The 80,993-nt window shown below is 73.2% G+C and carries 63 protein-coding genes and 1 pseudogene; 41 read left to right on the top strand and 23 right to left on the bottom strand.

All coding sequences use genetic code 11. The annotated features are described in order from the left end of the window. Positions 1–273: 273 nt before the first annotated feature. Complete coding sequence (locus ACZ6Z8_RS35205) at positions 274–846, bottom strand: hypothetical protein (protein ID WP_465614073.1); 573 nt, start codon at positions 844–846, stop codon at positions 274–276. Between the two features lie 252 nt (positions 847–1,098). On the opposite strand from ACZ6Z8_RS35205, the gene ACZ6Z8_RS35200 reads away from it, so the two are divergent. Next, positions 1,099–3,051 (top strand): serine/threonine-protein kinase, encoded by a 1,953-nt coding sequence (locus ACZ6Z8_RS35200; RefSeq protein ID WP_465614072.1) that lies wholly within the window; start codon positions 1,099–1,101, stop codon positions 3,049–3,051. Between the two features lie 3 nt (positions 3,052–3,054). Here the strand turns inward: ACZ6Z8_RS35200 and ACZ6Z8_RS35195 are convergent, their stop codons facing one another. Further along, complete coding sequence (locus ACZ6Z8_RS35195; RefSeq protein ID WP_465614071.1) at positions 3,055–3,585, bottom strand: SHOCT domain-containing protein; 531 nt, start codon at positions 3,583–3,585, stop codon at positions 3,055–3,057. Between the two features lie 57 nt (positions 3,586–3,642). Here ACZ6Z8_RS35195 and ACZ6Z8_RS35190 point away from each other — a divergent pair, with 57 nt between their 5' ends. The 8 genes and pseudogenes from ACZ6Z8_RS35190 to ACZ6Z8_RS35155 all read left to right on the top strand — a co-directional run bounded on the left by ACZ6Z8_RS35190 (position 3,643) and on the right by ACZ6Z8_RS35155 (position 16,180). After that, the gene (locus ACZ6Z8_RS35190; RefSeq protein ID WP_465614070.1) at positions 3,643–4,731 is read left to right on the top strand and encodes a protein kinase; all 1,089 of its coding nucleotides are present in this window, start codon (positions 3,643–3,645) and stop codon (positions 4,729–4,731) included. A gap of 162 nt (positions 4,732–4,893) precedes the next feature. Then, positions 4,894–6,666: a serine/threonine-protein kinase gene (locus ACZ6Z8_RS35185; protein ID WP_465614069.1), complete on the top strand. Its 1,773-nt coding sequence runs from the start codon at positions 4,894–4,896 to the stop codon at positions 6,664–6,666. A 114-nt stretch (positions 6,667–6,780) separates the two neighbouring features. After that, positions 6,781–8,421, top strand: a complete 1,641-nt coding sequence (locus ACZ6Z8_RS35180) for a succinic semialdehyde dehydrogenase (protein WP_465614068.1) — start codon at positions 6,781–6,783, stop codon at positions 8,419–8,421. 111 nt (positions 8,422–8,532) lie between these two features. Then, positions 8,533–10,338, top strand: a complete 1,806-nt coding sequence (locus ACZ6Z8_RS35175) for a GMC oxidoreductase (protein ID WP_465614067.1) — start codon at positions 8,533–8,535, stop codon at positions 10,336–10,338. Positions 10,339–10,456: 118 nt separating this feature from the next. Beyond that, positions 10,457–12,352 (top strand): hypothetical protein, encoded by a 1,896-nt coding sequence (locus ACZ6Z8_RS35170; RefSeq protein WP_465614066.1) that lies wholly within the window; start codon positions 10,457–10,459, stop codon positions 12,350–12,352. A gap of 1,031 nt (positions 12,353–13,383) precedes the next feature. Then, entirely contained in the window at positions 13,384–14,952 is a 1,569-nt protein-coding gene (guaA, locus tag ACZ6Z8_RS35165; RefSeq protein ID WP_465614065.1) for a glutamine-hydrolyzing GMP synthase, read from the top strand. A gap of 193 nt (positions 14,953–15,145) precedes the next feature. Continuing rightward, positions 15,146–15,673, top strand: a pseudogene (locus ACZ6Z8_RS35160) (DoxX family membrane protein); the annotation flags it as partial. Positions 15,674–15,721: 48 nt separating this feature from the next. Then, positions 15,722–16,180 (top strand): QcrA and Rieske domain-containing protein, encoded by a 459-nt coding sequence (locus ACZ6Z8_RS35155; protein WP_465614077.1) that lies wholly within the window; start codon positions 15,722–15,724, stop codon positions 16,178–16,180. A gap of 16 nt (positions 16,181–16,196) precedes the next feature. Here the strand turns inward: ACZ6Z8_RS35155 and ACZ6Z8_RS35150 are convergent, their stop codons facing one another. Both ACZ6Z8_RS35150 and ACZ6Z8_RS35145 read right to left on the bottom strand, forming a co-directional pair. Then, complete coding sequence (locus tag ACZ6Z8_RS35150; RefSeq protein ID WP_465614064.1) at positions 16,197–16,406, bottom strand: hypothetical protein; 210 nt, start codon at positions 16,404–16,406, stop codon at positions 16,197–16,199. Next, positions 16,403–17,854 (bottom strand): PspC domain-containing protein, encoded by a 1,452-nt coding sequence (locus ACZ6Z8_RS35145; protein ID WP_465614063.1) that lies wholly within the window; start codon positions 17,852–17,854, stop codon positions 16,403–16,405. The genes ACZ6Z8_RS35150 and ACZ6Z8_RS35145 overlap by 4 nt, the downstream gene beginning before the upstream one ends. Before the next feature lie 263 nt (positions 17,855–18,117). Between ACZ6Z8_RS35145 and ACZ6Z8_RS35140 the strand changes: the two genes are divergently transcribed. From ACZ6Z8_RS35140 to pcrA, 3 genes are all read left to right on the top strand, one after another. Next, positions 18,118–19,461, top strand: a complete 1,344-nt coding sequence (locus ACZ6Z8_RS35140; RefSeq protein WP_465614076.1) for an ATP-binding protein — start codon at positions 18,118–18,120, stop codon at positions 19,459–19,461. Next, entirely contained in the window at positions 19,454–20,131 is a 678-nt protein-coding gene (locus tag ACZ6Z8_RS35135; RefSeq protein WP_270146514.1) for a LuxR C-terminal-related transcriptional regulator, read from the top strand. Before ACZ6Z8_RS35140 ends, ACZ6Z8_RS35135 begins: the two co-directional genes overlap by 8 nt. Positions 20,132–20,212: 81 nt before the next feature. Beyond that, the gene (gene pcrA / locus ACZ6Z8_RS35130) at positions 20,213–22,840 is read left to right on the top strand and encodes a DNA helicase PcrA (RefSeq protein ID WP_465614062.1); all 2,628 of its coding nucleotides are present in this window, start codon (positions 20,213–20,215) and stop codon (positions 22,838–22,840) included. 43 nt (positions 22,841–22,883) lie between these two features. Here the strand turns inward: pcrA and ACZ6Z8_RS35125 are convergent, their stop codons facing one another. Next, positions 22,884–23,669, bottom strand: a complete 786-nt coding sequence (locus tag ACZ6Z8_RS35125) for a M23 family metallopeptidase (RefSeq protein ID WP_465614061.1) — start codon at positions 23,667–23,669, stop codon at positions 22,884–22,886. 343 nt (positions 23,670–24,012) lie between these two features. Here ACZ6Z8_RS35125 and ACZ6Z8_RS35120 point away from each other — a divergent pair, with 343 nt between their 5' ends. After that, the gene (locus ACZ6Z8_RS35120; RefSeq protein WP_270146517.1) at positions 24,013–24,420 is read left to right on the top strand and encodes a cobalamin B12-binding domain-containing protein; all 408 of its coding nucleotides are present in this window, start codon (positions 24,013–24,015) and stop codon (positions 24,418–24,420) included. A 115-nt stretch (positions 24,421–24,535) separates the two neighbouring features. Here the strand turns inward: ACZ6Z8_RS35120 and ACZ6Z8_RS35115 are convergent, their stop codons facing one another. Beyond that, positions 24,536–26,161 (bottom strand): DUF5691 domain-containing protein, encoded by a 1,626-nt coding sequence (locus tag ACZ6Z8_RS35115; protein ID WP_465614060.1) that lies wholly within the window; start codon positions 26,159–26,161, stop codon positions 24,536–24,538. An 11-nt stretch (positions 26,162–26,172) separates the two neighbouring features. Then, positions 26,173–27,486 carry an SWIM zinc finger family protein gene (locus ACZ6Z8_RS35110; RefSeq protein ID WP_465614059.1) on the bottom strand — a complete coding sequence of 438 codons (1,314 nt, stop codon included), beginning with the start codon at positions 27,484–27,486 and terminating at the stop codon, positions 26,173–26,175. A gap of 180 nt (positions 27,487–27,666) precedes the next feature. On the opposite strand from ACZ6Z8_RS35110, the gene ACZ6Z8_RS35105 reads away from it, so the two are divergent. From ACZ6Z8_RS35105 to sucD, 5 genes are all read left to right on the top strand, one after another. Beyond that, positions 27,667–28,749, top strand: a complete 1,083-nt coding sequence (locus tag ACZ6Z8_RS35105) for an ATP-binding protein (protein WP_465614058.1) — start codon at positions 27,667–27,669, stop codon at positions 28,747–28,749. Next, positions 28,746–31,073, top strand: a complete 2,328-nt coding sequence (locus ACZ6Z8_RS35100; RefSeq protein WP_465614057.1) for a DUF5682 family protein — start codon at positions 28,746–28,748, stop codon at positions 31,071–31,073. Before ACZ6Z8_RS35105 ends, ACZ6Z8_RS35100 begins: the two co-directional genes overlap by 4 nt. 30 nt (positions 31,074–31,103) lie before the next feature. Beyond that, a complete protein-coding gene (locus ACZ6Z8_RS35095) occupies positions 31,104–32,285 on the top strand; it encodes a VWA domain-containing protein (protein WP_465614056.1) in 1,182 nt (393 codons plus the stop codon). Positions 32,286–32,584: 299 nt separating this feature from the next. Further along, on the top strand, positions 32,585–33,757 hold the full coding sequence (gene sucC, locus ACZ6Z8_RS35090) for an ADP-forming succinate--CoA ligase subunit beta (protein ID WP_465614055.1): 1,173 nt from the start codon (positions 32,585–32,587) through the stop codon (positions 33,755–33,757). Between the two features lie 19 nt (positions 33,758–33,776). Further along, entirely contained in the window at positions 33,777–34,661 is an 885-nt protein-coding gene (gene sucD / locus ACZ6Z8_RS35085; protein WP_030280912.1) for a succinate--CoA ligase subunit alpha, read from the top strand. A 58-nt stretch (positions 34,662–34,719) separates the two neighbouring features. Here the strand turns inward: sucD and ACZ6Z8_RS35080 are convergent, their stop codons facing one another. Next, entirely contained in the window at positions 34,720–36,480 is a 1,761-nt protein-coding gene (locus ACZ6Z8_RS35080) for a LuxR C-terminal-related transcriptional regulator (RefSeq protein ID WP_465614054.1), read from the bottom strand. A gap of 132 nt (positions 36,481–36,612) precedes the next feature. Here ACZ6Z8_RS35080 and ACZ6Z8_RS35075 point away from each other — a divergent pair, with 132 nt between their 5' ends. Beyond that, entirely contained in the window at positions 36,613–38,118 is a 1,506-nt protein-coding gene (locus ACZ6Z8_RS35075; RefSeq protein WP_465614053.1) for a cell division protein PerM, read from the top strand. A gap of 26 nt (positions 38,119–38,144) precedes the next feature. On the opposite strand, the gene ACZ6Z8_RS35070 is transcribed toward ACZ6Z8_RS35075, so the two are convergent. Beyond that, positions 38,145–38,798 carry a hypothetical protein gene (locus ACZ6Z8_RS35070; RefSeq protein WP_465614052.1) on the bottom strand — a complete coding sequence of 218 codons (654 nt, stop codon included), beginning with the start codon at positions 38,796–38,798 and terminating at the stop codon, positions 38,145–38,147. A gap of 402 nt (positions 38,799–39,200) precedes the next feature. Here ACZ6Z8_RS35070 and purN point away from each other — a divergent pair, with 402 nt between their 5' ends. Both purN and purH read left to right on the top strand, forming a co-directional pair. Continuing rightward, positions 39,201–39,860, top strand: coding sequence for a phosphoribosylglycinamide formyltransferase (gene purN, locus ACZ6Z8_RS35065; RefSeq protein WP_465614051.1), 660 nt, complete (start codon positions 39,201–39,203; stop codon positions 39,858–39,860). After that, complete coding sequence (gene purH, locus ACZ6Z8_RS35060; protein WP_465614050.1) at positions 39,857–41,434, top strand: bifunctional phosphoribosylaminoimidazolecarboxamide formyltransferase/IMP cyclohydrolase; 1,578 nt, start codon at positions 39,857–39,859, stop codon at positions 41,432–41,434. The genes purN and purH overlap by 4 nt, the downstream gene beginning before the upstream one ends. A gap of 69 nt (positions 41,435–41,503) precedes the next feature. Here purH and ACZ6Z8_RS35055 read toward each other — a convergent pair whose 3' ends face one another. Beyond that, positions 41,504–42,106 (bottom strand): hypothetical protein, encoded by a 603-nt coding sequence (locus ACZ6Z8_RS35055; RefSeq protein WP_465614049.1) that lies wholly within the window; start codon positions 42,104–42,106, stop codon positions 41,504–41,506. Between the two features lie 534 nt (positions 42,107–42,640). Between ACZ6Z8_RS35055 and ACZ6Z8_RS35050 the strand changes: the two genes are divergently transcribed. The 6 genes from ACZ6Z8_RS35050 (at position 42,641) to ACZ6Z8_RS35025 (ending at position 48,213) form a co-directional block, all read left to right on the top strand. Next, the gene (locus tag ACZ6Z8_RS35050) at positions 42,641–43,495 is read left to right on the top strand and encodes a bifunctional methylenetetrahydrofolate dehydrogenase/methenyltetrahydrofolate cyclohydrolase (RefSeq protein WP_465614048.1); all 855 of its coding nucleotides are present in this window, start codon (positions 42,641–42,643) and stop codon (positions 43,493–43,495) included. A gap of 19 nt (positions 43,496–43,514) precedes the next feature. Further along, positions 43,515–43,940 (top strand): DUF3017 domain-containing protein, encoded by a 426-nt coding sequence (locus tag ACZ6Z8_RS35045; protein ID WP_051824882.1) that lies wholly within the window; start codon positions 43,515–43,517, stop codon positions 43,938–43,940. Positions 43,941–44,142: 202 nt separating this feature from the next. Beyond that, the gene (locus ACZ6Z8_RS35040) at positions 44,143–45,135 is read left to right on the top strand and encodes a malate dehydrogenase (RefSeq protein WP_465614047.1); all 993 of its coding nucleotides are present in this window, start codon (positions 44,143–44,145) and stop codon (positions 45,133–45,135) included. 133 nt (positions 45,136–45,268) lie between these two features. Beyond that, positions 45,269–46,594 carry a hemolysin family protein gene (locus ACZ6Z8_RS35035; protein ID WP_465614046.1) on the top strand — a complete coding sequence of 442 codons (1,326 nt, stop codon included), beginning with the start codon at positions 45,269–45,271 and terminating at the stop codon, positions 46,592–46,594. A 30-nt stretch (positions 46,595–46,624) separates the two neighbouring features. Further along, a complete protein-coding gene (gene trpS, locus ACZ6Z8_RS35030) occupies positions 46,625–47,665 on the top strand; it encodes a tryptophan--tRNA ligase (RefSeq protein ID WP_380420004.1) in 1,041 nt (346 codons plus the stop codon). A gap of 59 nt (positions 47,666–47,724) precedes the next feature. Then, entirely contained in the window at positions 47,725–48,213 is a 489-nt protein-coding gene (locus ACZ6Z8_RS35025; protein ID WP_465614045.1) for a 2'-5' RNA ligase family protein, read from the top strand. An 18-nt stretch (positions 48,214–48,231) separates the two neighbouring features. On the opposite strand, the gene ACZ6Z8_RS35020 is transcribed toward ACZ6Z8_RS35025, so the two are convergent. Further along, positions 48,232–50,742 (bottom strand): CDP-glycerol glycerophosphotransferase family protein, encoded by a 2,511-nt coding sequence (locus ACZ6Z8_RS35020; RefSeq protein WP_465614044.1) that lies wholly within the window; start codon positions 50,740–50,742, stop codon positions 48,232–48,234. A gap of 280 nt (positions 50,743–51,022) precedes the next feature. Continuing rightward, positions 51,023–54,595 carry a bifunctional glycosyltransferase/CDP-glycerol:glycerophosphate glycerophosphotransferase gene (locus ACZ6Z8_RS35015; RefSeq protein WP_465614043.1) on the bottom strand — a complete coding sequence of 1,191 codons (3,573 nt, stop codon included), beginning with the start codon at positions 54,593–54,595 and terminating at the stop codon, positions 51,023–51,025. Positions 54,596–54,729: 134 nt separating this feature from the next. On the opposite strand from ACZ6Z8_RS35015, the gene ACZ6Z8_RS35010 reads away from it, so the two are divergent. Both ACZ6Z8_RS35010 and ACZ6Z8_RS35005 read left to right on the top strand, forming a co-directional pair. Next, on the top strand, positions 54,730–55,728 hold the full coding sequence (locus ACZ6Z8_RS35010) for a glycosyltransferase family 2 protein (RefSeq protein ID WP_465614042.1): 999 nt from the start codon (positions 54,730–54,732) through the stop codon (positions 55,726–55,728). Positions 55,729–55,818: 90 nt separating this feature from the next. Then, positions 55,819–56,721 (top strand): YihY/virulence factor BrkB family protein, encoded by a 903-nt coding sequence (locus ACZ6Z8_RS35005; RefSeq protein ID WP_465614041.1) that lies wholly within the window; start codon positions 55,819–55,821, stop codon positions 56,719–56,721. Between the two features lie 25 nt (positions 56,722–56,746). On the opposite strand, the gene ACZ6Z8_RS35000 is transcribed toward ACZ6Z8_RS35005, so the two are convergent. Beyond that, positions 56,747–57,967, bottom strand: a complete 1,221-nt coding sequence (locus ACZ6Z8_RS35000; RefSeq protein WP_465614040.1) for a D-alanyl-D-alanine carboxypeptidase family protein — start codon at positions 57,965–57,967, stop codon at positions 56,747–56,749. A 140-nt stretch (positions 57,968–58,107) separates the two neighbouring features. On the opposite strand from ACZ6Z8_RS35000, the gene ACZ6Z8_RS34995 reads away from it, so the two are divergent. Further along, entirely contained in the window at positions 58,108–58,365 is a 258-nt protein-coding gene (locus tag ACZ6Z8_RS34995) for an SCO4848 family membrane protein (protein ID WP_465614039.1), read from the top strand. 77 nt (positions 58,366–58,442) lie between these two features. Here the strand turns inward: ACZ6Z8_RS34995 and ACZ6Z8_RS34990 are convergent, their stop codons facing one another. From ACZ6Z8_RS34990 to ACZ6Z8_RS34960, 7 genes are all read right to left on the bottom strand, one after another. Continuing rightward, positions 58,443–59,213: a succinate dehydrogenase iron-sulfur subunit gene (locus ACZ6Z8_RS34990; RefSeq protein WP_402812791.1), complete on the bottom strand. Its 771-nt coding sequence runs from the start codon at positions 59,211–59,213 to the stop codon at positions 58,443–58,445. Further along, on the bottom strand, positions 59,213–60,955 hold the full coding sequence (sdhA, locus tag ACZ6Z8_RS34985; protein WP_402812793.1) for a succinate dehydrogenase flavoprotein subunit: 1,743 nt from the start codon (positions 60,953–60,955) through the stop codon (positions 59,213–59,215). The genes ACZ6Z8_RS34990 and sdhA overlap by 1 nt, the downstream gene beginning before the upstream one ends. A gap of 51 nt (positions 60,956–61,006) precedes the next feature. Then, positions 61,007–61,498, bottom strand: a complete 492-nt coding sequence (sdhD, locus tag ACZ6Z8_RS34980) for a succinate dehydrogenase, hydrophobic membrane anchor protein (protein WP_402812795.1) — start codon at positions 61,496–61,498, stop codon at positions 61,007–61,009. 7 nt (positions 61,499–61,505) lie between these two features. Next, positions 61,506–61,886 carry a succinate dehydrogenase, cytochrome b556 subunit gene (gene sdhC / locus ACZ6Z8_RS34975; protein ID WP_033332398.1) on the bottom strand — a complete coding sequence of 127 codons (381 nt, stop codon included), beginning with the start codon at positions 61,884–61,886 and terminating at the stop codon, positions 61,506–61,508. Positions 61,887–62,192: 306 nt separating this feature from the next. Continuing rightward, on the bottom strand, positions 62,193–62,678 hold the full coding sequence (locus tag ACZ6Z8_RS34970) for a 2-oxo-4-hydroxy-4-carboxy-5-ureidoimidazoline decarboxylase (protein ID WP_465614038.1): 486 nt from the start codon (positions 62,676–62,678) through the stop codon (positions 62,193–62,195). Between the two features lie 290 nt (positions 62,679–62,968). Then, the gene (locus ACZ6Z8_RS34965) at positions 62,969–64,612 is read right to left on the bottom strand and encodes an alpha/beta hydrolase (protein ID WP_465614037.1); all 1,644 of its coding nucleotides are present in this window, start codon (positions 64,610–64,612) and stop codon (positions 62,969–62,971) included. 75 nt (positions 64,613–64,687) lie between these two features. Further along, complete coding sequence (locus tag ACZ6Z8_RS34960; RefSeq protein ID WP_402812801.1) at positions 64,688–65,443, bottom strand: SDR family oxidoreductase; 756 nt, start codon at positions 65,441–65,443, stop codon at positions 64,688–64,690. 167 nt (positions 65,444–65,610) lie between these two features. Here ACZ6Z8_RS34960 and ACZ6Z8_RS34955 point away from each other — a divergent pair, with 167 nt between their 5' ends. The 8 genes from ACZ6Z8_RS34955 (at position 65,611) to ACZ6Z8_RS34920 (ending at position 76,087) form a co-directional block, all read left to right on the top strand. Next, complete coding sequence (locus ACZ6Z8_RS34955) at positions 65,611–67,209, top strand: acyl-CoA mutase large subunit family protein (RefSeq protein WP_465614036.1); 1,599 nt, start codon at positions 65,611–65,613, stop codon at positions 67,207–67,209. 242 nt (positions 67,210–67,451) lie between these two features. Beyond that, a complete protein-coding gene (locus tag ACZ6Z8_RS34950) occupies positions 67,452–68,705 on the top strand; it encodes an amidohydrolase (RefSeq protein WP_465614035.1) in 1,254 nt (417 codons plus the stop codon). Between the two features lie 253 nt (positions 68,706–68,958). After that, positions 68,959–70,017 carry a BMP family lipoprotein gene (locus ACZ6Z8_RS34945; protein WP_465614034.1) on the top strand — a complete coding sequence of 353 codons (1,059 nt, stop codon included), beginning with the start codon at positions 68,959–68,961 and terminating at the stop codon, positions 70,015–70,017. A gap of 359 nt (positions 70,018–70,376) precedes the next feature. Next, on the top strand, positions 70,377–71,903 hold the full coding sequence (locus tag ACZ6Z8_RS34940; protein WP_465614075.1) for an ABC transporter ATP-binding protein: 1,527 nt from the start codon (positions 70,377–70,379) through the stop codon (positions 71,901–71,903). Positions 71,904–71,906: 3 nt separating this feature from the next. Continuing rightward, complete coding sequence (locus ACZ6Z8_RS34935; RefSeq protein WP_465614033.1) at positions 71,907–73,061, top strand: ABC transporter permease; 1,155 nt, start codon at positions 71,907–71,909, stop codon at positions 73,059–73,061. Further along, positions 73,058–74,323, top strand: a complete 1,266-nt coding sequence (locus ACZ6Z8_RS34930; protein WP_465614032.1) for an ABC transporter permease — start codon at positions 73,058–73,060, stop codon at positions 74,321–74,323. The genes ACZ6Z8_RS34935 and ACZ6Z8_RS34930 overlap by 4 nt, the downstream gene beginning before the upstream one ends. Further along, a complete protein-coding gene (locus tag ACZ6Z8_RS34925) occupies positions 74,320–74,712 on the top strand; it encodes a cytidine deaminase (RefSeq protein ID WP_465614031.1) in 393 nt (130 codons plus the stop codon). The genes ACZ6Z8_RS34930 and ACZ6Z8_RS34925 overlap by 4 nt, the downstream gene beginning before the upstream one ends. Positions 74,713–74,809: 97 nt before the next feature. After that, positions 74,810–76,087 (top strand): thymidine phosphorylase, encoded by a 1,278-nt coding sequence (locus tag ACZ6Z8_RS34920; protein ID WP_465614030.1) that lies wholly within the window; start codon positions 74,810–74,812, stop codon positions 76,085–76,087. Positions 76,088–76,117: 30 nt separating this feature from the next. Here ACZ6Z8_RS34920 and ACZ6Z8_RS34915 read toward each other — a convergent pair whose 3' ends face one another. After that, positions 76,118–76,513, bottom strand: a complete 396-nt coding sequence (locus ACZ6Z8_RS34915; protein WP_465614029.1) for a Uma2 family endonuclease — start codon at positions 76,511–76,513, stop codon at positions 76,118–76,120. Positions 76,514–76,539: 26 nt separating this feature from the next. After that, entirely contained in the window at positions 76,540–77,832 is a 1,293-nt protein-coding gene (locus ACZ6Z8_RS34910) for an MFS transporter (protein ID WP_465614028.1), read from the bottom strand. Between the two features lie 92 nt (positions 77,833–77,924). Between ACZ6Z8_RS34910 and ACZ6Z8_RS34905 the strand changes: the two genes are divergently transcribed. The 3 genes from ACZ6Z8_RS34905 (at position 77,925) to ACZ6Z8_RS34895 (ending at position 80,824) form a co-directional block, all read left to right on the top strand. After that, the gene (locus tag ACZ6Z8_RS34905; RefSeq protein WP_465614027.1) at positions 77,925–78,893 is read left to right on the top strand and encodes a LysR family transcriptional regulator; all 969 of its coding nucleotides are present in this window, start codon (positions 77,925–77,927) and stop codon (positions 78,891–78,893) included. 201 nt (positions 78,894–79,094) lie between these two features. Beyond that, the gene (locus ACZ6Z8_RS34900) at positions 79,095–80,252 is read left to right on the top strand and encodes an adenosine deaminase (RefSeq protein WP_465614026.1); all 1,158 of its coding nucleotides are present in this window, start codon (positions 79,095–79,097) and stop codon (positions 80,250–80,252) included. Positions 80,253–80,464: 212 nt separating this feature from the next. Beyond that, positions 80,465–80,824 (top strand): hypothetical protein, encoded by a 360-nt coding sequence (locus tag ACZ6Z8_RS34895; RefSeq protein ID WP_465614025.1) that lies wholly within the window; start codon positions 80,465–80,467, stop codon positions 80,822–80,824. 88 nt (positions 80,825–80,912) lie between these two features. Here the strand turns inward: ACZ6Z8_RS34895 and ACZ6Z8_RS34890 are convergent. Then, a partial coding sequence (locus tag ACZ6Z8_RS34890) for a PspC domain-containing protein (protein WP_465614074.1) occupies positions 80,913–80,993 on the bottom strand: 81 nt, incomplete at its 5' end.

Below are 80,993 nucleotides of genomic sequence, written 5' to 3'. Positions count from 1 at the left end.
GGTCGCCGTTGGCAGTCTGAAAATCACCCGTCACGCCCCCTTCCGCACCCACCCCCTCCACCGCCCCCTCCCGCAGCGCGTCCCTCTCGCCTGGGGTGGGTGGGGGGAGGGGTGGGTGTGGGCGCGCGGGGTGTTGCCCGCGCGCCCAGGGAGGGGGGTGGGGTGTGGCGTGTGGGGTGTTGCCCGCGCGCCTAGGGATGGGGGTGTGGTGCGTGGTCCTTTTGTGCGATCCACCAGGGCCTTCCGCAGTGTGTGCGTGGTGGTGGGGGTGGGTCAGGTGCGGGTGGCGGTGCGGCGGGTGAGGAGGAAGCCGCCGGTCAGGGCTATGGCGTAGAAGGCGAGGTCGAGGGGGCGCAGGTCGGCGCGCCAGGAGGTGAGGGTGTGGTGGAGGAGGGTGCGGGGGGTGGTGGTGTCGGTGTCGGTGTGGGCGAGGCGGAGGTGCTGGGTGAGTTGGCCGAGGAGGAGGGCGCCGGCGGAGAGGAGGGCGCCGAGGGGTGGGAGTAAGCGGTTTCGGCCGCCGAGCAGGCCCAGGGGGAGGGAGACCAGCCCGGCTTGGGCGATGGCCAGCCAGCCGAGGCTGTCGGCGGCGCGCAGGGGGGCGCAGCCGTAGGCGAGGCCGGCGAGGAGGGCGGCGAGCGGGGCGAGGAGGAGGGCGAGGGCGGTGCGGCGGCGGGGGGTGCGGCGGTGGGGGGTGGGGGTTCCGGGGTCGTAGCCGGTGACGGGGACGCCGGGCATGCCGGGGGCGACGTAGCCCTCGGGGGTGTCCAGGGCGGGGGCGACCGAGTAGTGCTGGGCGGTGCGGGGTCGGAGCGATGGGCCGTCAGTGCCCGGTGCGGGTGCGGTCATGGGCGTCGAGTCCCCCCGGAAAGACGATGAGCTGCCGAACGGTAGCAGCGGCTCGGGCAGATCTTGGCGAGTTTTCGATCACAGATCGGGCACGGAGCGTCGCACCCGTTCCGGTTCGTCCCGGCTTGGGCCGGGGGTCGGGTGGTAGTCGCCCCTCCGGACAGGGGATGATGGAGGCTTGGGCGTTCGGGCCCTGGCCGGGCCGACGCGCCGTCACCACGACCGCCAGCAGCACATGGGGGAACGTTCCGAATGACCCAGGCGCAGGGTTCCACCGGCCGCCTCCTGGCCGGCCGCTACCGGCTGAACGGCGTGCTCGGACGCGGTGGCATGGGCACCGTCTGGCGCGCCGAGGACGAGATGCTGGGCCGGACCGTCGCGGTCAAGGAACTGCGGATGAACGCCAGCGTCGAGGAGGAGGAGAAGCACCGGCTGATCGTCCGGACGCTGCGCGAGGCGAAGGCGACGGCGCGGATCCGGCACAACTCGGCGGTGACCGTCTTCGACGTGGTCGACGAGGACGACCGGCCGTGGATCGTCATGGAGCTGGTCGAGTCCCGTTCGCTGGCCGACGTCGTCCGGGAGGACGGGCCGCTGACGCCCGTCCGGGCGGCGGAGATCGCGCTGGACGTGCTGGGCGTGCTGAGCGCGGCGCACGCGCTGGGCATCCTGCACCGGGACGTGAAGCCGTCCAACGTGCTGATCGGCGAGGACGGCCGGGTCGTGCTCACCGACTTCGGGATCGCCAGCGTGGAGGGCGACGCCTCGATCACCTCGACCGGGATGCTGGTCGGCGCGCCCTCGTACATATCCCCGGAGCGGGCGCGCGGGCAGAAGCCCGGGCCGCCGGCCGACCTGTGGTCGCTGGGCGGCACGTTGTACGCGATGGTCGAGGGGCGGCCGCCGTACGACCGCGGCTCGGCGCTGGCCACCCTGACCGCGGTGATGACCGAGGAGCTGAGCACGCCGGCGAACGCCGGGCCGTTGCTGCCGGTGATCGAGGGGCTGCTGGAGAAGGACCCGGCGAAGCGGCTGGACGCCTCGCAGACCCGGTCGATGCTCAAGCGCGTGGTGGCGGAGGCGACCGCGAAGGCCGAGTCGACGACCGAGCACGCGATGCCGGTCGCGGCGGCTGCGGACGCGGACTCGGCGGCGGAGAAGGGGAAGACCGGCGAGAAGGCCGGGGACGAGGGGGAGAAGGCGGGGCCGGCGGGGGAGGCGGCCAAGCGGACCGTGAGCGGGTTGCTGGGGACGGTCCGGGTGGGCAGTCGGGCACGGGACGAGGAGCCCGTCGCGGAGGCTGCGGCCGAGCCGGTGCCGGTGCCGGCGACGGAGCCGGAGCCGATCCGGCCGGTGACCAGTGAGTGGACGATGGGGGCGACCCAGGCGGCCGGGGCCGACCCGCGTACGGGGCGGCGGCGGTTGGCGGTGGTCACCGTGGTGCTGGTGCTGCTGTTGATCGCGGGGATCCTCGCGGTGGTTCAGGCCGTGGGTGGTGGGGACGGGAACGCGAAGGGCGGGAGCACCCACAGCGCGGGGGCCACCTCGCCGGTCGCGGCGACCAGTGAGGCCACCACCCCGAGTCGGAGTCCGGAGGCGACCGTGACGGAGTCGGCTCCTGCTCCTGCTCCCGCTCCTGCCTCCGCGGAGCCGACCGGCACGGCGGGGGCCTCGGCTGCTGCGTCCCCGGCGTCCCCGGCGTCCCCGGTGTCCCCGGCGCCGGCGACCGAGCCGGCTCCGACGCAGACCACGGGTGGCGCGGTGCCGCCGGGTTACCACGCGTACCAGGACCCGAGCGGGTTCTCCGTGACGCTGCCGGACTGGTTGCAGCCGGCCGGGTCGGACTCCAACCGGCGGATCTTCAAGAACCCGGCCGACGGCAGCCAGCTGCGGATCGAGTGGACCACCTCGCCGGGTGCGAGCGCCCTCGCCGACTGGCAGGATTCGGAGCCCAACATCCGTGGCCAGGTGACGAACTACCAGCGGCTGAACCTGGCCGCGATCACCTACCGGCAGTGGACCAACGCGGCGGACTGGGAGTGGACCAACGGCACGCCCAAGTCGCACTCGCTCAACCGGGGCTTCGTCACCGGGAATCCGGCCAAGTACGGCTACTCGATCTACTGGATCGTCCCGGACGCGCAGTGGGCCGCGCAGGCCTCCGCCCGGGACGTCGTGTTCGGCAGCTTCCAGCCGGCGCCGTAGGGCTCAGCCGATCAGGCGCTGCTTGGCGCGGCTGAACTCCTCCTCGGTGAGTGCCCCGGAGGCGTGCAGGGCGGCCAGGCGCTCCAGCTGGTCGATGAGTTGGTCGCCGGTGGCGGGAGCGGCGTCGGAGAGCGCCGGCGGTTGCGGCGTGGCGCGGGCGGCCCGGGCGGTCTCGCGGATCCGCTCGGCGAAGGGCTCGGCCTTGATCACGTCCTCGAAGCGGTGGGAGCCGGTCAGGGCGACGACGGTGAGCACCTCGCCGTTGAACTTGGTGCGGGCCACGGTGGCGTCGGTGACGGCCGCGAGCGGAACCGGTACCGGTGGCTTCCCGTCCTTCAGGAAGAGCAGTCGGTGGGTGGTGAGCACCAGTACGCCCCTGCGGAAGTGGTCGGGGTGCCGCCCGGCCGTGGAGGCCACCGGTTCCTCGCCGTCGATGACGGCCGCTTCGACCGTGCGGACGGCCTCGGCCTGGTTGGCTTGGTTGTTGTTGCCCGCCACCTTGAAGGCGGTGTCGATCAGATCGGTCCAGTCCATGGGACCGAGCGTAAAGGAGCCGCTCAGTAGGCTGCTCGGTGAGCGAGAGGAACTGGCATGCGAGGCGGACCCGGCCAGTTGATGGCGGGTCGGTACCGGCTGACGGACCGTCCCGAACTGCTGCGAGCCTTCGCGGTGGACGAGCGCACCGGTGAGTCGGTGCTGCTGCGCGCCGTGGAGCTGCCCGCGTTGTTGACCTCCGGTCAGGACCCGGACGAGCCCAATCCCGGGCACGGGGACCGGCTGGTGCGGCGGGTGGCGGCGGTCGGTTCGACCGCGCCGGGCTGGCATCCGCGGCTGCTGCGCGGGGTCGGCGCCTTCGTCGACGGCGAGTTGCTGTGGACGGTGGAGGAGCGGCCGGCGGGCTGGACGCTGGCCGAGCTGCTCACCGCCGGGCCGCTCCCGCCGTACCGGGCGGCCGAGTTGGCGGCCGACCTGGCCGGTGCGCTGCGGGCGCTGCACGAGGCCGGGCTCTCCCACGGCAATGTGACCGCCGAGTCGGTGCTGGTCTGCGAGGACGGTGCGGCGATGCTCGGGGGGCTGCTCGCCGGGGTGGCGCAGGAGGCGCTGGCCGAGGACCTCGGCGGGCCGGGCGGGCGGCGGCGGTACGAGGTGCGGGCCACGCTGGTCGGTCCGGTGGCCGAGCGCTGGCCGCTGGACGGCGGCCCGGCGGGGGACTGCTGGGCGCTCGGGGCGCTGCTGCAGCGGATGGTGACCGGCCGCTCGCCGTTCCCGGAGGTCGGGGTGCCGGAGCTGGTGACGGCGGTCCGCGAGGGTCGGCGTGAACCGGCGGTGGTCTGCGGGCCGTTGGCACCCTTGGCCGAGCGGCTGCTGCAGCCCGATCCGACGCTGCGGCCGACGGCCCAGGCGGTGCGGGGCGAGTTGGCGGCGCTGCTGGCGGGCGCGCCGGAGCCGGCCGACGAGGAGCGGACGGCGCGGGAGGTGGAGCTGAAGCCGGAGGCGCCGTTGGTGCCGTTGCGGCCGCGTCGGCGCGGGCGTTCGGACGGGCGCGGGCCGGAGTCCGGCGGGGCGCGGGGTGGCGGGAGCTCCCGGATACCACCGGCCATGCTGGGGCCGCTGCTGGTGGGGGGAGTGTTCCTGCTGCTGGTCCTGGGCATCGTCGCCGTGGTGCTGTTCGCGGGCTGACGGCCCGGGTGCCCGCCGGTGCGCAGGTCCGGGGGGTGGGCGAGATTACCGGGCTCGGCGAGGTGCGCCTAGGGTGTCCGTGGAATCTGTTCGAACAGTGGTCTGCAGCGGGCTTTCCGCCGCGGTGACGGCAAGTGGAATCGAGAGGGGGAGCGGTCGCCGATGGGCGTGCAGGACCGGCCGGAGGCGGCCGAGGCGGAGCGGTTGCTGGCCGGGCGGTACGAGCTCGGTGAGCGGCTCGGCCGGGGCGGGATGGGCACGGTCTGGCGGGCCTGGGACCGGATGCTGGACCGCGAGGTCGCGGTCAAGGAGCTGACCGTCAACCACCTGCCGGAGGAGGACCTGCAGATCCTGCACACGCGGATGAAGCGCGAGGCGAGCGCCGCCGCCAGGATCAAGCACCCCGGTGTGATCACCGTGCACGACGTGCTGGAGCAGGACGGCCGGCCGTGGATCGTGATGGAGCTGGTCGACGGCCGTTCGCTGGCCGACGTGATCAGCCAGGACGGCACCCTGCCGCCGCGCGCCGCCGCCGAGGTCGGCAGCCAGGTGCTCGCCGCGCTGCACCGCGGCCACCAGCTCGGGGTGCTGCACCGGGACGTCAAGCCGGCCAACGTGCTGCTGGAGCGCGGCACCGGGCGGGTGGTGCTGCTGGACTTCGGCATCGCCAAGTACGAGGGCTCGACCGAGCTGACCCGGCCGGGCGACCTGGTCGGCTCGCCGGACTACCTGGCGCCCGAGCGTGCCCAGGGCGAGCGGCCCGGGCCGGCCTCCGACCTGTGGGGCCTCGGGGCGACGCTGTACGCGGCGGTCGAGGGCCAGTCGCCGTTCCGACGGGACTCGCCGATCACCACGCTGGCCGCGGTGGTCGACGAGCCGCTGCCGGAGTCGCGCCGGGCCGGGCCGCTCGGGCCGGTGCTGGCCGCGCTGATGGCCAAGGACCCGGCCGACCGGCCGAGCGCGGACGAGGCGGCCCGGATGCTGGCCGAGGTGCAGGCCGGGCACACCATGGGGCTGTCGTCGGTGGTGCCGTCGGCCGCGCCGGTGCGCACGCCCACCCAGTCGGTGCCGGTGGTGGACCGCAACGAGCGGCCGGACGGGACCGCCAAGCCGTCGGTGGAGGGCTCGGAGGATCCGACCGACGCGCGTCCGGCCGGGATCGCGCCGACCGCCGTGTCGTCGGTCGCCGTGCCGTTCGAGGCGCCCGTCGTGGCCGCCGGACAGGCGCACACCTCGGTCGGTGCGCCGGTCGCGCACTCCTCCGCGCCCGCTGCCGGTCCGGCCGGACGCCGCAAGCGGCTGAGGCTCCTCGCCGTCGCCGTGGTGGTCGGCGCGCTGGCCGCCGCGGCGGCCTTCCTCGCCACCCGGCAGCTGACCGACCCCCCGGCCGCCGACCCCACCCCGACCGCGCAGCCGGACACCGCCGAACCCTCCGACGCGTCGGCGACCGGTGACGCGACCCCCGGGGCGCCCGCCCCCGCCGGCTACCACTGGGTCGACGACCAGGCCGGCTTCCGCTTCCCGCTGCCGACCGGGAACCCGGCCTGGCAGCGCAGCCTGGGCACTGACAGCAACCAGATCTTCTACAGCCCCGACAACCGGGTGCACTACCTGCAGTTCGCGGTCACCGTCGGGCAGTCGATCAAGCCGTTGGACCACATGCGGCAGATGGAGCTCAACGTCTCCAAGTCGCTCAAGGACTACAAGCAGCACCGGATGGCCGGCGCCGTGGTCAACGGCCACGAGGCGGCCACCTGGGAGTTCAGCTACCTGGCGAAGGAGGGTGGACGCCGGCGGGCGATCGAGACCGAGTTCATCGACGAGGACGGCACCGCCTACGCGATCTACGCGTCCAGTCCGGACAAGGGCGACGACTGGCAGCAGGCCGAGCAGCGGTTCACCACGGTGCTCAACCACTTCACGCCGACCCGCTGAGCCGGGGCGCACGGCTGGGTGGTGAGGGCGGAGCGCCCCGCTTTCGCCCGACTGCGGCAGATTCTTGTTACCGACGGGTACCGCGCCGGGCGCCGAAGGCCTAGGCTGCGCCGTATGTCGGACCTCACAGCAGACGCAGTGGCCACCGAACACCCCGGCGCCCCCGCGGGCGGCAATCCGACCGCTCCCGGCGGCGGCCGGACCGTCGCGACCGCCGTCCCCCGGTCCCTGGTCGACCGGCTGGCCACCGGGGTCACCGCCACCGCCGAGCCCAATGTGGTGGAGACCGTCGCCCCGCTGACCGGTGAGCGCCTGGCCGGTCTGCCGCAGTCCACCCCGGCCGACGTCGAGGTCGCCTTCCAGCTGGCCCGCCGCGCCCAGGCCGCCTGGGCCGCGCTGCCGGTGCGCCGCCGCGCGGCCGTGCTGCTGCGCTTCCACGACCTGCTGCTCAAGCGGCAGGACGAGGTGCTGGACCTCGTCCAGGCCGAGACCGGAAAGGCCCGGCTGCATGCCTTCGAGGAGGTCCTGGCCGTCGCCATGGCCGCCCGGCACTACGGGCGCGCCGCCCAGGGCTACCTGAAGGACCGGCGCCGCGGCGGTGCGCTGCCGGTGCTCACCCACACCGTGGAGGCCCGCCGCCCCAAGGGCGTGGTGGGCCACATCTCGCCGTGGAACTACCCGCTGGAGCTGTGCGTCGGGGACCTGCTGCCCGCCTTCGTGGCCGGCAACGCGGTGGTCAACAAGCCCGACACCCAGACCGCGCTGACCGGGCTGTGGGCCCGGGAACTGCTGATCGAGGCCGGGCTGCCGGCCGACCTGTGGCAGGTCGTGATCGGCGACGGCCCGGTGATCGGCCCCGCCGTGGTGGAGCACGCCGACTACGTCTCCTTCACCGGCTCCACCCGTACCGGCCGCGAGGTCGCCCAGCGCGCCGCCGCCCGGCTGGTCGGCGCCTCGCTCGAACTCGGCGGCAAGAACGCCATGCTGGTGCTCTCCGACGCCGACGTCGACGCGGCCGCCGCGGGCGCCGTACGAGCCTGCTTCTCCTCCGCCGGGCAGCTGTGCATCTCGATCGAGCGGCTGCTGGTGCACCGCTCGGTGGCCGACCGGTTCCTGGAACGCTTCGTCGCCCGCACCCGGGCGCTGCGCCTGGGCGGCGGCCTGGCGTACGGCGCCGACATGGGCTCGCTGGTCTCCGCCCGGCAGCTGGAGACCACCACCCGGCACGTGGAGGAGGCGGTCAAGGCCGGCGCCACCGTGCTGACCGGCGGGCGGGCCCGGCCCGACCTCGGCCCGTACTTCTACGAGCCGACCGTCCTGGACGGGGTGACCCCGGAGATGGCGGTCTGCGCGGAGGAGACCTTCGGCCCGGTCGTCTCGGTCTACCGCTTCGACACCGAGGAGGAGGCGGTCGCCGCCGCCAACTCCACGCCGTACGGCCTGAACTCCAGCGTCTGGACCAGGGACCTGCGGCGCGGCCGGGCGGTCGCGGCCCGGCTGCGCACCGGGACGGTCAACGTCAACGAGGCCTACGCGGCCGCGTACGGCTCGGTGGCCGCGCCGATGGGCGGCATGGGCGACTCGGGGCTGGGCCGGCGGCACGGCGCCGACGGCATCCTGCGCTTCACCGAGGCGCAGACCGTCGCCACCCAGCGGCTGATGCCGATCGCGCCCTCGTTCGGGCTGGACGACCAGCAGTTCGCCGCCGTGATGACCGGCGGGCTGCGGGCGCTCAAGGCGCTGCGCTTCAAGTAGGGCCGGGCGCTTCGAGCAGGGCCGTGCGGTTCGAGCAGGGCCGCGGTCCGCGCAGCGCCGACCGGGCTTCCCCCCCCCAGGCAGGTTCGATCCCCGAAGGAGCAGTGGCAGATGGTGGAGTCCGGTGGTTCGGCGGAGTTCGACTACGACGTGGTCGTGGTCGGCTCCGGCTTCGGCGGTTCGGTCGCGGCGCTGCGGCTGACCGAGAAGGGCTACCGGGTCGCCGTCCTGGAGGCCGGGCGGCGCTTCGAGCGGGACGAACTGCCGCGGAACTCCTGGGACCTGCCGAACTACCTGTGGGCGCCGCAGCTCGGGCTGTACGGCATCCAGCGGATCCACCTGCTGGCCAATGTGCTGATCCTGGCCGGCGCCGGGGTCGGCGGCGGTTCGCTGAACTACGCCAACACCCTGTACGTGCCGCCGAAGGCCTTCTTCGAGGACCGCCAGTGGCGCCACATCACCGACTGGCAGGAGGAGTTGGCGCCGTTCTACGACCAGGCGCAGCGGATGCTCGGGGTCCGGCTGAACCCGACCGTCACGCCGTCCGACGTCCACCTCAGGGCGGCGGCCGAGAAGATGGGCGTCGGGGACACCTTCCACATGGCGCCGGTCGGGGTCTTCTTCGGGGACGGCAAGGACACCGACGGCACCACCAGGGCGGCACCCGGCGAGGAGGTCGCCGACCCGTACTTCGGCGGCGCCGGCCCGGCCCGCAAGGCCTGCGTGGAGTGCGGCGAGTGCATGACCGGCTGCCGGCACGGCGCCAAGAACATGCTCACCGAGAACTACCTGTACCTGGCGGAGCGGGGCGGCGCGGAGATCCACCCGCTGACCACGGTGGCCCGGATCCGCGAGCTCGGCGGAGCCGACGGGACCCGCGGCTACGCCGTGGACGTGCGCCGCACCGACTCCCGGTCGAGGACCGACCGGGTGAAGGCGGGCGCCCGGACCATCACCGCCGCCCGGGTGGTGGTCGCGGCCGGCACCTACGGCACCCAGTCGCTGCTGCACCGGATGCGGGACGCCGGCCACCTGCCCCGGATCTCCGACCGGCTCGGCGAGCTGACCCGCACCAACTCCGAGGCACTGGTGGGCGCGCAGACCACCGACCGGCGCTACGGCGCCAAGGCGGACTTCACCAAGGGCGTCGCGATCACCTCCTCGATCCACCCGGACGCCAACACCCACATCGAGCCGGTCCGCTACGGCAAGGGCTCCAACGCGATGGGCGCGCTGTCGATCGCCCAGGTCAAGGGCGGTGGCAGGGCCCCGCGCTGGCTGCGCTACCTGGGCAACTCGGTGCTCCACCCGGTGACCTTCGGCCGCTCGATGAACCAGCGCGGCTGGTCCGAGAAGACGATCATCGGCCTGGTGATGCAGTCACTCGACAACTCCATCACCGTCTCGCTCAAGAAGGGCCCGCTCGGCAAGCCCCGGCTCACCTCCAGCCAGGGCCACGGCGAGCCCAACCCGACCTGGATCCCGGCCGCCGAGAAGGGTGCCCAGGCGCTGGCCGACGAGATCAACGGCTTCCCGGGCAGCACCGTCGGCGAGATCTTCGACATCCCGATGACCGCGCACTTCCTCGGCGGCTGCCCGATCGGCGACACCGCCGAGACCGGCGTGGTCGACCCGTACCACCGGCTGTACGGGCACCCCGGGATCAGCGTGGTGGACGGCGCGGCCGTCTCCGCCAATCTCGGCGTCAACCCCTCGCTCACCATCACCGCGCAGGCCGAGCGCGCCCTGTCGATGTGGCCCAACAAGGGCGAGGCGGACCGGCGCCCGGCGCAGGGCGAGGCCTACCGCCGGGTCGCCCCCGTCGCACCGGTGCGCCCGGCCGTGCCGGAGGGCGCCTTCGGGGCGCTGCGACTGCCGCTGCTGCCCGTCCCGGAGGTCCCGAAGAAGCGCGGCTGAACCGGCTCCGGAGGCCAATCCGACCGGGCCGCTTTCCGGTTGACATCCGTTCGGGTCCGATGGGATAAACGGGCTCCCTGGGGGACCAGGAACTCGTCGAGCGGGGGGAATGCGGTTCATGGCCAACTGCGCATCGTGCGGCGCGACTTCGGCGGAGGGGGCGCCCGCCTGCGGCTCGTGCGGACGGCCGACGGCACCCCCGCCCCCGACGGCCGTCGCGCTGCCCGCCGTACCGCAGCCGGCCGGGCCGCAGCCGGCCGGGCCGCCGCCCGGGTACTACCCGCCGCCGCCCGGCCAGGGGGCGGGCGCCGGGTACCCACCGGTCGGCGGGCCGCCCGCGGTGGGCAGTTGGGGCGCCGGGCAGCCGTACCACCCGAAGGGCGCCCAGTCGCCGCTGCTGCGGTGGCTGACCGGCGCGGGCTGGGGACCGGCGCTGCGGACGGCCGTCGGGCCGACCGCGGTGCTGCTGCTGGCGGCGCTGGTCGCGGCGATCCCGAGCGACTACACCGTCGACCGGGCCTTCCCGACCCCCGAATTCGGCGACCGCTTCCTCTCCACCCTGGCGATGGCGCTGAACGCGCTGGGCGCGCCGTTCCGGCTCGGCTTCCACAACCCGATCACCCGCGGCCGCTCGGAGAACCTGGACGTCACCCTCTGGGCGGTGCCGATGACGGTCACCGTCCTGTGGTGCCTGGCGCTCTGGCTCGGCCTGCGGGCCGGGCTGCGGCGGCGCAAGGCCGACGGCTCCCAGCTGACCCGCGGCCAGGCGGCCGGTGAGGCGCTGCGCACGGCGGTGGTGCTCGGCCTGGTGACCGCGGTGCTCGGGCTGGTCGCCGGCACCAGCTGGAACCCGGGGAACACCGACGGCGGCTACTACGGCTCCGCCCTGGGCCTCGGGAGGCCGCCGTCCCTCGACACGGACTCCGGCTGGGTCTGGGCACTCGGCTGGACCCTCCTGGTGGGCGGCCTGCTGGCCTTCACCGTTTACGGCACCGACGCGATGCGCTGGGCCGCCTGGCGCAGCCGGGCGGTGCGCGGCTGGGCGGTGGCCGCGCTGACGGCGGGCCAGGCGCTCGCGCTGACCCTGGGCCTGGTCTCGGTGACGGCCTTCGTCCTGATCGCCGCCAACAGCGACCAGGACTGGCAGACGCCGGTCTCGCTGGCCTTCCTGCCCAATCTCGGTCTGCTGCTGCTCGGCCTGGGTTCGGGCGCCACCGTCCGGTCGGACACCACCAGGGGTGCCGTCCCGGGGTGGAGCGACTACCGCGACAGCCACCGGGAGTTCTCCTTCTTCGACCTGCACGGCGAGAGCGCGGACTGGCGCTGGACCGGTCTGCTGGCGCTCGCCGCGGCGGGCCTGCTCGGCTGGACGGCCTACCGGCGGCGGCTGGACACGGCCGACCGGCTCCGGCTGGCGGCCGTGTACGCGGTACTGCTGGTCGCGCTGACGGCGGCCTCCGGCGGGCTGTTCAGCACCTCGATGTCCCTCCAGGGGTCGACCTCCGGCGGCTGGGGCGGCGCGGACGACGCGCCCTCCACCCAGGACACCTCGATGGGGCTGACGTTCCTCAGCCTGCTGCTGGCCAGTGCGGTCTGGGCGCTGGTCGGTGCGCTGCTGGTGCCCGCGCTGCTGGCGGCGCTCGGCGGCCGGGGCGCGACGGCACCGTACGGCGCGGTGCCGCCCGGCGTGCCGCCGTACGGGGCGTACGGCCCGGTGTCGCCGGAGGTGCCGTACCCCGGCGGACCCGGCTACGCGGGCCCGCCGCCCGGATCGGTGCCGGGCGCGATGCCGCCCGGAGTGCCCCCGCAGGCGCCGCCGTACGGGCCGGTGCCACCGACGGTGCCGCACCCGGCCGGGCCGGTGGCGGACGCGCCGGTGATCGGGGTGAGCGAGGTGCTCGGCTCGCACGACGCGCCGCCCGCGCCCGCCGCCGGGACGCCACCGCAGCCCGGGGCCGCGCCGCGGCCGCCGGAGGAGCCGGTCGACCCGAGCGTCTGGCGCGACCACCCCTAGGACGCGACCACCCGTAGCAGAGGGGGAAAGGCAAAGGGCCCCGCGGGGGTACGGGGCCCTTTGTCGCTCAGCACTCGGCGTCAGGGCTGCGCCAGGTGCTGGGGGTGACGGCGCCGGGGGAGGAGCGCCGTCCTGTCGGTCGGTCCGTGGTCGTGCCCCTTCGGTGCCGGCTGGGTGGCCGGCGAGCGGGGCGTGCCTCCGTGCGGCGGCGGGTCGGCGGGCAGGTCTGCGCCGGTCCCACGCTCACGGAGCGTGAAGTGAAAACCGCTGTCGCCTTGCTGCGCGGCGACGGCGGAGACGTCGGTCCGGGTCCTCGCGGCGGGCCTGCCGGCCGCCGGGAGAACCGTTCACAGGGAGCATCGTGCTGGACGGAGGGGCTGCTCTGCAACCGGTTCGGCACAGTTCGAACCACTCCGTGTACCGACGACAGTGCGCCGAATGATCACGGTGCGTAGTGGTCAAGGTGCTGCGGCGCACGGGGACGCGCGTAGCAGCGCGGGACGGCGGGGGGAGGTGCGCCCGGAGTGCGCCCGGGATCGAACCATCGGTGCGACGGTCGGTGCGACGGCCGGCTCCCGGGCGTCCCCGGGAGCCGGCCGTCCCACCTCTCGGCCCAGTCGCGGCCGGGGTCGCTGTCCCCTGCTGGCCGGCCGCGGCACCCGCGCACGGTCCCACGGTGCCGCGCTCCCCGGCGGGCCGGGGCGGCGGCGCCACGTGCGCCGGTGGACTGGGGTGAAGCTCCACGCGTGGTCCTGCAGTCCGTACGGCGGTGCCCCCGGTCGGGGGCGGCGGCGGCGCGTCTGGCGGACGCGGCGCGGCCGTCCGGTCGTCAGAAGCAACGAAGCGCGGCCCCGTCCGGTCACGGTCCTTTGGACGTGCAGACGAGTGAAACCGGACAGCCCGGTAGAATCGGTGTCCAGACACCCACACCCGTCCGCCGCCGCTGCCCCGCCCGGGGAAGCGGTTCAGCGCGACACCTCGATACCGCTGCCGGAAGGCCGTCTGTGTCCTCTGCAATTCCCGTCCAGTCCGTGCCGGACAACGACACCGTCCTGGTGGTCGACTTCGGTGCCCAGTACGCCCAGCTCATCGCCCGTCGGGTGCGTGAGGCGCGGGTCTACAGCGAGATCGTGCCGAGCAGCATGCCGGTCGCCGAGATGCTCGCCAAGAACCCCAAGGCGATCATCCTCTCCGGCGGTCCGTCGTCGGTCTACGAAGAGGGTGCGCCGCAGCTCGACCGCGCGATCTTCGAGGCCGGTGTCCCGGTCTTCGGCATGTGCTACGGCTTCCAGCTGATGGCCAAGACGCTGGGCGGCACCGTCGACAACAACGGCGCCCGCGAGTACGGCCGCACCCCGCTGACGGTCTCCCGCACCGGCTCCACCCTGTTCGAGGGCGTCCCGGCGCAGCACTCGGTGTGGATGTCGCACGGCGACGCCTGCTCCGCCGCCCCGGAGGGCTTCACCGTCACCGCCTCCACCGACCTGGTCCCGGTCGCGGCCTTCGAGAACGACGAGGCCCGCCTGTACGGCGTGCAGTACCACCCCGAGGTGCTGCACTCCGACCACGGCCAGCTGATCCTGGAGCACTTCCTCTACCGCGGCGCCGGCATCGCCCCGACCTGGACCACCGGCAGCGTGGTCGAGGAGCAGATCGCCCTGATCCGCGAGCAGGTCGGCAACAAGCGCGCGATCTGCGGCCTGTCCGGCGGCGTGGACTCCGCGGTCGCCGCGGCCCTGGTCAACAAGGCCATCGGCGACCGGCTGACCTGCGTCTACGTCGACCACGGCCTGATGCGCAAGGGCGAGACCGAGCAGGTCGAGAAGGACTTCGTGGCCGCCACCGGCGTCCAGCTGAAGGTCGTCGACGCCTCCGAGCGCTTCCTGAACGCGCTGAAGGGGGTCACCGACCCCGAGGAGAAGCGCAAGATCATCGGCCGCGAGTTCATCCGGGTCTTCGAGCAGGCCCAGGCCGAGATCGTCGCCGAGGCCGGCGCGCACGGCGAGTCGGTCGACTTCCTGGTCCAGGGCACCCTGTACCCGGACGTGGTGGAGTCCGGCGGCGGCACCGGCACCGCCAACATCAAGTCCCACCACAACGTCGGCGGCCTGCCCGAGGACCTCCAGTTCCAGCTGGTCGAGCCGCTGCGCAAGCTGTTCAAGGACGAGGTCCGGATGGTCGGCCAGGAGCTCGGCCTGCCGGAGGAGATCGTCCAGCGCCAGCCGTTCCCGGGCCCGGGCCTGGGCATCCGGATCGTCGGCGAGGTCACCAAGGAGCGGCTGGACCTGCTCCGCGACGCCGACGCGATCGCCCGCGAGGAACTGACCGCGGCCGGTCTGGACCGCGAGATCTGGCAGTGCCCGGTCGTGCTGCTCGCCGACGTGCGCAGCGTGGGCGTGCAGGGCGACGGCCGCACCTACGGTCACCCGATCGTGCTGCGCCCGGTCTCGTCCGAGGACGCCATGACCGCCGACTGGTCGCGTCTGCCGTACGACGTGCTGGCCCGGATCTCCACCCGGATCACCAACGAGGTCCGCGACGTGAACCGCGTCGTCGTCGACGTCACCAGCAAGCCGCCGGGCACCATCGAGTGGGAGTAGCACTCCCGCACCGCCAGGGCCTGTCCGGCCGCGCCGTCGTTCCCGTGTACGGGAGCGGCGGCGTTGCCGTTCGTTCCCCCGGTGGGGAGTTCGCGGTCCCCGGGTGGGACCTCCCACCGAAAGCGTGCAGGAGCGGGCAGAATGCGGACCGGACCTGTCAGGGAGTGGCAGGCCGCGAGGGAAGGTGTGCGGGATGTCGGAGGTCAGCAACTCCGAGGCGGTCGGCGGGGGAGCGGCCGTCCGGGCCGACCGGGCGGCGCAGCGGAGGGCGTTCGCGTCCCGGTACGCGCTGCTGCCGCTGCGGCTGTTCCTCGGCGTCACCTTCGTCTACGCGGCCCTGGACAAGCTGTCCGACGCGCACTTCCTGGCCGGCGCGGGCGACCCGGCCTCCTTCGTCTCGCAGACCCGGGCGGCCAAGGCCGGCGGCAGTCCGATCGCCTTCCTGCTCGGCCCGGCACTGGACACGCCCACGCTGTCCGCGCTGGCCGTCGCCTTCGGTGAGCTGGCGGTCGGCCTCGGCACCCTGCTCGGCCTGTGGGGCCGGGTCGCGGCGCTGGGCGGCGCGCTGATCAACCTGAGCCTGTGGCTGACCGTCAGCTGGAACGTGTCGCCGTACTACCTCGGCAACGACCTCGGCTACCTGATGGCCTGGACGCCGCTGCTGCTGGCCGGCACGCCGTACCTGTCGGTGGACGGCTACCTGGCCGGCCGGGCCGGTCGAGACCGCGCGCGGGGGCTGACCGAGGAGCACGTCAAGCGCCGGGCGCTGGTGGACGGCGGGATCGCGGCCGTCGCGATCGGCGGGGCCGGGCTGCTCGCCGGCTCGCTGACCCGCACCTTCGGCCGGGGCAGGCAGGCCGCGCCCAAGGAGTCCGCGGCCCCGGCCCCCGGCACCACGGCGTCCGCTCCTGCGGCGCCCGCCCCCACGGTGGCCGCGGCGAGCGTGCCGGTCGGCGGATCGGCCCAGGTCAAGGACCCGGCCACCGGGGACGCCGTCTACATCGTGCAGCCCAAGGCCGGCCAGTACTGCGCCTTCTCCTCGGTGTGCACCCACTCCGGCTGCGCGGTGGACGCGCCGAAGAACGGCCAGTTCTACTGCCCCTGCCACGGCTCCCGCTTCGACGCCGCGACCGGCGCCGTGGTCAACGGGCCCGCCGTCAAGCCGCTGCCCAGGTACGGCGTCGGCAAGGACGGCGACAAGCTGACCCTGGGCCCGCTGCAGAGCTGAGTCCGCGGTACGCGCCCTACTCCTCGCGGTCCGGCCTGCCCCGGCGGGCCACCGCGGCGACCGCGCCGGCCAGGCCGCCGGCGCCGAGCACGATCAAGGTGACCGGGACGACGATCCGTCCGTTCACCGACCGGTCGTTGAGCGCGGCCACCAGGTAGAGCACCGCGATCACGGTGAACAGGCCGCCCGCGATCAGCGAGAACAGGTCGAGCCGGTGCTTCCTCACTGCTGGACCACCTTGATGTCGCCGAGGCCGAGGCCGAGTTGGAGATCGAGCGTGCCCTTGGACGGCTGACCGCCCACGGGGTCGATCCGGTACACGTGCCGTCCGGTGCCGTCCTGGCGGTCGCCGGGGACGCGGACATTGCCCAGGCCGACCCGGGCCACCAGGTTCACCGTGACGTTCGGCGGCAGGGTGACCGCCAGTTCGCCGGCGCCCAGGTCGACCTCGGTGGAGAGGGTGCTCCCGGCCGGGTCGAGCCCGGAGAGGTCCAGCCGGACGTCGCCGGCACCGAGGTTGTAGCGGTCCTTCAGGTCGGCGGCCGAGGTGACCGTCCAGGTGCGGTCGCCGATGGCGTCCTGCACGGTGTGCGGCGCGTGGCCGGCGAAGGCCAGCACCAGGGTGGTCAGCAGGCCCAGCACGGCGAGCCTGCGGGCCCGGCCGTACTTGGCGGCCAGCAGCAGCGTCAGGCCGATCACCAGCAGCCCGGTGGCCAGCACGACGGTGCTCAGCTTGGTGACGTCGGTGTGGCCGGCCGAGGCGGACCAGACCGCGGTGGCAGCGCCGATCGCCAGCAGGAAGCCGAAGAAGCCGAGCGGCGAGCGCTCCCTCGCCGGCCGGACGGCGGCCGGCTCGCGGCGGCGCTCCGGGCGCTCCTTGCGCAGCGGGTCGCCCTCCGGCAGGTCGGTGCGCTGCCACCAGGCCTGCGCCGGGCCGCCGGGCGGCGGCACCTTGGTGCTTCCCCCAGCCTCCGGCCGGGGGGACCCCCAAGCGGGCGTGGGACCGGCCGGTTCGGCCGCGCCGTACGGGTTGCGCTCGGGGTGGCGGGGATCCCACAGGTAGCCGCTGGGGCCGGGGGCGGGGGAGTCGGCGGGGGCCGTCCCGGCGGCCTGGGCGGCGGCGTGCCGGGCCCGGGCGGCCTCGTCCTGCGAGCGGCCGTGGCCGTCGTCGTCGGGGAAGTGGCGGTCGTACGGGCCGCCGTGGCGGCGTCCGCGGCCCCGGCCGCGACGGCGCTCGGGGTCGTAGCGCACCGCCATGAAGACCAGGCCGCCGAGCAGCAGCAGCGGGAACAGCTGGTCGCCGTCGCCCATCGAGGAGAAGAACACCCCGGTGCCGATGACGGTCAGCAGCACCGCGCCGATCGACTGGCCGTCGACCCGGCCGGTCAGCACCCGCTGGAGCTCGGTGCGCCCGCCGCGGCCCTTGCCGTCGGCGCCGTCCTCGGTCGGGACGATCAGCCAGGCCAGGCCGTACAGGAAGAGCCCGAGGCCGCCGGAGAGGCAGAGCACCACGGTGACCACCCGGAACACCACCGGGTCGATGTCCAGGTGCCGCCCGAGCCCGCCGCAGACGCCGGCCACCACGCGGTGGTGCTCGGTCCTGGTCAGCGGGGGGCGTTCCGGTTCCGGCGTGGCGGCGGGCCCGGCCTCCTGGATGCGGTGGTCCTCGGTCATGGGCACCATCCTTCCGGCAGGGGGCGGGCGGGCCCAACCGGGTACGGCCCTGCCCGTACCCTGACTTGTCCCTGATAAGCGTGGGGGACACACCCTGATGCGCCCGAAGGCGCCCGCGTGGAACCATCGGTGGCGTGGCAGCACCCGGTACCGATCCCCGCCCCCTCGCCCCCGACGCCGCGGCGTCGGCCGGCGCCGACCCCAACGTGCCCGACGGCGGGCGCCCGCCGTACCGGCGGCTCTACCGCAGCCCGCAGGGGCGGATGCTGGGCGGCGTCGCGAACGGCCTCGCGGTGCACCTCGGACTGCCGGTCCGATGGGTGCGGCTGGCCTTCGTGCTGCTGTTCTTCGCCCAGGGAATCGGCGCGCTGCTGTACGCGGCGTTCTGGTTCGTGGTGCCGATCGGCATCGGCGAGCCCTCCCAGCGCGGCGGCGCCTACTGGGTGAACGTCAACGGCGTCTACATCCCGACCTCGCCCTGGCTGCGGCCGGGCACCCCGCTGACCAAGCCCAGCGGCGGCTGGATCGGCCGGCTGCGCGAACTGCTCCAGCACGCGCTGCAGGGCGAGCCGGTCACCGCGGCCCCCGCCGTCGAGGGCGAGGACGGGACCGGGAAGCGGCCCGCCGCCAAGGCCGGGCAGGGCGGCATCGGCCAGCTCGCCGCCCTGGTCATGGTCGTGATCGGCGTGATCGCCCTGCTGAACGTGCTCGGCTGGCAGACCGCCAAGCCGTACACCTGGCCGCTGCTGGCGATCGGCGTCGGCGTCGCGCTGGTCTGGCGGCAGGCCGACGACTCGCGCTGGCAGCGCTGGTTCGGCATGGAGGGCGAGCGGCGGCGCAGCGCCTACACCCGGGTCGGCGCCGGCGTGCTGCTCGCGGTGGCCGGCACCATCGCGCTGCTCGCGATGCAGGGCAGCGGCTCCACCCTCGGCTCGGTGATCCAGGCCTCGCTGGCCGTGCTGGCCGGGGTGCTGGTGCTGCTCGGCCCGTACGGCCTGAGGCTGTGGCAGGACCTCGGTGCCGAGCGCACCGCCCGCATCCGCGCCCAGGAGCGCGCCGAGATCGCCGCGCACATCCACGACTCGGTGCTGCACACCCTCACCCTGATCCAGCGTCGGGCCGAGGACCCCAAGGAGGTGCTGCGCCTGGCCCGCTCCCAGGAGCGCGAGCTGCGGCTGTGGCTGTACCGCCCCGAGGCCGCCGCCGAGGCCGCGCCGGACACCATGGCGGAGACCCTGCGGGCCGCCGTCGCCGAGGTCGAGGACCGGCACGGCGTCCCGGTCGAGCTGGTGATCGTCGGCGACTGCCCGATGGACGAGAAGATCGCGGCACAGATGCAGGCCGCGAGGGAGGCGACCGTCAACGCGGCCAAGTACGGTGGCGGGGGACCGGTCCAGGTCTACGCCGAGGTCGAGGGGAGGACGGTGTCGGTGTTCGTCCGCGACCACGGCCCCGGCTTCGACCCCGACACGGTGCCCGAGGACCGGATGGGCGTACGGGAGTCGATCATCGGCCGGATGAAGCGCCACGGCGGCACCGCTCGGGTGCGGCCGGCGGCGGGCGGCGGCACCGAGGTCGAGCTGGAGATGGAGAGAACGAATGACTGAGGCAGCGCCGGAGCGCACGGCGAGGGTCGTCCTGGTGGACGACCACCGGATGTTCCGGACGGGGGTCAGGGCCGAGATCGGCCGCACCGAGGTGACCGGCATCGACGTGGTGGGCGAGGCCGACGACGTGGACTCGGCGGTCCGCGTGGTCGCCGAGACCCGGCCCGACGTGGTGCTGCTCGACGTCCACCTGCCCGGCGGCGGCGGCGTCGAGGTGCTGCGCCGCTCGGTCGGCGTGATGGGCGAGCAGGGAGGGGTGAAGTTCCTGGCGCTGTCCGTCTCGGACGCGGCCGAGGACGTCATCGGCGTCATCCGCGGCGGCGCGCGCGGCTACGTCACCAAGACCATCACCGGCACCGACCTGGTGGACGCGATCTTCCGGATCGCCGACGGCGACGCGGTCTTCTCGCCCCGGCTGGCCGGCTTCGTGCTGGACGCCTTCGCCGCCACCGACACCCCGCCGGTGGACGAGGACCTGGACCGCCTCACCCAGCGCGAGCGCGAGGTGCTCCGGCTGATCGCCCGTGGCTACGCCTACAAGGAGATCGCCAAGCAGCTCTTCATCTCGGTGAAGACCGTCGAGAGCCACGTCTCCGCCGTCCTGCGCAAGCTCCAGCTCAGCAACCGCCACGAGCTCACCCGCTGGGCCACCGCCCGCCGCCTGGTCTGATCCGTCACCGCCGAGCCCGTCCGCCCCGGATTCCCCGGGACGGACGGGCTTGTCGGTGGGTGGCCATAGACTCGATGTGCCATGAGTAGCCTCTTTGACGACCTCCCGCTCCCCGGTTTCGAGGCACCCGCCGCCGGGTCGAAGCAGCCCGCCGTGCCCGCCGACGCGATCGAGGAGGAGCCCCCGCCGTACGAGGACGAGGTCCCGTACGACGCGTACGAGGAGGCGATCCCGGAGGGCCTGTTCCACACCGACCACGCCGCGGAGGCCGAGCGGGACGCCTGGTACCGCAACGGCGCCGCCCGTACGGTGGTGGACCCGGCGCAGCTGCTGGAGGGGATGAACGACCCGCAGCGCGAGGCCGTCCTGCACGCCGGCTCGCCGCTGCTGATCGTGGCCGGGGCCGGCTCCGGCAAGACCCGGGTGCTGACCCACCGGATCGCCCACCTGCTGGGCGCCCGCGGGGTGCAGCCGGGCGAGATCCTGGCGATCACCTTCACCAACAAGGCGGCCGGCGAGATGCGCGAGCGCGTCGAGGCGCTGGTCGGCCCGCGCGCCCGGGCGATGTGGGTGTCCACCTTCCACAGCGCGTGCGTGCGCATCCTGCGCCGCGAGTCCAAGCAGCTGGGCTTCACCTCCAGCTTCTCGATCTACGACTCGGCCGACTCCCAGCGGCTGATGTCGCTGGTCTGCCGCGACCTCGACCTGGACCCGAAGCAGTTCCCGCCGAAGTCCTTCACGGCGAAGGTCAGCAACCTCAAGAACGAGCTGATCGACGAGGAGACCTTCGCCGACCAGGCCGCCAACCCGATGGAGAAGAAGCTCGCCGAGGCGTACGCGCTCTACCAGCGGCGGCTGCGCGAGGCCAACGCGCTGGACTTCGACGACATCATCATGACGACGGTGAACCTGCTGCAGGCCTTCCCGGACGTCGCCGAGCACTACCGCCGCCGGTTCCGGCACATCCTGGTCGACGAGTACCAGGACACCAACCACGCCCAGTACATGCTGGTCCGGGAGCTGAGCGGCGGATCCGTCGCGGCCGCGCCCAGGCGCACCGCGGACGGGGACTTCGTGAACCCGGCCGCCGGGCGGCTGGCCGAGGTGCCGCCGGCCGAGCTGTGCGTGGTCGGTGACGCGGACCAGTCGATCTACGCCTTCCGCGGCGCGACCATCCGCAACATCCTCCAGTTCGAGGAGGACTACCCGAACGCGACCACGATCCTGCTGGAGCAGAACTACCGCTCCACCCAGACCATCCTGAGCGCCGCCAACGCCGTCATCGAGCGCAACGCCAACCGGCGCGAGAAGAAGCTCTGGACGGCCGGCGAGCACGGCGAGAAGGTCATCGGCTACGTCGCGGACGACGAGCACGGCGAGGCCCAGTTCGTCGCCGACGAGATCGACCGGCTCACCGACAAGGGCGAGGCCAAGCCCGGCGACGTCGCGATCTTCTACCGCACCAACGCCCAGTCCCGCGTGTTCGAGGAGGTGTTCATCCGGGTCGGCCTGCCGTACAAGGTGGTCGGCGGGGTGCGCTTCTACGAGCGCAAGGAGGTCCGGGACGTCCTGGCGTACCTGCGGGTGCTCTCCAACCCGGAGGACACCGTGCCGCTGCGCCGGATCCTCAACGTGCCCAAGCGCGGCATCGGCGAGCGGGCCGAGGCGATGATCGACGCGCTGGCCGCGCGGGAGCGGATCTCCTTCGCCCAGGCGCTGGTGCGGGTGGACGAGGCGTACGGGATGGCCGCGCGCTCGGCCAACGCGGTCAAGAAGTTCAACACCCTGATGGCCGGGCTGCGCCAGGTCGTCGAGTCGGGCGCGGGCCCGGCGGCGGTGCTGGAGGCCGTCCTGGAGGAGACCGGCTACCTGGCCGAGCTCCAGGCGTCCACCGACCCGCAGGACGAGACCCGGGTGGAGAACCTCCAGGAGCTCGCCTCGGTGGCGCTGGAGTACGAGCAGGACCCGGGCGAGCGGCCGGACGCCGGCGAGGACGGCGCGCCGCCGGTCGGCTCGCTGGCCGACTTCCTGGAGCGGGTCGCGCTGGTCGCCGACTCCGACCAGATCCCGGACGAGGACGAGGAGGGGCAGGGCGTCATCACGATGATGACCCTGCACACCGCCAAGGGCCTGGAGTTCCCGGTGGTCTTCCTGACCGGCATGGAGGACGGGATCTTCCCGCACATGCGGGCGCTCAACCAGGTCAAGGAGCTGGAGGAGGAGCGCCGGCTCGCGTACGTGGGGCTCACCCGGGCCCGCGAACGGCTCTACCTGACCCGCTCGGTGCTGCGCAGTGCCTGGGGGCAGCCGGCCTACAACCCGGCCTCGCGCTTCCTGGAGGAGATTCCGGAGACGCTGGTCGACTGGAAGCGGACGGGGGCCGCGCAGGCGCCGGTCCAGCGCGGTTTCTCCTCGGGCTCGTCCTGGGGCAAGTCCTCGTCCGGGGGCGGGAGTTCGCGTTCCACCGGGTCCTCGGCGGCGGCTTCGCCGAAGGCGGGCTGGGGGCAGTCGGCGCGGCGCACCGGCAAGGTCGTGGACCGCGAGGTCGTCGCGCTCGCGGTCGGCGACCGGGTCACCCACGACACCTTCGGCCTGGGCACGGTGACGGGCGTGACGGGCGTCGGCGACAACGCGCAGGCCGAGGTGGACTTCGGCTCCGGCGGCCGCAAGCGGCTGGTCCTGCGCTACGCGCCGGTCGAGAAGCTGTGATCGGCGCCGACGCCGGCGCCGGCGGGGATCCGGGGGACGGGTCCTAACGCGGGTCCAGTCCGTTCGAGAGGAACCAGGGCAGCGGGTCGACCGGCCCGCTGCCCGGCGGCCGGATCTCGAAGTGCAGGTGTGGTCCGGTGCTGTTGCCGCTGCTGCCGACGTACGCGATCACGTCGCCCTGCTTCACCGGCCCCTTGCGGACCTTGTACGCCCGCAGGTGGCACATCCACGCCTCGGTGCCGTCCGGCATCTTCAGTATCGACATGTAGCCGTAGAACGGGTTCCACTGCGTCCGGATCGTGCCGTCGGTGACGGCGTACACCTCGGAGCCGCCGTCGACCGGGAAGTCGATGCCGGTGTGCCGGTTCATCCAGTGGGTTCCGGCGGCGCCGAACAGTTCGCCGAGGCCGTGCTGGGCGACCGGCATGACCACCTTGGGCCTGGCCGGTTCGGCCGTCGGCTGGGCGGTCGGGGTGGCGGTGGGCTGTCCGTCGCCGGGCTGGGCGCCGCTCAGCGGCTGTCGGGCGTCGCCGCGGGAGGCCTGGGCAGCCCGGTCGGCGTCGGCCTGCCGGGCCGCCTGCTGCGCGGCCGTCCGGTCGGGGGCGTCGGCCGCCGAGGCCTGCGGGGGCACCCGGTCGGCCTGCTCCTGCACCACCGTGACCCCCGCCGCCCCCGCGACCCCGAGCGCGGCCACCGACGGGACGGCGACCCGGAACAGCGCGGCCCGGGTGGCGGCCCTGGCGGCGCCGCGGCGCTGGGCACGGGACTGCTCGCGGGCGGCGAGGCGCAGCTCCGCACGGGTCGGACGGGCGGCTGCTTCGGGAGCCATCGGGGGCTGCCTCCTCGGTGGGCCTCGGGCACGTCATCGTGTGAGGTGAACAGCGGTGACTGTAGTCCCAGGCCCGATGCCCCGGAAAAACCGCCGGTTGTCAAGGGGGCGGGCGGGGGGCGCGCCGGCCCTGTACGGCGGGTCCGCGGAGAGGTATACCCACTGGTAGCAAGGCCTGCGGCTGTGACTTTGCCCTCCTCTTGGGAGGCGGCACGGTCAACCGGGCCCGGTGGCGCTAATCTCCCCTCAGGTTGGTTGGTTATCGAGCGTTAACCGCGTCAACCGCACCCGTGGGCCCACGAGGTCCGGTCGGATGATGGACGACGAGGTCCAGGAGGCAGTGATGAGTGTGTCGGGTCCGATCCGTGTGGTGGTCGCCAAGCCGGGGCTCGACGGTCACGACCGTGGTGCCAAGGTCATCGCGCGCGCCCTGCGCGACGCCGGCATGGAGGTCATCTACACCGGGCTGCACCAGACGCCCGAGCAGGTGGTCGACACCGCGATCCAGGAGGACGCGGACGGCATCGGGCTGTCGATCCTCTCCGGCGCCCACATGACGCTGTGCGCCCGGGTGCTGGAGCTGCTGAAGGAGCGCGACGCGGCGGACATCAAGGTGTTCTGCGGCGGGATCATCCCGGACGAGGACATCGCCGAGCTCAAGGCGATGGGCGTCGCGGACATCTTCACCCCGGGCACGCCCACCCGGGACGTGGTCGCCTGGGTCGAGGCCAACCTGCGCGCGGCCGGCTGATCGACGGAGTCGTCGAGCGGGCCGGTCCTGGTGCGGACCGGCCCGCTCGGCCGTTCTCGACCGCTCCGTTTCGGCCGCGCCGTTCTCGGCCGCGATGTTCTCGGCCGCTCTGTGCTCAACTGCCCTGTTCCCGTCCCGTCAGCTCGTTCAGCATCGCGGCCCGGAAGCGCAGGGTCCCGGCCAGCCGGGCGAAGGTCTCCGACCACGCCGAGTCGGGCGAGGCCCCGGCGGCCAGCTCCTCCACCGCGGCGGCCGTCTCGGGGGCGAGCGCGCGTTCCGTCGTCCCGAGCACCCCGCTGTGGCTCCACGGGTAGGCGCCGGAGGCCGCGGCCCGGGCCAGCGCCGACACCACCGCGGTGGACAGCGGCGGCGTCCACGGCGTCGCGCAGGCGCCGAGCAGCTGGAAGGCGTCGCCCAGGCCGTGCACCTCGATGAAGGCGGCCGTCCAGGCGGCCCGCTCCTCGGGCGGCAGCACGGCCAGCAGCTTGGACGGGGCACCGGTGACGCGCGCGCCCCGCGCCCGGCCGGCGCCGCGGGCCGGCGGGACGGGCGCCGGGCCGAGCAGCGCCCTTGCCCAGTCGGCGTCGTGCTGGCGCACGGCGGCGCGCGCCCAGGCCTCGCGCAGGTCGTCGGCCCAGCTGCTGCTGGTCTCGTCCACGCTGTCGCCGACCCGCAGGGCGAGCAGCTGCTCGGGCGTCATCCCGGTGCTCTCCGTCCAGACCGCCAGCGGCGCGGCGGCCACCACCTCACCGAACCACCAGGCCCGTTCGCCGCGCCCGGTGGGGGACTTGGGGGCGATGCCGTCGCGCTGCATCCCCTCGTCGCACTCGACGGGCGGGGTGACCAGCAGGTGGGTGCCGCCGTCGGCCAGCCGGACGGCGGCGCGGGCCCGGCCGGCCATCCGCCGGGCGAGCGCCGAGGTGGGCAGGGTGGAGAGCAGTTCGGCGGCGGTGGCGCGGACGTTCTTGCTGCGGTCGCCCAGGGCGGCCTCCAGGAAGGGTTCGTCGGCGGGGGAGAGGCCGTCCTGCAGGGCGTCCAGGAACAGCAGCCGGTCCTCGGCGCGCTCGGTGGCCCAGGTGCTGCGCAGCAGTTCCAGCCCGGCGGCCGGGTCCCGGCGGCGCAGCAGGGTGAGGTGGGTGACCCGCTCGGCGAACAGGCCCTCGTGCCACAGCCGGTGGTCGGAGAGGTCGTCCGTCCGGAGGTCCGGCTCGGCGGCGGCGGTGCGCAGCACGAACCGCCAGTCCGGGTTCTGCGAGGCCAGCCAGCGGCCCAGCGGACCGGCCAGCGCGACGGCGTCGCCGCGCAGTTCGCTGCGCGCGCGGGCGGCGTCGAGCAGCGCGGGTATCAGCGCGGCGGGCGGCCGCAGGCCCTCGGACCGGGCGGTGGTGAGCCACTGCGGCAGCAGCTCGGCCAGGTTGGCCAGGGTGCCGCCGCCGGTACCGCCGCTGCCGCCGGTGCGCCCGGCGAGCAGGACGGCCAGCCGGCGGGCGGCGGCCTCCGGCATCTCGGGGCGGGGGTCCTCGGGCGCGGGCGGCGCGGGCGGCCCGGCGGCCGGTACGGGCAGGGCCCCGGCCCGGCGGCGCACGGTGGCGAGCGCGGCCAGCTCCAGCAGCGCGGTGGCCGGGTCGGACGGGTCCACGGCCTCGGCGAGCGGCAGCCCGGTGGCCGGGAGCGGGCGCCGGTCGGTGCCGAGCAGGGCGCTGGTCCGCAGGGGCTCCCACGGGTCCTGGGTGATCGTCATCCTGGGCTCTCCTATGCCGAAGTGAGGCCGACCGGGCGGTGCTCGGCGGACCAGGCGGTGACCGGGGCGAAGCCCTGGTGGCCGTACTCTCCGAAGACCGTCAGCGGGCGTCCGGCGGAGACCGCGACCAGCCGCCACAGCGCCGCCTCCGGGACGGCCGAGGGGCGGACGGCAACGGTGTGGTGGCCGTCCGTCAGGTGCCAGCCGTCCGGGGTGCGGACCGGGACGACCCCGGCGAGCACGGTCGGCCAGCTGTCCAGCCACGGGTCGTCGGCCACCGCGGTGCCGTACCCGGCGACCGCCTCGGCGACGGTGAGTCCGGCGGGCGGGGCGGCCGGGCCGGGTTCGGGGGCGCCGTAGCGGGTGCCGAGCGCGGCGCGCAGCGGCCGGGCGCCGGGGTGGTAGGCGAGTTCGGCCTCCAGCAGGTGGCCGGTGGGCAGGGCGAGGTCGGGGGCCTGGCCGGGACGGCCGAAGGCCAGCAGCAGGGCGGGGCGGCCGGTCTTGGCGCCGCGCAGCCAGACCCGGCGGGTGGTGAGCCGCTCGTCGGAGCCCCCTTCCATCGGCACGGTGCGGCTGCCGAGCACCAGCCAGCGGTCCCGGACGGTCGGCCCGGCGAGCACCTCGGCGGCGTCCAGGGTGTAGCCGACCCGGGCGCGGACGGTGGCGGCCAGCTCGGGCGGCAGCTCGTCGATCCGGGTGGCGGCGGTGGCCAGCAGGTGGAGCATCGCGTACTCCTCCAGCATCCGCTCCTCCGGGAGGGTGTCCAACTCCCTCACCCGGGTGGCCAGTCCGGAGGCCTGGGCGTCGACCATCCGGGCCGCGACCTCCTCCCAGGGCCCGGCCGTGGACTGGTCGGCGAGGCCGTGCCGGATCCGGTCGGCCAGGCGCAGCCGCAGCTCGGCCGCCCCGGCCGCGACCCGGGCGCCGCGCCGTTCGGCCCGGCGGCGGGCGGCCTCCGGGTCGGCCGGGGGTGCCGCGCGCCTGTCGGCACGCTCGCGGCGGGCCCGGAGCCACTCGGCCGCCCAGCCGGCGGGCTCGCCGGCCGGCACGGCCTCGGGGGTGCCGCTCCACAGCAGGAGGAGCCCGAGCGCGTGCTTGCACGGGAACTTCCGGCTGGGGCAGCTGCACTGGTAGGCGGGCGTGGCGAGTTCGATCACGGTGCGGTACGGCGTGCGGCCGCTGCCCCGGCACTCGCCCCAGAGTGCGGCCCCGTCGGTGCCCGTCCCGGACCAGGGCGCGGCCGAGGACAGCTTGCCCGCGGCCTTCTGCGACGCGGCGTCAGGCGCCAGGGACAGGACGTGTTCGGTGCTCCAGCGTTCCTCCATGCGACCGACGGTAGGCGGGGGCACTGACAGTGGCTGACTGCCTGTCCGGAGCCGGGCGGGCCGTTGTCAGTGGCACGTTGCAAGGTGGTTCCCACAGGCCGGCACGCCGACCTGGCTCCCCCCGACGACCTTGCCGCCCGGGCATCCGTGTGCCCTGCGGCCGACCCGAAGGAGCCCCCGATGACCGACGTTCTGCGGCAGCACGCCGAGGACGCCTTCGCCGGTGAACTGGCCGCGCTGGCCGCCCAGGACGACCGTCCGCGCCCCGAGCGCTGGAAGCTCTCGCCGTGGGCCGTGGCGACGTACCTGCTCGGTGGCGAGCTGCCGGACGGCACCCGGATCACCCCCAAGTACATCGGCCCGCGCCGGGTCGTCGAGGTCGCCGTCACCACCCTGGCGACGGACCGGGCGCTGCTGCTGCTCGGCGTGCCCGGCACCGCGAAGACCTGGGTGTCCGAGCACCTGGCGGCCGCGATCAGCGGCGACTCCACGCTGCTGGTGCAGGGCACCGCCGGGACCCCGGAGGAGGCCGTCCGGTACGGCTGGAACTACGCCCAGCTGCTCGCCCACGGCCCCAGCCGGGACGCCCTGGTGCCCTCGCCGCTGATGCGGGCGATGGCGGACGGCAAGCTCGCCCGGGTCGAGGAGCTCACCCGCATCCCGGCCGACGTGCAGGACAGTCTGATCACCATCCTGTCCGAGAAGACGCTGCCGGTACCGGAGTTGGGCGGCGAGACCCAGGCCGTGCGCGGCTTCAACGTGATCGCCACCGCCAACGACCGCGACCGCGGCGTCAACGAGCTGTCCAGCGCGCTGCGCCGCCGCTTCAACACCGTGGTGCTGCCGCTGCCGGGCTCGCTGGACGAGGAGGTCGACATCGTCACCCGCCGGGTCAACCAGCTCGGCCGCTCCCTCGACCTGCCCGAACTGCCGGGCGGCGCCGAGGAGATCAGGCGCGTGGTGACGGTCTTCCGCGAGCTGCGGGCGGGCCTCACGGTGGACGGCCGGACGAAGGTCAAGACCCCGAGCGGCACCCTCTCCACCGCCGAGGCGATCTCGGTGGTGACCAACGGCCTGGCCCTGGCCACCCACTTCGGCGACGGCGTGCTGCGCGCCGGGGACGTGACGGCCGGCATCCTCGGCGCCGTCGTCCGCGATCCGGTCGCCGACCGGGCGGTGTGGCGCGAGTACGTCGAAGGGGTGGTGCGCGAGCGCGACGGCTGGAAGGACTTCTACCGCGCCGCCCGCGAGGTGACGGCGTGAGTGGAGCCGAGGTCGCGCTGCTGGGCATCCGGCACCACGGCCCGGGCTCGGCCCGGGCGGTGGCCGCCGCGCTGGCGCAGTGGCGGCCGGACGCGGTGCTGATCGAGGGCCCGGCGGAGGCCGACGCCGTCGTCCACCTCGCCGCCGAGAAGGACCTGGTGCCGCCGGTCGCGCTGCTCGCCCACGCGGTGGACGACCCGGCGAAGGCCGCGTTCTGGCCGTACGCCGAGTTCTCCCCGGAGTGGGTCGCGATCCGCCACGCCGTGGACCACGACCTGCCGGTCCGCTTCATCGACCTGCCCGCCGGGTACGGCTTCGCGCCGTTCACGGACGGCGACGGCGACGGCGAGGGCGACGCGGCCGGGCCCGACGAGCTGCCGGCCGACCCGCTGGCGCTGCTCGCCGAGGCCGCCGGTCACGACGACCCGGAGCGCTGGTGGGAGGACGTGGTCGAGCACCGCGCCCCCGGCACGGACGCGCTGGCGCCGTTCGCCGCCGTCGCCGAGGCGATGGGCGCGCTGCGCGCCGAGGGCCTCGGCGAGTCCCGCCGGGACCGGCTGCGCGAGGCCCACATGCGCCAGCAGATCCGCGCCGCCCGCCGCGCCGGGCACCGCCGGATCGCCGTGGTCTGCGGGGCCTTCCACGTCCCCGCGCTGGAGACGATGCCGACGGTCGCCCACGACCGGGCGCTGCTCGCCGGCCTGCCGAGGAGGACCCGGGTGGACATCACCTGGATCCCGTGGACGCACCGCCGGCTCTCCCAGGGCACCGGCTACGGCGCGGGCATCCAGTCGCCCGGCTGGTACCACCACCTGTTCACCGCCGAGGGCGACCCGGTGCCGCGCTGGCTCACCCGGGCCGCCGAGCTGCTGCGCGCCGAGGACCACCCGGTCTCCTCCGCCCACGTGATCGAGGCGGTCCGGCTCGCCGAGACCTTGGCCGTGCTGCGCGGCCGCCCGCTCGCCGGGCTGACCGAGACCCTGGACGCCGTCCGGGCGGTGCTCTGCGAGGGCTCGGACGTCGCCCTGGAACTCGTCCGGGAGCGCCTGGTGGTCGGCGACGCGCTCGGCGAAGTGCCGGACACCGCACCGGCGGTGCCGCTCCAGCGCGACCTGGCCCGGCTGCAGCGCTCGCTGCGGCTCAAGCCCGGGGCCGCGCCCCGGGACCTCGACCTCGACCTGCGCAAGGACACCGACGCCGCCCGCTCCCGACTGCTGCATCGGCTGCGGCTGCTGGGCGTCGAGTGGGGCGTGCCGGCCCGCTCGACGGTCAACTCCACCGGGACGTTCCGGGAGAGCTGGCGGCTGTGCTGGCAGCCCGAGTTCGCGGTCCGGATCGCCGAGGCCGCCCAGTGGGGCACCACCGTCGAGGAGGCCGCCGTCAACAAGGCGGTCGGCACCGCCAGGGCCGCCGCCGAACTCGCCGAGCTGACCGGCCTGGTGGAGACCTGTCTGCTGGCCGGGCTGTCCGGCGCGCTGCCCACCGTGATGCGGGTGCTCGCCGACTGCGCGGCCCTGGACACCGACGTGGCGCACCTGGCGGGCGCGCTGCCCGCGCTGGTCCGCGCGCTGCGCTACGGCGACGTGCGGGGCACCGACCACGGCGCGCTGGCCGGGGCCGCGGCGGGCCTGGCCGAACGGGTCTGCGTCGGACTGCCGCCCGCCTGCGTCGGGCTGGACGCCGGGAGTGCGGCGGCGATGCGTGCCCGGATCGACGAGGTGCACGGCGCGATCGCCCTGCTCGACCCGGCCGCGCCCACCGAGGACGGCACGGATGCCGACACCGGCGGCCTGGCCGGCCGCTGGGCCGCCGCCCTGGGTTCGCTGGCCCGCCGCGAGCCCGCCGGCGGACCGGCCACCGGCGCCCCCGGGCTGCTGCGCGGCCGCGCCGTCCGGCTGCTGCTGGACGACGGCCGGTTGGACTCCGAGGAGGCCGGCCGGCGGCTGCGCCTGGTGCTGTCCGTCGCCAACGCCCCGGCGGACGCGGCCGGTTGGGTCGAGGGCTTCCTCACCGGCGGCGGCGCCCTGCTGCTGCACGACCCCCGGCTGCTGGCCCTGCTGGACGAGTGGCTCGGCGGGGTCGGCGACGAGGTGTTCACCGACGTGCTGCCGCTGCTGCGGCGCACCTTCGCCGGGCTGGAGGCGGGCGTGCGCACCACCATCGGCGCCCGGGTGGCGTCCGGTCCGCTCGGCGCGGCCCCGGCGGCCCCCGAGGCGGCCGGCGAACTCGACCGGGACCGCGCCGACGCGGCCGTCCCGGTGCTGGCCCTGCTGCTCGGCGCCCGCCCGAAGATCCCCCGCCAGGCCGCCGGCCGCAACACCTGACCCCAGCCGAAGTCGAAGGAGGAGGACGAGATGGCGACCACGACCGACGAACGGCTGCGCCGCTGGCGCCTGGTGCTCGGCGGCGAGGCCGACGGCACCGGCCGCACCCTGCGCGGCCGCGACGCCGCGATGGACGGCGCCCTCGCCGCGCTCTACCGGGGCGCCCCCGACGAGGGTGCCCGTACGGGCCGCGGCGGCCGCCGCAGCGCCGGGCTGGGCGGCTCGGCCCCGCAGGTGGCCCGCTGGCTGGGCGACATCCGGGAGTACTTCCCGTCCACCGTCGTCCAGCTGATGCAGCAGGACGCGATCACCAGGCTCGGTCTGGACCGGCTGCTGCTGGAGCCGGAGATGCTGGAGGCCGTCGAGCCGGACGTGCACCTGGTCGGCACCCTGCTGTCGCTCAAGCACGCGCTGCCCGAGACCACCCGGGAGACCGCCCGCGCCGTGGTCGGCAAGGTGGTCGCCGACCTGGAGCGCCGGCTCGCCGACCGGACCAGGGCCACCCTGGGCGGAGCTCTCGACCGCAGCGCCCGGGTGAACCGGCCGCGCCACCGGGACATCGACTGGGACCGGACGATCCGGGCCAACCTGAAGAACTACCTGCCCGAGCACGGCACCGTGGTGCCCGAGCGGCTGGTCGGCTACGCCCGGGCCCAGCGCGCGGTGAAGAAGGACGTCATCCTCTGCGTCGACCAGTCCGGCTCGATGGCGCCCTCGGTCGTCCACTCCGCGGTGTTCGGCGCGGTGCTCTCCTCGATGCGCACCCTGGACACCCGGCTGGTCGTCTTCGACACCTCGGTGGTCGACCTCACCGAGCAGCTCACCGACCCGGTGGACGTGCTGTTCGCCACCCAGCTCGGCGGCGGCACCGACATCAACCGCGCGCTCGCCTACTGCCAGTCGAGGATCACCCGGCCGTCCGAGACGATCGTGGTGCTGATCAGCGACCTGTACGAGGGCGGCATCCGGGACGGCATGCTGCGGCGGGTCGCCGCGATGAAGGCGGCCGGCGTCCAGTTCATCGCCCTGCTCGCGCTCTCCGACGAGGGTGCGCCGGCCTACGACCACGCCCACGCCGCGGCCCTGGCCGCGCTCGGCGCCCCGGCCTTCGCCTGCACCCCGGACGTCTTCCCGGAGATCATGGCGGCGGCGATCGAGAAGCGTCCGATCCCTCAGCACCTGGTCAAGGGCGTCGACCGGGGGGAGGCGTAACTTCACTCGAACGTGTGAATCACTCGCTCGACGGGCCACGGTTCCGTCCGGCGCCCACGGGCCGATCTGTGACGGTTCTCACCCAAGCCGGGCAGGCCCCGGGCGAAACACGCCCGTCCCACGGGGATAACCTGCCAGACGGACGTGACGCGCGTGTTGATTGACGTGTGCGCCCGTGGCTGTGTGGGCCGCAAGGCCGTACCTCTGCGTACCCGCACCGCCCCGACGACCCGCAGCGAAGATCCTGCCGTGGCACGCTCGTAGAGACACAATCCGCGACCACGAACAAGGACAAACACGTGGACCTGTTCGAGTACCAGGCGAGGGACCTCTTCGCCAAGCACGGCGTGCCCGTGCTTGACGGCGATGTCATCGAGACCGCCGCAGACGCTGCCGCCATCGCGGAGCGCTTCGGCGGCCGTGCCGTCGTCAAGGCTCAGGTGAAGGTGGGTGGCCGAGGCAAGGCCGGTGGCGTCAAGCTCGCCGCCGACCCGGCCGACGCCGTCGCCAAGGCCGAGCAGATCCTCGGCATGGACATCAAGGGCCACACCGTTCACAAGGTGATGCTGGCCCAGACCGCGGACATCAAGGACGAGTACTACGTCTCGTTCCTGCTGGACCGCACCAACCGCACCTTCCTGGCCATGGCCAGCGTCGAGGGCGGCGTGGAGATCGAGGTCGTCGCCGAGCAGAACCCCGACGCGCTCGCCAAGATCCCGGTCGACGCCAACGAGGGCTGCACCCCGGAGAAGGCCGCCGAGATCGTCGCCGCGGCGAAGTTCCCGGCCGAGGTCGCCGACCAGGTCGCCGACGTCCTGCAGAAGCTGTGGAAGGTCTTCATCGCCGAGGACGCCCTCCTCGTCGAGGTCAACCCGCTGATCAAGTCCGGTGACGGCAAGATCATCGCGCTCGACGGCAAGGTCTCCCTGGACGAGAACGCCGACTTCCGCCAGCCCGAGCACGAGGCCCTGGAGGACAAGGCCGCGGCCAACCCGCTGGAGGCCGCCGCCAAGGCCAAGGGCCTGAACTACGTCAAGCTCGACGGCCAGGTCGGCATCATCGGCAACGGCGCGGGCCTCGTCATGAGCACCCTCGACGTGGTCGCCTACGCCGGTGAGAAGCACGGCGGCGTCAAGCCCGCCAACTTCCTCGACATCGGTGGCGGCGCGTCCGCCGAGGTCATGGCGAACGGCCTGGAGATCATCCTCGGCGACCCCGACGTCAAGTCGGTCTTCGTCAACGTCTTCGGTGGCATCACCGCCTGTGACGCGGTCGCCAACGGCATCGTGCAGGCCCTGGAGCTCCTCGCGGGCAAGGGCGAGAACGTCACCAAGCCGCTGGTCGTCCGCCTGGACGGCAACAACGCGGAGCTGGGTCGCAAGATCCTCGACGACGCCAACCACCCGCTGGTCCAGCGCGTGGACACCATGGACGGTGCGGCCGACCGCGCCGCCGAGCTGGCCAACAAGTAAGGAAGGGGACTTAAACACCATGGCTATCTTCCTTACCAAGGACAGCAAGGTCATCGTCCAGGGCATGACCGGCGCCGAGGGCATGAAGCACACCCGCCGCATGCTCGCCTCCGGCACCCAGATCGTCGGCGGTGTCAACCCGCGCAAGGCCGGCACCACCGTCGACGTCGACGGCACCGAGATCCCGGTCTTCGGCTCCGTCGCCGAGGCCATGGAGAAGACCGGCGCCGACGTCTCGGTCCTCTTCGTGCCGCCGGCCTTCACCAAGGCCGCCGTCGTCGAGGCCATCGACGCCGAGATCCCGCTGGCCGTCGTCATCACCGAGGGCGTCCCGGTGCACGACACCGCCGCCTTCTGGGCGTACGCCGGTTCGAAGGGCAACAAGACCCGGATCATCGGCCCGAACTGCCCCGGCCTGATCAGCCCCGGACAGTCGAACGCCGGCATCATCCCGGCCGACATCACCACCTCCGGCAAGATCGGTCTGGTCTCGAAGTCCGGCACCCTGACCTACCAGCTCATGTACGAGCTGCGCGACATCGGCTTCTCCTCGGCCGTGGGCATCGGCGGTGACCCGGTCATCGGGACCACCCACATCGACGCCCTCAAGGCCTTCCAGGAGGACCCGGAGACCGAGATCATCGTCATGATCGGTGAGATCGGTGGCGACGCCGAGGAGCGTGCCGCGGCCTACATCGCCGAGCACGTCACCAAGCCGGTCGTCGGCTACGTCGCGGGCTTCACCGCCCCGGAGGGCAAGACCATGGGCCACGCCGGCGCCATCGTCTCCGGCTCCTCGGGCACCGCCCAGGCGAAGAAGGAGGCCCTGGAGGCCGCCGGTGTCAAGGTCGGCAAGACGCCGTCCGAGACCGCCCGCCTGGCTCGCGAGATCATCGCCGGCTGACGTTCGTCACCCGCGCTGTGAGCGCCCCCGCCCCCCGTGGGCGGGGGCGCTCGCCGTTTCAGCGCCGGGGCCCCGCGGCGCACGGCAGCGGGGACCACGCCGGACAGGCCGCCGGATCCTGCTGCGGGGGCGGGGCCGCGCCCCGGGCCGCCACCGGCAGTTCCCAGCGCGCGATCGCCTGCGGCTGCCGGTCCGCCACCACCGCCTCCAGCCCCGGCGTCGGACTGCACCACAGACTGGTGATGCCGTTCGGGGCCCCGCCCGGCAGCAGCGGCACACTGGGCTCCGGCACCGGCGCGTTCGGGGCCGGTACGCACAAAACCGGCACCGGATGCTCCGGCCGCTGGAACAGCTCCGCCGGGCGCATCCCGGCGAGCGTCGCCAGCGCCGCCCCGCCCACCGCGGCCGTCAGCAGCACCGCCGCGCCCGTCCGGCTCGCCGTCCACAGCCGGTGCCGGGCCCGCAGCACCGGCACCGGCGCCCGGTGCGGCGCCGGGCAGCCCCGCACCGCCGCCCGGTGCAGCAGCCGGCTCAGGCCGTCCGCGAAGCCCGGCGCCTCGGGATCCGGGCCCACCAGCTCGGGCACCCACTGCGCCAGCGCCGCCCGGGCCGCCCACACCCGCCCCTCGGCCGCGGCCAGGGTCGACTCCACCTCCAGCGCGATCGCCGCCGCCGGCAGGCCCAGCCCGTCGTGCAGCACCAGCGCCCGGCGCTGCGGTCGCGACAGCCGCCGCAGCGCCTTCAGCAGGGCCTTGTCCCGGTCGGTCAGCCGGTCGTGGTCCGGCAGCACCGACTGCGCCTCGTCCGCCGGCCGGACCCGGATCCGCCGGTGCGGCAGGGTCCACGCGTGCGCCCGCCGCGGCCCGCCCCGACGCCACGGCGACAGTGCCAGCTCGCACGCCCGCACCCGCACCCAGCCCTCCGGATCACCCGACCCGACCACCCCGCCCCAGTCCCGCCGCGCCTCCCCGAAGGCCAGCCGCACGCAGTGCACCGCCCGGTGCCGGCACGCCGTCAGCAGGAATACCTGCTGCACCAGGCGGGTGTGCGCGTCCTCGTACAGCTCCTCGAAGTCCTCCGAGAGGTCCCGCCCGTTCCCCGCCTCGGTGAGCGCCCGACTGATCCGCTCCCGGGGGTCGGTGCTCCTGGGGGCGGCGGGCCGGTCGGTGGGGACGGGCGCGGGGGTCGGCTTCGGTGCGGCCTCGGACGCCTTCCCGGAGCCGACGGATGCAGCCGGCCCGGTCTTCTCCGGGGTGGGGGCGGCGGGCCGGTCGGCGGGGGCCGACGGTGCTCCCCGCGCGGGCCCCGCCTTGCCGGCCCGCGTGCTCGGCGGGTCCTGCTTGCGCTCGGGCCGGGCCGGGCCCGGCTTCGGGGCGCCGCTGCCGCGGCGCGGGCGGTGCGCCCGTTCCCCGGCCGGACGGCCGGGGGCGGGGTCGGCAGTGGGGGAGGGGGTGCCACCGGTGTCGGGTTCCGCCGGGATCGGAGTCGGGGTCGGGGTGGTCTGGGTCATGCCGCTGCGTTCTCCCGGGGCTGTGGGGGCCACTCGCGTGCGGTTGGGGTCGGTCGGGTCGGCCGCGGGGCGCCTGCCCGGGCTGACGGGGGGTGCGGATCTGAGCAGGGCGATGGCGGCGGCTTCGGTGGGGCAGCCGAGTTTTCGCAGGGCCCGGTGGAGATAACTGCGGGCGGTCGTGGGGGTGACGCCGAGTGCGGCGGCCGTGTGGTCGAGGCCGTGCCCGGCGGCGAGGTGGGAGAGGGTTTCCGCCTCACGGGGGGTCAGCTTCCGCAGCGGATCGGGGACACGGGTGGGTGGCGTGGACATCAGACGCTCCGGGCCGGGGCGGCGGCGGCTTGGGGGCAGGGTCTGAAAAGGCGCATAAGACAATAATCTGGGACACGGCGGCGGTTTGCCGGTTCACGGAGCATGGCGAGTCGCCTTGGCACCATGAGGCGCATGACGCAGCTGATGGGCCGTCCGCTCCTGGAGGTGCCGAGCGAACTGGGCGGACGCCCGGTGCTGGCCGACCTGTTGACGGGGGTGCGGACGGCGCTGGTCGGTCTCGCGGTGGTCGGGGTTCCGGTGCTGGGGCTCTGGGTGGCGACGCCGTACGCCGACTCGGACGCGGCCGCTGCCACCCGATTGGCGGGCGTGCTCTGGCTGCTCGGGCACGGCGCGCCGGTGGTGCGCGGCGGTGCCGACGCCCCGCTGACCGTCACTCCGCTGCTGCTCGGCGCCCTGGTGGTGGTGCTGCTGTACCGGGCGGGCGCGGGGGTGGCGTCGCGGCGCGGGCTGCGTTCGCGCTGGGGCGGCCCGGTGGCGCTGTGGACGGGGTACTGCGGGGTGGCGGTCGTGGTGGCGCTGCACTGCTCGGGCGCCGGGCTGTTCCGCAGCCGGGTGCTGGCGGACCTGCTGGTGGTGGGTCTGGTCGCCGGGCTGTCGACGGCCGCGGGCGTCCGGTCCGTCCGGCCCTTCGGGCCCCTGCGGCCTCTCCGGCCTCTCCGGCCGGAGGCCGTCGGGATCGGGTTCCTGGTCGACCGGCTCCCGCCGGGCTGGCGGCCGGTCGGCGGGATGCCCGCCGTGTGCCGGGCGGCCGCCGCGGCCGGAGCGGGGCTGGTGGCCGCGGGCGGGCTGCTGGTGGCGGTGGCGGCGGCGCTGGACGCCGGGGCCGGCGGCGGGCGGGGGACGGCGCTGCTCGGGCGCGGGCCCGCGGCGCTGTCCGGGCTGCTGATGCTCACCGTGGTGCTGCTGCCGAACGCGGTGCTGTGGGGAACGGCGTACGCGCTGGGCCCGGGCTTCGAGGTCGGCGCCGGGACGCTGGTGTCGCCGGGCGGTACGGAGCTCGGCGCGGTGCCGGAGTTCCCGCTGTTCGCCCTGCTGCCCCAGGAGGGCGGCCCGGGCGGCTGGCGGCTGGCGGCGCTGCTGCTGCCGCTGCTGGCGGGGCTGGTGCCCGCGGTCCTGCTGGGCCGGGCGGCGGCGGGCCGCCGTTCCCCGGTCGGTGCCGGCCCCTGGGCGCCCGCCGCGACGGCGGTCGCGGCCCTGGCGGCCGCGCTGCTGCTCGGCGCCGGGGCGGCGGCGCTGGGCTGGCTGTCCGGCGGGGCGCTGGCGGCCGGGCGGATGGCCCGGTTGGGGCCGGTGCCGTGGTGGACGGGCCTGGCGGCGGCGGGCTGGCTCGCCGCGGTGGCCGTACCGGGTGCCCTGCTGGTCCGCCACCGCGCGCTCGGCCCGGCGGACCCCGGGAACGCGGACGACGTCGAGCATGCGGACGACGTCGAGCGGGCGGAGACCGCCGAGCGTGCGGCGGACGCCGGGCTCGGCGTCGGTGCGGGGGCCACGGCCGGGGCCGCGCGCACGGCCTGTGCGTACGCCGGGCTCGCGGTCCGGGTGCGCCGGAGTGCGCTGGGGCTGCGCGCCCGTACCCACGCCCTGGTCCTGCGGCTGTCCCGGGGGCCCACCCGTTGAGCCGGCGGCCCAGGGTCGGTCGGGCGCTACTCGGCGTTCCCGGTGAAGTCCACGTACCACTGCGGGGCGTACCGGTCGCAGTTCTCGGCGCCGACGGTGGTCAGCGAGTCCCGCACGCAGGTCACGTAGTCCTGGTAGTAGTAGCCGAGCCCGATCACCGAGGTGGCGACCACCACGGTCATCGCGCCGGTGAGGATTCCGGCGAGCGCGGCCGGGGTGAGCGGGTTCGGCGCCGGAATCCCCGCGGGTCCGCCCGCGGCCGCCGCGGCGGCGGGCCGCTTGGCCCGCAGCGCGCCGATGCCCCAGGCGATGCCGAGCAGCCCGACCAGCAGCGCGATCCAGTGGAAGCCGGCGAACAGGCAGACCAGCGCGAAGGGTCCGGCCAAGGCGGCGTTGCGGGCCTTGCGGTGGTTCGGGTCGGTGGGGTCGAGCCGGGGCGGCTGCGGGGCCTGCGGGCCCCGGCCGGGGCGGCCGTCGCCGAGGCCCTGGCTCCACGGCGGCGGGAACGGCGGGCGGTCGCCGTCCTGACCGCCGTCCTGGCCACCCTGACCGCCCTGGCCGCCGTTGCCGTCGGGGCCCTGGCCGGGCCAGGGGCTGCGCGGCCGCCACGGCTGGTCCGGGGCGTCCGCCGGCGGCGGCGCGAAGGGGTTGCGCTCGTCGGTCTCGTCGCCGCTGCTCATGGGTTCAGCCGTTCCTTCTCGGTCGGGGCTTCGGTCGTGGCTCGGTGCTGGCTCGTTCGGAAGGTCGCGCGTTCGGAGCGGTCTCCCGCGCCCCCAATGATCCCGCAAGCGTTCGAGGGCCCGGCGGGGGCCTGCCCGAACCGTACGGGCCGTGCGCAACCCCGGTGCGGCGGACCCGAGGAGATCCCCGTCTCAACTACGCGCGTAGCGCCGCCAGGAGGGTGCGGAGGCCCTCCGACCAGCCGTTATCGTGGTGACGGTCAGCAGCTCAGATAGGTTCCCCGGGACCCGCGTCACGGCGGGTTCTCCTGGTGTTCCCCTTCGCTCGACCTGCCGTTCGTAGTGGCCCCACCACCGGTGGACGTACCAGCGGACGGCGCCCGACCTACGGAGAATCGCGCAGTGGCCGCCGCCCCCGCTCAGCTCTTCCCGCCCCGTACGCCCGGACCGGCCCGTCTCGTGGTGCTGGTCTCCGGCTCCGGCACCAACCTCCAGGCGCTGATCGACGCCGTGGCCGATCCGGCGTACGGCGCCGAGATCGTGGCCGTGGGCGCGGACCGGGACGGCATCGCCGGCCTCGACCGTGCCGAGAAGGCGGGGCTGCCGACCTTCGTCCACCGCGTCAAGGACTTCGCGGACCGGGCCGCCTGGGACGGCGCGCTGACCGCCTCCGTCGCCGCCCACCAGCCGGACCTGGTGGTGACGGCCGGCTTCATGAAGATCCTCGGCCCCGCGTTCATCGCGGCCTTCGCCGGGCGGATCGTCAACACCCACCCCGCACTGCTGCCCGCCTTCCCCGGCGCCCACGGCGTCACCGACGCGCTCGCGTACGGGGTGAAGGTCACCGGCTGCACCGTCCACCTGGTCGACGCCGGCGTGGACACCGGGCCGATCATCGCGCAGGGCGTCGTCGAGGTCGTCGACGCCGACCACGCCGATGGCGGCGAAGCGCTGCACGAGCGCATCAAGACTGTCGAGCGCAAGCTGCTCGTCGACGTCGTGGGCCGGCTGGCCCGCGAAGGTCACCGCATCGAGGACCGAAAGGTTTGGATCCCCGCATGAGTGCGAGCTCCACCACGCCGCCCGTTTCGGAGAACATCCGTCCGATCCGTCGCGCGCTGATCAGCGTGTACGACAAGACCGGTCTGGAGGAGCTGGCCCAGGGCCTGCACGCCGCCGGGGTCGCCATCGTCTCCACCGGCTCCACCGCCGGCCGGATCGCCGCCGCCGGCGTGCCGGTGACCGAGGTCTCCGAGCTGACCGGCTTCCCGGAGTGCCTGGACGGGCGCGTGAAGACGCTGCACCCCCGCGTGCACGCCGGCGTGCTCGCCGACCTGCGCCTGGAGTCGCACCGCGCGCAGCTGGCCGAGCTCGGTGTCGAGCCCTTCGACCTGGTCGTGGTGAACCTCTACCCGTTCAAGGCCACCGTCGCCTCGGGCGCCACTCCGGACGAGTGCGTCGAGCAGATCGACATCGGCGGCCCGAGCATGGTCCGCGCCGCCGCCAAGAACCACCCGTCGGTGGCCGTGGTCGTCGACCCGGCCCGCTACGAGGACGTGCTGACGGCCGTTCGCGAGGGCGGCTTCGACCTGGCCACCCGCAAGCGCCTGGCCGGTGCCGCGTTCGCCCACACCGCCGCCTACGACGTGGCCGTGGCCTCCTGGTTCGAGGCCGGCTACGCCCCCAGCGACGAGAGCTTCCCCGAGTTCCTCGGCGCCACCTGGGAGCGGCAGAACGTGCTGCGCTACGGCGAGAACCCGCACCAGGGCGCCGCGCTGTACAGCGACGGCACCGGCGGCCTGGCCGGCGCCCAGCAGCTGCACGGCAAGGAGATGTCGTACAACAACTACGTCGACACCGACGCCGCCCGCCGCGCCGCGTACGACCACGCCGAGCCGGCCGTCGCGATCATCAAGCACGCCAACCCGTGCGGCATCGCGACCGGCGCCGACGTCGTCGAGGCGCACCGCAAGGCGCACGAGTGCGACCCGGTCTCCGCGTACGGCGGCGTGATCGCGGTCAACCGCCCGGTCACCGTCGAGCTGGCCGAGCAGATCGCCCCGATCTTCACCGAGGTCGTCGTGGCCCCCGCCTTCGAGGACGGCGCGGTCGAGGTGCTGGCCCGCAAGAAGAACATCCGGGTGCTGGTCGCCCCCGAGGCCCCGGCCAACCGCCAGGAGGTGCGCCCGATCTCCGGCGGCGTGCTGCTCCAGGACGCCGACCGGGTGCAGGCCGAGGGCGACGACCCGGCGAACTGGACGCTGGCCACCGGCGAGGCGCTCCCGGCGGCCGAGCTGGCCGAGCTGGCCTTCGCCTGGCGGGCCTGCCGGGCCGTCAAGTCCAACGCGATCCTGCTGGCCAAGGACGGCGCCTCGGTGGGCGTCGGCATGGGCCAGGTCAACCGGGTCGACTCCTGCAAGCTCGCGGTCGAGCGGGCCGGCGAGCGGGCCAAGGGCGCGTACGCGGCCTCGGACGCCTTCTTCCCGTTCCCGGACGGTCCGGAGATCCTGATCGCCGCCGGCGTGCGGGCGATCGTCCAGCCGGGCGGTTCGATCCGTGACGAGCAGGTCATCGAGGCGGCCGAGAAGGCCGGCGTGACGATGTACTTCACCGGCGCGCGCCACTTCTTCCACTGAGTGGCACGAAGCGGCCCGGCCCCCTTCGAGGAGGGAGCCGGGCCGCTTCGCCGTGTTCCGTGCCGTCCGTCAGTACCGCGGCCGGTTGAACCAGTTGACGCCGTCCCGGACGCACATGGCGGTGATCCAGATGACGCAGATCGCGACCCAGACCAGCCCGATGATGATGTTCGCCGTGATCTTGGTGTTGATCCCGCCGATCAGGTCGACCACGCCGAACAGCGCGGCGATCGAGGCGTAGACGATGGTGGTGATCCGGACACCGTTGCCGCCCTTGCCGAACTTCGCGCCCAGCGTGATGGACAGCGCGGCGGCCAGCGCCCACACGACGCCGATGACCAGCAGGATGCCCATCGCGGCGTGGCCGATCGAGGAGACGAAGTCGTCGCTGCTCGTCGAGGTCTTGTTGACGGCGTCGTTGGCGACCGCGGCCGCGATCAGGCAGAACCCCGCGAGGATCACCTGCACACCGCCGATGACGAACAGCAGCACCCGGGTGGTCATCACCAGGCCCGGCATGACCTGCGGCAGGGCCGGCGCGTAGCCGTACGCCGGGGCGGCCGGCTGCGGGTAGCCGTAGCCCGGGGCCGGCGGCGGGGCCTGCTGCGGGTAGCCGTAGCCGGGCGCGGGCGGCTGGCCGTACGGGTTGTTCGGGTCGGGCGGGTAACTCATGGATGCCTCCGGGCAGTTGCGGGGACGTGGGGACGGGACGGCGGAGGACCCGGTTGCGGCCGGCGAGTCGGGTCGCCGACGGAACGGGACGGTACCGGAGCGCGGTGACAGCCCGGCGGCGGTGACGGGCGCGGCCGGCTCAGTGCTGTGACGAGCGGGTGATCGGACGCCGGGACGGGCACGGCGCGGTGAGGACGTCGCCGTGGCGGTCTGGCTGTGCGGACTGCTGTGGTCGGATCACTGGCTCTTTCCCCCGGGTACGCCCCGCCGCGGGATCCGTCGGCCCGTCACCGGGCCGGGTCGCGGCAGGGGATGCCCGCATATCGTCGTCCGGACGGCAGCGCGCTGTCCAGCCGGTTGTGGGCGCCAGGCCGAGACTGTGGCGCAACCGCAACGTGGTGCGGACCTTCCGTACCCGTCCGGTCGCCCGTCCGGTCGCCCGTCCGGTCTCCTGGCCGGTCTCCTGGCCGTCGTCCGAACGGCCGGCGGGCCGCCCCGGTACGGGGTGCGGTCGCGATCCGGGAGAATGGGGTCATGACTGCCCAGATTCTCGATGGCAAGGCCACCGCCGCCGCGATCAAGTCCGAACTCGCCGCCCGCGTGGCGGCCCTCAAGGCGAAGGGCGTCACGCCCGGCCTCGGTACCGTCCTGGTCGGCGACGACCCGGGCAGCCGCTGGTACGTCAACGGGAAGCACAAGGACTGCGCCGAGGTCGGCATCGCCTCCATCCAGCGCGAGCTGCCCGCCACCGCCACCCAGGAGGACGTCGAGAACGTCGTCCGCGAGCTCAACGCCGACCCGTCCTGCACCGGCTACATCGTCCAGCTGCCGCTGCCCAAGGGCCTGGACCAGAACCCGGTCCTGGAGCTGATGGACCCGGACAAGGACGCCGACGGCCTGCACCCGACCTCGCTCGGCCGGCTGGCGCTGGGCATCGAGGGCCCGCTGCCCTGCACCCCGCTCGGCATCGTCGAGCTGCTGCGCCGGCACGACGTGGAGATCAACGGCGCCGAGGTGGTCGTGGTCGGCCGTGGCATCACCGTCGGCCGCTCGATCGGCCTGCTGCTGACCCGCCGCAGCGAGAACGCCACCGTCACCCTGTGCCACACCGGCACCCGGGACCTCGGCGCCCACCTGCGCAAGGCCGACATCATCGTGGCCGCCGCGGGCGTGCCGCACCTGGTCAAGCCGGAGGACGTCAAGCCGGGCGCCGCGGTGCTGGACGTCGGCGTCAGCCGCAGCGAGGGCAAGATCGTCGGCGACGTCCACCCGGGCGTGGCCGAGGTGGCCGGCTGGATCTCCCCGAACCCCGGCGGCGTGGGCCCGATGACCCGCGCGATGCTGCTGAACAACATCGTCGAGGCGGCCGAGCGCCGCGCCGGCGTCTGACCCCCGAGGGACGGCGAGCATGACTGAACCGCGACCGGCGCGGTCCCGGCAAAGGCCGGTCAGGACCACCGGCACCCTGCCGCCGGAGGGCGCCGCCCCGGCCCTCGGGCGCGACCACGCCCTGCCGGTCCGGCAGTGGCCGATCACGCTGGTGCTGTCGGTGGTCGGCGCCGGCCTCGCGGTCACCTGGTTCGCCGACTTCAAGGACGGCTTCAAGTACGGGCTGCTGATCCTCGGCACCGGGGTGCTGCTCGGCGCGGTGCTGCGGCTGGTGCTGCCCGAGGTCGGGATGCTGGCGGTGCGCAGCCGCTTCACCGACGTGATCGTGCTGGCCTTCCTGGGTGCCTCGATCGTGCTGCTGACCCTGGTCGCGCAGCCGAACCCGTGGCTGGAGATCCCGCTGCTGGACAACATCGGCCAGCTGATCGGCCGGCCCAAGCACTGAGGGCCGGTTTCCGTGCCCACGCGGCCCCGCCCGGAAACCCGGGCGGGGCCGCGTGCGTCTGTGACGCATCAGCCACGCCCGCACACCCGGCGTAGGCTTCCCTTTGCGATAACCTGACGCCGGTCTCTCGATGTCGAGAGATCATCCTGGCTCCAGTGCCGGTGTGCCTGGGGCACCTGGCGATTTGCTGGAGAAGGTAGAAATGACCCGCACCCCCGTCAACGTCACCATCACCGGAGCTGCCGGCCAGATCGGCTACGCGCTGCTCTTCCGCATCGCCTCGGGCCACCTGCTCGGTGCCGACGTGCCGGTGAACCTGCGCCTCCTGGAGATCCCGCAGGGCCTCAAGGCCGCCGAGGGCACCGCCATGGAGCTCGTCGACTGCGCCTTCCCGCTGCTGCGGGACATCAAGATCACCGACAACCCGAACGAGGCCTTCGACGGCGCCAACGTCGCGCTGCTGGTCGGCGCCCGTCCGCGCACCGCCGGCATGGAGCGCGGCGACCTGCTGCAGGCCAACGGCGGCATCTTCGGCCCGCAGGGCAAGGCCATCAACGACCACGCCGCGGACGACATCAAGGTCCTGGTCGTCGGCAACCCGGCCAACACCAACGCCCTGATCGCCCAGCGCAACGCCCCGGACGTCCCGGCCGAGCGCTTCACCGCGATGACCCGCCTGGACCACAACCGCGCGGTCGGCCAGCTGTCCGCCAAGACCGGCGCCCTGGTCTCCGACATCAAGCGCGTCACCATCTGGGGCAACCACTCCGCGACCCAGTACCCGGACATCTTCCAGGCCGAGGTCGCCGGCAAGCCGGCCTTCGAGGCCATCGGCAGCGACCAGGCCTGGCTGGAGAACGACTTCATCCCGACCGTCGCCAAGCGCGGCGCCGCCATCATCGACGCCCGCGGCGCCTCCTCGGCCGCCTCGGCCGCCAACGCCGCCATCGACCACGTGCACACCTGGGTCAACGGCACCGCCGAGGGCGACTGGACCTCCATGGGTGTCGTCTCCGACGGCTCCTACGGCGTCCCGGCGGGCCTGATCTCTTCCTTCCCGGTCACCACCAAGGACGGCAAGTTCGAGATCGTCCAGGGCCTGGAGATCTCCGACTTCTCCCGCGCCCGCATCGACGCCTCGGTCAAGGAGCTGACCGAGGAGCGCGACGCGGTCCAGGAGCTGGGCCTCATCTGAGCCCCGCCCCCGCGGCCTTCCCGACGGCCCGTCCCTCCCTCCCGGGAGGCGGCGGGCCGTCGCCGTTCCCGGCCCGTGTCCGGCCACGCCGCTTCCGGCTCCCGTCCACGCCCGCCGCCTACACTGGCCCGCTGTGAACGAAACCCTCGGGGACGCCGCGCTCGTCCTCGTCTTCATCCTGCTGGGCGGGCTGTTCAACGTCGCCGAGATCTCGCTGATCTCGCTGCGCGAGGGCCAGATCCGGGCCCTGGAGGCGCGCGGCACCCGGCGCTCGGCCCGGGCCGCGCACCTGGCCGCCGACCCCAACCGCTTCCTGGCCGCCGTCCAGGTCGGCGTGACCTGCATGGGCTTCCTGTCCGCGGCCTTCGGCGCCGACACCCTGGCCGGCAAGGTCGCCCCGCTGTTCGTCGACGCCGGGCTGTCCCGGGGGATGGCGGACGCGGTCGCCCTGGTCGGACTCACCCTGATGATCAGCTACGTCTCGCTGGTGCTCGGCGAGCTCACCCCCAAGCGGATCGGCCTGCAGCGCGCCGAGTCCATCGCGGTGGTCGCGGCCCCCGTGGTGGACGTAATGTCGGTGGCGCTGCGCCCGGCGATCTGGCTGCTCGGCCACTCCACCAACCTGATGGTCCGGCTGTTCGGCGGCGACCCGACGGCCGGGCGCGGCTCGATGAGCTCCGAGGAACTGCGCGGCCTGGTCGCCTCCAACACCGAACTGGGAAGCGACGAAAGGGCGTTGATCGCGGACGTGTTCGCCGCCGGGGAGCGCCAGCTGCGCGAGGTGATGGTGCCCCGCACCGAGGTGACCTTCCTGGACGCCGAACGTCCGCTGGCCGCGGTGCGGCACCAGGCCGAGACCTCGCCGCACTCGCGCTACCCGGTCGTCGAGGGCAGCGCCGACGCCGTGGTCGGCTTCGTCCACGTCCGGGACCTGTACGGCGCCCGCGGCGAGCAGGCCGTCAAGGTCCGCGACCTGGCCCGCCCGGTCAAGCTGCTGCCCGGCACCAAACGGGTGCTGGAGGCGATGGGGGAGATGCGCCGGGAGGGCCACCACCTGGCCATCGTGGTGGACGAGTACGGCGGCACCGCCGGCATCGTCACCCTGGAGGACCTGGTCGAGGAGGTGATCGGCGAGATCCGCGACGAGTACGACCGGCCGGAGGCCGCCCCCACCCGCCGGCTGGCCGGCGGCGGCATGGAGCTGGATGGACTGCTCAACCTCGGCGACTTCGCGGAGGAGACCGGCGTCGCCCTGCCCGAGGGCCCGTACGAGACGGTGGCCGGCTGCCTGGTCGCCTCGCTCGGCCGGCTGCCCCGGGACGGTGACCACGCCCGGGTCCCGGTCGAGGGCGGCGGGGCGGTGCTGCTGACGGTGGCCAAGGTGGAGGGCCGGCGGATCGCCCGGGTGAGGGTGAGTGCGGTCACACCGGAGGAGCCCGCTGGGGCGGAGGTTTCCTGAGCGACCGGGGGAACTGGAACAATGGCGCGCATGGTCAACGCAGCGGTCACTGGTCCGGTCAAGGACCGTCCCCGGGTGCTCTCCGGGATCCAGCCCACCTCAGGCTCGTTCCACCTCGGCAACTACCTGGGCGCGGTGCGCCAGTGGGTCGACCTGCAGAAGGAGAACGACGCCTTCTACATGGTCGTCGACCTGCACGCGATCACCGTGCCGCAGGACCCGGCGACCCTGCGCCAGAACACCCGGATCTCCGCCGCCCAGCTGCTCGGCGCGGGCCTGGACCCGGAGCACTGCACCCTGTTCGTCCAGTCCCACGTGCCCGAGCACGCGCAGCTCGCCTGGGTGATGAACTGCCTCACCGGCTTCGGCGAGGCCTCCCGGATGACCCAGTTCAAGGACAAGTCCTCCCGGTACGGCGCCGACAGCACCACCGTCGGCCTGTTCACCTACCCGATCCTGCAGATCGCGGACATCCTGCTCTACCAGGCGGACGCCGTCCCGGTCGGCGAGGACCAGCGCCAGCACGTGGAGATCACCCGCGACATCGCGGAGCGCTTCAACTCCCGCTACGCCCCGGTCTTCACGATCCCCAAGCCGTACATCCTCAAGGAGACGGCGAAGATCATGGACCTCCAGGACCCGGGCATCAAGATGAGCAAGTCGGCGTCCTCGCCCAAGGGCCTGGTCAGCCTGCTGGACGAGGCGAAGGTCAGCGCCAAGAAGTTCAAGAGCGCCGTCACCGACACCGGCACCGTCGTCTCCTACGACGAGGAGCAGAAGCCCGGCGTCTCCAACCTGCTGCGGATCCACTCGGCGCTCAGCGGCCAGTCGGTCGAGCAGCTGGTCGCGCACTTCGAGGGCAAGATGTACGGCGCCCTGAAGACCGAGCTGGCCGAGCTGTTCGCCGAGTGGGTGACGCCCTTCCAGGAGCGCACCGGCACCTTCCTGGACGACCCGGCCGAGCTGGACCGGGTACTGGCGATCGGCGCCGAGAAGGCCCGCGCGGTGGCCTCCGAGACGCTGGCCACGGTGTACGACCGGATCGGCTTCCTCCCGGCCGCCAAGCGGTGACTCCCCTCACACGCCTGCCCGGTGGTGACGGTGGCTCGCCCGTCACCATCGGCGTGTCCGTGAGCGTTCCGGACCCGTACGGCACGTGGATCCAGGACGCGCGGGCCGGCCACGGCGATCCGCAGGCGCGCTCGATACCGACGCACGTCACCCTGCTGCCGCCGACCGAGCTGCCCGCCGAGGAGCTCCCGAAGGTCGAGGAGCACCTGGCGGCGGTGGCGGCCGCGCACCGGCCGTTCCGGATGCTGCTGCGCGGCGGCGGCACCTTCCGCCCGGTGTCGCCGGTGGTGTTCGTCCGGGTCGAGGAGGGCGCGCAGGAGTGCCGGCTGCTGGAGGCGGACGTCCGCTCCGGCCCGCTGGCCCGTGAACTGGCCTTCCCGTACCACCCGCACGTGACGGTCGCCCACGGCCTGCCGGACGACGTGCTGGACCAGGCGTACGAGCAGGCGCGCGGGTTCCGGGCGTCCTTCCTGGTGCCCGGCTTCTCGCTCTCCCGGTTCGACGCGGACGAGGTCTGGCGGCCCTGGCGGAACTACCGCTTCTCGTGAACCGGTACGGCGCGTGGACTACCGCGCCGTACGGCCGAGTTCGAGCATCCGGTCGACCACCCGGCGGGACGCTCCGCCGTCGTCCAGGGCGCAGTGCTCGGCCCGGAAGCGCCGGTAGCGCTCGGCGTACCCGGGCGCCGACTCCGTTCCGCTGTCGGCGAGTTCGCGCAGCGCGCCGAGCAGTTCCGCGGAGTCCGGCACCAGCGGGCCGGGGGCGTTGCGCTCGAAGTCGAAGTAGAAGCCGCGCAGGGTGTCGCGGTAGTGCTCCAGGTCGTAGGTGAAGAAGTAGACCGGGCGGCCGGTGATCGCGAAGTCGAACATGATCGACGAGTAGTCGGTCACCAGGACGTCCGCGATCAGCAGCAGTTCCTGCGGGTCGGGGAAGTCCCCGCAGTCGTACAGGAAGCCGTCGCCGGCGCCCGGCAGCGGTTCGCGCACGTGGGAGTGCGGGCGGACCAGCAGCACGTGGTCCTCGCCGAGCAGCCGGCGGGCGTGGTCGACGTCCAGCCGCAGGTCGAGCCGGAAGCCCTCGCCGTCGCCGCGCTGCTGGTCCTCGCGCCAGGTCGGCGCGTACAGCACGACCCGCTTGCCCTCGGGGATGCCGAGCCGCCTGCGGACGGTCGCGGCGACCCGCGGGTCCGGTTCGGCCAGGACGTCGCCGCGCGGGTAGCCGGACTCCAGGACCTCGCCGTCGTAGCGGAAGGCGCGCTGCAGGATCGGGGTGGCGAACGGGCTGGGGGAGAGCAGCAGGCTCCACTGCGGGGTCTCCCGGTCGAGGGATTCCAGGTAGCCGTGGTCGGACAGCCAGGAGTTCTCGACGTCGTGGGCGATCCGCTTCAGCAGTGAGCCGTGCCAGGTCTGCACCACGACCTGGCCCTCGCGGCGCTCCAGGAAGTCCGGGAAGTGGGTGTTGCCGACCAGGTAGCGGCAGGTGGCCAGGGCGCGGTACCACTCCGGGCTCCAGATCCGCACCGGCACGACCCCGGGCGGCAGCTCGGCCTGGCCGTCGTCGACCACCCACAGGTGTTCCAACGGCTCACCGCGACGGGCGAGTTCGGCGTGCACCGCGCGCGGGGAGTCGGCGTAGCCGCGGCCGCCGAACACGTCGTACAGCACCGCCTCGCGCAGCGGTTCGCGGCGGGCGGCCGGGTAGTGCTCGGTGCGCAGCCGGGCCTGCGTCCAGGCGCTGCGCTCGGTGGCGTCGAGCACCGGGGTGGAGTCCACCAGCAGGGTGTCGTGCCAGCGGCGCTGCAGCAGGACGTGCTTGCCGCCGGTGGTCGCGGTGGCGGGCAGGGTGGGCAGGACGGCGGCGGAGGCGATCAGCGGCCGGGCCGGGCCGGAGCGGTCGGCCGGCTCCAGGGCGGCCTCCCAGATGCCCTTGCGCAGCGGCAGCACGGCGCCGTCCGAGCCGGTGCGGGTGGCGGGCACCCGCACCCGGAAGCGGCCGTCCGGTTCGGGTTCGACCGGGGCGCGGACCTCGCCCGCGGTGCCGCTGTGCCGCAGGACCAGCTCCAGCTGGTCGGCGGCCGGGTCCGGGCAGTGGCCGGACAGTTCGAAGCCGGCGAAGTGCACCTCGATCCGGTCGACCACCCCGGCGGCCGGCTGGACGCAGACCTGGAGCCGGCCGTCGGAGAGGTGCTTGAGGTAGAGCACCCGGTCCGGGGCGTCCGGCAGCGGGTGCTGGCCGGCCACCGGGCCGCGGCGCTCGTCCAGGCAGAGCGGCTCGGTGCCGCCGTCGGGGCGCAGCAGTTCGGCGTCCCAGTGCTCCAGCGTGCCGCGGCCGCGCCCGTCGGCGGTGAACGGCCGGTACGGCAGGTGGACGGTGAAGGTGTTGCCGGTGCGGGTGAGCGGCTGCTCGATCACCGCGTCGCTCTGCCGGTGGCACAGCCGCAGCACGGTGCCGGTCGGGCAGTGGTCGGCGGCGCCGGCCAGCCGGAGGCCGTCGGCGGCGGGTTCGGCGCGGTCGAGCCGGACGCCGGGGCGCTCCAGCCGCAGCCGCAGCCGGTCGTCCTCGAAGTACGGCTGGAGGCGCACGTCACGGTCCACCCAGCGGGCCGGCGGGTACTCGCCGGAGCCGCACCAGTGGGGGGCGAGGGCACCGTACTGGCGGCGCAGCCGGGTGGGGCGGGGGCGGGTGAAGAGGGTGGTCTCGATCTGCCAGTCGCCGAGCAGCCAGCGGCCGTCGCGGCGCAGCCGGGAGGGTTCCACCACGACGGTGAAGCCGGACCAGTCGTGGTTGTGGTCGGGCTGGGCGCTGTCGTCGGTGACCTCGGGCAGCTTGCGGGGTCTGGAGCGCAGATGGAGGGGCGGCTCGGTGCCGTCCTCGTGGCGCAGGGTCAGCCAGGTCCAGGCCGAGCCGGGGCGGCCGGTGTCCAGGTCCAGCGGGCGGGCGAAACCGGTGAGCTCCAGTCCGCGGCCGTGCCAGCGGGCCCGCAGCAGTCCGAACACCACGTCCTCGTCGACGGCGGGCCGGCCCGCGCTCACCCGGGGGGCGGAGTGCGGCAGAACGAACCGGGTGAGCGCAGGCATGGTGCGGGGGCCCTTCGGGGGAGGGGATCCCGGTCATGGCGGTGGCCGGGAGGAGCCGCCGTGCCGAGGCTGACCGGACGGGGCCGATTTGATATCCCATACCGGGAAGGCACTCCGGGTCAACTGTACAGTTCGGAGAATTTCCTTTGAAATTCGTTGGGTAAACGTGAGTTCGAGTGCAAAAGAGGCGTAAAGGGCAGGCGGTTCTCAGGGAATTCCCAGGGAGCGCGGAGACGCCCGGCGCGGATCGCGCCGGGCGTCTCGGCTGGCACCGCCGTGACTACTCCTTGCGGAGCATCGCGTCGACCACCCGGGCGGAGGCCTTGCCGTCGTCCAGGTCGCAGTACGCCTCACGGAACGCGGCCGCCTTGTCCGCGTGCTCGGCCGCGACCTCGTCCACCCGGGCGAGCGCGTCGACCAGCGCCTCGGAGGTGGGCAGCAGCGGGCCGGGCGCCTCGGCCTCGAAGTTCAGGCTGAAGCCGCGCAGGTTGTCGCGGTAGTGCTCCAGGTCGTGGGTGAAGAAGAGCATCGGCTTGCCGGTGGCGGCGAAGTCGAAGACGCTCGACGAGTAGTCGGTGACCAGCACGTCGGCGATCAGCAGCAGCTCCGCCATGTCGGGGTAGCTGCCGACGTCCCAGATGTAGCCGTTGCCGGCGCCCGGGATCTGGCCGCACATCATGTTGTGCCGGCGCACCAGCAGCACCTGGTCGTCGCCGAGCGCGGCCTTGGCCGCCTCCAGGTCGATCCGCAGGTCGATCTGGTAGCCGCCGTTCGGCCGGCGACGGTCCTCGCGCCAGGTCGGCGCGTACAGCACGACCTTCTTGCCCTCGGGCAGGCCGAGCCGTTCACGGACCTGTTCGGCCGTCTTCTCCCGGTCGGCCGCGAACAGGACGTCGTTCCGGGGCGAACCGCTCTCCAGGATCTCGCCCTGGTAATCGAAGGCGCGCCGCAGGACGGGGGCGGACCAGCTGTTGCCGGCCACCAGCAGGCTCCAGTTCGGGACCTCGCGGGCCAGGCCCTTGAGGTAGTTCGAATTGGTGAACCAGACCTTCTCGAAGTCGAAGCCGATCTGCTTCAGCGGGCTGCCCTGCCAGGTCTGGACGACCACCTGGCCGGGCCGGCGGACGAAGAAGTCGGGCAGGTGGGTGCTGGTGACGATGTACTTGGCGGTCGCCAGCGCCTCGAACCACTCCGGGCTCCAGAGCCGGATGGTCTGCGCGGTGCGCGGCAGGTCGGCCTGCATGTCGTCGCTGCCCCACAGGTGCTCCAGCGGCAGGCCGCGGCGGACCAGCTCCTCGTGGATCGCCCTGGGCGAGCCGGCGTACACGCTGCCGTACCCGGCGTTGTACAGCACCGTGTCGCGCACCGGCAGCCGGCGGGCGGCCGGGTAGTCGACGGTGCGCAGCTGGCGCTGGCGGAAGCCGGACCGCTCCTCCGGCAGCAGCGCCGAGTGCGACTCCAGCGACAGGCAGTCGTGGTAGCGGCGCTCCAGCACGATCCGCTTGCCGCGGGACTGCACCTCCACCGGCAGCGCGCCGAAGCAGGACGGGGAGATCTGCACGTGGCTCTCCGGCAGGGCGGCGGCCTCCTCGCCGACCGGACGGAAGAAGACCCGCCAGGTGCCCTGGGCGAGCGGGACCTGACCGGCGAAGGTGGCGGTCGGCACGGCGGGCAGCGCGGTGCGGAAGCGGCCGTCCGCGATCTCCACCGGGTAGACGTGCTCCTCCTCGCGCCAGTGGTGCCGGACCACCAGCTCCCAGCGGTGCGCGCCGGGCAGCGGGAACGAGCCGCTCAGCAGGAAGCCGTCGGCGCCGCGCGCCGTCACCTCGTCCACCACCGGCTGCAGCAGCTGGTCGGAGAACTGGAGGTGCCCCGTCGGGGAGGGCTTGGTGTAGATCGCCCGGCGCTGGTCGGCGGGCGCCTGCGGGTTCAGCGGCACGTGCAGCTGCTCGGGGGCGTTGCGGTCGTCCCAGACCAGCGGCAGGGCGGTGCCGTCGGCCAGCAGCAGCGCGCTGTTCCAGCGGTCGCGGACGCGCTCGCCGGCCACCGGGTCCAGCTCGGCCCAGGCCTCGCGGACGGCCGTCAGCTCGGCCACCTCGACGGAGGCGGTGAACGGCTGCAGCGCACCGACCGGCGTGCCCAGCTCCAGCGGGAAGGTCAGCTCGCGGTCCGACTCGACGTGGGTCAGCCGCAGCCGGGCCCCGGCGAAGCTCGCACCGGAGCGCGCCGTGCCGGAGACCTCCACCCGGTCGCCGTGCGCGGCCAGGCCGGTCACCCGGGCCTTGACGGTCTGCACCTGGAGGTAGACGAAGTTGTCCCGGACCCAGGGCACGATCCGCACGTCCGGCTCGACCCAGTGCAGCGGGATCGATTCGGCGGTGTCGCTCCAGCCCGCCGAGATCCGGCCCTTGTAGATCCCGCCCTTGCCGGCGCCGGCCACCAGGACGCGCCAGTGGCCGTCCTTCCACTGGCCGCGGTGCTTGAGCTTCTTCGGGTCGAGGGAGACGGTGAAGCCGGACCAGTCGCAGCTGTACAGGTCGTGGTTGCAGCTGGCGGTCGCCTCGGGGCTGTACTGGGTCTTCATCGGCACGGCGACCACCCGGCGGCCCTTGGCCTCGCGCAGCACCAGGGTGCGGACCATGTCGTGCTTGTTCGCCGCGCCCAGCTGCTCCGGGTACGCGTGCCCGGTCAGGCGCAGCTTCCCGCCCACCCAGGCGCTGTCGTACAGCCGGCTGCGCATGACCAGCGAGTTGTCCAGCTTGAGCACGTTGGACGGCACGCTCTTGCGCCCGCCGCGCAGGAACGGGTAGTCCGCGTACGGCCGCAGCAGACCGCGGGCCTGCACACCGCCGCCGCTCTCGCCCTCGTACTTGATCTGCTCGACCAGCTCGTCCACCCGGTTCTGCAGGGTCAGGTGGTACTTCAGCCGCAGCGGCGCGCGCAGCTTGCGGACCTGCTCCTGGCCGATCGACCGGAGCAGCCGGCTGACGTGCTGGACGTAGGCGTCCCGGTAGTCCTTGTCGCCGTCCACGACGGACCAGAAGAACATCGGGATCTCCTCGACGAGGGTGTTCTCGTCGTAGGAGCGCAGGTACTCGGCGAAGCGCGGCTCGGTCTGCTTCTTCAGCCAGGCGCGGACCAGCTCGACCGAGGCGACCCGGTCGATCAGGCCCTTGGGGTTGGTGCGCATCTGGGTGATCGACATCTCGCCGACCTCGCGCTCGCGCCAGTGGTAGATCGGCTCGGAGAGCACGTCCACGCTCTTGGCGAGGTAGTGGTGCGGCACGCTGACCGGCGCGTCCTCGTACAGGATGCCCTCGGGGTAGAGCAGCCCGGCGGCGTCGAAGAAGGAGCGGCGGTACACCTTGTTCCACGCGGTGCGGTCGGTGACCAGCGCCGGGATCTCGGTGATGTGGGTCTTGAGCCGGGTCTCCTTGAACGGCTTCGAGTGGCCGCCGGACTGGTAGTAGCCCACCGCCCGGAACCGCAGCACGTTGCCGGTGCAGAAGTCCGAGCCGGTCTCCTCCAGCGTGTTGATCATCAGCTCGTAGGCACTCGGCGGCATCGAGTCGTCGCTGTCCACGAAGCACAGGAACTCGGAGTCCGGGTCGATGTGCCGGATGCCGGTGTTGCGGGCCGCGCCGAGGCCCTTGTTCACCTGCCGGACCAGCCGGAACCGCGAGTCCTTCGCCGCGTACGCCTCGGCGAGCGCCGCGCTGTCGTCCTTCGAACCGTCGTCGACCATGACGCACTCGAAGTCCGTGAAGGTCTGGGCGGCGATCGAGTCGAGACATTCGACGAGGTAGCGCTCGACGTTGTAGATCGGAACGACGATGGAGAGGCGGGGAGCCATCGGCTACGCAGGCCTTTCTCGGGAGGAGCGTGGCAGCCCGCGAGGGGTCTGGCCGCACTTGGATCGGTGCGTACGTGCGCCCCGATCCTACCTTCCGGGGTCCGGCCCTCCCCGGGCCCACTACGCTGGCCCCCGTGCCCCGCTTCAGCGTCATCGTCCCCGTGTACCAGGTCCAGGACTACCTCACCGAGTGCCTCGAATCGGTCCTCGGCCAGGCCGGGCCCGACTTCGAGCTGATCGCGGTGGACGACCGCTCGCCCGACGGCTGCGGCGCCCTGCTGGACGCGGCGGCCGCCGCCGACCCGCGGGTCCGGGTGCTGCACCTGGCGGAGAACGTCGGCCTCGGCCGGGCCCGCAACGCCGGCCTGGAGGTCGCCACCGGCGACTACGTCGTCTTCCTCGACAGCGACGACACCCTCACCCCCGACCTGCTGAAGGCCGTCGACGAGCGGCTCGCCGCCACCGGCGACCCGGACATCCTGGTCTACGACTACGCCCGCACCTACGCCGACGGCCGGATCACCCGGGCCGCCGCCGGCCACGTCTTCGGCGCCCCCTCCCCGGACGTCTTCGACCTCGCCGCCCGCCCCGACCTGCTCGACCTGCTCCAGGTCGTCTGGAACAAGGCCTACCGCCGCGGGTTCGTCACCGAGCAGCGGCTGGAGTTCCCGGCCGGGTACTACGAGGACACCCCCTGGACGTACCCGGCGCTGCTCGCCGCCGCCAGCATCACCCTGCTCGACCGGGTCGGCGTGCACTACCGCCAGCGCCAGGAGGGCGGCAACATCCTCGCCACCGCCAGCCGCAAGCACTTCGACGTGTTCGCCCAGTACGACCTGGTGTTCGCCTTCCTCGACCGCCGCCCCGACCTCGACGCCTGGCGCCCGGTCGTCTACGGGAAGATGCTGCACCACCTCAACACCGTGGTCGCCAAGCCCGGCCGGGTCCCGCCCGGCGACCGCCGTGAGTACTTCCGCCGCGCCGCCGCGCACTGCGCCCGGCTGCGCCCGGCCGGCTACCGCCCGCCGGCCGGCGTCGACGGCGTGCGCACCGAGCTGCTCGGGCAGGGCCGCTACACCGCGTACCAGGCCGTCCGCGCCCTCGCGAAGGCCCGCCGGCTCGTCAACCGGTAGGACAACGCCCCGACCCCGCCCCGACCCCGCCCCGGGTGTCCGGACCGTGCCTGACGGCCGTTCGGGGGACGGGCCGGTATAACCGGTCGGGTGGACTTCCTGACCCGCCTTCCGGTCCTGGGCCCGCTCGCGGCCCGGATACTGCGCAGCCGCCCGTACCGGGTGTACGAGTACTTCGCCGCCGCCCGCGGCAACCGGCTGGCCGGAGCCGTCACCTTCTTCGGCTTCCTCGCCCTGTTCCCGCTGCTGACGGTGGGCCTGGCGATCGCCGTCGCGACGCTGGACGGCAGCCAGGTGGACGACCTGCAGCACCGCATCTCCGACCAGCTGCCCGGCCTGTCGGACGCGCTCGACCTGCCCTCCCTGGTGGCCAACGCGGGCACCCTCGGGCTGGTCGGCGGAGCCCTGCTGCTGGTCTCCGGGCTCGGCTGGGTGGACACCATGCGCACCTCGATCCGGGACCTCTGGCAGCTGCCCGAGGAGAAGGGCAACCTGGTGCTGCGCAAGGCCTGGGACGTCGTGGTGCTGGCCGGTCTCGGCCTGGTGTCGCTGCTCTCCATGGCCGCCTCCGCCGCCGGCACCACGCTCGCCGGGCGGATCGCCGACGCGGTCGGCCTCGGCAGCGGCTACCTGCTGACCGGGGTCGGCGTGCTGATCGCCATGGCGTGCGACACGCTGCTCTTCGCCTACCTGCTGGCGCCCTTCCCCGGCATCACCGGCCAGCGCCGCCGGGACCTCGTGCGCGGCGCCCTGATCGGGGCGGTCGGCTTCGAGCTCCTGAAGCTGCTGCTCGCCTCCTACCTCGGCTCGGTCGCCGGGCGCAGCCTGTACGGCGCCTTCGCCACCCCGGTGGCGCTGCTGCTGTGGATCAACTTCGTCAGCCGGCTGCTGATGTACTGCGTGGCCTGGACGGCGACCGCCGACCCGGAGGCCGCCCGCGAGCGGACCAGGGCGCACGGCCGGGCGCTGCTGGCCGCGGCCGAGGAGAGCTGACCCGCCCGCCTCCGGGCCGGGGCGATCAGCACTCGAAGCGGCCCCAGCTGCGGCGGCGGTACGACCTGCGGCGCCGGACGAGGACCACGGCGCCCGCCACGACCACGGCCACGGCCGCCACGGCCGACCAGCCGACCGGGCCGAGCCCGCCGTCCCCGTCCGACGCGGCGGCGGGGCGGGGCGTGGTGGCGTCGGCGTGCGGCGGCGGTGCGGGGGCGCCGGTGGTGCCGCTCGCCTGGCCGGCCGGCTCCTTGCCGTCGGCCGACTTCTCGTCGACCAGCCGGCCGACCGGCTGGACCTTGCCCGCCGCGGCGAAGCCCCAGTCCAGCAGCTCGGCCGTCTCGTCGTAGACCCGCTGGTAGCTGGCCGGGTGCATCACCGTCACCAGCAGGGTGCGGCCGTTCCGCTCGGCGGCGCCGACGAAGGTCGAGCCCGCGTTGGTGGTGGTGCCGTTCTTCACCCCGATCAGGCCGGGGTACTTGCCCAGCAGCCGGTCGGTGTTGGCGATCCCGAAGCTGCCGCGCTGACCGGTGTTCCTGTCCACGGCGCCCGGGAACATCGCGTCGCGGGTCGCGCAGTACATCCGGAAGTCCGGGTTGCGCAGGCCGGCCCGGGCGAACAGCGACAGGTCGTAGGCCGAGGACACCTGGCCCTCCATGTCGTAGCCGTCCGGGGAGATCACCTTGGTGTCCCGGGCCTGGAGGGCCTCGGCCCGGGCCTGCATCTCGTGGACGGTCGGCTGGATGCCGCCGTTCATGAACGACAGGACGTGCACGGCGTCGTTGCCCGAGCTCAGGAACACCCCGCGCCACAGGTCCTCGACCCGGTAGTCCAGGTTCTCCTTGATGCCGACCAGGCTGCTGCCGGGGCCGATGTTCTGGATCTCCTCGTCGGCGACCCGGTGCACCGCGTTGCGGTCGAACTTGGGCAGCACGGTGTCCGCGAAGAGGATCTTCAGGGTGCTCGCCGGGGGCAGCCGCAGGTGCGGGTTGTAGGCCGCCAGGACTTCGCCCGAGGCGGCGTCGGAGACTATCCAGGACTGGCCGGTGAGGTCCGTGGGCAAGGCCGGGGCGCCGGCCAGCGGGTTGACCTGGACACCGGGGAGCCCGAGCCGCTCACCGCCGACCGCGGTCGGCGGAGGCGGCACCTGCGGGGCCGCGACCGCCGCCGGGGCGGCGAGCAGAACCGGGAGGGCCGCGGCGACCGCGGCGCACAGCTGCGCGAGGGAATGACGGTGTGTGGGCACGAGCTGACCGTACCCAGGGAGACGCGGTGGCGTCCGCCACACCGGACGGGTCCTCCGCACGAGGGGCCCGACCTAGGCCGATCGGCGGCCCGCGCATACTGGGGAGGCACACCGCCTCCACACCCGCCGAGGACCGCCCCATGAAGCTCAGCCGCCGCACCTCCTGGTTCCTGACCGCCTTCGGCGTCTGGTCGATCATGATCTGGACGACCTTCGTCAAGAACCTGTGGAAGGACTCCGGCGGCCAGGCCTTCGTGAACGGAGACCACTCCCACCCCACCGCCTTCTTCTGGATCCACCTGCTGCTGGCGATCACGTCCTTCGTCCTCGGAGTCGCCGTCGGCACCATCGGCGTCCGCGGTCTGCGCGCCACCCGCCGCGCCCCGGCCACGGACTGACGCCCGGCCGATCCCCGTTACCGCGAAGGCCCCGCCCGATCCTTGGATCGGGCGGGGCCTCCGGTGTCAGGCGGGGATCAGAAGCGGCGGGTGACCAGCGCCCGCTTCACTTCCTGGATCGCCTTGGTGACCTCGATGCCGCGCGGGCAGGCCTCCGAGCAGTTGAAGGTGGTGCGGCAGCGCCACACGCCCTCACGGTCGTTGAGGATCTCCAGGCGCTGCTCGGCACCCTCGTCGCGCGAGTCGAAGATGAAGCGGTGCGCGTTGACGATGGCGGCCGGGCCGAAGTACTGGCCGTCGTTCCAGAACACCGGGCAGGACGACGTGCACGCGGCGCACAGGATGCACTTGGTGGTGTCGTCGAAGCGCTCGCGGTCCTCGGCGGACTGCAGGCGCTCGCGCGTCGGCTCGTTCCCCTTGGTGATGAGGAACGGCATGACGTCCTTGTACGCCTGGAAGAACGGGTCCATGTCCACGACCAGGTCCTTGAGGACCGTCAGGCCCTTGATGGCCTCGATCGTGATCGGCTTCTCCGGGTTGACGTCCTTGATCAGGGTCTTGCACGCCAGCCGGTTGCGGCCGTTGATCCGCATGGCGTCGGAGCCGCAGATGCCGTGCGCGCAGGAACGGCGGTAGGTGAGGGTGCCGTCCTGCTCCCACTTGATCTTGTTGAGCGCGTCCAGGACGCGCTCCTTCGGGTCCAGCGTCAGCTGGTAGTCGACCCACACCGGGTCCGGGTGCTCCTCCGGGTTGAACCGGCGGATCCGGAAGGTGACGGTGATCAGCTCGATACCACCGGCCTCGGCCGCGTCCAGAGCGGCCGAGTGCTCCACAGTCGGAGTGCTCATCAGTACTTACGCTCCATCGGCTGGTAGCGGGTCGTGACGACCGGCTTGTAGTCGAGGCGGATGGAGGTGCTGCCGTCGGCGGCGACCTCCTGGTACGCCATGGTGTGCTGCATGAACTTCACGTCGTCACGGGTCGGGAAGTCCTCGCGGTAGTGACCACCGCGGGACTCCTCGCGGGCCAGCGCGGAGACGGCCAGCACCTCGGCCAGGTCGAGCAGGTTGCCCAGCTCGATGGCCTCCAGGAGGTCCGTGTTGTAGCGGAAGCCCTTGTCCTGGATGGAGACGTTCTTGTAGCGCTCCTTCAGCGCGGCGATGTCCTCGACCGCCTGCTTCAGGGTGGCGCCGGTGCGGTACACCATCGCGTTGGCGTCCATGGTCTCCTGCAGCTCCTTGCGGATCTGCCCCACGGACTCGGTGCCGGTCGACTCGCGCAGCTTCTCGACCATGCCCTGGACCAGCTCTTCCGGGTTCTCCGGCAGCGGGACGAACTCGTTCGCGTTGGCGTAGTCGGCGGCGGCGATGCCCGCGCGACGGCCGAACACGTTGATGTCCAGCAGGGAGTTGGTGCCCAGGCGGTTGGCGCCGTGCACGGACACGCACGCGACCTCGCCGGCCGCGTACAGGCCGGGGACGACGTCGGTGTTGTTGCGCAGGACCTCACCCTCGACGTTGGTCGGGATGCCGCCCATGGCGTAGTGCGCGGTGGGCTGGATCGGGATCGGGTCCGTGTAGGGCTCGATGCCGAGGTAGGTGCGCGCGAACTCGGTGATGTCCGGCAGCTTGGCGTCCAGCTGCTCCGGCGGCAGGTGGGTCAGGTCCAGGTAGACGTGGTCGCCCTCCGGACCGCAGCCGCGGCCCTCACGGATCTCGGTGTAGATCGCGCGGGAGCAGACGTCACGGGACGCGAGGTCCTTCATGACCGGGGCGTAGCGCTCCATGAAGCGCTCGCCGTCCTTGTTGCGCAGGATGCCGCCCTCGCCGCGGGCGCCCTCGGTGAGCAGGATGCCCATCCGCCAGATGCCCGTCGGGTGGAACTGGAAGAACTCCATGTCCTCCAGCGGCAGACCGCGGCGGTAGGCCACGGCCTGGCCGTCACCGGTGAGGGTGTGGGCGTTCGAGGAGACCTTGAACATCTTGCCGGTGCCGCCGGAGGCGAACACGACGGCCTTGGCCTGGAAGACGTGGATCTCGCCGGTGGCCAGCTCGTACGCGACGACGCCGGCCGTCTTGCCCTCGTTGATCAGCAGGTCGAGGACGTAGAACTCGTTGAAGAACTCGACGCCGTGCTTGACGCAGTTCTGGAACAGCGTCTGGAGGATCATGTGGCCGGTGCGGTCGGCCGCGTAGCACGAGCGGCGGACCGGGGCCTCGCCGTGGTTGCGGGAGTGACCGCCGAAGCGGCGCTGGTCGATCCGGCCCTGCTCGGTGCGGGAGAAGGGCAGACCCATCTTCTCCAGGTCGAGGACGGCGTCGATGGCCTCCTTGCACATGATCTCGGCGGCGTCCTGGTCGACCAGGTAGTCACCACCCTTGACCGTGTCGAAGGTGTGCCACTCCCAGTTGTCCTCCTCGACGTTCGCCAGGGCGGCGCACATGCCGCCCTGGGCCGCGCCGGTGTGGGACCGGGTCGGGTAGAGCTTGGTCAGGACGGCGGTGCGGCTGCGCTGCGTCGACTCGATGGCCGCGCGCATGCCGGCGCCGCCGGCGCCGACGATGACGGTGTCGTACTGGTGAATCTGCATGGGGGGTTAACTCGCCTCTGGCCTCTGCCGATGGTCGATGGTGCTCGCGGCTCAGATGTTGGGGTCGAAGGTGAAGATCACCAGGGTGCCGAGCAGCACGGTGAAGACCGTGGCGGTACCCATGAGCCCCTTGAGCCAGAGCCGGGTCGAGTCCTTCTCGGCGTAGTCGTTGATGACCTGACGCATGCCGTTGGCGCCGTGGAGCATGGCGAGCCAGAGCATGAGGAGGTCCCAGCCCTGCCAGAACGGCGAGGCCCAGCGGCCGGCCACGAAGGCGAAGCCGATCTTGGAGACGCCGCCGTCGAGGATCAGCATGATCAGCAGGTGGCCGAGGATCAGCACGACCAGGACGACACCGGACAGGCGCATGAAGAGCCAGGCCAGCATCTCGAAGTTGGTGCGGGTGCGGCGCGGGGTCTTCCCGGTCCGCTTGCGCGGCGGCTCGATGACGAACGCGTCGGCGGGGTTGCCGGTGCCGAGGCCCTTGCCGGTGTGCGCCTGCTTCGAGGGGACGACGATGGCGTCGGAGTATTCCGTGGACATGGTCAGCTCACTTCCCGAACCAGGAGATCAGCGTGTGCTGCAGGATCCCGTAGAAGGAGCCGGCCATCAGGACGACCCAGACTCCGACGACGGTCCAGAGCATCTGCTTCTGGTACTTCGGGCCCTTGGACCAGAAGTCCACCGCGACGACGCGCAGGCCGTTGAGCGCGTGGAACAGGATGGCGGCCACCAGGCCGTACTCCATCAGGTTCACGAGCGGAGTCTTGTACGTCTGAATGACGGTGTCGTAGGACTCCGGCGACACTCGCACCAGTGCGGTGTCCAGGACGTGGGCGAACAGGAAGAAGAAGATGAGGACGCCGGTGACTCGATGAGCCACCCAGCTCCACATGCCTTCCCGGCCGCGGTACAGCGTTCCAGCCGGCACGGAAAAACCCTCCGGAAGCGATTGGGGGCTCGGCCGGCTTCGGTGTCGGTCAGCCCGGCCGGGTACGGTCCACCGGCCGCCAGCATCCTATCGACGCCTTGTCGGGAACCGCCTCCGGGGCCCCTATGTGTGATCAATCAGGCACTTCTGGCCTAGCGGGGCGGGAACCAAACCCGCCGTACTCACTCTGGGTGACGATTCGGTTCGCCCGTGTAGCGGATTTCGGGTCGCCGGAGCCCGGTCGCGCCGGCGCCGCCGGACGAACGGGTCGTCCGGCGGCGCCGGGGGCGGCGGAGGCGGTGGGGCTCAGCGCGTCGCGGCCTCCGAATGGGTGGCGACCAGGTGCTCCAGTCGGGTGAGGGCGATCCGCCGGAGCTCGTCCGACGCGATCAGCCGCTCCTCGTCCGGGTCGTTGGCCAGCCGGGTGCGGATCGAGGAGAGCACGGTGTCGAGCATCTCCTCCGGATCGACGCGGTCCAGGCAGACCACGAAGACGTGGCCGAACCGGGCCTCGTACGCGGCGTGGGCCGCCCGCAGCGCGGTGTGCGCGGCCTGGCTGCCCGGTGCGCGCATGCCCAGCAGCGGCTGCGGCATCCAGCTCTCGTCGGCCAGCGCCTCGGCGAGGTCGGTCGGGCGCAGGTCGTAGGAGGCCTCGCTGGCGGCGGCCAGCAGGGACTCTATGTCGGGGTAGGGGCGGTGTGCGGTGAGCCGCAGGGCCCAGCGGTGGCTGCCGCAGCAGGCCAACAGGGCCTCCTCGGCGGCGCCGGCGTCCGCTTCGTTGAAGCGGTGCAACCCGAGGAGGGTCGGCTCGGTGCTGGCGTCGGGCCGCTGTGACGGGATGTCGCTGGCCAGCGGGTCCTCCTCGTGAGGGCGGGAAGGGGCCGGTGGGGGTGGTGGAGCAGCTGGAGTATGGGGGCTGCGGAGGGGCGTTCGACGCCGTTCTGGCAGCTCCTCAACGGTAGTTGAGCGATCATCAGTTGGGGAGGGCACGCGCGGAATTCATCCGGACGAGCTATCAAGTTGTGACGTTGACACCTGCACGTCAGCGCCCTCCCCCGTCGTCCGCTCGGATCCGCGACGGCTCAGTCGCAGCGGGTGCCCTCGGCCGGCAGGGTGCCGTCGGTCAGGTAGGCGGCCATGGCCTGGTCGGTGCAGGCGCTGCCCTTGCCGAAGGCGCCGTGGCCCTCGCCGACCCGGGTGAGCAGGGTCGCCCTGGCGAAGCCCTTGGCCAGCTTCTCGGCCGAGGCGTACGGGGTGGCCGGGTCGCCGGTGGTGCCGACCACCAGGATCGGGGCGGCGCCCTCGGCGCGGATGGTGTGCGGCTTCTCCTGGGTCCTGAACGGCCAGTAGGCGCAGCCCGGCTCGGAGTAGTCGTCCACCGTGACGCCCTTGGACAGCAGCGGCGCCTCGGCGAGCAGCCGGTCGACCGCCTGCTTGGCGTGCTCGGGGGTGGGTGCGGGACGGGCGGCGTCGGCGCAGCTGATCGCGCCGTTGGCCTCGTCCATCGGGCTGTAGTGGCCGTTCTCGTCGCGGCCGTCGTAGTCGTCGGCGGCGGCCATCAGGTAGTCGCCCTTGTCGCGCATCATCGCCCAGCCGAGGCTGTTGCGCAGGTACTTCCAGGAGGTCTTCTCGTCGCCGTAGAGCAGGGAGATGACGCCGGTCCAGGCCATGTCGCGGCCGAGCTTGCGGCCGTCCCCGGCGGTCAGGGGGTGGTCGTGGAGACCGTCCAGGAAGTCGGCGGCCTTCTTGGCGGCCTTGGTCCGGTCCCTGCCGAGCGGGCATTCGTCGGCGTGGTTGTCCACGCAGTCGGCGGCGAAGCGCTCGAAGGACTTCTCGAAGCCGATCTGCTGGTCGACGCCGTGGTCCATGGTGTCCTCGGCCGGGTCGACGGCGCCGTCCAGGATCAGTCGGCCGGTGTTCTGCGGGAACTCCTCGGCGTACAGGGCGCCGAGGTAGGTGCCGTAGGAGATGCCGAGGTAGTTGAGCTTGCGGTCGCCGACGGCGGCGCGCAGCACGTCCAGGTCGCGGGCGGTGTTGCGGGTACCGACGAAGGGGAGCAGCCTGCCGGACTTCGCCTGGCAGGCGGCGGCGTGGTCGGTGGCCTGCTTGACGTGAGCGGCCTTGCGCTCGGCGCGGTCGTCCGGGGCGTCCATCTGGTTGACGGCGTCGAGCTGCTTGTCGTCGTAGCAGACCACCGGCGAGCTGTCGCCGGTGCCGCGCGGGTCGAAGCCGATGACGTCGAAGCGGGTGTGCAGGGTGCCCTCGAAGTCCTTGGCGCCGTACTTGACCATCTCGACGCCGGAGGCGCCGGGGCCGCCCGGGTTGACCATCAGCGAGCCGATCCGCCGGCCCCCGGCGGTCGCCGGGTACTTGATCAGCGCGAGGTCGATCGTGTCGGCGGCGGGGGCGGCGTAGTCGAGCGGGACGTGCAGCTTGCCGCAGCGCATGCCGGAGACGTCGGTTTTCGCCTTCTCGGCCCTGGGGTCGGCCGGGCAGTCCGCCCAGGTGATCTGCTGGCCGTAGAACGGCTTGAGCGCCGGGTCGGCCTCGCCCTTGGGCTTCGGGGTCGGAGTGCCCGAGGGGCTCGCGGCGACCGGCGCGGTGGTGCCGGAGGCCCGGTCCTGGGCCGTCGGGGCGGAGTCGTCGCAGGCGGAGGTGAGCAGGAGGGCGCCTGCCGCCACGGCGGTCAGCAGGACCCGTGGGCGGGCGGCCCGGAAGATCGTCATCGCATGTGTGTACCACTCGTGTACGACGCGTGTTCGATCGGGGGGCCGGGCCGCTCCGCCGTGACGGGGTCCGGGTCAGCCGCGGTGGACCTTGTGGTTGGCGGCCTGCGCCCGCGGGCGGACCACCAGCAGGTCGATGTTGACGTGCGAGGGCCGGGTGACCGCCCACGCCACGGTGTCCGCGATGTCCTCCGAGGTCAGCGGCTCGGCCACGCCCGCGTACACGGCGGCGGCCTTCTCCTCGTCGCCGCGGAAGCGGGTGACCGCGAAGCCCTCGGACTTCACCATGCCGGGGGCGATCTCGATCACCCGGATCGGCTCCCCGCACAGCTCCAGCCGCAGCGTCGCCGCGATGGTGTGCGCGGCGTGCTTGGCCGCGACGTACCCGCCGCCGCCCTCGTACGCGGCCAGCGCGGCGGTCGAGGAGAGCACCAGCACGGTGCCGTCGCCGGTGGCGCGCAGGGCGGGCAGCAGCGCCTGGGTCACGTGCAGCACGCCGAGCACGTTCACCTCGTACATGGCCCGCCAGTCGGCCGGGTCGCCGTGCTCGACGCTCTCCGCGCCGATCGCGCCGCCCGCGTTGTTCACCAGGACGTCCACCCGGCCGACCTCGGCCGCGAAGGCGTCCACGGCGGCCCGGTCGGTGACGTCCAGGGTGATCGCCCTGGCCGAACCGCCGCGCTCGCCGATCTCCTTGGCCAGTGCCTCGATGCGCTCGGTGCGGCGGGCGGTCAGCACCACCTCGAAGCCCTCGTCGGCCAGCCTGCGGGCGGTCGCCGCCCCGATCCCGCTGCTGGCACCGGTGACCACGGCCACCTTCTGCTCGGTCATTGCCACTCCCTGGGGCTCATCCGGTCGTTCACCCGATCATCTCAACCGCCTCTCGTGCGGTCGCCTCCGGGCGCTCCCGGCCCGGCGCGCCCTTCGGCGCGGGGCGCGTGCATCGCCCGGCCGCGTCCTAGGTTGGGAGGACCGAGCCCGCGCCCCGTGGAGGACCGATGCCGCGCCCCGCCGAGTCAGCCCGTTCCTCGGAGTCGGGTTTTCCGATCGACCCGCTGTACGGCCCCGAGGCGCTGGCCGGCTGGGACCCGGACACCCGGCTGGGGCGGCCGGGGGAGTACCCGTACACCCGGGGCGTCTACCCGACGATGTACACCGGCCGGCCGTGGACGATGCGCCAGTACGCGGGCTTCGGCACCGCCGCCGAGTCCAACGCCCGCTACCGCCAGCTGATCGCGGGCGGCGGCACCGGCCTCTCGGTGGCCTTCGACCTGCCCACCCAGATGGGCTACGACTCGGACGCCCCGCTCGCCGCCGGGGAGGTCGGCAAGGTGGGCGTGGCCGTGGACGGCATCGAGGACATGGCGGTGCTCTTCGACGGCATCCCGCTGGGCGGGGTGTCCACCTCGATGACCATCAACGCGCCCGCCGCCCTGCTCCTGCTGCTCTACCAACTGGTCGGCGAGGCCCAGGGGGTGGCGCCCTCGGCGCTCACCGGCACGGTGCAGAACGACGTGCTGAAGGAGTACATCGCCCGCGGCACGTACATCTTCCCGCCGCAGCCCTCGCTGCGGCTGGTCGCGGACGTGTTCCGGTACTGCCGGGCCGAGATCCCGCGCTGGAACACCATCTCCATCTCCGGCTACCACATGGCCGAGGCCGGGGCCGATCCCGCGCAGGAGATCGCCTTCACCCTGGCCAACGGGATCGCCTACGTCCGGACCGCGCTCGCCGCCGGGATGGCCGTGGACGACTTCGCGCCCCGGCTCTCCTTCTTCTTCGTGGCCCGCACCACGCTCCTGGAGGAGGTCGCCAAGTTCCGCGCCGCCCGCCGTATCTGGGCGAGGATCATGCGCGAGGAGTTCGGCGCGCGGGACCCGCGCTCGCAGATGCTGCGCTTCCACACCCAGACCGCCGGGGTGCAGCTGACCGCCCAGCAGCCCGAGGTGAACCTGGTGCGGGTCTCGGTCCAGGCGCTGGCCGCCGTGCTCGGCGGCACCCAGTCGCTGCACACCAACAGCTTCGACGAGGCGATCGCGCTGCCGACCGAGAAGGCCGCCCGGCTCGCCCTGCGCACCCAGCAGGTGCTCGCCCACGAGACCGACGTGACCGCCACCGTCGACCCCTTCGCCGGCTCCTACGCGGTCGAGTCGCTGACCGACGCCGTCGAGGCCGCCGCGCTGGCGCTGATGGCCCGGGTGGAGGAGCGGGGCGGTGCGGTGGCCGCGATCGAGCAGGGCTTCCAGAAGGGCGAGATCGAGCGCACCGCCTACCGACTCCAGCAGGAGACCGACTCCGGGGAGCGCACGGTGGTCGGCGTCAACCGTTTCCGGCTGGACGAGGAGGAGCCGTACCAGCCGCTGCGGGTGGACCCGGCGATCGAGCGGCAGCAGGCCGAGCGGCTGGCCCGGCTGCGGGCCGAACGCTCCGCCACGGCCGTCACCCGGGCGCTGGACGCGCTGCGCCGTACGGCGGAGGGGCCGGAGAACGTGCTGTACCCGATGAAGGAGGCGCTGGCCGCCAGGGCCACTGTCGGCGAGGTCTGCGACGCGCTGCGCGGGGTGTGGGGCACCTACGCTCCGGTGGAGCGGTTCTGATCGCTTCCGAACGGCTCGGGGCGGTTCACGACTGACCCTGATCGGCCGTCAACCGCCCCCGGCCGTCAAGTCGCTGTCGGCCGTGACCACCGGCCCGGGTGATCGTTGCACAGATCAAGCAATCCGGGGAAGGCGGCTGAAACGAGATGTCATACCCATCTGTCCGACCGGTATGCACCCATCCGGGGACTAGTTTTCCGGAAGTCGGGCCAAATCCCCCCAACGGGCCTAGGCTTGGGGAGATGAACCGTCCTGAGCCCGCTCAGCCGGGCACCACTCTCGCCTCCGCACGCCCCGCCGCCGACCTGCGCGGACGGGTCCGGAGGCTGGAGCCCGAGCTGATCGCCTTCCGCCGTGACCTGCACCGGCACCCGGAGCTGGGCCGCCAGGAGTTCCGCACCACCAACCTGCTGCGCGACCGGCTGGTGGCGGCGGGCCTGGAACCGCGGGTGCTGCCGGGCGGCACCGGTCTGCTGGTCGACATCGTGCCCCCCGGCACCGCTCCGGGCAGCGAGTTCCTGGCCTTCCGCGCCGACATCGACGCGCTGCCGATCGACGACGCCAAGACCGACGTGCCGTACCGCTCGACCGTCCCCGGCCGGGCCCACGCCTGCGGCCACGACGTGCACACCTCCGTGGTGCTCGGCACCGGCCTGGTGCTGGCCGAGGCCGTCCGCGACGGCGAGCTGCGCCGCCCGGTCCGGCTGGTCTTCCAGCCGGCTGAGGAGGTCATGCCGGGCGGTGCCCTGGACGTGATCAAGGCGGGCGGGATGGACGGCGTCGGCCGGATCTACGCGGTGCACTGCGACCCGAAGGTGGAGGTCGGCCGGATCGCCCTGCGGGTCGGGGCGATCACCTCGGCCTGCGACCGGCTGGTGCTGCACCTGGACGGACCCGGCGGCCACACCGCCCGCCCGCACCTGACCACCGACCTGGTGACCGCGATCGCCCGGATGGCCGCCGACCTGCCGGGGGCGCTGGCCCGCCGGATGGACCCGCGCTGGGGCGTCAGCCTGGTCTGGGGCCGGATCGCCTCCGGCGCCGCGCCCAACGTCATCCCCCAGCACGCCGAACTGGAGGGCACCGTCCGCTGCCTGGAGCTGGACGGCTGGCGCGAGGCGCCGGACCTGCTGCACGAGCTGATCGCCAAGCTCGCCGAGACGTACCGGGCCAAGTGGACGCTGGACTACCACCGCGGGGTGCCGCCGGTGGTCAACGAGGCGGTCTCGGTCGGCCGGCTGGAGGCGGCGATGACCGCCCGGTTCGGCCGGGACGGTGCCGAGGTGGTGGAGGGCACCGAGCAGAGCCTGGGCGGCGAGGACTTCTCCTGGTACCTGGAGCACGCCCCGGGCGCGCTGGCCCGGCTCGGCGTCCGTACCCCCGGCGACAGCCCGGTGCGTGACCTCCACCAGGGCCGGTTCGACGTGGACGAGCGGGCGATCGGCGTGGGCGTGGAGCTGTTCTCGACACTGGCCCTGGAAGACGACCGGATCTGACCGTTCCCGGGGGTATGTGGTCGGCGCGTGAGCGGCTCGTCGAGATCCGGAGCGCCGGAACGGTCCGTAAACTGGGCCGGACCAAGACTCGGATCACCGTCCGCGCACGGGAAAAGAGCCTTCGGTGGGGCTTCAGACCACGGTTTGATAACAACCCGAATGCTCCGGCAGCCCGTAACCCAACCGTGTTCTACGCGCGTTACGGTGGCGTCCGACCACGCTAAACGGGTGCGTGTGAGAAGGAGATACTCCCTTGCGCCGTTCAATGAAGCTCGCCGCGGTTGTGCTCTCGGGTTCCCTGGGCATGGCCTCGCTCGCCGCTTGCGGCGCAAAGAGCACTGACACCAACGCCTCCTCCGGCTCGTCCTCCGACGCCCTCAAGGTCGGTATGGCCTACGACATCGGCGGCCGTGGCGACCAGTCCTTCAACGACTCCGCCGCGCGCGGTCTGGACAAGGCCAAGGCCGACCTGGGCGTCAACGTCACCGAGGCCGAGGCCAAGACCGGTGAGGCCGAGGCCGACAAGGAGACCCGCCTGAAGAACCTGATCGACGGTGGCTACAAGACCATCGTCGCCGTCGGGTTCGTGTACCAGCAGGCGGTCGACAAGGTCGCGAAGGACAACCCGAACGTCAAGTTCGCGATCATCGACTCGAACGACAAGGACCAGCCGACCAACGTCACCTCGCTGCTCTTCGCCGAGCAGGAGGGTTCGTACCTCGCCGGTGTGGCCGCTGCCAACAAGTCGAAGGGCCACCACATCGGTTTCATCGGTGGTGTGCAGTCCGAGCTGATCAAGAAGTTCGAGGCCGGTTACAAGGCGGGCGCCAAGTCCGTCGACCCGAACATCCAGATCGAGACGACCTACCTCACCACGCCCCCGGACTTCTCCGGCTTCAACTCGCCCGACAAGGGCAAGGAGGCCGCGCAGGGCCAGCTCGACAAGGGCGCGGACGTCATCTACTCCGCCGCCGGCTCCTCCGGCAACGGCGCCATCGAGGCCGTTGCCAACGCCGGCAAGTGGGCGATCGGTGTCGACTCCGACCAGGCCAGCCAGCCGGCCCTGGCGAAGTTCAAGAACAACATCCTGACCTCGATGGTCAAGAACGTCGACAACGCGGTCTACGCGTACATCGACTCGGTCAAGAAGGGCACGCCGTTCACCGGCATCAAGCTCTTCGACCTGAAGGCCAACGGTGTCTCGCTCGCCACCACCGGCGGCAAGATCGACGACATCCAGGACAAGCTGAAGGCCGCCAGCGACGCCATCACCAGCGGCGCCACCACCATCCCGACCGCGCCGACCTCCTGAGGTCCGCGCGTCTCGGACGCGACCTGCGCCTGCCGCCTGCCCGGTAGCGCGACGATCGACACAGTTCACGGGAGGGGCCCGGCAGGGTGCGCTCAACGCGTACCCCCGGGCCCCGTTCCGTCCCCCCGTTTCCCCCCTTGTTCCCCCCTTGGCCCTCCGAGCGCAACGACGCGCCTCCAGACCACCAGGAGATCGCCATCACCGCATCAGACCCCGTCCCCCTGCGCAAGGACGGCACCCCCAGCGCGGGGACGGCGACAGCGGCCGTCGAACTGCGCGGCATCACCAAGCGCTTCCCCGGCGTCGTGGCCAACCACGACATCAATCTCACCGTCCGCACCGGCACCGTGCACGCCCTGATGGGTGAGAACGGCGCAGGCAAGTCGACGCTGATGAAGATCCTCTACGGCATGCAACGGCCGGACGAGGGCACCATCGCGATCAACGGCGAGCAGTGCGAGTTCCACACCCCCGGCGACGCCATCGCCCGCGGCATCGGCATGGTGCACCAGCACTTCATGCTCGCCGACAACCTCACCGTGCTGGAGAACGTCGTCCTCGGCGGCGAGAAGCTCCACGGCATCGGTGCCAAGGCGAAGGCGAAGATCAAGGAGATCTCCGACCAGTACGGTCTGGGCGTGCGCCCGGACGCCCTGGTCGAGGACCTCGGTGTCGCCGACCGCCAGCGCGTCGAGATCCTCAAGGTGCTGTACCGCGGCGCCAAGATCCTGATCCTCGACGAGCCCACGGCCGTACTCGTCCCGCAGGAGGTCGACGCGCTGTTCGACAACCTGCGCGAGCTCAAGTCCGAGGGCGTCACGGTCATCTTCATCTCGCACAAGCTGCACGAGGTGCTGGCCGTGGCCGACGCGATCAGCGTCATCCGGCGCGGCACCACGGTCGGCGACGCCGACCCGAAGGCGGTCACCGCCCGGCAGCTGGCCGAGATGATGGTCGGCGCCGAGCTGCCCTCCCCGGAGAGCCGCGAGTCGACCGTCACCACCACCGAGATGCTCAAGGTCGAGGACCTGCGGATCGCCAAGACCGACGCCGAGGGCATCGAGCGCGTCGTCCTGGACGACATCTCGCTGCGCATCCACAAGGGCGAGATCCTCGGCATCGCCGGTGTCGAGGGCAACGGCCAGGCGGAACTGGTCGAGGCCATCATGGGCATGCTGCCGCTGGACGGCGGCACCGTCACCCTGGACGGCAAGGACCTCTCCGGCACCCTCACCCGGGCCCGCCGCGAGGCCGGCATCGGCTACATCCCCGAGGACCGCCACAGGCACGGCCTGCTGCTGGAGGCCCCGCTCTGGGAGAACCGGATCCTCGGCCACGTCACCGAGCAGCCCAACTCCAGCGGTCTGCTGCTCAAGCCCGCCGCGGCCCGCGAGGACACCCAGCGGATCGTCCGGGAGTACGACGTCCGAACCCCCGGCATCGAGGTCACCGCGGCCTCGCTCTCCGGCGGCAACCAGCAGAAGCTGATCATCGGCCGCGAGATGAGCCACCAGCCCAAGCTGCTGATCGCCGCCCACCCGACCCGTGGTGTGGACGTCGGCGCGCAGGCGCAGATCTGGGAGCACATCCGGTCCGCCCAGCGCGAGGGCCTGGCCGTCCTGCTGATCTCGGCCGACCTGGACGAGCTGATCGGCCTCTCCGACACCATCCGGGTCATCTACCGCGGCCGCCTGGTCGCCGACGCCGACCCGGCCACCGTCACCGCCGAGGACCTCGGCACCGCGATGACCGGTGCCGCCGCCGGCCACCTGGAGTCCGACCCGGAGGCCGTCGCCGAGGCGCACGCCGTCGCCGCGGAGGGCACCGAGGCGGCGGACGAGCACCCGCACACCGACACCGCCGACAAGCCGCAGGCGGGGGAGTAACCCATGACCAGTCCCAACCCCGCCGCCAAGCGCAGCTTCGCGCAGCGGATCAGCGGTGAGCGGATCGTGCTCGCACTGGCCGCGCCGGTGCTCGCGGTCGTGCTGTCCGTCGCGATCTGCTCCGTCCTGCTGGCGACCTCGGGCAAGAACCCGTTCGACGCGTGGAACGTGATGATCACGTACGCCACCAAGTCGGACGGACAGGTGCTGATCCTCAACCGGGCCACCACCTACTACCTGGCCGCCGCGGCCGCCGCGTTCGGGTTCCGGATGAACCTGTTCAACATCGGTGTCGAGGGCCAGTACAAGGTCGCGGCGCTGTTCGCGGCCTTCGTCGGCGCCCAGGTCGACCTGCCGGCGTTCATCCAGGTCCCGCTGCTGCTGGTCACCGCCATGCTGGTCGGCGGTCTGTACGCGAGCATCGCCGGTCTGCTGAAGGTCTACCGCGGTGTCAGCGAGGTCATCTCGACCATCATGCTGAACGCGATCGCGGTCTCCATCGTCGGTCTGCTGCTCGTCCCCGGCGTCTTCGCGCCCAAGGCCAGCAGCACCAGCAACTCGATCCAGACCGACCCGGTCTCGGACTCCAGCCACTTCTTCAGCATTCCCACCGCCGGTGGCGACCTCTGGGGCTTCCTCTTCATCGCCGTCCTGGTGGGCGTGCTGTTCCAGTTCACGCTGGCCCGCACCCGCTTCGGCTTCGACCTGCGGGCCACCGGCCGCTCGGAGTCCGCCGCGACCGCGTCCGGTGTGAACGTCAAGCGCATGGTCGTCACCTCGATGGTGGTCTCCGGCGCGATCGCCGGTCTGATCGGCCTGCCCGAGCTGCTGCAGAACTCCTACTCCTACGGGCAGAGCTTCCAGCCCGGTCTGGGCTTCCTGGGCATCTCGATCGCCCTGCTCGGCCGGAACAGCCCGATCGGCATGGCCTTCGCGGCGCTGCTGTTCGCGTTCCTGGACTCCACCGGCTCCCAGCTGCCGCTGAAGGGCGGCTTCCCGTTCGAGATCGTCGCGGTCATGCAGGGCACCATCGTCATCTGCGTCGTCGTCGCGTACGAGCTGGTGCGCCGCTACGGCCTGAAGCGCCAGCAGCAGAAGGTCGGCGCCCAGCTCGCCGCCCAGGCCGCGGCCACTGAGAAGAAGGAGGTGTCCGCGTGAGCACGGCTACTGCCGCTCGTCCGAAGGCGCCGGGCGCGCCCGCGAAGAAGCGCAAGCTGTCCTGGCCGGTCGTCCTGCTCCTGATCGCGGGCGCCCTGGTCCTGTTCGCCGCTGTGGGCATGGCCACCGGCAACCACTCGCTGACCTCCTCCGGTCAGGTCTCCGCCGCGCTCGGCTCCGCCGTGCCGATCGGCATGGCCGGCCTGGGCGGTCTCTGGTCCGAGCGGGCCGGCGTGGTCAACATCGGCCTCGAAGGCATGATGGTCGCCGGCACCTTCTGCGGTGCCTGGGCGGGCTACCTGGTCAACCCGTGGGTCGGTCTGCTGGCCGGCATGCTCGGTGGCGCGCTCGGCGGTCTGCTGCACGCGATCATCACGGTGACCTTCGGCGTCGACCACATCGTCTCCGGCGTCGGCATCAACCTGCTGATCCCCGGCATCTGCGCGTACGTCAACCGGATCTACTACAAGGACTACATCTCGGCCGGCGCCGGGGCGAACCAGTCCCCGCCGGCGGATCCGCTGCCGTACATCACCGTTCCGGGGCTGTCCTCGGGCCTGAAGACCATCGAGAACCACCACTGGTTCCTGGTCTCGGACATCGCCGGCGTGCTCGGCGGCCTGGTCACCAACCTCTCGGTGGTCGTCGTGCTGGCCGCCGTGCTGATCGTGGCCAGCTACTTCCTGCTGTGGCGCACGGTGTTCGGCCTGCGGCTGCGCTCCTGCGGCGAGAACCCGACCGCGGCCGAGTCGCTGGGCGTCAACGTCTACAAGTACAAGTACCTGGCGGTCATCGCCTCCGGTGCCTTCGCGGGCCTCGGCGGTGCGTACCTCTCGCTGGTCGCCGCGCACTTCTACAAGGACGGCCAGACCCTGGGCCGCGGCTTCATCGGCCTCGCGGCGATGATCTTCGGCAACTGGATGCCCGGCGGTCTCGCCATGGGCGCCGGCCTGTTCGGCTTCACCGACAGCCTCCAGCTGCGCGACCCGGAGTCGGTCCACGTGCTGATCCTGACCGTCTCGATCGCCATGGCGCTGCTCGCCCTGTGGCAGCTGTACCGCCGCAAGTTCACCGCGACGGTGATCTCCCTCGTGGTGGCCGGCGGTCTGGGCGCCTGGTACGCGCTGACCGACTCGGTGCAGCGTCCGCTGATCGTCGCCACGCCGTACCTGATCACCCTGGTGGTGCTCTCGCTGGCGTCGCAGCGACTGCGGATGCCCAAGGCCGACGGCCAGATCTACCGCAAGGGCCAGGGCAAGTGACCGCCCCCGTGATCGACTGGGCGCGGCTGCGCGAGGCGGCGCGCGAGGCGATGGGCCACGCGTACGCCCCGTACAGCAAGTTCCCGGTCGGGGCGGCCGCGCTGGTGGACGACGGCCGGGTGGTCAGCGGCTGCAACGTGGAGAACGCCTCGTACGGGCTCGGGCTGTGCGCCGAGTGCGGGCTGGTGTCCGCGCTGCACGCCTCCGGCGGCGGCCGGCTGGTCGCCTTCACCTGCGTCGACGGCGCGGGCGAACTGCTGATGCCGTGCGGGCGTTGCCGCCAGCTGCTGTACGAGCACGGCGGCCCCGGGCTGCTGATCGAGCTGCCCTCGGGCGTGAAGCCGATGAGCGAGGTCCTGCCCGACGCGTTCGGGCCGGAGCGGCTCTAGCATCTGCAATTGTTACGCGCGTAGAGTGTCGCGAGTGGGCCGAAACCCGGTCATCTCGCGACACTCTTCGCTTTTGAACCCCCCTCTTGGAGCACGCATGGATGCCATCTCCGTCATCAGGACCAAGCGCGACCGCGGAGAGCTGAGCGACGCTCAGATCGACTGGGTCATCGACGCCTACACCCGCGGCGAGGTCGCCGACGAGCAGATGTCCGCGCTGGCCATGGCGATCCTGCTGAACGGCATGAAGCCGCACGAGATCAGCCGCTGGACCGAGGCGATGATCCGCTCGGGCGTTCGGATGGACTTCTCCTCGCTGCCGCTGCCCACCAGCGACAAGCACTCCACCGGCGGCGTCGGCGACAAGATCACCCTCCCGCTCGCCCCGCTGGTCGCCGCCTGCGGTGCCGCCGTCCCGCAGCTGTCCGGCCGCGGCCTCGGCCACACCGGCGGCACCCTGGACAAGCTGGAGTCCATCCCCGGCTGGCGCGCGCTGCTCTCCAACGACGAGATGATGGACGTGCTGCGCGACGCGGGCGCGGTCATCTGCGCGGCCGGCGACGGCCTCGCGCCCGCCGACAAGAAGCTGTACGCGCTGCGCGACGTCACCGGCACCGTCGAGGCCATCCCGCTGATCGCCTCCTCGATCATGTCCAAGAAGATCGCCGAGGGCACCGGCGCGCTGGTGCTGGACGTCAAGGTCGGCTCGGGCGCCTTCATGAAGAACCTGGACGACGCCCGCGAGCTCGCCCGCACCATGGTCGGCCTCGGCACCACCGCCGGCGTCAACACCGTCGCCCTGCTCACCGACATGTCCACCCCGCTCGGCCTCACCGCGGGCAACGCGCTGGAGGTCCGCGAGTCCGTCGAGGTGCTGGCCGGCGGCGGCCCGGCCGACGTCGTCGAGCTCACCCTCGCGCTGGCCCGCGAGATGCTCGCCGCGGCCGGCGTGCACGGCAAGGACCCGGCGGACGCCCTGCGCGACGGCTCCGCGATGGACCACTGGCGCCGCATGATCTCCGCCCAGGGCGGCGACGTCGACGCCCCGCTCCCGGTCGCCCGCGAGCAGCACGTCATCCCCGCGCCCGCCTCCGGCGTGCTCACCGCGCTGGACGCCTACGCCATCGGTGTCTGCGCCTGGCGCCTGGGCGCCGGCCGCGCCCGCAAGGAGGACCCGGTGCAGGCCGGCGCCGGCGTCGAGATGCACGCCAAGCCCGGCGACACGGTGGTGGCCGGTCAGCCGCTGCTGACCCTCCACACCGACACCCCGGAGCGCTACGACTACGCCATCGAGGCGCTGGCCGGCGGCATCGAGGTCTCCCCGGAGGGTACGGCGTTCACCCCGAACCCCATCGTGCTCGACCGCATCGCCTGAGGAACCTGAGGTCTGCTCACGTACGCCGGATCAGGCATACGTGAGCAGACCGCTGGTGTCGATCGTCCAGGGACCGACGGCGATCTTGTCACCGAAGACGAACTTCTCGCGGGACTCGTAGCCAGGTTCCGAATGCACGACGCCGGTGCCTGTGCGGGGATCCACGAGCAGGCAGTACGGAATGCCCATGGCGGAGTAGTCGCGGACCTTGTTGAGGTAGTCGTTCTCAGGGTTGGACTTGAAGACGATTTCCACGGCGAGCAGGACCTGGTGCGGGAGAACCGCAGACTGCTCGCTCGCCAAGACCGGCGACATCATCATGACGATCTCGCCCTCGGCGATCTCGACCTTCCCTCTCCCCGGCACCTTCGGCAGCTGATCCGCGATCTCACGCAACCGGGCGAACCCTGCAGGATCGGCGCTCATGTCCCGGAGTGTATCGGCGCCCGCTGTCAAGCGTCCGCGACCGCTCGCCTCGTGGTATGGGCCTGGTGGGTGGCGTAGAGCGTCACCGCCGCGGCGAGGGTCATGGCGGTGAGGCCGACGGTGGCGGCGCCGGGCCAGCCGGTGGAGTGGTAGGCGTCGGCGCCGAGGGTGCCGCCCAGGCTGTTGCCGAGGTAGTAGGCGATCAGGTAGAGCGCGGAGGCCTGGGCGCGGCCCTCGGTGGCGGTGCGGCCGACGGCGGCGGAGGCGGTGGCGTGGCCGGCGAAGAAGCCCGCGGTGATCAGGACCAGGCCGAGCAGGGCGCAGGGCAGTGACTCGGCGAGCGAGAGCAGCAGGCCGGCGGCGGTGACGCCGATGGAGACGTAGAGGGCGCCGCGGCGGCCGAGACGGGCGGAGAGGCGGCCGGCCGCGGCGGAGGTTCCGGTGCCGACCAGGTAGACCACGAAGATCGAGGCGGCGATCGACTCCGGCAGGTGGAACGGCGCGGCGATCAGCCGGTAGCCGACCGTGTTGTAGACGGCGCCGAACACCGCCATGAACAGCATCCCGAGCGCGTACAGCCGTACCAGGAGCGGGTTGCGCAGGTGCCGGCCGACCGTACGGGCGAGCGCGCGGGCGTCCACCGGGGCCGGGGCGAAGTGCCGGGCGGCGGGGATCAGCAGCCGGAAGGCGAGCGCGGCGAGCAGGGCGAGGGCGGCGGAGGCGGCCAGGCCCCAGCGCCAGCCGAGGGCGGCGGCGGTCCAGCCGGAGAGCAGCCGGCCGCCCATGCCGCCGATGCTGTTGCCGGCCACGTACAGGCCCATCGCGGAGGCCAGCGCGCTGGGGTGGACCTCCTCGGCGAGGTAGGCCATCGCGGTGGCGGGCAGGCCGGCGAGCGCGGCGCCCTGGACGACGCGCAGCGCGACGAGGGTGGTGAGGTCGGGCGCGAAGGGCAGGGCGACGGCGAGGGCGGAGGCGGCGAGGGTGGAGGCCGTCATCACCGCGGTGCGGCCGTACTTGTCGGACAGCGCGCTGGCGGGGAGCAGCCCGAGGGCGAGGCCGAGGGTGGCGGCGGAGGCCGTCCAGCTGGCCTGGCCGGGGGTGAGGTCGAGGTCGGCCGAGAGGATCGGCAGCAGGCCCTGGGTGGAGTAGAGGAGGACGAAGGTCGCGATCCCGGCGGCGAACAGGGCGAGGTTGGCGCGGCGGAAGTCGCGCTGGCCGGGGCGGTGGCGGTCGTCGTGGGCGAGGCCGAGGGCGCCGGGGGTGCGGGCGGTGGAGGCATCCGGGGCGGTCACGGATGCCCTGGTATCGGAGGGCTGCATGTCGTCGACGGTAGGCCCGGCGCGGTTGATGCGTCCAATGCATGAAGAGTGGATGATCGATGCACTGGCGTATGAGTCGAGGTGAGGCGCGGATGACCGTGGCGGATGTGTCGGACGGAACGGAGCAGCGGTACCGGGCGGCCGAGTTGGGGCCGGACGAGCCGGCCGTGCTGCTGGCGCCCCGGCTGGCGCAGTTCGCCGCGGTGGCCCGGCTGGAGCACGTGACGCAGGCGGCGGCGCTGCTCGGGGTGCCCCAGCCGACGCTGTCGCGGGCGGTGGCCCGGCTGGAGGAGGACCTGGGGCTGGACCTGCTGGCCCGTCAGGGCCGGACGGTCCGGCTGACCAGGGCGGGCCGGCTGCTGCTGGCCTCGGTGGAGCGGGCGCTGGCGGAGCTGGAGCGCGGGGCGGAGGCGGCCCGGGCGGAGGCGGACCCCGCGGCGGGACGGGTGGCCTTCGGCTTCCTGCACACGATGGGGCCGGACGCCGTCCCGGCGCTGCTGCGCGGGTTCCGGGCGGCGCACCCGCAGGTGCGGTTCCAGCTGGTGCAGGACTACGGCATGGCGATGCTGGAGCGGTTGCGGGCGGGCGAGTTGGACCTGTGCCTGGTGGCGCCGCTGCCGGACGACCCGGCCTTCACCGCCCGTCCGCTGGACGAGCAGCGGCTGCACCTGGTCGTCCCGGCGGACCACCGGCTGGCCGGGCGGCGGCGGATCCGGCTGGCGGAGGTGGCCGAGGAGCCGTTCGTCGGCCTGGAACAGGGGTACGGGCTGCGCATGATCACGGACGGCTTCTGCGCCCAGGCCGGGTTCGTGCCCCGGCTGGCCTTCGAGGGGGAGGAGACCGAGACCCTGCGCGGGCTGGTGGCGGCCGGGCTGGGGGTGGCGCTGCTGCCGCCGGCCCTGGTGCCGCGGCCGGGGGTGGTGGAACTGGAGGTGACCGCGCCGCGGACCCGGCGGGCGATCGGCCTGGCGTGGGCGACGGGCAGGCCGCTGACGCCGCCGGTGGCGGCGTTCCGGGACTTCGTGCTGTCCCGGCGGGGGCGGCTGCTGCACCACGACTGATCGGGACCGCGACCGATCGGGACCTCGGCTGATCGGGACGGCGACCGGTCCGGACGGCGACCGGTCCGGACGGCGACCGGTCCGGCCCGCGACCGGTTTGGCGGATCGTATGGACCGGGAGGAGGAATTCCGGGCGGACTTTGGACCATCCGGTGGTGTCCGCGGTAGGCGGTCTACGCGCGTAGGGGCTATATTTTCGCAATGGAGAAGCAGATCCCCGTCACCACCGCGGGCACGGGCCCGCGCATTCCCACCCCCGACCAGATCCGCCGCGCGCCGAAGGTCCTGCTGCACGACCACCTCGACGGCGGACTGCGTCCGGAGACCGTGGTCGAGCTCGCCGCCGCGACCGGCTACGAAGGGCTCCCCACCACCGACGTCAAGGAACTCGGCGAGTGGTTCCGCGAGGCCGCCGACTCCGGCTCGCTGGTCCGCTACCTGGAGACCTTCGCGCACACCTGCGCCGTCATGCAGACCCGCGAGGCGCTGATCAAGGTCGCCGCCGACTGCGCCGAGGACCTGGCCGCCGACGGCGTCGTGTACGCCGAGGTCCGCTACGCCCCCGAGCAGCACCTGGAGGGCGGCCTGACCCTGGACGAGGTCGTCGAGGCCGTCCAGGAGGGCTTCCGCCTCGGCGAGGCCAACGCCCGCGCCGCCGGCAACCGGATCCGCATCGGCACCCTGATCACCGCGATGCGGCACGCCGCCCGCTCGCAGGAGATCGCCGAACTGGCCAACCGCCACCGCGACCAGGGCGTCGTCGGCTTCGACATCGCGGGCGCCGAGGCCGGCTACCCCCCCACCCGCCACCAGGCCGCCTTCGACTACCTCAAGGGCGAGAACAACCACTTCACCATCCACGCGGGCGAGGCCTTCGGCCTGCCGTCGATCTGGGAGGCCCTGCAGTGCTGCGGCGCCGACCGCCTCGGCCACGGCGTGCGGATCGTGGACGACATCACGGTCAACGAGGACGGCAGCGTCTCGCTGGGCCGGCTGGCCGCGTACGTGCGCGACAAGCGCATCCCGCTGGAGATGTGCCCGACGTCCAACCTCCAGACGGCGGCGGCCACTTCGTATGCCGAGCACCCGATCGGGCTGCTCAGCCGGCTGAAGTTCCGGGTCACCGTGAACACCGACAACCGGCTGATGAGCGGCACCAGCATGAGCCAGGAGTTCGGGCACCTGGTGGACGCCTTCGGCTACACGCTGGGCGACATGGAGTGGTTCACGGTGAACGCGATGAAGTCCGCGTTCCTGCCCTTCGACGAGCGACTGGCGATGATCAACGACGTGATCAAGCCGGGCTACGCCGAGCTCAAGGCGGAGTGGCTGTTCAGCGTGGGTACCGGCGGCAACTGAGCCGACGCGCCCCGGCGGTCGGCTGAACGCCGTTTCCTGGAGGGGAAGTTGGCGTTCATCCGACTAGTCACTCGGGTGAGTGAACGCCCTTTGGTTCTCACGCGACCCTGTCACTACGGTGTGCCAGTCATTGCTGACAGGTCGTGGCGGCGGTCGCCCGTTCGCCGGACCGTGCGACGTCGGCCACCGACGAGGACCCAAGGGGACGAACCATGAAGCAGGCTCTCAAGGCCGCCGGCACCGCGGCGCTCGGCATCGCCATCGCGGCGGTCGGCGCCGGCACCGCCTCCGCGGCCGGCCAGGCGGCCGGCGGCCTCGGGCTGCCCACCGGCGCGGTGACGAACCCCGCGGTGACCGGTGCGGTCGCCGACACCGCCGCCAAGCTGCCCGGCGGCGACAAGGTCGCCGGCACGCTCGGCACCCTGGCCCCGACCGCCGGTCAGTCCGTGCCCGCCGACGCCACCCCGATCGCCGGGGTCACCCAGCAGCGCGCCGGCGTCCCGTCCATCCCCGGCCTGGACAAGACCCCCGTCGGCGGGCTGACGGGCGTCCTGCCCGGCCTGGGCGGCTGATCCCGGCCACCGGGACACCACGACGGGCCGCCCGCCCCCGGAGAACCCCGGGGGCGGGCGGCCCGTCGTCGTGCCCGCCCGTACCGCCTCACGGCTCCTGGGGGAGCAGCACCCACAGCGCGAGGTAGACCAGGAACTGCGGGCCGGGCAGCAGGCAGGAGAGCAGGAA

This window comes from Kitasatospora sp. NPDC101108, from assembly GCF_055584725.1.
Note: the sequence above shows the minus strand (reverse complement) of the source record. Positions and strands in the feature narration are given on the sequence as shown.

Bases quoted from the DNA above. Each gene is read 5' to 3' on its own strand.
- ACZ6Z8_RS35205 (WP_465614073.1), bottom strand. From the start codon at position 846: ATGACCGCACCCGCACCGGGCACTGACGGCCCATCGCTCCGACCCCGC.
- ACZ6Z8_RS35200 (WP_465614072.1), top strand. From the start codon at position 1,099: ATGACCCAGGCGCAGGGTTCCACCGGCCGCCTCCTGGCCGGCCGCTAC.
- ACZ6Z8_RS35195 (WP_465614071.1), bottom strand. From the start codon at position 3,585: ATGGACTGGACCGATCTGATCGACACCGCCTTCAAGGTGGCGGGCAAC.
- ACZ6Z8_RS35190 (WP_465614070.1), top strand. From the start codon at position 3,643: ATGCGAGGCGGACCCGGCCAGTTGATGGCGGGTCGGTACCGGCTGACG.
- ACZ6Z8_RS35185 (WP_465614069.1), top strand. From the start codon at position 4,894: ATGGGCGTGCAGGACCGGCCGGAGGCGGCCGAGGCGGAGCGGTTGCTG.
- ACZ6Z8_RS35180 (WP_465614068.1), top strand. From the start codon at position 6,781: ATGTCGGACCTCACAGCAGACGCAGTGGCCACCGAACACCCCGGCGCC.
- ACZ6Z8_RS35175 (WP_465614067.1), top strand. From the start codon at position 8,533: ATGGTGGAGTCCGGTGGTTCGGCGGAGTTCGACTACGACGTGGTCGTG.
- ACZ6Z8_RS35170 (WP_465614066.1), top strand. From the start codon at position 10,457: ATGGCCAACTGCGCATCGTGCGGCGCGACTTCGGCGGAGGGGGCGCCC.
- ACZ6Z8_RS35145 (WP_465614063.1), bottom strand. From the start codon at position 17,854: ATGACCGAGGACCACCGCATCCAGGAGGCCGGGCCCGCCGCCACGCCG.
- ACZ6Z8_RS35140 (WP_465614076.1), top strand. From the start codon at position 18,118: ATGCTGGGCGGCGTCGCGAACGGCCTCGCGGTGCACCTCGGACTGCCG.
- ACZ6Z8_RS35135 (WP_270146514.1), top strand. From the start codon at position 19,454: ATGACTGAGGCAGCGCCGGAGCGCACGGCGAGGGTCGTCCTGGTGGAC.
- pcrA (WP_465614062.1), top strand. From the start codon at position 20,213: ATGAGTAGCCTCTTTGACGACCTCCCGCTCCCCGGTTTCGAGGCACCC.
- ACZ6Z8_RS35125 (WP_465614061.1), bottom strand. From the start codon at position 23,669: ATGGCTCCCGAAGCAGCCGCCCGTCCGACCCGTGCGGAGCTGCGCCTC.
- ACZ6Z8_RS35120 (WP_270146517.1), top strand. From the start codon at position 24,013: ATGAGTGTGTCGGGTCCGATCCGTGTGGTGGTCGCCAAGCCGGGGCTC.
- ACZ6Z8_RS35115 (WP_465614060.1), bottom strand. From the start codon at position 26,161: ATGACGATCACCCAGGACCCGTGGGAGCCCCTGCGGACCAGCGCCCTG.
- ACZ6Z8_RS35110 (WP_465614059.1), bottom strand. From the start codon at position 27,486: ATGGAGGAACGCTGGAGCACCGAACACGTCCTGTCCCTGGCGCCTGAC.
- ACZ6Z8_RS35105 (WP_465614058.1), top strand. From the start codon at position 27,667: ATGACCGACGTTCTGCGGCAGCACGCCGAGGACGCCTTCGCCGGTGAA.
- ACZ6Z8_RS35095 (WP_465614056.1), top strand. From the start codon at position 31,104: ATGGCGACCACGACCGACGAACGGCTGCGCCGCTGGCGCCTGGTGCTC.
- sucD (WP_030280912.1), top strand. From the start codon at position 33,777: ATGGCTATCTTCCTTACCAAGGACAGCAAGGTCATCGTCCAGGGCATG.
- ACZ6Z8_RS35080 (WP_465614054.1), bottom strand. From the start codon at position 36,480: ATGTCCACGCCACCCACCCGTGTCCCCGATCCGCTGCGGAAGCTGACC.
- ACZ6Z8_RS35075 (WP_465614053.1), top strand. From the start codon at position 36,613: ATGACGCAGCTGATGGGCCGTCCGCTCCTGGAGGTGCCGAGCGAACTG.
- ACZ6Z8_RS35070 (WP_465614052.1), bottom strand. From the start codon at position 38,798: ATGAGCAGCGGCGACGAGACCGACGAGCGCAACCCCTTCGCGCCGCCG.
- purH (WP_465614050.1), top strand. From the start codon at position 39,857: ATGAGTGCGAGCTCCACCACGCCGCCCGTTTCGGAGAACATCCGTCCG.
- ACZ6Z8_RS35055 (WP_465614049.1), bottom strand. From the start codon at position 42,106: ATGAGTTACCCGCCCGACCCGAACAACCCGTACGGCCAGCCGCCCGCG.
- ACZ6Z8_RS35050 (WP_465614048.1), top strand. From the start codon at position 42,641: ATGACTGCCCAGATTCTCGATGGCAAGGCCACCGCCGCCGCGATCAAG.
- ACZ6Z8_RS35045 (WP_051824882.1), top strand. From the start codon at position 43,515: ATGACTGAACCGCGACCGGCGCGGTCCCGGCAAAGGCCGGTCAGGACC.
- ACZ6Z8_RS35040 (WP_465614047.1), top strand. From the start codon at position 44,143: ATGACCCGCACCCCCGTCAACGTCACCATCACCGGAGCTGCCGGCCAG.
- trpS (WP_380420004.1), top strand. From the start codon at position 46,625: ATGGTCAACGCAGCGGTCACTGGTCCGGTCAAGGACCGTCCCCGGGTG.
- ACZ6Z8_RS35020 (WP_465614044.1), bottom strand. From the start codon at position 50,742: ATGCCTGCGCTCACCCGGTTCGTTCTGCCGCACTCCGCCCCCCGGGTG.
- ACZ6Z8_RS35015 (WP_465614043.1), bottom strand. From the start codon at position 54,595: ATGGCTCCCCGCCTCTCCATCGTCGTTCCGATCTACAACGTCGAGCGC.
- ACZ6Z8_RS34995 (WP_465614039.1), top strand. From the start codon at position 58,108: ATGAAGCTCAGCCGCCGCACCTCCTGGTTCCTGACCGCCTTCGGCGTC.
- ACZ6Z8_RS34990 (WP_402812791.1), bottom strand. From the start codon at position 59,213: ATGAGCACTCCGACTGTGGAGCACTCGGCCGCTCTGGACGCGGCCGAG.
- sdhA (WP_402812793.1), bottom strand. From the start codon at position 60,955: ATGCAGATTCACCAGTACGACACCGTCATCGTCGGCGCCGGCGGCGCC.
- sdhD (WP_402812795.1), bottom strand. From the start codon at position 61,498: ATGTCCACGGAATACTCCGACGCCATCGTCGTCCCCTCGAAGCAGGCG.
- ACZ6Z8_RS34965 (WP_465614037.1), bottom strand. From the start codon at position 64,612: ATGACGATCTTCCGGGCCGCCCGCCCACGGGTCCTGCTGACCGCCGTG.
- ACZ6Z8_RS34960 (WP_402812801.1), bottom strand. From the start codon at position 65,443: ATGACCGAGCAGAAGGTGGCCGTGGTCACCGGTGCCAGCAGCGGGATC.
- ACZ6Z8_RS34955 (WP_465614036.1), top strand. From the start codon at position 65,611: ATGCCGCGCCCCGCCGAGTCAGCCCGTTCCTCGGAGTCGGGTTTTCCG.
- ACZ6Z8_RS34950 (WP_465614035.1), top strand. From the start codon at position 67,452: ATGAACCGTCCTGAGCCCGCTCAGCCGGGCACCACTCTCGCCTCCGCA.
- ACZ6Z8_RS34940 (WP_465614075.1), top strand. From the start codon at position 70,377: ATGGGTGAGAACGGCGCAGGCAAGTCGACGCTGATGAAGATCCTCTAC.
- ACZ6Z8_RS34935 (WP_465614033.1), top strand. From the start codon at position 71,907: ATGACCAGTCCCAACCCCGCCGCCAAGCGCAGCTTCGCGCAGCGGATC.
- ACZ6Z8_RS34920 (WP_465614030.1), top strand. From the start codon at position 74,810: ATGGATGCCATCTCCGTCATCAGGACCAAGCGCGACCGCGGAGAGCTG.
- ACZ6Z8_RS34915 (WP_465614029.1), bottom strand. From the start codon at position 76,513: ATGAGCGCCGATCCTGCAGGGTTCGCCCGGTTGCGTGAGATCGCGGAT.
- ACZ6Z8_RS34910 (WP_465614028.1), bottom strand. From the start codon at position 77,832: ATGCAGCCCTCCGATACCAGGGCATCCGTGACCGCCCCGGATGCCTCC.
- ACZ6Z8_RS34905 (WP_465614027.1), top strand. From the start codon at position 77,925: ATGACCGTGGCGGATGTGTCGGACGGAACGGAGCAGCGGTACCGGGCG.
- ACZ6Z8_RS34900 (WP_465614026.1), top strand. From the start codon at position 79,095: ATGGAGAAGCAGATCCCCGTCACCACCGCGGGCACGGGCCCGCGCATT.
- ACZ6Z8_RS34895 (WP_465614025.1), top strand. From the start codon at position 80,465: ATGAAGCAGGCTCTCAAGGCCGCCGGCACCGCGGCGCTCGGCATCGCC.